This is a genomic window from Rhodoferax sp. GW821-FHT02C08 (assembly GCF_059421805.1).
On sequence record NZ_JBWKVR010000017.1, the window covers coordinates 1 to 111,135 of the forward strand.

106 protein-coding genes and 1 tRNA gene (1 of these 107 only partly in view) are annotated in these 111,135 nt (G+C 62.7%); 36 read left to right on the forward strand and 71 right to left on the reverse strand.

All coding sequences use genetic code 11. The features are described from left to right. Nucleotides 1–217 precede the first annotated feature (217 nt). The 6 genes from AC07VY_RS18705 to AC07VY_RS18730 all read left to right on the forward strand — a co-directional run bounded on the left by AC07VY_RS18705 (nucleotide 218) and on the right by AC07VY_RS18730 (nucleotide 4,208). Nucleotides 218–394, forward strand: coding sequence for a hypothetical protein (locus AC07VY_RS18705; RefSeq protein WP_495098778.1), 177 nt, complete (start codon nucleotides 218–220; stop codon nucleotides 392–394). 1 nt (nucleotide 395) lies between these two features. Further along, nucleotides 396–731, forward strand: a complete 336-nt coding sequence (locus tag AC07VY_RS18710; RefSeq protein ID WP_495098779.1) for a DUF2523 family protein — start codon at nucleotides 396–398, stop codon at nucleotides 729–731. Next, nucleotides 728–2,002 carry a zonular occludens toxin domain-containing protein gene (locus tag AC07VY_RS18715; RefSeq protein WP_495098780.1) on the forward strand — a complete coding sequence of 425 codons (1,275 nt, stop codon included), beginning with the start codon at nucleotides 728–730 and terminating at the stop codon, nucleotides 2,000–2,002. The genes AC07VY_RS18710 and AC07VY_RS18715 overlap by 4 nt, the downstream gene beginning before the upstream one ends. Before the next feature lie 241 nt (nucleotides 2,003–2,243). Further along, a complete protein-coding gene (locus AC07VY_RS18720) occupies nucleotides 2,244–2,819 on the forward strand; it encodes a recombinase family protein (RefSeq protein ID WP_495111361.1) in 576 nt (191 codons plus the stop codon). Nucleotides 2,820–2,906: 87 nt separating this feature from the next. Continuing rightward, the gene (locus AC07VY_RS18725) at nucleotides 2,907–3,245 is read left to right on the forward strand and encodes a hypothetical protein (RefSeq protein ID WP_495098782.1); all 339 of its coding nucleotides are present in this window, start codon (nucleotides 2,907–2,909) and stop codon (nucleotides 3,243–3,245) included. A 369-nt stretch (nucleotides 3,246–3,614) separates the two neighbouring features. Continuing rightward, on the forward strand, nucleotides 3,615–4,208 hold the full coding sequence (locus tag AC07VY_RS18730; RefSeq protein WP_495098783.1) for a flavin reductase family protein: 594 nt from the start codon (nucleotides 3,615–3,617) through the stop codon (nucleotides 4,206–4,208). Nucleotides 4,209–4,276: 68 nt separating this feature from the next. Here AC07VY_RS18730 and AC07VY_RS18735 read toward each other — a convergent pair whose 3' ends face one another. Together AC07VY_RS18735 and AC07VY_RS18740 are read right to left on the reverse strand one after the other, a co-directional pair. Continuing rightward, entirely contained in the window at nucleotides 4,277–4,417 is a 141-nt protein-coding gene (locus tag AC07VY_RS18735; RefSeq protein WP_495098784.1) for an SDR family oxidoreductase, read from the reverse strand. Nucleotides 4,418–4,525: 108 nt separating this feature from the next. After that, nucleotides 4,526–5,359 carry an NAD(P)H-binding protein gene (locus AC07VY_RS18740; RefSeq protein ID WP_495098785.1) on the reverse strand — a complete coding sequence of 278 codons (834 nt, stop codon included), beginning with the start codon at nucleotides 5,357–5,359 and terminating at the stop codon, nucleotides 4,526–4,528. Between the two features lie 109 nt (nucleotides 5,360–5,468). Between AC07VY_RS18740 and AC07VY_RS18745 the strand changes: the two genes are divergently transcribed. Beyond that, nucleotides 5,469–6,455, forward strand: coding sequence for an AraC family transcriptional regulator (locus AC07VY_RS18745; protein WP_495098786.1), 987 nt, complete (start codon nucleotides 5,469–5,471; stop codon nucleotides 6,453–6,455). A gap of 326 nt (nucleotides 6,456–6,781) precedes the next feature. On the opposite strand, the gene AC07VY_RS18750 is transcribed toward AC07VY_RS18745, so the two are convergent. Further along, nucleotides 6,782–7,387, reverse strand: a complete 606-nt coding sequence (locus AC07VY_RS18750; RefSeq protein ID WP_495098787.1) for a hypothetical protein — start codon at nucleotides 7,385–7,387, stop codon at nucleotides 6,782–6,784. Nucleotides 7,388–7,462: 75 nt separating this feature from the next. Then, nucleotides 7,463–8,647 carry an MFS transporter gene (locus AC07VY_RS18755; RefSeq protein ID WP_495098788.1) on the reverse strand — a complete coding sequence of 395 codons (1,185 nt, stop codon included), beginning with the start codon at nucleotides 8,645–8,647 and terminating at the stop codon, nucleotides 7,463–7,465. A gap of 192 nt (nucleotides 8,648–8,839) precedes the next feature. On the opposite strand from AC07VY_RS18755, the gene AC07VY_RS18760 reads away from it, so the two are divergent. The 3 genes from AC07VY_RS18760 to AC07VY_RS18770 are packed head-to-tail and all read left to right on the forward strand — an operon-like array spanning nucleotide 8,840 to nucleotide 11,428. Continuing rightward, nucleotides 8,840–9,817 carry a diacylglycerol/lipid kinase family protein gene (locus AC07VY_RS18760; protein ID WP_495098789.1) on the forward strand — a complete coding sequence of 326 codons (978 nt, stop codon included), beginning with the start codon at nucleotides 8,840–8,842 and terminating at the stop codon, nucleotides 9,815–9,817. Then, nucleotides 9,814–10,620 carry a metallophosphoesterase family protein gene (locus AC07VY_RS18765; RefSeq protein ID WP_495098790.1) on the forward strand — a complete coding sequence of 269 codons (807 nt, stop codon included), beginning with the start codon at nucleotides 9,814–9,816 and terminating at the stop codon, nucleotides 10,618–10,620. Before AC07VY_RS18760 ends, AC07VY_RS18765 begins: the two co-directional genes overlap by 4 nt. Continuing rightward, nucleotides 10,610–11,428, forward strand: a complete 819-nt coding sequence (locus AC07VY_RS18770; protein ID WP_495098791.1) for a phosphatase PAP2 family protein — start codon at nucleotides 10,610–10,612, stop codon at nucleotides 11,426–11,428. The genes AC07VY_RS18765 and AC07VY_RS18770 overlap by 11 nt, the downstream gene beginning before the upstream one ends. Nucleotides 11,429–11,641: 213 nt before the next feature. Here AC07VY_RS18770 and AC07VY_RS18775 read toward each other — a convergent pair whose 3' ends face one another. From AC07VY_RS18775 to AC07VY_RS18800, 6 genes are all read right to left on the reverse strand, one after another. Then, complete coding sequence (locus tag AC07VY_RS18775) at nucleotides 11,642–13,219, reverse strand: phospholipase D-like domain-containing protein (RefSeq protein ID WP_495098792.1); 1,578 nt, start codon at nucleotides 13,217–13,219, stop codon at nucleotides 11,642–11,644. Nucleotides 13,220–13,331: 112 nt separating this feature from the next. After that, nucleotides 13,332–13,736: a D-ribose pyranase gene (gene rbsD / locus AC07VY_RS18780; protein ID WP_495098793.1), complete on the reverse strand. Its 405-nt coding sequence runs from the start codon at nucleotides 13,734–13,736 to the stop codon at nucleotides 13,332–13,334. Then, a complete protein-coding gene (locus AC07VY_RS18785; protein ID WP_495077415.1) occupies nucleotides 13,733–14,743 on the reverse strand; it encodes a LacI family DNA-binding transcriptional regulator in 1,011 nt (336 codons plus the stop codon). Before AC07VY_RS18785 ends, rbsD begins: the two co-directional genes overlap by 4 nt. Before the next feature lie 7 nt (nucleotides 14,744–14,750). After that, the gene (locus AC07VY_RS18790) at nucleotides 14,751–15,713 is read right to left on the reverse strand and encodes an ABC transporter permease (protein WP_495077416.1); all 963 of its coding nucleotides are present in this window, start codon (nucleotides 15,711–15,713) and stop codon (nucleotides 14,751–14,753) included. Nucleotides 15,714–15,762: 49 nt separating this feature from the next. Next, entirely contained in the window at nucleotides 15,763–17,301 is a 1,539-nt protein-coding gene (locus tag AC07VY_RS18795) for a sugar ABC transporter ATP-binding protein (protein WP_495098794.1), read from the reverse strand. Nucleotides 17,302–17,356: 55 nt separating this feature from the next. Next, nucleotides 17,357–18,310, reverse strand: coding sequence for a sugar ABC transporter substrate-binding protein (locus AC07VY_RS18800; protein WP_495077418.1), 954 nt, complete (start codon nucleotides 18,308–18,310; stop codon nucleotides 17,357–17,359). Nucleotides 18,311–18,784: 474 nt separating this feature from the next. Here AC07VY_RS18800 and AC07VY_RS18805 point away from each other — a divergent pair, with 474 nt between their 5' ends. Then, nucleotides 18,785–20,377 carry a methyl-accepting chemotaxis protein gene (locus AC07VY_RS18805; RefSeq protein ID WP_495098795.1) on the forward strand — a complete coding sequence of 531 codons (1,593 nt, stop codon included), beginning with the start codon at nucleotides 18,785–18,787 and terminating at the stop codon, nucleotides 20,375–20,377. 76 nt (nucleotides 20,378–20,453) lie between these two features. Here the strand turns inward: AC07VY_RS18805 and AC07VY_RS18810 are convergent, their stop codons facing one another. The 9 genes from AC07VY_RS18810 to AC07VY_RS18850 form a co-directional block, all read right to left on the reverse strand. Continuing rightward, entirely contained in the window at nucleotides 20,454–21,083 is a 630-nt protein-coding gene (locus AC07VY_RS18810; RefSeq protein WP_495098796.1) for a LysE family translocator, read from the reverse strand. A 52-nt stretch (nucleotides 21,084–21,135) separates the two neighbouring features. Next, nucleotides 21,136–22,593 carry a GGDEF domain-containing protein gene (locus AC07VY_RS18815; protein WP_495098797.1) on the reverse strand — a complete coding sequence of 486 codons (1,458 nt, stop codon included), beginning with the start codon at nucleotides 22,591–22,593 and terminating at the stop codon, nucleotides 21,136–21,138. Nucleotides 22,594–22,817: 224 nt separating this feature from the next. Next, nucleotides 22,818–23,048: an EAL domain-containing protein gene (locus AC07VY_RS18820; RefSeq protein ID WP_495098880.1), complete on the reverse strand. Its 231-nt coding sequence runs from the start codon at nucleotides 23,046–23,048 to the stop codon at nucleotides 22,818–22,820. Between the two features lie 15 nt (nucleotides 23,049–23,063). Beyond that, nucleotides 23,064–24,257 carry an MFS transporter gene (locus AC07VY_RS18825; protein WP_495098798.1) on the reverse strand — a complete coding sequence of 398 codons (1,194 nt, stop codon included), beginning with the start codon at nucleotides 24,255–24,257 and terminating at the stop codon, nucleotides 23,064–23,066. A gap of 54 nt (nucleotides 24,258–24,311) precedes the next feature. Next, nucleotides 24,312–25,391 (reverse strand): ABC transporter ATP-binding protein, encoded by a 1,080-nt coding sequence (locus AC07VY_RS18830; protein ID WP_495098799.1) that lies wholly within the window; start codon nucleotides 25,389–25,391, stop codon nucleotides 24,312–24,314. A 148-nt stretch (nucleotides 25,392–25,539) separates the two neighbouring features. Then, on the reverse strand, nucleotides 25,540–26,430 hold the full coding sequence (locus AC07VY_RS18835; RefSeq protein ID WP_495098800.1) for a carbohydrate ABC transporter permease: 891 nt from the start codon (nucleotides 26,428–26,430) through the stop codon (nucleotides 25,540–25,542). 2 nt (nucleotides 26,431–26,432) lie between these two features. Next, nucleotides 26,433–27,347: a carbohydrate ABC transporter permease gene (locus AC07VY_RS18840; RefSeq protein ID WP_495098801.1), complete on the reverse strand. Its 915-nt coding sequence runs from the start codon at nucleotides 27,345–27,347 to the stop codon at nucleotides 26,433–26,435. A gap of 72 nt (nucleotides 27,348–27,419) precedes the next feature. Continuing rightward, the gene (locus AC07VY_RS18845) at nucleotides 27,420–28,661 is read right to left on the reverse strand and encodes an ABC transporter substrate-binding protein (protein ID WP_495098802.1); all 1,242 of its coding nucleotides are present in this window, start codon (nucleotides 28,659–28,661) and stop codon (nucleotides 27,420–27,422) included. An 85-nt stretch (nucleotides 28,662–28,746) separates the two neighbouring features. Beyond that, nucleotides 28,747–30,108 (reverse strand): GH1 family beta-glucosidase, encoded by a 1,362-nt coding sequence (locus tag AC07VY_RS18850; protein ID WP_495077430.1) that lies wholly within the window; start codon nucleotides 30,106–30,108, stop codon nucleotides 28,747–28,749. Between the two features lie 159 nt (nucleotides 30,109–30,267). Between AC07VY_RS18850 and AC07VY_RS18855 the strand changes: the two genes are divergently transcribed. Then, on the forward strand, nucleotides 30,268–32,226 hold the full coding sequence (locus AC07VY_RS18855) for a sensor histidine kinase (RefSeq protein ID WP_495098803.1): 1,959 nt from the start codon (nucleotides 30,268–30,270) through the stop codon (nucleotides 32,224–32,226). Continuing rightward, complete coding sequence (locus tag AC07VY_RS18860) at nucleotides 32,223–32,870, forward strand: response regulator (protein ID WP_495098804.1); 648 nt, start codon at nucleotides 32,223–32,225, stop codon at nucleotides 32,868–32,870. Before AC07VY_RS18855 ends, AC07VY_RS18860 begins: the two co-directional genes overlap by 4 nt. A gap of 83 nt (nucleotides 32,871–32,953) precedes the next feature. Here the strand turns inward: AC07VY_RS18860 and AC07VY_RS18865 are convergent, their stop codons facing one another. Next, the gene (locus tag AC07VY_RS18865; protein ID WP_495098805.1) at nucleotides 32,954–33,250 is read right to left on the reverse strand and encodes a DUF4148 domain-containing protein; all 297 of its coding nucleotides are present in this window, start codon (nucleotides 33,248–33,250) and stop codon (nucleotides 32,954–32,956) included. 146 nt (nucleotides 33,251–33,396) lie between these two features. Then, complete coding sequence (locus AC07VY_RS18870; RefSeq protein ID WP_495098806.1) at nucleotides 33,397–33,693, reverse strand: DUF4148 domain-containing protein; 297 nt, start codon at nucleotides 33,691–33,693, stop codon at nucleotides 33,397–33,399. 463 nt (nucleotides 33,694–34,156) lie between these two features. Here AC07VY_RS18870 and AC07VY_RS18875 point away from each other — a divergent pair, with 463 nt between their 5' ends. The 4 genes from AC07VY_RS18875 to AC07VY_RS18890 all read left to right on the forward strand — a co-directional run bounded on the left by AC07VY_RS18875 (nucleotide 34,157) and on the right by AC07VY_RS18890 (nucleotide 38,850). Further along, a complete protein-coding gene (locus AC07VY_RS18875; RefSeq protein WP_495098807.1) occupies nucleotides 34,157–34,354 on the forward strand; it encodes a hypothetical protein in 198 nt (65 codons plus the stop codon). Between the two features lie 3 nt (nucleotides 34,355–34,357). Further along, the gene (locus AC07VY_RS18880) at nucleotides 34,358–36,970 is read left to right on the forward strand and encodes a sensor histidine kinase (protein ID WP_495098808.1); all 2,613 of its coding nucleotides are present in this window, start codon (nucleotides 34,358–34,360) and stop codon (nucleotides 36,968–36,970) included. A gap of 121 nt (nucleotides 36,971–37,091) precedes the next feature. Further along, a complete protein-coding gene (locus AC07VY_RS18885) occupies nucleotides 37,092–37,463 on the forward strand; it encodes a response regulator (protein ID WP_495098809.1) in 372 nt (123 codons plus the stop codon). Between the two features lie 34 nt (nucleotides 37,464–37,497). Further along, nucleotides 37,498–38,850 carry a sigma-54-dependent transcriptional regulator gene (locus AC07VY_RS18890; protein WP_495077438.1) on the forward strand — a complete coding sequence of 451 codons (1,353 nt, stop codon included), beginning with the start codon at nucleotides 37,498–37,500 and terminating at the stop codon, nucleotides 38,848–38,850. Between the two features lie 34 nt (nucleotides 38,851–38,884). Here AC07VY_RS18890 and AC07VY_RS18895 read toward each other — a convergent pair whose 3' ends face one another. The 6 genes from AC07VY_RS18895 to AC07VY_RS18920 form a co-directional block, all read right to left on the reverse strand. Next, complete coding sequence (locus tag AC07VY_RS18895) at nucleotides 38,885–40,495, reverse strand: methyl-accepting chemotaxis protein (RefSeq protein WP_495098810.1); 1,611 nt, start codon at nucleotides 40,493–40,495, stop codon at nucleotides 38,885–38,887. A 329-nt stretch (nucleotides 40,496–40,824) separates the two neighbouring features. Beyond that, nucleotides 40,825–41,013, reverse strand: coding sequence for a hypothetical protein (locus tag AC07VY_RS18900; RefSeq protein ID WP_495077440.1), 189 nt, complete (start codon nucleotides 41,011–41,013; stop codon nucleotides 40,825–40,827). A 9-nt stretch (nucleotides 41,014–41,022) separates the two neighbouring features. After that, on the reverse strand, nucleotides 41,023–41,409 hold the full coding sequence (locus tag AC07VY_RS18905) for an MAPEG family protein (protein WP_495098811.1): 387 nt from the start codon (nucleotides 41,407–41,409) through the stop codon (nucleotides 41,023–41,025). Nucleotides 41,410–41,457: 48 nt separating this feature from the next. Then, a complete protein-coding gene (locus AC07VY_RS18910; RefSeq protein WP_495098812.1) occupies nucleotides 41,458–41,940 on the reverse strand; it encodes a RidA family protein in 483 nt (160 codons plus the stop codon). A gap of 90 nt (nucleotides 41,941–42,030) precedes the next feature. Next, nucleotides 42,031–44,403 (reverse strand): penicillin-binding protein 1C, encoded by a 2,373-nt coding sequence (gene pbpC / locus AC07VY_RS18915; protein WP_495098813.1) that lies wholly within the window; start codon nucleotides 44,401–44,403, stop codon nucleotides 42,031–42,033. A 180-nt stretch (nucleotides 44,404–44,583) separates the two neighbouring features. Then, entirely contained in the window at nucleotides 44,584–45,309 is a 726-nt protein-coding gene (locus AC07VY_RS18920) for a DUF2971 domain-containing protein (RefSeq protein WP_495098814.1), read from the reverse strand. A gap of 1,518 nt (nucleotides 45,310–46,827) precedes the next feature. Between AC07VY_RS18920 and AC07VY_RS18925 the strand changes: the two genes are divergently transcribed. Then, entirely contained in the window at nucleotides 46,828–47,811 is a 984-nt protein-coding gene (locus AC07VY_RS18925) for a hypothetical protein (protein ID WP_495098815.1), read from the forward strand. A gap of 171 nt (nucleotides 47,812–47,982) precedes the next feature. On the opposite strand, the gene AC07VY_RS18930 is transcribed toward AC07VY_RS18925, so the two are convergent. From AC07VY_RS18930 to AC07VY_RS18950, 5 genes are all read right to left on the reverse strand, one after another. Continuing rightward, nucleotides 47,983–48,270, reverse strand: a complete 288-nt coding sequence (locus AC07VY_RS18930) for a response regulator transcription factor (RefSeq protein ID WP_495098816.1) — start codon at nucleotides 48,268–48,270, stop codon at nucleotides 47,983–47,985. Nucleotides 48,271–48,275: 5 nt separating this feature from the next. Continuing rightward, nucleotides 48,276–48,488, reverse strand: coding sequence for a response regulator transcription factor (locus AC07VY_RS18935; RefSeq protein ID WP_495098817.1), 213 nt, complete (start codon nucleotides 48,486–48,488; stop codon nucleotides 48,276–48,278). 167 nt (nucleotides 48,489–48,655) lie between these two features. Next, on the reverse strand, nucleotides 48,656–49,594 hold the full coding sequence (locus tag AC07VY_RS18940; RefSeq protein ID WP_495098818.1) for a DMT family transporter: 939 nt from the start codon (nucleotides 49,592–49,594) through the stop codon (nucleotides 48,656–48,658). Then, nucleotides 49,591–50,343: a 2OG-Fe dioxygenase family protein gene (locus AC07VY_RS18945; RefSeq protein WP_495098819.1), complete on the reverse strand. Its 753-nt coding sequence runs from the start codon at nucleotides 50,341–50,343 to the stop codon at nucleotides 49,591–49,593. Before AC07VY_RS18945 ends, AC07VY_RS18940 begins: the two co-directional genes overlap by 4 nt. Next, nucleotides 50,340–51,554 carry an argininosuccinate synthase-related protein gene (locus tag AC07VY_RS18950; protein ID WP_495077450.1) on the reverse strand — a complete coding sequence of 405 codons (1,215 nt, stop codon included), beginning with the start codon at nucleotides 51,552–51,554 and terminating at the stop codon, nucleotides 50,340–50,342. Before AC07VY_RS18950 ends, AC07VY_RS18945 begins: the two co-directional genes overlap by 4 nt. An 87-nt stretch (nucleotides 51,555–51,641) precedes the next feature. Here AC07VY_RS18950 and AC07VY_RS18955 point away from each other — a divergent pair, with 87 nt between their 5' ends. Then, on the forward strand, nucleotides 51,642–52,556 hold the full coding sequence (locus AC07VY_RS18955; protein ID WP_495098820.1) for a LysR family transcriptional regulator: 915 nt from the start codon (nucleotides 51,642–51,644) through the stop codon (nucleotides 52,554–52,556). 237 nt (nucleotides 52,557–52,793) lie between these two features. Here AC07VY_RS18955 and AC07VY_RS18960 read toward each other — a convergent pair whose 3' ends face one another. The 6 genes from AC07VY_RS18960 to AC07VY_RS18985 form a co-directional block, all read right to left on the reverse strand. Further along, on the reverse strand, nucleotides 52,794–53,087 hold the full coding sequence (locus AC07VY_RS18960; protein WP_495098821.1) for a hypothetical protein: 294 nt from the start codon (nucleotides 53,085–53,087) through the stop codon (nucleotides 52,794–52,796). Nucleotides 53,088–53,171: 84 nt separating this feature from the next. Further along, complete coding sequence (locus AC07VY_RS18965) at nucleotides 53,172–53,693, reverse strand: hypothetical protein (RefSeq protein ID WP_495098822.1); 522 nt, start codon at nucleotides 53,691–53,693, stop codon at nucleotides 53,172–53,174. Between the two features lie 881 nt (nucleotides 53,694–54,574). Next, nucleotides 54,575–55,537, reverse strand: a complete 963-nt coding sequence (locus AC07VY_RS18970) for an IS110 family RNA-guided transposase (protein WP_495098823.1) — start codon at nucleotides 55,535–55,537, stop codon at nucleotides 54,575–54,577. A 608-nt stretch (nucleotides 55,538–56,145) separates the two neighbouring features. Beyond that, nucleotides 56,146–56,640 (reverse strand): DinB family protein, encoded by a 495-nt coding sequence (locus AC07VY_RS18975; RefSeq protein ID WP_495098824.1) that lies wholly within the window; start codon nucleotides 56,638–56,640, stop codon nucleotides 56,146–56,148. Between the two features lie 74 nt (nucleotides 56,641–56,714). Next, entirely contained in the window at nucleotides 56,715–61,766 is a 5,052-nt protein-coding gene (locus AC07VY_RS18980; protein WP_495098825.1) for an alpha-2-macroglobulin family protein, read from the reverse strand. A gap of 63 nt (nucleotides 61,767–61,829) precedes the next feature. Then, nucleotides 61,830–62,480, reverse strand: coding sequence for a phosphatase PAP2 family protein (locus AC07VY_RS18985; RefSeq protein WP_495098826.1), 651 nt, complete (start codon nucleotides 62,478–62,480; stop codon nucleotides 61,830–61,832). Between the two features lie 269 nt (nucleotides 62,481–62,749). On the opposite strand from AC07VY_RS18985, the gene AC07VY_RS18990 reads away from it, so the two are divergent. Further along, nucleotides 62,750–63,211, forward strand: coding sequence for a CBS domain-containing protein (locus AC07VY_RS18990; RefSeq protein WP_495098827.1), 462 nt, complete (start codon nucleotides 62,750–62,752; stop codon nucleotides 63,209–63,211). 47 nt (nucleotides 63,212–63,258) lie between these two features. Here the strand turns inward: AC07VY_RS18990 and AC07VY_RS18995 are convergent, their stop codons facing one another. Beyond that, nucleotides 63,259–64,479: a polyhydroxyalkanoate depolymerase gene (locus AC07VY_RS18995; protein ID WP_495098828.1), complete on the reverse strand. Its 1,221-nt coding sequence runs from the start codon at nucleotides 64,477–64,479 to the stop codon at nucleotides 63,259–63,261. 147 nt (nucleotides 64,480–64,626) lie between these two features. Between AC07VY_RS18995 and AC07VY_RS19000 the strand changes: the two genes are divergently transcribed. Then, nucleotides 64,627–65,283, forward strand: a complete 657-nt coding sequence (locus AC07VY_RS19000) for a glutathione S-transferase (protein ID WP_495098829.1) — start codon at nucleotides 64,627–64,629, stop codon at nucleotides 65,281–65,283. Here the strand turns inward: AC07VY_RS19000 and AC07VY_RS19005 are convergent. Next, entirely contained in the window at nucleotides 65,280–65,702 is a 423-nt protein-coding gene (locus AC07VY_RS19005) for a cupin domain-containing protein (RefSeq protein ID WP_495098830.1), read from the reverse strand. The genes AC07VY_RS19000 and AC07VY_RS19005 overlap by 4 nt on opposite strands. Nucleotides 65,703–65,800: 98 nt before the next feature. Between AC07VY_RS19005 and aroC the strand changes: the two genes are divergently transcribed. Beyond that, a complete protein-coding gene (aroC, locus tag AC07VY_RS19010) occupies nucleotides 65,801–66,898 on the forward strand; it encodes a chorismate synthase (protein WP_495098831.1) in 1,098 nt (365 codons plus the stop codon). After that, the gene (locus AC07VY_RS19015; RefSeq protein WP_495098832.1) at nucleotides 66,898–68,109 is read left to right on the forward strand and encodes an MFS transporter; all 1,212 of its coding nucleotides are present in this window, start codon (nucleotides 66,898–66,900) and stop codon (nucleotides 68,107–68,109) included. The genes aroC and AC07VY_RS19015 overlap by 1 nt, the downstream gene beginning before the upstream one ends. Here the strand turns inward: AC07VY_RS19015 and AC07VY_RS19020 are convergent. From AC07VY_RS19020 to AC07VY_RS19050, 7 genes are read right to left on the reverse strand one after another with little or no spacing between them, the layout of a single operon-like run. Beyond that, nucleotides 68,074–69,042 (reverse strand): glycosyltransferase family 2 protein, encoded by a 969-nt coding sequence (locus tag AC07VY_RS19020; RefSeq protein ID WP_495098833.1) that lies wholly within the window; start codon nucleotides 69,040–69,042, stop codon nucleotides 68,074–68,076. The genes AC07VY_RS19015 and AC07VY_RS19020 overlap by 36 nt on opposite strands. A 7-nt stretch (nucleotides 69,043–69,049) precedes the next feature. Continuing rightward, entirely contained in the window at nucleotides 69,050–70,150 is a 1,101-nt protein-coding gene (locus AC07VY_RS19025) for a GNAT family N-acetyltransferase (RefSeq protein WP_495098834.1), read from the reverse strand. A 31-nt stretch (nucleotides 70,151–70,181) separates the two neighbouring features. Beyond that, nucleotides 70,182–71,384, reverse strand: a complete 1,203-nt coding sequence (locus tag AC07VY_RS19030) for a DegT/DnrJ/EryC1/StrS family aminotransferase (RefSeq protein WP_495098835.1) — start codon at nucleotides 71,382–71,384, stop codon at nucleotides 70,182–70,184. Nucleotides 71,385–71,396: 12 nt separating this feature from the next. Beyond that, nucleotides 71,397–72,119: an ABC transporter permease gene (locus AC07VY_RS19035; protein WP_495098836.1), complete on the reverse strand. Its 723-nt coding sequence runs from the start codon at nucleotides 72,117–72,119 to the stop codon at nucleotides 71,397–71,399. After that, nucleotides 72,116–73,003 carry a hydrolase 1, exosortase A system-associated gene (locus AC07VY_RS19040; protein WP_495098837.1) on the reverse strand — a complete coding sequence of 296 codons (888 nt, stop codon included), beginning with the start codon at nucleotides 73,001–73,003 and terminating at the stop codon, nucleotides 72,116–72,118. The genes AC07VY_RS19035 and AC07VY_RS19040 overlap by 4 nt, the downstream gene beginning before the upstream one ends. After that, on the reverse strand, nucleotides 73,000–73,809 hold the full coding sequence (locus AC07VY_RS19045; RefSeq protein ID WP_495098838.1) for a hydrolase 2, exosortase A system-associated: 810 nt from the start codon (nucleotides 73,807–73,809) through the stop codon (nucleotides 73,000–73,002). Before AC07VY_RS19045 ends, AC07VY_RS19040 begins: the two co-directional genes overlap by 4 nt. A 15-nt stretch (nucleotides 73,810–73,824) precedes the next feature. Then, nucleotides 73,825–74,076: an acyl carrier protein gene (locus AC07VY_RS19050; protein ID WP_495098839.1), complete on the reverse strand. Its 252-nt coding sequence runs from the start codon at nucleotides 74,074–74,076 to the stop codon at nucleotides 73,825–73,827. Between the two features lie 135 nt (nucleotides 74,077–74,211). Here AC07VY_RS19050 and AC07VY_RS19055 point away from each other — a divergent pair, with 135 nt between their 5' ends. The 4 genes from AC07VY_RS19055 (at nucleotide 74,212) to AC07VY_RS19070 (ending at nucleotide 79,964) form a co-directional block, all read left to right on the forward strand. Continuing rightward, nucleotides 74,212–75,807 carry an acyl-CoA ligase (AMP-forming), exosortase A system-associated gene (locus AC07VY_RS19055; RefSeq protein ID WP_495098840.1) on the forward strand — a complete coding sequence of 532 codons (1,596 nt, stop codon included), beginning with the start codon at nucleotides 74,212–74,214 and terminating at the stop codon, nucleotides 75,805–75,807. Between the two features lie 5 nt (nucleotides 75,808–75,812). After that, entirely contained in the window at nucleotides 75,813–77,057 is a 1,245-nt protein-coding gene (locus AC07VY_RS19060; RefSeq protein WP_495098841.1) for a pyridoxal-dependent decarboxylase, exosortase A system-associated, read from the forward strand. 17 nt (nucleotides 77,058–77,074) lie between these two features. Beyond that, nucleotides 77,075–79,015 (forward strand): O-antigen ligase family protein, encoded by a 1,941-nt coding sequence (locus AC07VY_RS19065; protein WP_495098842.1) that lies wholly within the window; start codon nucleotides 77,075–77,077, stop codon nucleotides 79,013–79,015. A 172-nt stretch (nucleotides 79,016–79,187) separates the two neighbouring features. After that, a complete protein-coding gene (locus AC07VY_RS19070) occupies nucleotides 79,188–79,964 on the forward strand; it encodes a ferredoxin--NADP reductase (RefSeq protein ID WP_495098843.1) in 777 nt (258 codons plus the stop codon). 70 nt (nucleotides 79,965–80,034) lie between these two features. Here the strand turns inward: AC07VY_RS19070 and AC07VY_RS19075 are convergent, their stop codons facing one another. Then, complete coding sequence (locus AC07VY_RS19075; RefSeq protein WP_495098844.1) at nucleotides 80,035–80,979, reverse strand: isoaspartyl peptidase/L-asparaginase family protein; 945 nt, start codon at nucleotides 80,977–80,979, stop codon at nucleotides 80,035–80,037. A gap of 63 nt (nucleotides 80,980–81,042) precedes the next feature. Between AC07VY_RS19075 and AC07VY_RS19080 the strand changes: the two genes are divergently transcribed. Continuing rightward, nucleotides 81,043–81,525: a molybdenum cofactor biosynthesis protein MoaE gene (locus tag AC07VY_RS19080; RefSeq protein WP_495098845.1), complete on the forward strand. Its 483-nt coding sequence runs from the start codon at nucleotides 81,043–81,045 to the stop codon at nucleotides 81,523–81,525. Nucleotides 81,526–81,529: 4 nt separating this feature from the next. Here AC07VY_RS19080 and dapA read toward each other — a convergent pair whose 3' ends face one another. Beyond that, entirely contained in the window at nucleotides 81,530–82,429 is a 900-nt protein-coding gene (gene dapA / locus AC07VY_RS19085) for a 4-hydroxy-tetrahydrodipicolinate synthase (protein ID WP_495098846.1), read from the reverse strand. A gap of 224 nt (nucleotides 82,430–82,653) precedes the next feature. After that, the gene (locus AC07VY_RS19090; RefSeq protein ID WP_495098847.1) at nucleotides 82,654–83,229 is read right to left on the reverse strand and encodes a hypothetical protein; all 576 of its coding nucleotides are present in this window, start codon (nucleotides 83,227–83,229) and stop codon (nucleotides 82,654–82,656) included. A 197-nt stretch (nucleotides 83,230–83,426) separates the two neighbouring features. Between AC07VY_RS19090 and clpB the strand changes: the two genes are divergently transcribed. Continuing rightward, nucleotides 83,427–86,027 (forward strand): ATP-dependent chaperone ClpB, encoded by a 2,601-nt coding sequence (gene clpB / locus AC07VY_RS19095; protein ID WP_495098848.1) that lies wholly within the window; start codon nucleotides 83,427–83,429, stop codon nucleotides 86,025–86,027. Further along, a complete protein-coding gene (locus AC07VY_RS19100) occupies nucleotides 86,027–86,308 on the forward strand; it encodes a hypothetical protein (RefSeq protein WP_495098849.1) in 282 nt (93 codons plus the stop codon). The genes clpB and AC07VY_RS19100 overlap by 1 nt, the downstream gene beginning before the upstream one ends. A gap of 34 nt (nucleotides 86,309–86,342) precedes the next feature. Here the strand turns inward: AC07VY_RS19100 and AC07VY_RS19105 are convergent, their stop codons facing one another. The 12 genes from AC07VY_RS19105 to AC07VY_RS19160 form a co-directional block, all read right to left on the reverse strand. Then, nucleotides 86,343–88,196, reverse strand: a complete 1,854-nt coding sequence (locus AC07VY_RS19105; RefSeq protein ID WP_495098850.1) for a diguanylate cyclase domain-containing protein — start codon at nucleotides 88,194–88,196, stop codon at nucleotides 86,343–86,345. 397 nt (nucleotides 88,197–88,593) lie between these two features. Beyond that, nucleotides 88,594–89,502: a malonate decarboxylase subunit epsilon gene (locus AC07VY_RS19110; protein ID WP_495098851.1), complete on the reverse strand. Its 909-nt coding sequence runs from the start codon at nucleotides 89,500–89,502 to the stop codon at nucleotides 88,594–88,596. Further along, the gene (gene mdcB, locus AC07VY_RS19115) at nucleotides 89,499–90,368 is read right to left on the reverse strand and encodes a triphosphoribosyl-dephospho-CoA synthase MdcB (protein WP_495098852.1); all 870 of its coding nucleotides are present in this window, start codon (nucleotides 90,366–90,368) and stop codon (nucleotides 89,499–89,501) included. Before mdcB ends, AC07VY_RS19110 begins: the two co-directional genes overlap by 4 nt. Next, on the reverse strand, nucleotides 90,365–91,042 hold the full coding sequence (mdcG, locus tag AC07VY_RS19120) for a malonate decarboxylase holo-[acyl-carrier-protein] synthase (RefSeq protein WP_495098853.1): 678 nt from the start codon (nucleotides 91,040–91,042) through the stop codon (nucleotides 90,365–90,367). Before mdcG ends, mdcB begins: the two co-directional genes overlap by 4 nt. Continuing rightward, nucleotides 91,039–91,740: a biotin-independent malonate decarboxylase subunit gamma gene (locus AC07VY_RS19125; RefSeq protein WP_495098854.1), complete on the reverse strand. Its 702-nt coding sequence runs from the start codon at nucleotides 91,738–91,740 to the stop codon at nucleotides 91,039–91,041. Before AC07VY_RS19125 ends, mdcG begins: the two co-directional genes overlap by 4 nt. Next, nucleotides 91,737–92,609: a biotin-independent malonate decarboxylase subunit beta gene (locus AC07VY_RS19130; RefSeq protein WP_495098855.1), complete on the reverse strand. Its 873-nt coding sequence runs from the start codon at nucleotides 92,607–92,609 to the stop codon at nucleotides 91,737–91,739. Before AC07VY_RS19130 ends, AC07VY_RS19125 begins: the two co-directional genes overlap by 4 nt. Further along, nucleotides 92,606–92,947: a malonate decarboxylase acyl carrier protein gene (gene mdcC / locus AC07VY_RS19135; RefSeq protein ID WP_495098856.1), complete on the reverse strand. Its 342-nt coding sequence runs from the start codon at nucleotides 92,945–92,947 to the stop codon at nucleotides 92,606–92,608. Before mdcC ends, AC07VY_RS19130 begins: the two co-directional genes overlap by 4 nt. Before the next feature lie 13 nt (nucleotides 92,948–92,960). Beyond that, nucleotides 92,961–94,640, reverse strand: a complete 1,680-nt coding sequence (mdcA, locus tag AC07VY_RS19140; RefSeq protein WP_495098857.1) for a malonate decarboxylase subunit alpha — start codon at nucleotides 94,638–94,640, stop codon at nucleotides 92,961–92,963. A gap of 33 nt (nucleotides 94,641–94,673) precedes the next feature. Beyond that, complete coding sequence (gene madM / locus AC07VY_RS19145) at nucleotides 94,674–95,438, reverse strand: malonate transporter subunit MadM (RefSeq protein WP_495098858.1); 765 nt, start codon at nucleotides 95,436–95,438, stop codon at nucleotides 94,674–94,676. 5 nt (nucleotides 95,439–95,443) lie between these two features. After that, nucleotides 95,444–95,866 carry a malonate transporter subunit MadL gene (gene madL / locus AC07VY_RS19150; protein WP_495098859.1) on the reverse strand — a complete coding sequence of 141 codons (423 nt, stop codon included), beginning with the start codon at nucleotides 95,864–95,866 and terminating at the stop codon, nucleotides 95,444–95,446. A gap of 182 nt (nucleotides 95,867–96,048) precedes the next feature. After that, nucleotides 96,049–96,963, reverse strand: a complete 915-nt coding sequence (locus AC07VY_RS19155; RefSeq protein ID WP_495098860.1) for a LysR family transcriptional regulator — start codon at nucleotides 96,961–96,963, stop codon at nucleotides 96,049–96,051. A 2-nt stretch (nucleotides 96,964–96,965) separates the two neighbouring features. Continuing rightward, nucleotides 96,966–98,018 carry a CDP-6-deoxy-delta-3,4-glucoseen reductase gene (locus tag AC07VY_RS19160; RefSeq protein WP_495098861.1) on the reverse strand — a complete coding sequence of 351 codons (1,053 nt, stop codon included), beginning with the start codon at nucleotides 98,016–98,018 and terminating at the stop codon, nucleotides 96,966–96,968. 42 nt (nucleotides 98,019–98,060) lie between these two features. On the opposite strand from AC07VY_RS19160, the gene AC07VY_RS19165 reads away from it, so the two are divergent. Continuing rightward, nucleotides 98,061–98,984 carry an SDR family oxidoreductase gene (locus AC07VY_RS19165; protein ID WP_495098862.1) on the forward strand — a complete coding sequence of 308 codons (924 nt, stop codon included), beginning with the start codon at nucleotides 98,061–98,063 and terminating at the stop codon, nucleotides 98,982–98,984. Between the two features lie 41 nt (nucleotides 98,985–99,025). Here AC07VY_RS19165 and AC07VY_RS19170 read toward each other — a convergent pair whose 3' ends face one another. Then, on the reverse strand, nucleotides 99,026–99,949 hold the full coding sequence (locus AC07VY_RS19170; RefSeq protein WP_495098863.1) for a LysR family transcriptional regulator: 924 nt from the start codon (nucleotides 99,947–99,949) through the stop codon (nucleotides 99,026–99,028). 102 nt (nucleotides 99,950–100,051) lie between these two features. Between AC07VY_RS19170 and AC07VY_RS19175 the strand changes: the two genes are divergently transcribed. Then, a complete protein-coding gene (locus tag AC07VY_RS19175; RefSeq protein ID WP_495098864.1) occupies nucleotides 100,052–101,233 on the forward strand; it encodes an MFS transporter in 1,182 nt (393 codons plus the stop codon). An 86-nt stretch (nucleotides 101,234–101,319) separates the two neighbouring features. Here AC07VY_RS19175 and AC07VY_RS19180 read toward each other — a convergent pair whose 3' ends face one another. The 5 genes from AC07VY_RS19180 to AC07VY_RS19200 form a co-directional block, all read right to left on the reverse strand. Beyond that, the gene (locus AC07VY_RS19180; RefSeq protein WP_495098865.1) at nucleotides 101,320–102,351 is read right to left on the reverse strand and encodes a cytochrome d ubiquinol oxidase subunit II; all 1,032 of its coding nucleotides are present in this window, start codon (nucleotides 102,349–102,351) and stop codon (nucleotides 101,320–101,322) included. Next, nucleotides 102,344–103,702, reverse strand: a complete 1,359-nt coding sequence (locus tag AC07VY_RS19185) for a cytochrome ubiquinol oxidase subunit I (RefSeq protein WP_495098866.1) — start codon at nucleotides 103,700–103,702, stop codon at nucleotides 102,344–102,346. The genes AC07VY_RS19180 and AC07VY_RS19185 overlap by 8 nt, the downstream gene beginning before the upstream one ends. Then, a complete protein-coding gene (locus AC07VY_RS19190) occupies nucleotides 103,702–104,283 on the reverse strand; it encodes a GbsR/MarR family transcriptional regulator (protein ID WP_495098867.1) in 582 nt (193 codons plus the stop codon). Before AC07VY_RS19190 ends, AC07VY_RS19185 begins: the two co-directional genes overlap by 1 nt. Before the next feature lie 482 nt (nucleotides 104,284–104,765). Next, nucleotides 104,766–104,903, reverse strand: a complete 138-nt coding sequence (locus AC07VY_RS19195) for a hypothetical protein (RefSeq protein ID WP_495098868.1) — start codon at nucleotides 104,901–104,903, stop codon at nucleotides 104,766–104,768. Further along, nucleotides 104,900–105,052: a hypothetical protein gene (locus AC07VY_RS19200; RefSeq protein ID WP_495098869.1), complete on the reverse strand. Its 153-nt coding sequence runs from the start codon at nucleotides 105,050–105,052 to the stop codon at nucleotides 104,900–104,902. The genes AC07VY_RS19195 and AC07VY_RS19200 overlap by 4 nt, the downstream gene beginning before the upstream one ends. Before the next feature lie 327 nt (nucleotides 105,053–105,379). Here AC07VY_RS19200 and AC07VY_RS19205 point away from each other — a divergent pair, with 327 nt between their 5' ends. After that, complete coding sequence (locus AC07VY_RS19205; RefSeq protein WP_495098870.1) at nucleotides 105,380–105,532, forward strand: hypothetical protein; 153 nt, start codon at nucleotides 105,380–105,382, stop codon at nucleotides 105,530–105,532. Nucleotides 105,533–105,644: 112 nt separating this feature from the next. On the opposite strand, the gene AC07VY_RS19210 is transcribed toward AC07VY_RS19205, so the two are convergent. Continuing rightward, a tRNA-Leu gene (locus AC07VY_RS19210) sits at nucleotides 105,645–105,729 on the reverse strand. Nucleotides 105,730–105,770: 41 nt separating this feature from the next. Here AC07VY_RS19210 and cysM point away from each other — a divergent pair. From cysM to AC07VY_RS19225, 3 genes are all read left to right on the forward strand, one after another. Beyond that, nucleotides 105,771–106,673: a cysteine synthase CysM gene (cysM, locus tag AC07VY_RS19215; protein WP_495098871.1), complete on the forward strand. Its 903-nt coding sequence runs from the start codon at nucleotides 105,771–105,773 to the stop codon at nucleotides 106,671–106,673. A gap of 97 nt (nucleotides 106,674–106,770) precedes the next feature. Next, nucleotides 106,771–107,292, forward strand: a complete 522-nt coding sequence (locus AC07VY_RS19220) for an NUDIX domain-containing protein (protein ID WP_495098881.1) — start codon at nucleotides 106,771–106,773, stop codon at nucleotides 107,290–107,292. Nucleotides 107,293–107,350: 58 nt separating this feature from the next. Further along, nucleotides 107,351–107,578, forward strand: coding sequence for a sulfurtransferase TusA family protein (locus AC07VY_RS19225; protein WP_490593390.1), 228 nt, complete (start codon nucleotides 107,351–107,353; stop codon nucleotides 107,576–107,578). Nucleotides 107,579–107,632: 54 nt separating this feature from the next. Here the strand turns inward: AC07VY_RS19225 and AC07VY_RS19230 are convergent, their stop codons facing one another. After that, nucleotides 107,633–108,826 carry a glycerophosphodiester phosphodiesterase gene (locus AC07VY_RS19230; RefSeq protein WP_495098872.1) on the reverse strand — a complete coding sequence of 398 codons (1,194 nt, stop codon included), beginning with the start codon at nucleotides 108,824–108,826 and terminating at the stop codon, nucleotides 107,633–107,635. 114 nt (nucleotides 108,827–108,940) lie between these two features. Then, nucleotides 108,941–111,135, reverse strand: the 3' portion of a protein-coding gene (locus AC07VY_RS19235) for a valine--tRNA ligase (RefSeq protein ID WP_495098873.1). The gene runs 673 nt beyond the window's last position; 2,195 of the gene's 2,868 nt are visible here — the last part of the coding sequence; its start codon lies beyond the right edge, outside the window — the gene reads right to left on this strand; the stop codon is at nucleotides 108,941–108,943.

The window sequence follows — 111,135 nt, forward strand, 5'->3', positions numbered from 1 at the left end:
ACTGAACGCCCAAGTGGCCGAAATCGGACCCTGGTAGATGCATGGGCCTATTTTGAAGAGGCTTGTTCAGCGTTGCCCTAATGCATTCACAAATGGCGATTTCGCTGCACCCTCGAAGCTTTACGAGCCTAAATATCCCAATGGTTTGTCGGGCGTTTGGTCAGACAAAAAGTCTCAGCTAACCGGCTCAGCGCTGGGCTCTCTGGCCTCTCGCTTGATGCCCACGGGCCTATCGGCCAGTGGTCCGCCCACGATCACTATCGACTTGGATGTGGGCATCATGAACTTCGGCCAGCACGACATATCTCCGCCGGAATCGGTATGGCGCTTTGCTGGTTTGGTGATCGTCCTAAGCGCGCTTTTGCTGGCTCGTTCCCTGGTGTTTGGAGGCTGACATGGGTGCATTTTTTACCGCCATTCTTGCCAAGTTCACGGCCTTTGCGGCCTGGATTGCATCCTTGGCAAAGGCTGTTTTTGATGCGGGTTGGGACATGCTCAAGGATGGCGCGTCCTGGTTGTTTGAGAGCGTGCTCGACGTTTGCATAACGGCTATCAACTCCCTCGATCTGTCCGGCCTGGATTCCTATACCTCTGCATGGTCCAGCCTGCCCCCTGAGGTGCTGCAGGTCCTGGGCGTCCTCAGGGTAGGGGAGGCCTCCGCAATCATCGTAGCGGCCATCCTGATAAGGCTTGCGCTGCAGTTAATACCCTTCGTAAGGCTTGGATCATGATCAACGGTTTAGAAGGTATTCCCGGCTCTGGCAAGAGCTATGAGGCCACAGTTTTCCACGTCCTGGACTCCCTCAAAAAGGGGCGCAAGGTTATTACTAATTTGCCATTGGATTTGGAGTCCTTCGCGGCCATTGATCCGGCCTATGCGGACTTGATAGAACGCCGCACCCGGCCCATGCCCATCCTGGGCACCTGGGATGCTGACCGTGTGGACGAAAACGGCATCGGGAACGCCTATGTGCTCGCATCGGAAGACATCAGCCACCAGGAGTTCGACCAGGCACAGGCGGCTAAAAAAAGCTCCACCATCTTCGCGGGTGTGTGGGACTACTACAGCACCTGGAAGCATCCGGTGTCGGGTCTCGGCCCCTTGTTCGTCATCGACGAATGCCATGTGGCGATGCCGTCCGACGAAACCGACCCCCAGGTCGTGGAGTGGTTCAAGCTGCACCGCCACTTCAATGCGGACGTGCTCTTGATGACGCAAAGTTTCCGCGACATTAACCAGCCGATCGCCCGCCTCATGGCTATGTTGGTCAAGGTCCGTAAGGCTGACATTTTGGGCAAAAAGGACCACTACATTCGCAAGGTGCACGGCGGCTACCGTGGTGCCTGTATAGCCACCGACGAACGCAAGTACAGGCCGGAAATGTTCCGGCTGTACAAAAGTCACACCCAGGGCAACGCCGTTGCGGAATCCGCAGCTTCTGACGTGTCGCCCTTCATCGTTAAATTTAATCGGTTCAAGTGGGCGTTCATTGTTTTGACGGCCTGCTGTGTGGTGTGGGCCTTCTGGCCTGCCAAGCCTAAACCCAAGCTGCAGCGCATGCCTGGATTGGCATCCAACTACGGCGCGCCCGCCTGGATCAATGCAGAAGACCCTAACGGCCAAGCCAAGGGCATGCGTAGGGCTTTGCCTGCATCGGCTCCACGAGGCCCGGCATCGGCACCGAATGCGCCCGCCATAGTCAAACCATTGGCCGAGGGAGATACTGACCCGTACCCCGAGCCCTACGGCCCCAAGGGCTTGCACATCACCGGCCACATTACCGCCAAGGGCCGTAGCGTCTACAGCCTGGCGGTGTCCCAGGGAATGGCCGTCATCGGCATGGTGACGGATGCCGACTTGGTCAAAGTGGGCTACAGCTTCCAAGGCTTGAGTGACTGCACCGCCGTCATCACCTTTGGCACCAAGAAACGCACCCTGGTGTGCGATTCTCCGGCCCCTTCGCTCTTACCAGGTATGCAGGCCACGGGTAAGGTGATCTGACCGCACCGCAGCCCGGTGCGCGGCTCGGTGGAAGCAACAAGCAAGGCGCAGTGCTGGCGGGGGATCAGGGTTCAGCTAAGACGCAAATGCACGGTGCAGCAGGCCGAGTGTTTGGCGCGTTCTAGTCATCAAAAAGCATGATGAATGCCTAACCGCGTCCTAAATAGCTGTATTTCGCTGACAGTTTGTTTTTTTGCTCGATGGATGAGTTGTTAATTTTTGTAACTTTAAGGGCTACAAAATGATGATTGGTTATGCGCGTGTTTCTACGCGTGAGCAAGAGACGGATTTGCAGTTAGATGCCTTGCATAGGGCAGGTGTGACAGAGATTTACGAAGAAAAAGCTAGCTCTGTGGGCGCACGCCCACAGCTAAGGCGCTGCCTTGCAGCCCTGCGCCCTGGTGATATTTTTGTGATCTACAAACTGGACCGCGTAGCCCGGTCCTTGCCCGATCTGCTCTCCATCCTGGCGCAGATAAAGGTAGCTGGTGCCCTCGTCAAAAGCCTCACTGAGCCGCTGGACACCACCACCGCCATGGGATCATTCGTGATCCAAATACTGGGTGCCGTCGCTGAACTGGAGCGCGGCATCATCCGCGAACGCTCCATAGCGGGCCAACAGGCCGCACGTGAGCGCGGCAACCTACCAGGCCGCACCCGTGCACTCACACCAGACGCAGAAGCCGAAGTTGTGAAGCTCTACGCAACCGGTGAGTACACACAACTGACACTAGCTAAACTTTTCGAGGTGTCCGGCTCTGTCATCAAGCGTGCCATTTATCGGCAGCGCAACCCGGGACATTCCAGCCTGAAATAGCAGCCTTGGGCCGATATCACTCGGTGATACGATTGCTGTTATCGGCCAGGAGCTGACGTTCGAACTGCTACGTCAAAACTCAAATAAATGCATCAAAAGACTGAGATTTCCTACCTGGTTAGCCTGCTCAAAGTATTCGACCTCGACTACGTCAACATGGTCGATGAGTTCCAAATCTCCGGACTGGACGTAAATAACTCAGACGATGTCCGGACGGCTGTTTGTAGACTGATGGTGCCCGAATTCTTGACATACCCGCCCGAAGTGAAGAAGCGTTTGCTTACAAGTCTTCAAATGGTCGTCGGCGACGAGCGGAGACTATCAGAACTGTTCGACCGAATCAGCCTAGCTTTTAAAGATGCTCTTGTCGACAAACAACGCTTCCTGATGACGATTCAAGACGAATTGCGCTCTATCGGTTTTTGACCGTCTGAGCACCCAAAGGTGGGGCGCAGTGGCGCTGCAAAAGTCGGCTTTCGGGAAACGGCAATGTCTCTTGTGGGCCCTAAGCTGTCTTTGGTCGATGGGCAAACCTTCGGTGTTGACATGTTGATTCCCAGGGCTTGCAGAATGAAAAAGGCCCGGTAAACCGGGCCTTGCCATGGACCAGAAGTCTCCGTTTCCGCCAAGATACCCCCTGAGTGCCTAGTGTGCTCAGGGGGGTCTTATTTTTGGGCTGCGAATTGGCGTTCACGGTCCCGCTGATCGATGCGGTGTCCATCTTGATGGAATGGCTTACGGGTTGGCTGGCCAAGTGGCACCAAGTGGGTACCCGCAAGACATTACAGTGCAGCCATGTCCTTACCTGAACACTGTCTTCCTGTTCCGCTTGAAAAAGCTTATCGCCTGCTCAACCACGGCCCTACGGTGCTGGTGTCTTCGGCCTCTGCCGGGCGCAGCAATGTCATGGCGGCGGCTTGGTCCATGCCGCTGGACTTCAGCCCACCCAAGGTCACGGTGGTGATCGACAAGGCTACGCTGACGCGCCAGTTGGTTGAGGCCAGCGGCGTGTTGGCGCTCAATGTACCTTGCCGCGGCATCGCCGCGCAGACGCTGGCCGCGGGTTCCGAGAGTGCGTTGGATGTGCCCGACAAGGTGGCACGCCTGGGTGTCAGCACCTATGCTGCCAGCTTGATCGAGGCACCCCTGGTGCAGGGCTGTGTGGCCTGGCTGGAATGCCGGGTGCTGCCCGAGCCGCACAACCAAAACCAGTACGACCTGTTCATCGCCGAGGTGGTGGCCGCCTGGGCCGACCCGCGGGTGTTCAGCGACGGTCACTGGCATTTCGACGGCGCGCCGGAAGAACTGCGCAGCCTGCACTATGTGGCCGGCGGGCAGTTCTATGTGACGGGCGAGTCGCTGGTAGTGCAAGCCCCTGAAAAGTCTTGAATCTTTTGGGGCTCTGGCGTAGATGAAATCTGCGCTGGATGCTATTGAAAGTGTAGCAAACGTCCTGCTCACAGCTGGCTCATGCCGCCGTCCACGATCAGCTCGGTGCCGACGATGAGGGCCGCCAGGGGCGACGCCAGGTAGACCACGGCGCTGGCCAGCTCCTCGGGCGTGCCGAAGCGCTTCAGCGGCTCTAGCGCAGGTCCCAAGAGAGCCCTGTTTCGCTATATTTTTCAGGTCACGTCAAGCCGAGGTGGCGAACGGAGTTCTGACCGCGCTTGCTGGCGGGCAAACGGATTTCCGACCCCGGTCGGTGTTTAGGCCCAGTGGGCCTTAAAGTCCTGCGCGTACTGTTCCAGACGGATCGGCGCCTTCCCGGTGATGCGTTGCACTGCGTCGGTGGTGCGCTCGGCATAGCCGGTCTTGAAGGCACCCAGGATCGCCAGCAGGAACTCGGCGTAGTCCGTCGGCAGGCCCGCGCCCAGCAGGCCCTGGCGCATTGCGTCTTCGGGAACGTCGGTGTAGCCAATGGTCCGGCCTGCGGCCTTCGACAGGATTGCCGCCACCTGGGTGTGGTCGAACGCCTCGCTGCCGGTCAGGTCGTACGACTGGTTCACGAAGTCGTCGCTGGTCAGCAGCTTGGCGGCCACGGCCGCGACGTCGCGCGTGTCGATGAAGCTGCCCTTCGCGGCGCCCACCGGCAGGAGGATCTGACCTTGGGTCTGGATGCCCTGCAGCCAGAAGGTGTGGAAGTTCTGCATGAACCAGTTGGGGCGGATCACGTTCCAGGCCAGACCCGAACGCTCCAGGTGCAACTCGGCGCGGCGCAGCGGGATGCTGTCGTCGGCGTTGGCACCCATGGCAGACATCAGCAGCACCTTGCGCACACCGGCGGTTTTGGCGGCGTCGATGGCGGGTATCAGCAACTCGTCATGGTTGGAAAAGCCGGAAGGCGCCAACAGGAACAGCTGGTCGGCGCCGGCCAGGGCTGCAGCCAGGCCTTCGCCGGTGGCCAGGTTGAGGTGAACCTCGCCGGCCTGGGTGGGGGTGCGGCTGGTGGCGCGGCGCACGGTCTGGCCCTGGGCGGTGAGCAGGTCAACAAGGGGCGAACCGTTCTGGCCATTGGCGCCGGTCACGAGGGTGGTGGTCATGCAAAATTCCTGTTTGTGGTTGAGAAGGCTCTCAGTGTGTACGGTGCTCGTAAAAATATGAATGCATGAAATTCCACAATTCATGTCTAAACGTCCTAAAATTTCAATGATGGACATACTCTCTGACATCCTGCGTATCGCCGGACTGCGCCGCCGCCTGCTCAACCTGCACGCGCTCGCGCCCGGAACGTCGCTGCGCTTTCCCTGCGACCGCAGCTTCGGCCTGCACGCGGTCACGCGTGGTCGCGCCTTCGTGCACGCGCCCAACCTGGATGCGCCGCTGGAGCTGCAGGCGGGCGATCTGGTGCTGATGGCCCGCGGCTGCGTGCACCAGCTGTCGCTGGACCGCACAACGCCCACGCACAGCACCACCATGATGATCACACCATTCGCAGGCGCTGGTCTGGCAAACGGAGCACCGTCCTCTAGGGCCGGGGCCGACGACAATCCGCGCACCCAGTCCTCCGCGCAAGTCATCAGCGCGGCCTACCAGTTCTGGCACGACCCGCTGCATCCTTTCCTGCGCAGCCTGCCGCCGTGGTTCGTGGTGCGCGGCCACACACTCCCTCCACTCTCAGCCCTGCCCCTGACCCTCGGCCTGCTGGACCGCGAGCTGGGCGAAGAGGGGCTGGGCGCCAGCTCGGCCACCCACGGCCTGCTCGACGCGCTGTTTGCCTTTGCCTTGCGCGAGATTGCACAGCGCCAAAGCCCCAACGGACCGGGCTTGCACCACGCAATCGCCGATCGACCGATCCGCCAGGTACTCACACTCATGCATGGCAACCTCGGCCACGGCTGGACGCTCGAAGAACTGGGCCAGCAGGCCGGCCTGTCGCGTTCGGCGCTGGCCGAGCGCTTTCGCAACGCGCTGGGCGACACGCCGCTGAACCACCTGCGCACGCTGCGCATGCAAAAGGCCATGCAGCTGCTGGCCGACACCCGGCAGCCGCTGGAACAGATCGCGCAGGCCGTGGGCTACCAGGACGCCTTCGGTTTTTCCAAGGTGTTCAAGCGCACCATCGGTCAGTCGCCACGCCAGTTCCGCGAGCAGGACGCCGCAGACCGGCAGAACCCGTACCGGGCCCAGGAGGCCTGATCCGAAGCTCGGACACCAGTGGGGGAACAGTGTCGGCCATCGCGCTCCTGTGGGCACGACATCCCATGCACCGTGACCTTGCCCGCCAGCCCCCAATGCTAATTCGCCTTCATCTACGAAGACGGTGAGCGCTACCTCTGCCCCGAATGCGCCCACGAGTGGATCAAGACTGCGTCGGCCGAGGCCATGGAGGACTATCGCGACTTCTTGCTCAAACACCATCCCCAGCACGCTGCTATCCAATGACCCTTGTGTTGCACTTGGGATTGAATCCGCCCAGTATTTAACTGCGCTGGTAGCTACTTTTTATGTAGCGCGGATAGGCCTTAACCGTTGACCAGCTTGTCGTAGGCAGCCCGGGTTTCGCTGCCCACAGAATCCAGCACCTGGGCATAGGCGGTTTGGTGGCGCACCAGCAGGCGGGCCGAGGCCACGTTTTTCGATTTGCAGAACCAGTGGCAGCTGTGCTGCATCAAGAACAGCTCGGCCGACACGGTGAAGGCCTTGTCGCGCGGCGAGCGCTGGGCTTGGTTGGCCACCGCCCGGGCCAGGCCCTGGGCGTGCAGCTTGAACATGGCGCGCAGGTCGAAGCTGGCCTGCGGCCACCAGCGGCTGGCGTAGGGCAGGCCGGCGGGCAGGGTGCTGACGCGGGCCAGCTCGGGATCCACCTTGGCGAATTCATTGGCGAAGCGCTCGAATTGGCTGCACAGTTGGGCTTCGGTGCTGCCCAGCAGGCCCCAGATCTGGTCGCGCCGCTCGGCGTCTTTTTCGCCCAGCGCGCGCAGATAGCCCTGGGTCAGGGCTTCCATCAGTTTTTCTACCTGGTAGTTGCTGAGGTGGCTGCCCAAAAGCGCGATGCGCTGGCGCTGGTCATAGGCGTTGAGCCCAAAGCCGCCCATGGCGGCCAGAATCGCCAGAGTCAAAAAATCCATGCTGAACCAAGTAAAGGCGTTAGGGGAGGGCTGGAGTGTAGCCACCTAACGCCCCACTTTTGGGCGTAGCCCGCGCTAACTTGGGTTGCAGCCCGCCATGGCCGGCTGCAGGGCCACCGGGCGGCGGTCCAGCCGGGCGGTGTAGGCGGTCAGCCCCAGGGCGCACACGGCCACGCCGGCCGACACCAGGGGCAGGGTTTGCAGCGACCAGCCCAGGTCGATCACCGCGCCACCTAGCCAGGCCCCCAGGGCGTTGCCCAGGTTGAAGGCACCGATGTTTAGCGTCGACGCCAGGCTGGACGCTTCGCCGGCTTGCGACACCACGCGCACCTGCAGCGGCGCACCCACGGCGAACGAAGCCATGCCCCACACCATCAGTGTGATGATGGCCGGCCACAGCCAGGCGCTGGTGTAGGAGAAGGTGGTCAGCACCGCGGCCAGCGCGGCGAAGATGGCCATCAGCGAGGGCATCAGCTTCCAGTCGGCCAGACGGCCGCCCAGCAGGTTGCCTATGGTCAGGCCCACGCCGCACAGCAGCAGCACGCCGCTGACGTTTTGTGGCGCCACGCCGGTGACATCGCGCAGGATGGGTGTGATGTAGGTGAACATGGTGAACAGGCTGGTCGATGCCAGCACGCTCATGCCCAGCGCCAGCCAGACCTGCTTGATGCGCAGTACGCGGAACTCACCCAAGGGGCTGCCCACCAAGGTTTGGCGCAGCACCGGCACCCAGCGCAGCACGGCCAGCGTGGCCAGCACGCCGATCACGGCCACGGCCCAAAAGGTGGAGCGCCAGCCGGTGTGCTGACCCAGCAGCGTGCCCAGCGGCACGCCCAGCACGTTGGCCAGGGTCAGGCCGGCGAACATCAGCGACATGGCCTGGGCCCGCTTGTGCGGCTCTACCACGCTGGCCGCCACCACCGCACCAATGCCGAAGAATGCCGCGTGGCAAAAGGATGTGACCACGCGCGCCACCATCAGCCAGGTGTAGTTGGGGGCCAGCGCGCAGCCCACATTGCCCAGCACGAACAAGGCCATCAACCAGGCCAGCGTGGTCTTGCGCGGCAGGCGCGCGGTGGCCACCGCCAGGATGGGGCCACCCACGGCCACGCCCAGTGCGTAGGCAGAGACCAGCATGCCGGCGGAGGGGATGGACACCGCCAGGTCGGCAGCCACGTCGGGCAGCAGGCCCATGATCACGAATTCGGTGGTGCCAATGCCAAAAGCGGCAACGGCCAGGGCCAGCAAGGGGAGATTCATAGCGTATAGGGGGAGAGCGGTGGGGGCGCAGCCAAGTGCGGGAAAACCCTGTGATTTTAAAAGCGGTGGATAACCTTTGCTCTGCCAGGTCTTGTAGTCAAAAATGCCATTGGCGCAATGGATATAAGCGCAGGTAGCTATTGTTTTAGTAGCGTTTGTGCGGCGCTAGACCGGCGCTGCTAGTATCTGATCGTGCCCAAGCTTGACCCCGCCTCGCCCTTGATCTTCATCATCAATGCCGCATCCGGCCGCAGCGGCGCGGACGCTAAGCGCGCCGTGATCGAGCAGGCCCTGCAGGATGCCGGCCGGCGTGGCGAGTTGCGCTTCACCCGCCCTGCCGACCTACCCCGTGTGGCGCGCGAGGCGGCGGCCCAGGCCCTGGCCACACACTCGGCCGTGGTGGCGGTGGGCGGCGACGGCACCATCAATGCCGTGGCCCAGGCCGCGCACGCCGCTGGCTGCGCCATGGGCGTGGTGCCGCTGGGCACCTTCAACTACTTCGCCCGCACCCATGGCATACCCACCGAGCCGGCGCTGGCCGCGCAGCAGCTGATGCAGGCCCAGCCGGTGCCGGTGCAAGTGGGCACGGTGAACGGCCATGTATTCCTGGTCAACGCCAGCCTGGGCCTGTACCCGGTGCTGCTGGAAGACCGCGAAACCTTCAAGTCACGCTTTGGCCGCAGCCGCTGGATTGCACTGGGCGCCGCCTGTATGACGCTGCTGCGCGTGCACCGCCAGCTGCGCCTGCGCATAGACCAGGGCGGCGTGCTGCGGGATGTGCGCACGCCCACGTTGTTCGTTGGCAATAACCGGCTGCAGCTGGAGCAGGTGGGCCTGCAACTTGGCGAGGGCGGTGGTGAGGGGGCTGGCGCGCAACCGCCGCGCGCTCTGGATGCAGGCAGCGTTGCCGCCGTCATGCTCAAACCCATCAGCACCTGGGCCATGGCGGGCCTGATGCTGCGCGGTGCCCTGGGCACGCTGGGCGAGGCCGACACGGTGGAGAGCTTTGCCTTCTCGCACATGGTGGTCAAGCCCAGACTGCGCAAGATGAAGGTGGCGTTTGACGGCGAGGTCACGCGCATGCGCACGCCGCTGGAATTCCGCGTGGCGCCGCAGCCGCTGTACCTGCTGAAGCCGGTTGCGCCCGATGGCGCTGCCGGTCCTGTATGACACTGCTGCTGCACATTTCGGACACGCACTTCGGCACCGAGCAGGCGCCGGTGGTGGAGGCGCTGGTGGACCTGGCCCGTGCGCAGCCGCCAGACCTGGTGGTGCTGTCGGGCGACATCACCCAGCGCGCGCGTGCGGACCAGTTCCGTGCGGCGCGGGCGCTGCTGGACCGGCTGGGCGCACCGGTGCTGGCCATTCCTGGCAACCACGATATTCCGCTGAGCCTGTGGCAGCGCCTGGTGCAGCCCTATGCGCGGCACAGTGCCGCGTTTGGTGCCGATCTGCAGCCGGTTTTTGCATCGCCCGAGTTACTGGTGGTGGGCGTGAACACCACGCGGCCCTACCGGCATATCGACGGTGCGGTGTCGGCCGCGCAGATCGACCGTGTGGGCCAGTGGCTGGTCGGTGCCACACCGGCACAGCTACGGGTGGTGGTGGTGCACCAGCCGTTGGAAGTGGTGCGCGCGCGCGATGTGGGCGACCGCCTGCATGGCCATGCCGCTGCGCAGAGTGCCTGGGCTAGCGCCGGGGCTGACCTGGTGCTGGGTGGCCACATCCATCTGCCCTATGTGGCGCCGCTGGCCGGCCTGGCGCGGGCGATGTGGGTGGTGCAGGCCGGCACGGCCGTGTCGTCGCGGGTGCGGGCGGGTGTGCCCAATTCGGTGAACTTGCTGCGCTGGTCGCCCCTCCAAGCCCGCTGCGCGGTGGAGCAATGGGATTACGCCGCAGCCAGCGCCGCATTCGTGTGTGCCAAGACCTATTCCCTGCAAGTAGACAGAGAAAGAAACCTCCATGCCGAATGATGCAGAGCCGTTGCTAGCCTGGGCCCAGCAAGCCGGTGCCCACGCCGTGCCGCTGTACGCCGGCTTGCTGCTGCTCTTGTTGCTGCTGTGCGGCACCAGCTGGTGGCTGCTGCGGCGCTACCACGTGCCGCGTGAAGAAAGCAGCCTGCCGCCATCGCTCTACCTGGCCGTGCGCCTGGCCGGGGGCTTTGCGGTGATCGTGGCGGCCGCCTGGGTGTTTGCCGAGCTGGCCGAGGCCCTGGGTGCCGATGCCGGCCTGGGCCTGGCCGACCAGGCACTGGCCGATAGTTTGCGCCTGCACCTGCCCGCCGCTGTGGCCCAGGCCGCCGCCTGGCTCACGGTGCTGGCGAATACCGAAACCCTGGTGGCGATCTGCGTGCTGGTGGCGGCCGCGCTGGTGTGGCGCGGACGGCGTTGGCTGGCCCTGGGCTGGGTACTGGCGGTGGCCGGCAACGGCGCGCTGAACACCACGCTGAAACAGATCTTCGCCCGCGTGCGGCCGCTGCACGAGGACGGCCTGGTGATGGCCCAGGGCTACAGCTTCCCCAGCGGCCACAGCTCGGGTTCGGTGGTGGTCTACGGCATGCTGGCCTATGTGCTGGCGCGCTTTCTGCCCAGCCGCTGGCACCTGCCCCTGGTGCTGGCGGCCGCGGCGCTGGCTTTCAGCATAGGCACCAGCCGGGTGTTTTTGCGGGTGCACTTTGCCAGCGACGTGCTGGCCGGCTTTGCATCTGGCACGGCCTGGTTGGCGGTGTGCATTGCCAGCGTTGAGTTGACCAAGTGGTACCGGCGCCGCAAGCCAGGCTGACTTTTTAGCCTTTTGGCCTGATTCGATACTTGGCTCAGACACACCACCAGAACCGTTCGCCCTGAGCCTGTCGAAGGGCTTGCTAATAGAGCCCTTCGACAGGCTCAGGGCGAACGGGGTCTTTAATGTGCGTGGTTGCGATCTGAGGCAGGTAGATATTCAGGCCTTTTGGGCCTGTGCCGCTGGTGGAATCTGCGCTGCAAGCTCTCTTTTTCATAGCATTTCATCGGGGGCAAACGGCGCCATCAGCGTGGTGAAGAATTGCAGGCCCAGGCTGGCGTCTGGCTCGCTGCGGGCATCAGAGAACGTGGCCCCGGGCGGCGCACGCCATAGCAGCCGCTGGTCCTGCAGTTCGACGTGGTAAGCACCATGGGCCAGCGTGGGCTCGACCAGGCGCGTGGCTTCGGCGGAGATGGCGCTGCTGCGGACGATGATGGCCACCTCGCTGTTTTGCAACTGCGAGCGCAGGTCCAGGTTCATCGAGCCCACCACCAGCCAGCTGTCGTCCACCACCACCATCTTGGAATGCAGGCTGGCGCGTGTACCGCTGTTGCCGCTGCCCAGGGCTGTGGTCCCCAGGCGGCGGAACGTGCCCTTTTGCTCGGCCCGCATTTCATACAGCGCGATGCCCAGGCCGAGCAGGGCCTTGCGGTAGCGCGCATAGCCCACATGGGCGGCGGGCGCGTCGGTCGAGGCCAGTGAATTGGTCAGCACACGTATTTGCACGCCGCGCCGGCGCAGGTCGGCAAAGGCCTTGAGCATGCGCTCGCCGGGCACGAAGTAGGGCGACACGATCAGCAGCGTGCGCTGGGCCTGCCCCATCAGCTGCAGCAGCCCATCGACCGCGGTGTCCTGCTGGGCATCGGTGGTGTCGGCGTCGGCCGCGATCTTGGAAGGCTTGTCCACCAGCAGCGCAGACGGCGCCCAGGTCCAGCGGAAGCTGCCGAGGTCCATGGTCCCGGGCAATGCGGGCGGGGCGGATGCCGCATCTGCGGATACGGGCTCTGGCGGGGGCTTCAGGGCCTCAATTTCCTGCACCGTCATCAGCGATTCCACGGGGTAGGCCAGCGGGTTGTTCCAGTACTGGTCGAAGCTGCGCGAGAGTTCGCGGGCCATGCGGCCTGCTGCCAGCATGTCGATGTCGATGAAGTTGCTGTCCTGGCTCTGGCCGAAATAGGTTTCGCCCAGGTTGCGCCCGCCGGTGATGGCCACCGCGTTGTCGGCCACCAGCATCTTGTTGTGCATGCGCCGCTGCATGCGCGCCGTGTCCTTCAGGTTGCTCAGCACCCGCAGCGCCATGGAGCCGCGCCCTCCCGGCAACGGGTTGAACAGGCGCAGGTCGATGTTCCTTTCAAACGCCAGCTTGAGCACCTGGGTGTTCTTGCCCGAGGTGTTGAAGTCGTCCAGCAGGATGCGGACGCGTACACCCCGGTGCGCGGCATCGCGCAGTGCAGCCAACAGGCGCTCGGTGGTGTCGTCGGCAAAGATGGCGTAGTACTGCAGGTCCAGCGTTTTTTGCGCCGCCTGGATCAGCGCCATGCGGCTGCTGAAGGCCTGCTGGGCATCGCCCACCAGGGCAAAACCCGAGTCGTTGCGTGTGCCCGCCTGCTGCGCCCGCGCGGCCACCAGCGCGCCCAGCCGCGTGTCTTCGGGTTGGGCCAGGGCCGTGGACACCGGCCGGTCTACCGTGCTGGGCAGCGATGCGCAGCCTGTCAGTACCGCGCAGATCAGCGCCCCGGCCCAGCGCAGCAGGGCTGTGGTCAGAGGGAGGTGAAGGCGCTGGGACGGCATGGTGCGACCCACTGTAGCGGAAAGCGCCGCCGGCGTACCGTGCCGTTACGATTTGATAAGAACAGGCTGCTGACGCAGATTCTGTCTGCGTCAGCAGCTATGGTTTCAATAGCTAGAACGCGACGCCGGCTACCAAGATGATGTTGGCGTAGGGTGTGCATTCGCCGGTGCGCACCATGGCACGGGCCTGGCCGCAGAGCTTTTTGAAGTCCGCGTGGCTGAGGTTGGCCGGTTTGGTGGGCAACTGGTCGGCACACCAGGCGGGCAGTTGGCGTTCGTCGCCGACCAGGGCCTCGGTGGCGATGATGCTGGCCTCTACCTGCAGCTCGCTCAGCACGGCTTTCAACACTTCTTGCAGTCCCGGCGTGCCGGGGCAGACGGCAAGGTCGATGCGCTGCGGAGCGCCGGGGCCAAGGGGGATGGGCAGGCCGGCGTCGCCCAGCACCAGCATGTCGCCATGGCCCATGCTGGCAATGACTTGGGAAAGTTCTGCGTGGAGGAGGGTGGTACGTTTCATTGTTTTGAATAGGGTGCGGTGGACGCGCGCACGGTCAGCGTGGGCTGCAAAAGAACTTGTTTGGCATCCAGCCGCCCACCCTGTATGCGTTCCAGCAGCATGTCCACGGCCAGCATGCCGATGCGCTGCTTGGGCTGGACGATGGTGGTCAGTGGTGGGCTGGTGAAGCGCGCCAGCTCGATGTCGTCGAAGCCGACCAGCGACAGGTCCTGCGGTACGCGCACCCCGGCCTCGTGGGCGGCGCTGAGCGCGCCTATGCCCATGAGGTCGTTACAGACGAACACGGCGCTGGGTGGCTGGGACGATTGCAGAATCGCCTGCATGGCGCTAAAGCCGCCCTGGCTGGTGAAGTCGCTGTGCCACAGCAAGTCGCGGGCCTCTTCCGCCAGGCCGGCTGCGGCCAGCGCATTGCGCCAGCCCTGGATGCGCTGCGCGCTGGAGCTCAGGTCGGCCGGCCCACCAATGCAGGCAATGCGCCGGTGGCCTAGCTGCAGCAGGTGTTCGGCGGCCATCTGGCCGCCTTGCACGTGGGCGGTTTCCACCAGGTCGCAGTGCACATGGGTGAGCTCGCGGTCGAGCAGCACGGTGGGTGTGGTCAGGCCTTGCAGTAGCTGCAGCAGGTCGCTGTCTTCACCGGTGGAGATGATGATGAGTCCGTCCACCCGTTTCTCGGCCAGCACTTGCAGGTAGACGCTTTGGCGGTGCGGCTCGTCGTCGGTGTTGCACAGTATCAGCGTGTAGCCGCTGGCAAAGCAGTGGTCTTCCACCGCGCGCACGATCTCGGCAAAGTAGGGGTTGGAGCAGTTGGGGATCAGCATCCCCAGCGTTTTGGTGGTGTTGCTCTTCAGGCTGCGGGCCACCGCGCTGGGTACATAGCCCAGCGCGCGGATCGCGGCTTCCACGTCCTGCCGCGCCTTGTCGCTGACAAAGCGGGTGCGGTTCACCACATGGGAGACGGTGGAGATGGATACGTTGGCGTGGCGCGCAACGTCTTTGATAGAGGCCATGCCGAAATTATCGGGTGGCGGCGCGACGCTGCCGCAGGGTGTCGATGATCACCGCCACCACGATCACGCAGCCGGTGATGATGCGCTTGCTCGGGTCGCTGACGCCGATCTGGGCCAGGCCGGCTTCGAGCACAGCGATGATCAGCACGCCGAAAAAGGTGTTGATGACCGAGCCGCGCCCGCCCATCAGGCTGGTGCCGCCGATCACCACGGCGGCAATCACCTGCAGCTCCATGCCCGAGCCGGCGTTGGGGTCGGCCGCCTCCAGCCGGGCCGACTGCATCAGGCCCGCAAAGCCGGCCAGCAGGCCGGTGGCGGCAAACACCGCGATGCGGATCGGGCTGGGGTTGATGCCGGCCAGGCGCATGGCTTCTTCGTTGGTACCAATGCCCACCACATAGCGGCCGAATACGGTCTTGCTCAGCACCAGCTGGGCCACCACCACCAGGGCCACGGCGATGAAGAAGGAGGCCGACACGCCCCCCACCCAGGGCGCGGCCAGGCCACCGATGGCGTCGCCTACGTACTGGGTGCGCGAGTCCGTCACCACATAGGCGCCGCCGCGCACGGCTTCCAACATGCCCAGCGAGACGATGAACGAGGGCAGGCGCCATGCCACGGCGATCCAGCCGGTGGCGGCACCGCAGGCCAGGCCGACCAGCAGGCCCAGCAGCGCGGCGGGCAGGGTCGCCCAGTGCCACTGCAATATGGCGGTAGCCGTGGCCGCCGCCGACAGCGCCAGCACCGAGCCAACCGACAAATCAATGCCCGCGATGATCAGCACAAAGGTCATGCCCACGGCCATCACCAGCAGGGCCGGGATTTCGTTGGCGATGGCGACAAAGGTCTCCATGCTGAAGAAGTATTCGCTCAGGCTGCCAAACAAAATGGCCATGCCGACCAGCACGGCGCTCAGGCCCAGGTAGGTACCGAGCTGGCTGCTGCTGCGGGGAGAGGGAGAAGTAGACATGGTGGATTGCAAAAATCGAAAGAAAAGATTGGGCGGAGAACGGGGGGGCTTAGCCGTGGGTACCGGTGCGGTCCTGGGTGTCGCTGAAGGCGGCTTCCAGCAGGGACTTTTCGGTCCACTGGCCGCGCTCGAAGATGGCGACCAGGCGGCCCTGGGCCATCACGCCGATGCGGTCGCACATCTGCATCAGCTCGCGCAAATCGCTGGAGACCATCAGCAGGCCCTTGCCGGCCTCGGCCATTTTTTCCAGCTCGGCATAGATGTCGGCGCGTGCACCCACGTCTACGCCGCGCGTCGGTTCGTCCAGCAGCAGGATGTTGCATTCGTGGTGCAGCCAGCGCGAGAACACCACTTTTTGCTGGTTGCCGCCGCTGAGCGTGCCCACCGGCTGTTCGGGGCCGTTGCAGCGCACGGACAGGCGCTGCACCATGGCCTGGGCAATCGCGCTTTCGCGCGCAAAGTTGAGCCAGCCGGCTTTGGATACCGCGCCCACATCGCTGAGTGTGGTGTTCACGCGGATCGGCTGGCTTAGCAGCAGGCCCTGGGATTTGCGGTCTTCGGTGACCAGGCCGATGCCGGCGGCAATCGCCTGCAACGGCGAGCGCCAGCCCTTGTTGTCGGTGGGCGGCTGCCCGGTGACGTTGATCTCGGCATGCTCGGCGCGGTCGGCGCCGAACAGCAGGCGCAGCACCTCGGTGCGGCCGCTGCCTACCAGGCCGGCCAGGCCGAAGACCTCGCCAGCATGCACATCCAGGCTGACGTCCTGCACTGCACGGCCACGGCGCAGGCCGGTGGCGCGCAGCAGCAGCTTGCCCTGTGGGCGGCGCGGGCGTTCCATGTCCTGGTCCACCGCGTGGCCGACCATGAGCTGGACGATGTCGGCCTCGTTCACGGTGTGCATGGGGCAGACCTTGACCAGGCGGCCGTCGCGCAGCACGGCCAGGGTGTCGGCAATTTGCACCAGCTCTTCGAGGCGGTGCGATACGTAAATGATGGCCACGCCCTGGGCCTTGAGGCGGGCGATCTGGTCGAACAGGTGGCGCGTCTCGCGCGGCGTCAGCATGGCCGTGGGCTCGTCCAGGATCAGCACGCGGGTGTTGTCCTGCAGGTTGCGGGCAATCTCCACCATCTGTTGCTGGCCTATGCCCAGTTGGGACACTGGCGTGCGTGGGTCGATGTCGCTGATGCCCATCTTGGCCAGTTGCTGCGAGGCCTTGGCGTATAGCTGGGCCTTGTCGATCCAGTGGGCGCGCCAGCTGCCATGGTGGGGCAGGGCGCCAAGCAGCAGGTTCTCGGCCACGGTCAGCGTGGGGATCAGGCTCAGCTCCTGCATCACCATGCGTACGCCCAAGGCCTCGGCCTCGCGGCGCGCGGCGGGCGCGTAGGGCTGGCCGGCCAGTGTGAGTTCACCGGCGCTGGGTTTTTCCAGGCCGGAAATAATTTTGGACAGCGTGCTTTTGCCCGCGCCGTTTTCACCGGTCAGCGCCAGTACTTCGCCCGCGCGCAGCGACAACGAGACTTCGTGCAGTACCTGGGTGACATAGGTTTTGCTGACGGAACGGATGGTGAGAACAGGTGTGGCGGTCATGGCAATGTGTGTGAGACGCAACGCGGCTGGGGCTGCCGCGTTGCGGTTCTGGGGCTTACTTCGTGTCTTTGGTCACCAGTACCACGTCGGTCTGGATGGCCGCAGGCATGTCGGCTTGCTTCTTCTTCTCGGCGATGGCCTTCAGGGCGATCTCGATGCCGAACACGGCTTGCTTGGCGCCGTACTGGTCGGCGGTGGCCAGCATGCGGCCGTCCTTCAGCATGGGCTTGACGGCGGTGATGTTGTCGTAGCCCACCACTTGTACCTGGCCGGTCTTGCCTGCGGCCTTGACGGCAGCCACGGCACCCAGGGCCATGTTGTCATTGCCAGCCAGCAGGGCCTTCAGGTCGGGGTGTTCACGCAGCATGCCGGATGCCACGGTGTTGCCCTTGTCGATTTCCCAGTTGCCGGATTGCACGCCGACCACGGTGGCGCCAGCGGCCTTCATCGCGTCCTGGAAGCCCAGCGTGCGCTGCTGTGCGTTAAAGGTGGTGGACACGCCTTCGATGATGCCGACCTTGTCGCCTGCCTTCAGGCTCTTGGCCAGGAAGTCGCCGACCAGCTTGGCGCCAGCGCGGTTGTCAGGACCGGCGAACGGGATCTGGATGGCTTTCTCTTTTTGCGCATCGGCGTCGAGCTGGTTGTCGATATTGACCACCAGGATGCCTTTGTCGATGGCGGTCTTCAGCACCGGCACCAGGGCCTTGGAGTCGGCCGGGGCGATGATGATGGCGTCAGCCTTCTGGGCAATCATTTGCTCGACCATGCGGATCTGGGCGGCGGTGTCGGTCTCGTTCTTGATGCCGTTGGACACCAGGGTGTACTCGGACGCATGGGCCTTGTTATGGGCCTTGGCGCCGTCTTCCATGGTGCGGAAGAACTCGTTGGCCAGGGATTTCATCACCAGCGCGACCTTGGGTTTCTCGGCGGCGAAGGCGGGCGCACCCGTCAGTGCAGCCAGCAGGCTGAGGGCGAGGGTGGTTTGGGCGGTGCGGCGGGTCAGTTTCATGCGGCTGTCTCCATGTATGAGGGGCTAAGAAAAACACGTACAAAAGCAATTCCACGGCCTTGTGGCGAGACGCCGAGGCCAGGGTGGAGCTCTTTTGTGGGTTGAATAATAGTGTGGAAAACGTTTGCGCAATCGTTTTCCTTGTAATGATAAACCCGTATTGGTGCGGCATGGGCCATCTTGGTGCCGACCTGCGGGGCAGGCGCTGCACATGCAGGGTATGCTCGTAAACCTGACACTTCAGATGCTGCTTTCGCGTACATTTGCTATGAAATTAATAACATCTTGCGCAGACAGTGTGTGCGCTTGCTGTTGTTTTGTGCTTTGAAGGTCGGCCAGGTGTTAATACCTGCCAGGGTGCGCTTGCGGCAGCAGTACCTTTGATTCGGGGGCCAGGCATGGCAGGATGCACTGCCAGGTCGGCTTGGGCAGTGTGTCGCAGTGGTTTTCAATCCTCTACGAAAGGTGGGCGTAATGCTGCATTTTCTTAAAAACATGAACATCGGCCCACGTCTGGGGGCCGGTTTCGCCATCGTGATCGGGCTGCTGATCGCCATGGCGTCGGTCGGTATCAGTCGCATCAATGCGGTGGACCAGAACATCGAAATCATCCTGCACGACCGCTACCACAAGGTGGCGCTGGCGCAATTGATCGAGAACCAGATGAACCGGCAGTCGCGAGCGTTGCGCACGGCCTTGATTGCCTCCGGGCCGCCGGTGGTACAGGGAGAGCTTGCCAAGGTGGACGACTCGGCTGTGGTGATCGCCAAGGCGGTGGAGGAACTGACGGGCATTGTGCACAGCGACAAAGGCAAGGCCGCCCTGGGCGCCATGCTGGAGGCGCGCGCCAATTTCAAGCAACACGAGCAAACCCTGCTGGAGATGATCAAGACTGGCAAGATCGACGAGGGCCGTACCTTCCTGGTCAAGGAAATGTTGCCACCGCAGACTGTCTACCTGTCGGCCATCGAGGCGTTTTTGAAAAGCCAGACCGACGGTATGGAGGAGTTCGGCGTCCAGGCGGCCGAGATGGCCCATGGCGCGAATGTGCTGATGCTGTCGCTGACGGTGGGCGCCACCTTGCTGGCGGTGGCCCTGGCCTATACGCTGACGCGCTCGATCACGGGGCCGATAGGCACGGCCGTGCAGCTGGCGCAAACCGTGGCGTCGGGTGATTTGACTTCTGTTATCCAGGTGGACTCCACTGACGAAACCGGCCAGTTGCTGACGGCTCTGCAGGCCATGCAGGCCAGCCTGTTCGACGTAGTGGGGCGGGTGCGCCAGGGGGCGGACAGCGTGTCGAACGCCAGTGCGGAGATTGCCACCGGCAACCATGATCTGTCGGGACGCACCGAGCAACAGGCCAGCGCGCTGGAGCAGGCGGCGGCGTCCATGGAAGAGCTGAGTTCCACTGTGCGCATGAACGCAGACAACTCGCGTCACGCCAACACGCTGGCGCTGAACGCCTCCCATGTGGCGACCCGTGGCGGGGCGGTGGTGAGCCAGGTGGTGGACACCATGAAGGGCATCAACGACAGCTCGAAGAAGATCAGCGACATCATCAGCGTGATCGACGGCATCGCCTTTCAAACGAACATCTTGGCCTTGAATGCGGCCGTGGAAGCCGCGCGTGCGGGTGAGCAGGGCCGGGGCTTTGCCGTGGTGGCCAGCGAGGTGCGTAGCCTGGCCAGCCGTAGCGCGCTTGCCGCCAAAGAGATCAAGGCCCTGATCGGCGACAGCGTGGAGCGTGTGAGCCAGGGCACGGCCCTGGTGGACCAGGCGGGCAGCACCATGAGCGAGGTGGTGCAGGCCATCCAGAAGGTGACCGAGATCATGGGCGAGATCAGCACCGCCAGCTCAGAGCAGGCGCAGGGCATGTCGCAAATGGGCGAAGCGGTGGTCCACATGGACCAGACAACGCAGCAGAACGCGGCGCTGGTGGAAGAAATGGCCGCTGCCGCCAGCAGCCTGAAGAGCCAGGCTGCGTCGCTGGTGCAGTCGGTGGCGGTGTTCAAGCTGGGCCATGGCGGCACGGCATCCAGCCCGCAGATTGCGTTTGCCCGGTAGTTGTTGTAAGCAAAAATAGCTGCCAGCGCAGGTAGTACCTGCGCTGGCAGCTATTTTTTTGGTAGCAACCGGAAGCTTAGTTGCGCACGGTGGCCATCACGGCGGCAAAGCCTACGAACACACCGCCGGTGGCGCGGTTGAACATCTTTAGCACGCTGGCGCGGCGCAGAAAGTTGGCCAGCGTCTTGCCGCTGCCGGCATATACCAGGTACCAGCCGGCCTCGATCACCGCAAAGGTTAGCAGCAGCACCGTGAACTGCGGTATCTGGGGGGCGCTGGCGTCCAGGAATTGCGGCAAAAAGGCCACGGCAAACAGAATCGCCTTGGGGTTGCTGCCGGCCACCAGCACGCCCTGGCGGAACAGGCTGGCGTTGCTGGGCACGACGCTGGCTTTGGCAACGCTGCCATCCGCCTCCTGGGCCACCGGTGCGCGCCAGCATTGGATGCCCAGATAGGCCAGGTAAGCGGCGCCCAGCCAGCGCAGGGTGTTGAAGACGGTCGGGAAGCTTTGCAGCAGCGCCCCCAGGCCGGCGGCCGAGATGCCCATCATCAGAATCATCACCACCATGCAGCCGGCCATGGTGGCCAGCGCGGCCTGGAAGCCGAAGCGGGCGCTGGAGCTCATCACCAGCAGCATGTTCGGCCCTGGCGTGGCCGACACCAGAAAGGTCATCATCAAAAACAGCCACCAGGTGTGCAGGCTCATGGGGGTACTCCAGAGGTAAGAAACTCTCGAACAGGCAAAAGATTGTAGAAGTCTACGCCGCAGGCTGTTGGACAGGGTGTATCGAGGTTCCAGACGTCATGTCGGCGTTCTCTTGTTGCATGTGCCTGTGCTGGTAATTGCTGGGAGTACTCCATGAATTCAAGGTATGGGGGACCTCAATTAGCGCAAGCTGGTTGCGGCCATTGTTTTTGGCTTGGTACAAGGCTTTGTCTGCTTCGCCAATCAGCATCTCCGCTGTCATGTGAGCCCCTGGTGGCATGAGGGCAACACCGCTGCTGATGCTGATGCAGGGCCCGGTGGAGGATTTGCGGTGGGGAATGCGCAAGCTGGAAATTGCGGTATGGATAGTTTCTGCAATATGTATAGCGCCGATGCGGTCTGTATCAGGTAGCACCAGAGCAAATTCTTCGCCGCCATAGCGTGCGGCCAAATCAGTTGGACGTTGGCAGCAGGAGTCCAGCGCGATGGCAATCTGCTTGAGACACTCGTCTCCAGCCAAGTGGCCATACTCATCGTTGTACTTCTTGAAATGGTCCACATCCACCAGCACGAGCGCAAGTGGCCGCTTGTGGCGCAGCGCAACCGCCATGTGTTCAGCCAGATGCGTGTCGAAAAAACGGCGATTGGCGAGCTCGGTCAGGCCATCCTTCATGGAGATTTGCCAGAGAGTGTCGTTTGCAGTTCGCAGCTCTGCGGATACTTTGAGGAGTCGGGCGTAGTGGCGTGCGTTTTCACTAAGCAGCACAATCAGCAAGAAACCTGCGGCCAGGAGGCCGTACACGCGCCCCATGTACCACCCGAGGTCGTATCGGCCCGTATTCAAGACAGCTGCCAAGGCCAGATCGAAAAGCCATACGCACATCACAACCTGAAGCCACACGTCCAGCACGGTGTGGAGTTTGCCGCGCCGTAGGACCCAGAGCGCGCCCAAACTTAGCATCCAGACACTCACCAAGAACACCTTGCCGGTGATAGTGGTGCGATTTCCATCCAGAAACACAGGCAACAGCGCCTGCCCGGAGGTGGCGAACGCGGTAAACGCTGCCACTACGAGCAACACCATAAAGACGGCGGCAGCTACTGCGAACCGTGTGTTCCTGGCCTTTAACCGTTGGAACGTGAACATGTCTGTGTGCTTCGTTTTGCCCCTCGCATATGCCATTACGGCCAGTGGGAACCCTGTGTGCCACAGCATGTACATGGCAGAGGAAGTTTGGGGGCCTGATCCGAGCAGCCCCGTGGGGGCAAACAGCCCCGGGAAAATCAGCGCGTAGGCGCTGGTCGCGGTTGCCGTGAAGAGATAGCCACTCCCCAGTACCAATAACGGAACAGATCCCAACGCCCGAAATTGCCCGAAGAGCAAAACAGCGGTGATAAGGTCCAAAATCACCAATGCAGTGACATAAATTGGGATAAAAACCGGGAATTGCGCCAACGGTGTTCTGGCATAGAACACAGCGACAGCAAATAGAACGGCAGAGACCAGCACAGTGGTTCGGGCTGACCAGATTTCGCGGGGTCCCGCAGGTTCATTTGCGATGTGTGTCGAAGACGACCGGCGGTAGGGAGTGCTTTTCATTGTGGCTAGCTATGACCAGCCTGATTCTCAGGAGGATGGGCCGAGGTCGTGAAGTTTCTAGTCTACCCTTTGTTACATGTGTGGTTAGGGCCCCATGGCTCGTGGCGTCGGGTTGGCGCGCTATTTCTGGCTGACTAGGATGACCAGTCCCCGGCCGCGAAGGCCTTGGCATGCAAGGGGCGGCTGAAAAAGTAGCCCTGGCCCTCCAGGCAGCCCTGTGACTTCAGGTAGTTGAGCTGCTCGGAGGTCTCGATGCCCTCGGCGAGCACCCGCAGGTTCAGGCTCTTGCCCATGGCGATGATGGCCACCACCAGCTTGGATTCGCCGTTGTCGCTCTGGATATGGCGCACAAAGGACTGGTCTATCTTCTGCGCTGGTAGCTATATATTTTGTAGTGCCAAGGGTGGCGGATGCCAGATACGCTGCAGGGCTGGCAGCAGCGCCAGGTACACCGCCGAGAACAGCACAAAGGCGATCGACAGCACCTGGGTGGGGAAGGCGGCATGCAGCGCCAGGAACAGCGCAATGCCCGCCATGCGGCCCGCGCCCAGCGGGATCTCACGCACCACGATGTAGTCCAGCTTGTGCTGTGCGTAGTCGGGCGCGGACTCGATGGCGGCGTAGCTCCAGGCCATCAGGCTGGTGGTGATGAGGTTGAAGCCTATGGCGCTGGCCACGCCATAGGCTACCAGGCTGGCGGTCTGCGGCAGCAGCGCCAGGCCCAGCGATGCCACAAAAACCAGCACCGCGCCGCTGGCGTAAATGCCCATGCGGTGCCGGGCCTGCGAGCTGTGCGCCAGGGCGATGCTGGACAGCAGGCCCACCAGCCCGACCAGGGCGCTGTAGGCGCCCATGGCCAGCTCGTCCTGTAGGATGGAATAGGCCATGATGGTCACCAGAAAGCTGGTGTACGAGCCCTCCACCATGGCCGAGCCCACGCTGACCCAGAGCATGCCGCGCCAGCGCGGCTGGCGGTTGCGCCAGGCGCCCAGCAAATTCGACTGGCGGCCCAGCGGCTCGCCCTGCACCCGGTAGGACCACCAGGCGGCCACGGCAAAGGTCAGCAGCGACAGGCCGAACACCGTGAAGTAGCCCGCCGGCCCGGCAATATGGCGTATCAGCCAGCCTGCCAGTAGCGGCGCCACGATGGCCGCCAGGCTGGTGAGGAAGTTGGCCGCGTACAGAAAGCGGTCACGCTGCGCGTCCTGCGCATTTTCCAGAAACTGCATATGCTGGCCGATGACGAAGAAGCTCACCGCCAGGCCGAACAGGCTGCCCAGCAACACCACATGCCGGGCACAGTCCTCCCGCAGCCAGAGGATGACGGTATAGGTCAGCATGAACAGCACCAGCCCCACGCGGCTGCTGGCCATGGGCGAGGTGCGCCGCGCGTGCAGGCTGCACAGTGGAAAGCTCAGCAGGATGGCGGCCGAGCTGCTCAGGCTGTAGCTGGCCTGGGTCAGCAGCGAACGGTCGATGTTCCAGATGTACAGATTGACGAACAGGCTGGACAGCGCCACCGCAAAGGCTTGCAGCAGCATCAGGACCAGAAAGCGGCGGGCATTAGCTGACATTAACGGACATTGGCGTGCAAGGGTTTGCAGGAGGCGTTGTGCCTCCATCATCGCCTACAGCCGCTGGCTGCTGTCGGCGTCGAACAGCGATACCCTCGGTGCATCGCAGCGCAGGCCCAGGCGGTGGCCGCGCTGGTGCGGTGTGTGGCTCTCGGCCACTACCGAGACGGACTGGCCGCCCAGGTCCAGCCATAGCACCACGCTGGCGCCCATGGGTTCGGCTAGGGTCACGGTGGCCTGGCCGGCCGAGGCTTCGGGGGCGGTTAGCTGGATGTGCTCGGGGCGCATGCCCAGCACGGCGTTTTGCCCGGGCACGGGTGGAGTGGCAAACGGGTAGCCGCTGACATCCAGGCTGAATGCGCTGGAGCGCCACAGCAGGCGGCCGTTTTCGCCGACCAGCGTGCCTTCCAGGAAGTTCATGGTGGGCGAGCCCAGAAAGCCGGCCACGAAGCGGTTGACCGGCCGTTCATAGACCTCGGCGGGCGTGCCGATCTGCTGGATCTTGCCCTCGCGCATCACGGCAATGCGGCTGGCCAGGGTCATGGCCTCGGTCTGGTCGTGCGTGACGTAGACCATGGTTTTGCCGATGTCGTGGTGTAGCTGCTTGAGCTCGCGGCGCAGCTCGTTGCGCAGCTTGGCGTCCAGATTGCTCAGCGGCTCGTCGAACAGGTACACGCCGGCCTCGCGCACCAGGGCCCGGCCAATCGCCACCCGCTGGCGCTGGCCGCCAGACAACTGCGAGGGCTTGCGTTGCAGCAGCGGCTCCAGGTGCAGCATGGCGGCGGCGTTCTTGACGCGGCGGGCGATTTCATCCTTGGCGATGCCGCTGATGCTGGGGCCGAAGGACATATTGCGCTCCACGCTCATGGTGGGGTAGAGCGCATAGCTCTGGAACACCATGCCGATGGACCGGTCCTTGGGGTCGGCCCAGGTCACGTCCTTGCCGCCGATTTCAATCGCACCGTCATGCGCATCGATCAGCCCGGCAATGCTGTGCAGCAGCGTGGACTTGCCGCAGCCCGAGGGGCCTAGCAGCACCAGGAATTCGCCGTCATGCACCTCCAGGTCCATGTTCTGCAGGATGTCCACATGGCCCAGGCGGATGTGGAGTTGTTGGATGCTGACGCTTGCCATATTTATAAATTCCTCTAATTCTTGTAAATGCCCAACGGCGGGTGCTGAACCACCCTTCCAGAAACACCGCAGAACTGGCTCCGCCAGGCTGCAGGTGTTGCCCCCTGAAAGGGGGTTGGCGGAAAGCGCTTGCGCTGTAGCCTGGGGGTTAGCCTTTAACTGCGCCAGCGGCAATACCGCGTACGAACCAGCGGCCCGAAATGAAATAGATGAACAGCGGCACCGAGGATGTGAGGATGGTGGCCGCCATGTTGACGTTGTACAAACGCTCGCCGGTGGTGGTGTTTATGATGTTGTTCAGCTGCACCGTCATCGGCAGGTTCTCGCGTCCGGCGAATACCAGGCCCAGCAGAAAGTCGTTCCAGATATTGGTCACCTGCATGATCACCGCCACGATGACAATGGGCGTGGACATGGGCAGCATCAGCTGGAAGAAGATGCGCCAGAAGCCACCACCGTCGATGCGCGCGGCCTTCACCAGCTCTTCCGGCAGCGAGGCGTAGTAGTTGCGGAACAGCAGCGTCATCACCGGCATACCGAAGATGGTGTGCACCAGCACGATGGCCGGCAGCGTGCTGAACAGGCCCAGCATCGACAAGCCACGCACCAGCGGGTACAGATGCACCTGGTAGGGAATGAAGGCACCCAGCAGCAGCACGGCAAAGAACCAGCCGGCCCAGGGCCGGCGCCAGTAGGCTAGGGCATAGCCGTTCAGCGCGCCCATGAAGATGGACAGGGCCGCGCTGGGAATGACAATCTTCAGCGAGTTCCAGAAGCCAACCTGTATGCCCTCGCACTTCAGACCGGTGCAGGCGCTGGTCCAGGCCGCCACCCAGGCGTCCAGGCTGGGCCGGCTGGGCAGGGCGAAGATTTGGCCCAGGCGGATCTCTTCCATGGGCTTGAGCGAGGTCACCACCATCACGTACAAAGGCAGCAGGAAGAACACGGCGCTGACCAGCAGGAAGGCATAGATGCCGATGCGCGCGGGCGTCAGCCAGGGCTTGGGAGGGCGCTGTCGGGTAGGTTTGTGGGTGCTCATGTTCAATGTCCCTTGCTTTGTGTGCGTTCCATGCGCTTGCGGGCGTACATCCAGGGCAGCAGCAGGAGCAGCACGGTCAGCAGCAGCACCACGGATGCGGCCGAAGCCAGGCCGATATTGGCGCGGTTAAACAGATAGTCCATGATGAACTTGGCTGGCACCTCGCTGGCGATGCCGGGGCCACCACCGGTCATGGCCACCACCACGTCAAACACCTTGATCACGGCCAGCGACAGCAGCACGGCGGCGGTGGCCAGGCTGGGCGCGATCATGGGCAGCACGATGCTCAGGTAGACGCGCCACACCGGTATACCGTCGATGCGCGCGGCCTTCCATATCTCTTCGTCCACACCGCGCAAACCGGCCAGCAGCAGGGCCATCACCAGGCCGGCCGACTGCCAGATGGCGGCGATGGCGATGGCGTAGATGACCTTATCCTGGCTGATGATCCAGTCGAACTCAAAGTTGGGAAAGCCCAGCTGGCGCACTGCTTCCTGCAGGCCCAGGCCGGGGTTCAACATCCACTGCCAGACCAGGCCGGTGGCGACGAAGCTCATCGCATAGGGGTATAAAAAAATGGTGCGCAGCAATCCCTCACCGCGCACCTTCTGGTCGATGAACACGGCCAGTAAAAAACCGAGTACCAGGCAGGCCAGCACAAACACCAGACCAAACACCGCCATGTTCTGTAGCGACAGCGTCCAGCGCTCGGTGCTGAACAGGCGCTCGTACTGCGCCAGGCCCACGAAGTTGCTGCTGGGGAATGTCTTGGAGCTGGTCAGCGAGATGGCGATGGACCACAGCACCGTGCCGACGTAGCACAACAGCACGGTCAAGACCATGGGTAGCAGCGCCAGGTTCAGCGCCCAGTTCTGGCGCTTGCCGCGGCGGCGCGCGGCGGGGGGAGAAGATGCCATTAAAAATCCTAGGGGACACACATGGGGCTGCAACAGGGATGCGGGCAATTGCCCAGCACCCCTGCGCGGCGTTTAGCTCTTCATTGCGGTTTGCAGTGCTTTGACGACGTCATCCACCGACTGGTTGGTGTTCCAGTACTTGGAGATGATGTCGGTCAGCGGGCCCACCACGTCGGGCGGCAGAAGCATGTCGGGGTTGGCCAGGTGGCGGCTCTTGTCCTTCATGATGGCCAGGCCAGCCTGGGCGCACTGGTCCATCTTGCTGCTGTCCACATCGGTGCGGATGGGGATGGAGCCCTTCTTGTTGTTGAACGCCACCTGGGTGGCGGCCGAGGTCATGGACGTGGCCAGCAGCAGCTGGGTCTTGATGGCAGCCGGGTCCTTGGTGCGTGGGAAGACGAACACGTCACCCGCGATGATGTAGGGCGACTTGGGGCCAAAGCCGGCAAAGCAGCCGAACTCCTTGCCCGCCGTCTGCTTGGCGTTGGCGAACTCGCCCTTGGCCCAGTCGCCCATGATCTGGATGCCGGCCTTGCCGGTGATGACCATGGAGGTAGCGTCGTTCCAGTTGCGGCCTGGGGAGCCGGCGTCGGTATAGCTCTTCAGGCGCTTGAAGTCGGTCAGGATCTTGCGGAACGCGGGCGAGTTGATGGTGGCCGGGTCGCGGTCCTTCAGCACCTTCAGGTACATGTCGGAACCGCCTTCATGCGCCAATATGCTGTAGAAAGTGATGAACTCTTGCCAGCCCTGGCCGCCCAGGGCCAGGGGCACCAGGCCAGCGGCTTTGAGCTTGTCCAGCGCGGCAAACAGCTCGTCCGGGGTTTGCGGTTCGGAGGTGATGCCAGCTTTTTGGAAAGCCGCCTTGGAGTACCAAAACCAGCTGGGCATGTGGATGTTCACCGGCGCGGCGTAGTAGTGGCCGTTGACCTTGATGCTGCTGACCACGGGCGCGGGCAGCATGGTGTCCCAGTTTTCCTTGGCGGCCACGGCGTCGATGTCGTTGAGCATGCCCTCTTTGATGATGTCCAGGTACTGCTGCGAGGTGTTGAACTGGGCCGCGGTAGGTGGGTTGCCGCCGACGATGCGGTTTATGGCCGCGGCGCGCGCGTTTTCGCCCAGGGCGATGGCCGAGTCGACCCACATGCCGCCGGATTTATTGAAGGCGCTGGCCATTTCCTGGATGGCGGCGGATTCGCCACCGGAGGTCCACCAGTGGATGACTTCGGCCCGGTTTTGCGCCTGTGCGCCGGTGCCGGCTACGACCGCCAGGGTGGTGATGGCGCTGGCCACCAGGGTACGTGCAAATGTCTTCATGTAGTCTCCGTTTTTATAAAAAGGGGCTTGCCGCCCCGGGGCTGAAATGGCTGGCCCTTGCGCCCTGGGGCTGCAGGCCGGCCGTTTACGCTTGCTTGCGTTGCTGCAAAAAGGCTTGTACTGCATGGGCGCTGTGTTTTGGGGTACGCACCTGGGTGGTGTAGTCCACATGGGTGATGCCGAAGCGGCGCTCGTAGCCATAGGCCCATTCGAAGTTGTCCATCAGCGACCAGATGAAGTAGCCGCGCACGTCCACGCCGGCCATCATGGCTTCGTTCACCGCCATCAGGTGGCGCTCCAGGAAGCGGATGCGCTGCGGGTCGGCCACGCCGTTGTCACCCACGGAGTCGTCGCTGGCCATGCCGTTTTCGGTGATGTAGATGGGCGGCAGTGTGGGGTAGCGCGAGCGGAAGTCGATCAGCAGGTCGCGCAGGCCCTGGGGGTAGACCTCCCAGCCCATCTGCGTGCGCTCTACCGACATGTCGTGCGGGGCTTCGGTGTAGCGGCCATGGCCGTCGGCCTGCACTACGGTGCGGAAGTAGTAGTTGATGCCCAGGAAGTCCAGCGGGGTGGAGATGGTCTTCATATCGCCTTCCAGCACCAGCGGCTCGGTGCCGGGCCACAGGCGGAAGATGTCCTGCGGGTAGCTGCCCTGTAGCAGCGGGTCCAGCACCCATTGGTTCTGCTGCGTCAGGCTCAGGTGGGCGGCGTCGCGGTCTTGCGGGCTGTTGCTGGCGGGGGTGGCCGCGCCGATGTTGCAGACTATGCCTTTCATGGACTGCGGGTCGTGCGCCTGCAGTGCTGGCAGGGCCAGGCCGTGGCCCAGCAGCAGGTGGTGCAGGGCCTGCGTGGTCTGGCGCAGGTCGGTGATGCCGGGCGCATGGCGGCCAATGCCATAGCCCAGGTAGGCCGAGCACCAGGGTTCATTCAGCGTGGCCCAGGCTGTGACCTTGCCGGATAGCTCACGCGCCATCAGCTCGGCGTAGTCGGCAAAGCGGTAGGCGGTCTCGCGGTTGGCCCAGCCGCCCTTGTCCTGCAGGTGCTGGGGCAGGTCCCAGTGGTACAGGGTGACGTAGCTTTGCAGGCCCTTTTCCTGCAGGCGGTCCAGCAGGCGTTTGTAGAAGTCCAGGCCTTTGGCGTTGGGCCGGCCTTTTTCGTCCATCACGCGGGGCCAGGCGACGGACAGGCGGTAGGCGTCCACGCCCAGGTTGGCGATCAGGTCCACGTCGGATTCCCAGCGGTGGTAGTGGTCGCAGGCCACTTCACCGGTGTCGCCATGCAGCACGCGGCCGGGTTCGTTGCAGTAGGTGTCCCAGATGGAGGGCAGGCGGCCGTCTTCCTTGGAGGCACCTTCGATCTGGAACGAAGCGGTGGCCACGCCGATCAGGAATTCGCGCTGCGCGATCGCCGAGTTGGCGGGAATATTCAGAGGGGGAATGCTTGGCATGGTGCTCCGTGGAAGGTGGGTGGGCTTGGTTGGAGGCGATGGTAGGAGGGGGGCGCCGCCCCGTATGTCGGGAAAGTTTGACAATCGCACTATCGGTATCCCTGAGTGCCGCAGCCGGCGGCCGGCTGACAATTGGTGGACCTTTTTTCAACTTCCCCCATGCCAGATCTACCCCCAACCACGGCCGACGGCGCCGGTGCCGACGGCCTGCCCGGCGTGCACATCCACCCCCACCGCTTGCAGACCGACCCGCACTTCGGCCAGGGCACGGTGTGGCGCTGGCTGTCCGAGGCGGTGCTGCTGGACCCGCGCGGCGAGACCCAGGCCCAGTCGGTGGTGGCGGCCAACAGCCAGCGCGTGTGGCAGATGCTGCGCGAAATGCCGGTAGGCCTGGTGCTGTATGACAGCGATTTCCACGTGGTCTACCAGAACCGGGCCAGCGAGCTGATGACCGGCTTCAGCCAGGCCGAGGCCCTGGGCCGCTCGCCCGTGGGTCTGTGGATGCCGCAGGAGCAGGAGGCCAGCGCGCATGAATCCCTGCGCCGCATGCGCCAGGGCCGTATCGCGCTGAACGGGCGCGGCATGCAGGTGCGCCGCAATGGCCGCGTAGCCTGGGTGCAGTGGTACACCACGCCGCTTTTCGACGGCGAGACCTTCATCGGCTATCTGGGCACGCATACCGACATCAGCGAAGAGCTGCGCGCCCACACCGCGGTGCGCGCGGCCAAGCAGCAGGTGGATTTGCTGGTGGACGCGGCGGTGGACATCGCCATGCTGCAGCTGTCGCCCACGGGCCTGGTGCAAAGCTGGAACCGCAATGCCGAGGCCCTGTTTGGCGTGGCCGCGCTGGAGGTGCTGGGCATGGACGTGCGCCCGCTGCTGGCCCAGACCCCGCACGAGCAAGCGCGTGTGCAGCAGATGCTGGACGGCGCCGCTGGTGGCGAGCGCATGGAGTTCGAAGGCTGGCTACCGCGCTGGCCGGGCAGCCGATTCTGGGGCAACTTGCTGCTGTACCCGCAGCGTGATGAAGAGGGTTCGGTCGTGGCCGTGGTGCTGGTGGCGCGTGACTTGAGCGACCGCCGCCGGGCCGAACAAAAGATCCGTGAGAGCGAGGCCTTGTTGTCCGCCATCGTCGCCACCACCAGCGACGCGATCCTGGGCCTGGACGCGCAGGCCTGCGTGGTGTTCTCCAACCCTGCCGCGCAGCGTATTTTTGGCCGCAGCGATGCGCAGCTGTTGGGCCTGCCGCTGGCCGAAGTGTTGCCGCTGGCCGACCTGCCCACCCTGATAGGCGCGGTGCGTACGCTGTCCGGCAAGCGCCATGGCGGCGCGGCGCTGCACCTGGAGGCCTCGGCGTCCGAGACCCGTGTCAACGGCGAGGTGCTGTTCACCCTGACCGCGCGCGACGTGACCGAGCGGGTCGAGTCCGAGCAGGCCCTGCTGCGCTACCGTGAACAGCTGTCGGCCCTGTCGCGCCAGCTGCTGGAGGCCGAGCAGCAGACCAACCGCCGCCTGGCACAGCTGCTGCATGACCAATTGGGCCAGACGCTGACCACGTTGCGCATTTCGGTCGATGCCCTGCGCGCCCAGTTGCCGCCCAGCTCCACCGAGGCCATCGACAAAAGCTGGAGCCGTGTCTCCAGCATGATCGACCGGGGCATGCGCGAGGTGCGCGAGGTGCTGGTAGAGCTGCGCCCGCCGCTGCTGCAGGAGCAGGGCCTGGGCGTGGCGCTGGACAATGAAATCCAGGCCGAGGCGGCAGGCCACGCCGCCGTGTCCATCCGCTTGCACATTCCGCCGACCATGGCCGACCGGCGCTGGAGCCCCGAGGTGGAATACGCCGTCTTCATGGTGGCGCGCGAGGCCATTGCCAATGCCTTGTGCCACGCCCAGTGCCAGCGCCTTACGGTGGGCATCGAGCCCCTGGGTAGCCTGGGCCTGCGCCTGCTGGTGCAGGACGACGGCATAGGCCTGGGCCCCATAGGCCGCGCCGTGAAGCCCGGCCACCTGGGCTTGGTGGGCATGCGCGAGCGTGCGCAGGCCATAGGCGCTTCGCTGAGCGCGCGCAGTGCCGACAATGAGCGCGGCACCCTGATTGAACTGAACTACTCACCATGAACGATAGCGTGTATCTGGTGGACGACCACGCCATCCTGCGCGAAGGCCTGCGCGCGCTGCTGGAGCCGGTGGGCTTTGTGGTGGTGGGCGAAAGCGGCGACCTGCCCACGGCGGTGCAGGACATCGTGCGCGCACCGCCCGACTGCGTGCTGCTGGATTTATCGCTGGGCGAGCGCTCCGGTCACGAGCTGCTGGCCGAGCTGCAGCGCCGCAAGATTGGCAGCCGCGTGGTGGTGCTGAGCATGATGGCCCAGCCCCGCCAGGTGATGGACGCGGTGCGCATGGGCGCCACGGGCTATGTGCTCAAGGGCGCGTCGGGCGCCGAGGTCATCACCGCTTTGCGCCACGCCTGCAACGGACAGCATTACTGGAGCAGCGCCATTGAAAAAGTGGCCCAGGAAGCCCTGCGGCCGGCCGAGCCGAACACCCCGCTGGAGCCCTTGCACACCCTGTCGCAGCGCGAGCGCCAGGTGCTGAACCTGGTGGTGCGCGGTCAGCCCAGCAGCAGCATCGCCCACACCCTGAGCCTGTCGGCCAAGACGGTGGAAACCTACCGTTCGCGCGTGATGGCCAAGCTGGGGGTCAGCGACATCACCGGCCTGGTCCGGCTGGCGGTGAAAGAGGGGCTGCTGGACGGCGAGTGAGCTTGCATGAAAAAAGAGCTGCCTGCGCAGGTAAATCCTGCGCAGGCAGCTCTTTTTTTGATAGCGCGCAGTGTGCGGGGCGATCAGCTGTGTTCGCGCACCAGTTGGCCGGCTTCGCGGGCGGCAACCAGCTCGGCGCGTACTTCAGCACGGGTCTTGCTGCTGTTCGATGCCAACACGGGGTACTGTTTGTCGTTGCCGAAAGGCGTGTTGCCGTCTTTCAGAGCTTGGGCGGCTTCGGCTTGTACTTCGGCGCGGCTCAGGGTGCTGGCGACCTTGACGTCAGGGTAGTTGTTGTCATTGCCGGCAAAAGCGGTGCTGGCGGCGGCAGAGGCCACGGCGATCAGGGCGGTGGCGGCGAATTTGACATATGCGTTCATGGCGGATTCCTTTCAATAGCAGCATGGCTGGCCGCGCTGCATTACGAGATTTGCTGTGTGCCTTGTCGCTATGCAACCCCAGATTCGGATCGCATCGCACTCAAGGCACGTTTTATGGGTGGGTGGTATGCACAGGCAGCCGGGGCTTAGCTGTGTTCGCGCACCAGTTGACCGGCTTCGCGGGCGGCAACCAGCTCGGCGCGTACTTCAGCACGGGTCTTGCTGCTGTTTGATGCCAACACGGGGTACTGCTTGTCGTTGCCGAAAAGCGTGTTGCCGTCCTTTAGGGCTTGTGCAGCTTCGGCTTGCACGGCGGCGCGGCTCAGGGTGCTGGCGACCTTGACGTCAGGGTAGTTGTTGTCATTGCCGGCAAAGGCACTGGTGGCAGCCACGGAAGCCAGGGCAATGAGGGCGGAAGCGGCGAACTTGGTAGAGATAGACATGGTGATTTCCTTCAAGGGTTTGGAAAAATGGGACTGCACGCAGTTGTTGTGTGTAGCCATGGTCGGCTGTGGCAGCGCCTGGTGGGGTGTTGTGTTTGCCGAATCCATGGACTGAACTTTAGGCCTCCAGAGCCACTTGCGGCTCCAGCGGCTTTGTCTGCATCGTTCTAAAAAATTGAATTTACGCACGCTCTGTGCGCAAAATAAGAATGTGCTAGGACATGCCCAGGCCACCCATATTTGTCGGTTTTCACCGACATGCCAAGTCCTTGATTTCATTGGCATTACGGCAGGCCGCTCCTTGGTTTGTCGGGGAATACCGACAAACATTGCAGGCGCAAAGTGCCAAGTCCCTTGATTCCATTGGATATTTTTTCTGGCACGTATCTTGGGAACAAAACACCGTCTGCCGCAGACATGGTGTTCAACTTCTAACAACAAGGGGCTTGCGATGTCCGTTCTCATGATTCTTGTCCTTATCTCCCTGGCCGTGGTGCTGGTACTGACGATTGCCGCGGTCGCGTCGTCTCCGCCACACTCGTTCCAGGTGCCGGGTCGGGTGCAGCGCGGCCCTACGCGTCCAGCCCAGTTGCGCCGTTCTACGGACAAGAAACCTCCCGAGCAGGAATCTCCTTCGGTTATCGCTGCCGGTTTTCAATAGGCCATGCCGACGCTGCTGCGCCTGCGGGCGGGCGGAGGGGTATGGGCCGGGGCCGGCGTGGTCAAGGCCTGGCTGCTGGGCAACAAGCCCCGCTACCGGCTGTGGGTGTCGCCGTCCGCACAGTGGCAGCAACGACTGGAACGCGCGGTGGCCGTGCGCACCGCGGAACTGGCGCAGCAGCTGGACCAGATGCAGGAACGCCAGCTGCAGCTGGAAGTGCTGGCCCACCATGACAGCCTGACCGGCCTGGCCAACCGCAAGCTGCTGCAGGACCGTTTCGCGCTGGCGACAGACCGCTGGCAGCACAGCGGCACACGCTTTGCGCTGCTGATGCTGGACCTGGATGGGTTCAAGGCCATCAACGACCGCCACGGCCATGCGGCGGGCGATACGGTGCTGGTTGAGGTGGCGCGGCGCCTGGTAGCGGCCACCCGCGCCAGCGACACCGTGGCCCGCCTGGGTGGAGATGAATTTGTGCTGCTGGTCGAGGCCGTGTCAGACACGCAGGAATTGCCCCAGCTGTGCAACAAGCTGCTGCAAACCCTGTGCGAGCCGGTGCAACTGGACGCCGCTACTGCGTTGTCCGTGGGCGCCAGCATTGGCCTGGCCATGTACCCCGAGGATGGGGTGGGTCTGCCGCACATGCTGCATGCGGCCGACCAGGCCATGTATGCCTGCAAGACCAGCGGCCTTGGGTACAGCCCATTACGCGCTATGCCGCGCAGGCCCGATCCGTCAAATTTGTCTGTAGCGATGCGGCCAGCGGGTGCTTCGGCCGCAGCCCGGCCCATAATGGCTTCCCACCTAGCCATACGCCCTGCGGTGCCTCTGCGCGTCGCGGAGACCCATGCCATGCTTTCTGTCGCCGACCTGCAAGCCCGGATACAGCAGCTGCAAGAGCAGTACCAAGCGCTGCAGCGCGATTACCAGAACCTGCAGGCAGAAAAAATCCAGCAGCACATCGCGGCCGACCTGTGGCTGGCCCAGCGCACCCGCGAGCTGAAGGCCGAAGCGCTGGAGCAAAAAAAGGCCGAAACCCTGCAGCGGGTTTTCTACCGCATTGCCGAGCGGGCGGCGGCAGGCCTTTCGTTTTACGATTTCCTGCAGACGGTGCACGGCTTGTTGGGTGAGCTGCTGTACGCCAAGAACTGCTACGTGGGTCTGTACGACGTGCGCAAGCACATGCTGAGCTATCCCTACTACGTGGACGAGCGTGACGGCGACACCATGCAGTGCAACGACGTGCCGTACTGCAAGGGCTTGTCCGAATATGTGCTGCGCACAGGGCAGCCCCAGCTCATAGACCACCAGCGCTTTCTGGCGCTGCAGGCTGCGGGTGAAATTACCGAGGCCAGTGGTGACCTGAGCTTCACCAGCTGGCTGGGCGTGCCCATGTTCATCCAGGGGGTGGTCAGCGGTCTGCTGGTGGTACAGGGTTATGAGCCGGGCATTGCCTACAGCGCGGCGGACGTGGGCATTCTGTCTTTTGTGGCCAACCACGTTAGCAGCGCCATCGAGCGGCACCAGGCGCTGGAAGAGCTGCGCAGGTCCGAGGTGCGTTACCGCACCGTGATCGAAAACGTGGGCGTGGGTGTGGTGGTGGTTCAAGACAGTCGCATGGTGTTTGCCAACCCCAGCCTGGTGCGCATCGTGGGTTATCCGCTGGACTATCTGCTGTCCAACCCCTATACCGCAGCCGTCCACCCCGAGGATGTGGCGGTCATGGTGGACCGCCACCAGCGCAGGCTGCGCGGCGAAGAGGTGGAGTCGTTCTACAGCTTTCGCATCATCACGCAGGCGGGTGCGGTGCGCACGCTGGAGCTGTCGGCGGTGAAGATCGAATGGGGCAAGCGCGACGCAACGCTGCTTTTCGTGGTGGACGCCACCGAGCGCCTGCATGCCGAGCATGCCCAGCGCATGACACTGCAAAAGCAGGCCGAGCTGAACGCTATGAAGACGCGCTTCATCTCCATGGCCTCGCACGAGTTCCGCACGCCGCTGGCCATCATCCTGTCGTCGGTGGAGCTGCTCAAATACTACGGCGACCGTCTGCCCGACAGCGAGAAATCCGAGGTCATCGGCACCATTGAAAGCGGCGTGCAGCGCATGACGGGCATGCTCGACCGCGTGCTGCAGCTGGGCAAGGCCGAGGCCCAGTTGCTGGAGTTCCAGCCGCAACAGATCAATCTCGCGGCGCTGTGCCACAGCCTGGTGGACGACACCCATACCCAACAGCCGACGGCCACCTGCGAGGTGGTCAAGGACTTTGCCGCGCTGCCGCCTACCGGCTGTTTCGATGAAAAGCTGCTGCGCCACATCTTTGGCAACCTGCTGTCCAACGCCATCAAGTATTCCCCGCGCGGTGGCACGGTGCGCTTCCGTGTCTATCCTGATGGTGGAAAGACGGTGTTCGAGGTGTCCGACCAGGGCATAGGCATCCCGGAGGAGGAGCTGCTGCACCTGTTTGAGCCCTTCCACCGGGCCTCCAATGTGGGCGACATCCAGGGCACCGGTCTGGGCCTGGCGGTGGTGAAGAACGCGGTAGACCTGCATGGCGGCCAGATCGAGGTCAACCGCCTGCAGCCCCAGGGCACCTGCTTTACAGTGCGTATTTAGGTGGCTGCCGCTGCAGTGGGCGTATATTCCCGAAAACTACACGTTTATCCAACCTATCCATCCGGGCAAGGGCTGGCCAGCGTTGCCAGGGCCCGTGGATCACGGTATTCGGGGAGTAGCTATGGCGCGTATTCTGGTGATCGAGGACGAGGCTTCGATACGTTCGAACCTGCTGCGCTTCATCCGCCTGGAAGGCCACGAAGCCGAGGGCGTGGCCGATGGGCAACAGGGCCTGCAGGCCGCATTGGGTGCTCTGCCCGACCTGATCTTTTGCGACGTAATGATGGCGCCCATGAGTGGCATGGAGGTGCTGGCCGCCATCCAGCATGTGCCGGCGCTGCAGCAGGTGCCTTTCATCTTCCTGTCGGCCAGTGCCGAGCCCGAGCGGTTGGACGAGGCCCTGCGCCTGGGCGCCCGCGGCTATGTGACCAAACCCTTCAACTTTTCGCAGCTACGTGCGGTGTTGCAGCAGCACCTGCCGGCCCAGGCATGAGCCTGAGCAGCGGCGGCACACGGCGACTTAGTCCATGGCGCGCATCCTGATCGTTGACGACGACCCCGCGTTGCTGCGCCTGCTGTCGCTGCGCCTGCACTACGAAGGCCATACCGCCGTGGAGGCGTCCCATGGCGCTGCGGCCTTGGCACTGCTGGACCAAGGCCTGCCGCACATCATGATCACCGACCTGCAGATGCCCGGCATGGACGGGCTGCAGCTGTTCGAGGCCGTGCACCGCCGCTACCCCTTGCTGCCGGTGCTGATGCTGACCGCCAACGGCAGCATCGCCCATGCCGTGCAGGCCATGCAGCGTGGCGTGTTTGGCTACATCACCAAACCCTTTGAGGGCGTGGACCTGATGCGCGAGGTGGACCGGGCGTTGGAGGTCTCGTCCGCTCTGGGCGCCGACATGCCCAGCCCGGACGGCGGCGAGACCTGGCGCGAGGCCATCGTCACGCGCAGCCCGCGTATGGAAAAGCTGCTGGCCGAGGCCCGGCTGGTGGCGCAAAGCGATGCCTCGGTGCTCATCTACGGCGAGAGTGGCACCGGCAAGGAGCTGCTGGCGCGGGCCCTGCATGCCTCCAGCGCGCGCGGGGCCGAGCCCTTGGTGGCGGTGAACTGCGGTGCCATCCCCGAGAACCTGGTCGAGTCCGAGCTGTTTGGTCACAGCAAGGGCGCTTTCACCGGTGCGGTGCGCGACCACGTGGGCATGTTCACCAGTGCGCACCGGGGCACGATTTTTCTGGACGAAATTGCCGACCTGCCGCTGGCCATGCAGGTCAAGCTGCTGCGCGTGCTGCAGGAGCGCGAGGTGCGGCCGGTGGGCGCGGCACGTTCGCACAAGGTGGATGTGCGGGTGATCTCCGCCAGCAACCGCAAGCTGGAGGACGAGGTGGCCGCAGGCCGCTTCCGCGAGGATTTGTTTTACCGCCTCAACGTGGTGAGCCTGACCCTGCCACCCCTGGCCGAGCGGCGTGAAGACGTGGTGCTGCTGGCCAACCATTTCATGCGCAGCCTGTCGCAGCGCTACGCCAAGAACATCAGCGCTTTCGCGCCCGGCGCGCTGGAGCAGTTGAGCAAAGCGCCCTGGCCGGGCAATGTGCGGCAGCTGCAGAACGTGGTGGAGAAATGTGTGGTGCTGTGCACCGGCAGCATCATCGCGGCCAGCCTGGTGCAGGGCGCGCTCAGCAGCCAAAGCTCCGAGTTGTTGCCGCTGGATGAGGCGCGCAAGGAGTTCGAGCGTGGCTACCTCACGCAGTTGCTGAAGATTACCAGCGGCAACGTGGCCCAGGCCGCCAAGCTGGCACAGCGCAACCGCACCGACTTCTACGCTCTGCTGGCACGCCACCAGATCGAATCGGCCCAGTTCAAGGTGGATTCTTAGATTTTTGAGGCTGGCAGGTAAAGCCCCGTATTCACTACGAAACTGCGGCTATGGCCTTTGCTGGCGCCCGAGCGTGCAAATGCTGTGGCATAAAGGACTGGTTTTCATGGCCCAAGGTGAATATGGAAACTGTTGCAACCAGCTCTTGTGCCAAATCTTTCATGCTACTGGCAGCGGCGGCCATTTCCTCGACCATTGCCGCATTTTGCTGCGTAGCCTGATCCATTTGCGTAATGGCCTCACCTACCTGAGATACGCCGGATGATTGCTCGCTGCTGGCCGCGCTGATTTCACCCATGATGTCCGTGACACGGCGGATGGAGTTCACGACCTCATGCATCGTGGCACCGGCTTTGTCGACCAGAACCGTGCCCTGTTCGACCCGTTCCACACTGGCCGATATCAGTTGCTTGATTTCCTTCGCTGCTTCGGCGGAGCGGCCCGCCAGGCTACGTACCTCGCTGGCCACCACGGCAAAGCCCCGTCCTTGTTCCCCAGCGCGTGCGGCTTCCACGGCAGCGTTCAGTGCCAGGATATTGGTTTGGAATGCGATGCTGTCAATGACGCTGATGATGTCGGATATTTTGCGTGAGCTGTCGTTGATGCCCCGCATGGTTGTGACCACTTCAGAGACCACGGAGCCGCCCTGCGTCGCTACCGTGCTGGCGCTCAGAGCCAACTGGTTGGCCTGTTTGGCGTTGTCCGCGTTTTGGTGCACGGTCGAGCCCAGTTCCTCCATGGAGGCGGCGGTTTGCTCCAGGGCACTGGCTTGGCTTTCCGTTCGACTGGAGAGATCGTGGTTGCCTTGGGAAATCTGGATGCTGGCGGCAGACACGTTTTCCGCGCTCTGGCGGACATCGCCCACAATTTTTGCCAGATTGGTTCGCATCGTGGCCAGGGCCACCAGCAATTGTCCTGGTTCATCGGCCGCCCCTGGGGGGATGTCAACAGCCAAGTTGCCGTCGGCTATGGCTGATGTGATGTTGACTGCTTGCTGGACTGGTGCGGTGATGGAGCGCGTCGTCCACCAAGCCAGAAAGAGGCCCAATGCAATAGAGGCAACCGTGCTGACGGTCACCAGCAGCAAGCTGGTATCGGCTTGCGCCAAGTTCTTCTTGAGGTCGTCATTGACGCCTTGGTCCAAGGTGTCCATCAGTTGTGACAGCACGTCGGCATAGGCCTTATAGGCCACAGACAGAGAGCTGTCCACTTGTTGTGTTACGTCCTGCCCAGACTCTTTCAATTTAATGAGTTCCGTACGCTTGGCACGGTACGCATCACGGGCAGACAAGATTTGGTCGTAGAGTTGTTTCTCCTTGCCATTGTGCATGTACGTACCTGCCTCGGTGACGCGTTTGCTTTGGATCTCTACCAAAGCGCGGATGTCTTGGTTCAGGCGGGTAACGTAGGCTGCGTTGTCGGATTTCAACGCCGCCTCGGTGCGCAGCCAGTTCGCCTGGATGTCTGCAAGCCAGCGTTGCACCAAATCTTGGCGCTTGAGTTCGGTCGTGGAAATGCTTTCATTGCTCTGCTTCAAGGCAACGATGCTTTTCATGCCAAGTGTCGCAACCAACACCGTGATGAGGAGCAGAGCACCAAACGCGGCGCCCAAACGTATTCCAAGTTTCAAGTTCGCAATGCGCATGGGGTTTCCTTCTGGGTATAGGGGTTGGTTTCAGCGAGCGGTACTTACTCTTCTGTCAACCCCGTCCGTCGGGCTAGACTTTGGAGTGGTTGTCTCGATAGCCTCACTGGCTGTGCCGTTGCATTATTCAACTGCAGATAGACCCTGTCCACGCCCTCGGCCAGGGAGATAACACGCTGTTTTGAGGGGGGCTAGCTCGCGAACGCCGTGAATGCCTGGATGTGGCGCTTCAGCGGTTTCATCTATATTGATGAAGCTTTGGGGCGGTCTGCCCCTGTTTTTACAAGCGTACGCGGAGGACTGCGTACGGAACCTGCGAATGCAGGTGTTCAGCGCTTGCGCAGCTTGTAGGCCGCAACCAGAATCCGCACGCCCACCAGCAGGGCCACCGTGCCGTAGGCTGCCCATTGAAGTTGGCCGGTCATGAAGCTGCCGGGCAGGATGTTCAGCCCCTGCAGAATCCAGGTCACGCCGGCCAGCGCCAGCAGCCCACCCAGAATGAATAGAAATGTACGCATGGTTCTGCCTCAGCGGATGGCGGCCTGCAGCGCGCCCAGGCCGGCACCGCCCAGCAGGATCAGCGTGGGGGTAACGCTCAGCGTATAGCCCACGGCGCGCTTGGCCGGGTCTTGTGCATAAGCGCGCCAGTACACGAAACGGCCCAGTACATAAACCAGGCCCAGTCCTGCCACCGCCAGCGGCGACCAGTAATGTGCTGCCAGGTACAGCGCCGGCAGCAGGATCACCAGCATCTCCAGCGTGTTCATCTGCACGCGGTACAGCCTCTCGAACATGGGGTGCCCGCTGACCGCAGGGGCCTTCACGCCGTACTGCGCGCGCGCCTTGGCGACCAGGCTGGCGAAGAATAAAAACTGCAAAAGCGCAAGCACCGTGACCAGATCAACCCAAGCCATATTTGTCTTCCTTAAACATTGGACGCGCAACAAGCGTTAAGCGCGCGACTATAGCCCTGCAGACGCTGCGCAGGCCACCATGTCCATCTCTACGGTGGCGTTCTTGGGCAGCTGTAGCACGCCCACCGAGGTGCGGGTGTGTGCGCCCGCCGTGCCCAGCACCTGGTAGAGCAGGTCGGAGGCACCATCGGCCACCTCGCTGTGCTGGGTGAAATCGTCGCTGCACTGCACGTACACGGTGATGCGCAAAATCGCCGCCACCTCGTCCAGCGAGCCCAGGGCGCGCTGCAGCAGGGCCAGGGCCCGCAGCGCGCAGACCTGGGCCGCATGCTGTGCCTGCGCAAGCGTTACACCGGCGCCAGCGCGGCCGGTGACCACCACGGTGTCGCCCACCCGGGGGATCTGCCCGCTGAGGTAGATGTCGCGGCCATTGCGCACCAGGGGCACGTAGTGGCCGCCGATCTTGATCTCGCCGTCAAAGGCATAGCCCAGCGCCGCGGCGGCCTGCTGGAAGCGTTCGTCTCGGGACATGTTCACTCCTGAAAAATTTAAATGAAATAGGGCGCTAGCGCAGAGATTACCTGCGCTAGCAGCTATGAAAAATATAGTAACCGTGCAGGGTTAGCGCACGGCAAAGCGTACCTGTTCAAACCGCCCGGCGCTGTCCATGGCGGTCAGCGCGTGCGGGCCGGGTTCGGCCAGCGGCAGGCGCAGGCTGCCGGGTGTATTGCCGGTCTGTTGGGTGGAGCCCACCCAGCGGCCGTCCAGCAGCCAGACCACCGGCTCGGTCGTGCCCAGTGCCTGCAGCTGCAGCGTCAGGCTCTTCTTGCCGGGCACGGCGTGCAGCACGCTGCCGGGGTCTATGCCGGTGATGCGCAGGCTGCGGCTGGGCGTTTGGTGGGCGCAGGGCGGGCCCAGCGGCAGGCGCTCTACCGCGCTGCGCTGGGCGGGTTCTATCCAGGGTTGCAGCAGGGTGGGCCAGCGGGCGTATTCCACCGCGTGCTGGGCGTTGCCGGGCTGGCAGCCGGGGCGCAGGCGTTCGCGCTCATGGCTGTCTACCCAGGCCGTATCCAGCAGGCTGTGTGGGTTGACGCGGTCGGGCAGGGTGGGCGGCGCGGTGTCGTCCAGCGTCCAGGCGCTGCGGCGCACGGCACAATGGGCCGGGTCGGTGGCGCTGGCGGCCAGGCCCAGTGGCCAGCAGATGTCTTGCGCGTGCACATTCGGAGGCACCGGCCGGCTCTGGGCGGATATGGGGCCCAGCGCGGCCAGCAGGTCTTTCACCAGCGGGGCGGCGGTGTTGGCGCCGAAGTGGCCGGGGTTGGGTGTGCCATCGGGCCGGCCTACCCACACGCCGAGGGTGTAGCGGTCGGTCACGCCGATGGCCCAGGCGTCGCGAAAGCCGAAGCTGGTGCCGGTTTTCCAGGCCACGCGGGCGCTGGTCTCACGAAACGGCGCGTCCGGCCGGCCGCCGTTTTCCAGAATCTCGCGCACGATGAAGGCCGCGCCGGGGCTCATCAGCCGCGTGTCGGTGTGCGGGGCATTGGGCGTCAGCCGGGGCAGGCCGGCCACGCCGTTGCGGGCCAGTGCGGTGTAGGCGCCCACCAGCTCTTCCAGCGTGGTGCCCGCGCCGCCTAGGATCAGGCTCAGGTTGGGCGTGGCGCCTTGCTGCATGCGCAGCTTGAGCCCGGCGTTGCGCAGCTGGCCGGCAAAGCGGGCCGGGCCTATGCGGTCCAGCAGGTCCACCGCCGGCACGTTCAGCGAGCGCTGCAGCGCCTCGCTCACGCTCACCGGCCCGGTGAAAGTGGCCTGGAAGTTACCCGGCGCGTAGCCGCCAAAGTTCTGCGGCGCGTCGATCAGCAGGCTCTCGGAATGCACCAGGCCCTCGTCCAGCGCCATGGCGTACAGAAAGGGCTTGAGGGTGGAGCCCGGCGAGCGCACGGCGCGCACCATGTCCACGTGTGCGGCACGCGCGTTGTCGCTGAAGTCGGCGGACCCGGCATAGCCGCGTATCGCCAGGCTGTCGTTGTCCACCACCAGCGCGGCGATGGACACGGCATCGGGCAGGCTGCTCAGGCGGTCCAGCAGCACCTGTTCCAGGCGGATCTGCAGGCCGGCGTCCAGCGTGCTTTGCACTATACCGTTCGGGTGGGGCTGGCGGCGCAGGCGCTCGGCGGCCAGCGGGGCCAGCCAGCGCGCTTTGAGCGGCGGGGCGAACACGCGCTCTAGCAGTGCGTCTTTGACCAGCGCCGCGTCCCACAGGCCCAGGGTCTGCATGCGCTGCAGCACCTTGTCACGCGCGGCCTGGGCGCGGCCCGGGGCACGGTCGGGCCGCAGGCGCGACGGGCTTTGCGGCAGGGCCACCAGCAGCGCGGCCTCGGCCGGGCTCAGGTCGCGGGCCGACTTGCCCAGGTAGGCGCGGCTGGCCATCTCCACGCCCTGCACCTGGCCGCCCATGGGTGCGTGGTTCAGGTACAGGGTGAGGATGTCGCGCTTGCTGAGGTGCCATTCCAGCTGCAGCGCGCGGGCGATCTGGCGCAGCTTGGTGCGCAGGCTGCGCGGCGCCGGCCCGCCGTCAGGGTCGTTCAGCTCCAGGATGCGCGCTACCTGCATGGTCAGCGTGGAGCCGCCCGAGACGATGCGTCCATACCGACCCCACTGCCACAGCGCCCGCACCAGGGCCACGGGGTTCACGCCGGGGTGCCAGTCAAACCAGCTGTCCTCGTACTGCAGCAGGGCTTGCAGGTAGCGCGGCGATACGGCCTCCACGGTGGTCGGCTGGCGCAGCGCGCCGTCGGTACTGGCCCAGCTGCGCAGCGGCGTGCCGTCTTGCGCTAGCACCACCAACGTGCCGGGCGGCGCCAGGCCGGTGCGGGCGGCTTCGGGCAGGGGGAAGAGGCGGTCCAGTGTCCACAGCGCGGCTAGCAGCAGGGCCAGCCCGATGAGCGGGCGGCGCCAGGGCTGGATGCGGCGGCTAAGGGCTGAGAGCGGGGGCACTGGCTTATGGGGGGGGAATAGCTTGGTGGCGCAGATGATATCTGCGGGGGTAGCTATGGTTTTGGGAGCGAGTGGCGGGGCTGCTGTGGTGTGCTGATGCTTGGAGAGAGGGCTTTACTGGGCGGCTGGCGCTGGGCGTTGCCTAAGCTTTAGTGGTCAGGTCGATGCAGGTGGCTAACACTATGTGTACCTCGGTGTTCCAAGCATGCTCGAAACTCTGATTCGGTCTTCGAGGCCATGTTCTTTCGCTGCAAGCCGAATGGCCGCAACGTCAGTCTCGGAAAGGGACGGACCTAGGTAGATACGTTCAATGAGTTGTGGAACCTCGAACTCCACCTTCACTCCGTGCTCGGGTACTTGAACACCGAACTCCTCAGCTGTGCGGACCGATACAGCCAAACGAAACTCCCGCTCCCACGAAAAGGCCATGTGCTTGTACCAAAAGCGCTCCATCATGTTTGCTTTGAGTCGCTCCTTTAGTAGGTCTACGTAGTTCACATTTCCGGCCCACAGGTCTTCATGTCCGTACTCTGGCTTTAGGCGAAATGGCTTGGCTGCGGCACGTATTCTGTTTGCGTTCGTGCGTATGGCAACGCCTTTCCATGAACCAGCGTAGAGCTGCCACATGGCATCGCTTTCATAGCTGGCACGGTGCCAACAACTGACCTTCGTAAGACGACGAAGTCCTTCAAAGGCTTTTTCGCCGAACCCATGCTCCGCATATCGTGGGTCGACAGGGAAGCCTGGTGGAAGCACAGCCACTGCACCTTCGAACGGATCCTGAAATTGCCGTGCTGACGCGAAGTAAAGATGGTTGGACTGCAGTAGTTCCAAGAACCTTTCTGTTTTGAAGTACCGCCATAGCGGTTCGTTCATGTCGAGTTCTTGATCGCCGATGATCCTCATGGCATCTCCTGTGTTGGCTAACGTGATGTGCCCCGCAAACCCCAAGGTTTACATTGGCTGCTGAGGTTTGAAACATCCAACGAAATCTCCTGAAAGTGGCTTGCAGACTGGCTTTTCGTTGGGTGTGGTTTTTTGTATAGGTATAAAAGTTTCGACAAGCACCGAACGCTGAGCAATGAACCACTATAGCCCGGCGTAACTGATCGGTTTCCAACCTGCGGGCATCTTCACCTCAAAAGGTGGAGCCAATAAGCGCTCTATTTTTCATAGCTGTTTATGCAGGTTGAATTTGCGCTGGGGCCCTTTGTAGCTGAAGGTTTATATGCGATGGGGGCGTGCGGATAGTTCCTGACTTCCATGCGACCCCTTGCCGGGAGTTCGCCCCGGCGGGCGAGTAACTTGTTCTTTTGCGCAAAAGAAAAGTCACCAAAAGAAAGGCGCCCCCACTGTCTGCGCCCCGTCGCTATCGCGCCGGGAAACCTGCGGTGCTCGCTTTGGGCGGGGTCTGGCTAAACTCGCTTCGCTCAAACAACGCCAGCCCTGATCCGCCCAAAGCTGTGCTCCTCGGCGCATACAGAGGGGGACCCCGGGGATCGGGATCGGTGGCGCTATGCGCCACATCGCGCCTAGGGCGCGAGTGGGGGGATTCGCGCCTGCGGCGCGATGCCCGGCTGCGCCGGGCCGGATGTCCGCTCCCGCACCCACGCCGTGTGGCGTCGGCGAGTAGCGCAGGGCTGGGCGGATCAGGGCCCGCGATTGTCTGAGGCCGTAGGCCGAGTTCGAGCGAGACCCCGACCAGATCGAGCAACGCAGCGTACCCGGAGCGCAGCGCAGGGGCGACGACTTCGGCTCGCCTTTCTTTGGGTTACGTTTCTTTGGCGACGCAAAGAAAGGTAACTGCGCCGCCGGGCGCACTTCCCGGCCGGGGATGCCGAAGACTTCAACCCTTCCAGAGGTTCAAGCCAAATCGCCTGCTAACGCACGAATTACCTGCGCAGCCAGCTATCAATTTGAGAGTGAACGTCTATCCGGCCCTGGGGTCAGCCGAAATGCGGGTGGTCGTCGTTGATGCCGATGGGTAGACAGAGTGCAATTCGGATCTACCTCCCATGGCCTTGCGCCACCGGGCGGCTCGCCCAGCCTAGGCGGCCTAGTTCTACCAGTTTGGATGCTGCGCCGGAGTTGGTGCCTGGGCGAACACCTTGAAATTCAAATGTGTTTCGGCTCGCAGCAGGTGTAGTTCGGTCGTACAGCATTGAATAGACGGTGCCTATACGGCATCGGAGCCATATGCAGTCGGGGTTATTTTTCGCACCATGCAATTGCCCGTCACACACCGCGTCGGGCAATTCACCCCCCCTTTTTTTAAGGAACGCATCGTGCACAAATCACAAATCACTTAGGCCCCGCAGACCCCGTCATCCCGCATTGGGCTGGCCCGTCAATCACCGTTCTTCATAGGCCCGGCACAACTGCCGCGACCTGAATACCCATTTAGAAATCTCACAGGAGCATCCCATGTCTGCAGAAACCATCATTGTTGAAATCGACCCTGGCCAATTGACACAACAACAAAAGGGCAACTACAGCCTGTATCTCGCCAAGAAGGTCAACGGAGCGTTCACCGTGATCTGGCAATCTCAAGGCCCGTTTCCTACTGCAACTAACCCCGTTTCGTACGGACCTAAGAATACCTTCAATATCGCGGTACCAAGTTACATGGTGAACTACAGCTCGGAGCAAATAACCGAAGGCTCCGTCACCGCCCAAGTGTCAGGGATCCCGGTGGTGATTAGCACGGGACAGACAGTGACACTTGAGGCCGGTGGGCTTTTCACGACTCCGGCCAATGGGGGGGCAGCCGGAGTCATTGCTATCAACAACGAGCGGCAAGGCAATCCTTATGATGTGCTGCTGGACAACAATGGCAATGCGATCTTTGCCAACCCTAGCGGCATGGACATCGGCCCAGCGACCCTGACGCCGATCGACACCTACCAAATCTGGTTCAACAGCTACCAAGATACGGGAACCATCATCGCCAGCAATACCAGCGAAGTTGCGACTGTCACATTCGATGGGACCACGACCACGCAGACGATCAGCTACACCGCTGCGGGCACTTGGGAGGCCGGCCCTCTAGCTTCGACCATGGATCTGGCGCAAGCATCTGGACCGGAGAGCAACTTGATCATTGTCGAGGTCTTGGTCACGTTCAAATATGCGCTGACGCTAGCGGCAGCGACCTTTCTGCTGAGCAAATTTATCGACAAGTTCTCCAGCGGTCTGCGTCCAAGTTCCGTGACGACTTCGGCGGGTAGCTTCACATTGAAGGTGAAGTTTGATACGCCGAAGAACCGGGAGGTCTTGAAAGTGTTCGGTGCCAGTAAATTTGACGAAGCAGTCCTCAGCGTCCTCAGTGCCGTCAAGAACGAGAAAAACTCCGTCTTGGCGAGTGAGACATGGACGGTGGGCAATACGGCCATTACCGTGAGCCATTGATCGTCTGCGCAACGCCTGGGGGCTTGGTTCAGGCACACGGTAGCCAGGACTGAGTCTTAACTTTTGCCCCACTCCCGCTGGGTGGTTACCGCCCAGCGGGAGTGGGGCAACACTTGTTGTAACTGCATCTTTGGTTTACCCAATAGGCCGTCATCACACATATCGCCTGCCTTACCTGCTTTCAGCTTCATGCCCTGGCAAATGGGGGGCGATTCTATGGTCATGCTGGTGCCGGACGTCCTCATCTCGCTTTGTTTGCGCTGCGAAATGTCGAACCAGTTGTGACGTATCGTGAAGCCCCAGCTTGCTCATAATGTTTTCTCGGTGCTTTCGGACGGTGAGGTCGCTGATGCCCAGCACCCGTGCGGCTTGCTTGCTTGTTTGCCCCTGTCCCACAAGCGTGGCTACGTCGCGTTCACGCGGCGTTAGTGGTTTGGCTTGAGAAGCATCCATGGACATGGGCGTTAATTTCCCGAAATGGGATTTTGGTTCAAGACATAGACCAGTAGCTCTGTGGCGGTGCTGCAACCCAATTTGCGCAATAGGCTGGCGCGGTGCTTACGCACGGTGTATTCGCTGATATTGAGAATGCGTGCTGTGGCTTTACAGCCAAGACCTGATGCAATACAGGAGAGCACCTCCTTTTCACGGGGGGTGGCGCTGGGGTTTTCACGCATCTGCTGGAGCGCGATGGCTGGCGCCCACGGGCGGTAGCCATCGCGTTGATTTCGCGTTAAGCCATCTGCGTCTACGAGGTGGCACTTCCCGCAGTCTGGCGCAGGTGGTGTTTCCCAAGTATCGAAGAGATAGATTGCTCTTAAATCGATACCTCAAACAAGGCGCCTTAGGTCTTGGCACCAGGCGTTGGCCGGGTGACCCACCATGCTGACCCTACGATGAGTGCGCCCCCTAGCCAGCCTTGCGCGGTGGCGGCTTCGCCCATGAAGACTGTGGCGATCAGTGCGCCAAACAGGGGCTCGCTGCCCATCAGCAAGGCGACCCGGCTGGGGCTGGTGCGGGCCACCGCATAGTTCTGAACAAAGAAGGCCAGTACGGTGCACAGTAAAACCAAAAAGGCCATGGCCGCCCAGAAGCCGATAGTGACTGGCAAGGGGTGAAACGTGGGGCCTTGGACCACCAGCAGCACAGCTACTGCGCCCACTGCCATCACGCCCATCTGGATCGCTGTCATGGTGAGTGCAGGTAGCTGGTGTTTTTGCCCATGGCGGCGGGTCAGGCATACCATCAGGCCGCGCAGAAGTGCGGCCAGTACCATCAAACCGTCACCCCACACCAGCTGCGATCCACCGCCATGCTGGAACGCCAGCAGGCCGGCCCCCAGCATCGAGAGTGCTGCTGCTGCGATGACGGAGGACGAGGGCTTTTGACCGAGCAGCCACCACTCGCAGAACGGCGTGAATGCCACGCACAAACTGATGAGAAAGGCCGCGTTGGAGGCGGTGGTCAAAGATACGCCGAAGGTTTCGCAGATAAAAATGGCCAGCAAGTTTGCGCCCAGCATGATGGCCCCGCCCAAGGCGCTACGCCACGGCATGCGGGCCAGGGGCTTGAGCGCAGGCAAAAGCAGCACAAACGTCAGACCAAAGCGCAACACCAAAAACTCTAGTACAGGCAGTTGCTGTGTGGCCAATTTGGCCGCCGTGTAGCTTCCGCCCCATACCGCAGCGACCAGTAGCAGCAGCAACTCAACTGGCCCAAAGCCAAGCCAGGCATGTGCATGTACCTTGGATGGCGCTTTGATTGTTAAGGTGGTTTGGGTCATACAACAGCCCGGGTAAATGCCACGACGAGTACGTCTCTGAAAGCCGGTTTGCCCGGCACCACAGGTACCACGGGCGATACGGAGTGCATGGTGCGGTGGTCGTCGCCCACCATGATGTCCATGGGCTGCAGCAGGGTGCGTTGCCAGAGGATTTCTCGGCGCTCGTCCGTGATGGTGGTTTCTCCACCTTGCACGTTGTGTCTGTCCACCAGCAGGCTGACGATGTAGTCCACGCCGTCCCGGTGCAGGCCTTCCGGCGTGGGCTGCCCCGGTACGGAACCACTGGCTGTAATGCGGTAGGGGTGCACGCGAACGTTCCAGCGGCATGCCTTGCCCTCGCATTGGTCATACAGCTGTGTCAGCCAGTCGAGCAATCTGCTGAGTACAGTATGCGATGCGAAATCGGGCTCCAGGGGGTCGAACTTGCGGGCGACTCCGCCATTGAGTTCGTTGATGTACTTGGGCTGCTCATATGGTCCATGCGGCAACTGGCGGCGCTCACGTCCTCTGGACATCTCAAACTCACCGTAGCGGCGGTAACGGTAGGTGCCACCGTCACCCATGTACTGGTCGCAGGTCAAGCGCTCCCAATAGGAGCCAAAGTCGGCTACCTCTTCGCCCGACAGGGCCAGCAACGTTGACAGTGTGGCCCCAGGAATAAATACAAAATGGCTGCGCTGCAGGTGGCGTCCAAAATCACCCATGCCCTTGGTCGGGGGCGCAACTGTATCCAAGCTCGGGCCGATCATGCCTGCACCTCCAAAGATTCCGCGCTGGTTTGGCGTGTTGGGGGCTGGAAAGCGCTTTGCAGAAGACTCTTTTCCCAGGCATCGCGGTCTGTCAGATACAGCGGGCGTTCGGCCCGGATCGAACAAACGTCCATTGCGCCCTGGCGCAGCACGTAGCCCACCGTGCCTGATACTTTGACCGCAGACGTCTGGATGAATGCTTCTGCGCTTTGGCGCAACATGCCATACCAACGCCCTTCTATGGCTTCGCGGGTCCACAGTTGCTCCATCGCTATTTTTTCGCGCATGGTTTCGGCATCCAGCACGGCCGTTTCCAAGTGGCGGTAGGCGTCCATCAAGATGGTGGCAGCGGGGGCCTCGCGTACCTCCAGCACCTTCTCTCCACCGGCTAGATGCTCCAGTCCGCTGTATCGGCCGATGGCATATGCCCCCACCTGCTGGTTCAACAGTGCAATCAGGTCCAGTAGCTGCATCGGTTCTCCATCGACAGCGACCGGCAGCCCCTTGTGAAATTGGATGCTGATTTCCCGCTGCTCGATGGGCAGGCCGGTCTGGCGCGTCCACTCATACAGGGTGGATGGCACCCAAAATCCTTCGGGGTTGTCGATGGACCCCGACTCAAACTCGCGGCACCACAGATTGGCATCACCGCTGATACCTCTGGCCTGGAAACGTGTGAGTCCCAACAGGCGGAGTGCTTCTATCTTTTCCTCCCGCGTCAATATGGAGCATTCATAAGGCGTGCCAAAACAGCCCTTGAATTCCAGCTGTGCGATCGCACCGTTGAGCCTGCGCAGGCTGTTTTGGGATTGGTTGGCGGTGTGCACAATGGCCGAGCACCCTAGCTCGCTGGCAGCCTGCACGGCACAACGTGCCAGCACAGGGCGCGACAGCGAGGAGCTCACGGGATACATGCCCATATAGCGGGCCTGCGCACGTATCGCCGGGAGCACGGCTTCCGTGGCAAAAGACTCTTTGGCGTCCACCACCTTCAACGTAGCGCCAAAGAAGTCGGCAATGTCCTGCAAGTCTTGGACATGGGCGCTTTCTCCGACATCGATCGCCAGGGCGGTAGTTTGAAGTCCACGATCCGCCAGCTCTTTGAGTACGTAGCTGCTGTCCAGTCCGCCACTGAACAGCGTTAGCACATGGTCTACCCGGCCCACCATGGCGTCGAGATCGTCAAAACTGCGAATTCTTCTGCTTTGCATAGCATTTTTCCAGGTTGTTATTGGCTATGGCATTTTTGGTGGGGCCTGGAAATCTGACTAGACTGCATGGCTGAACAGGAGTTGTGCATGGCGGGAACAAACGAGTTCATAGACGTTTTGAGGGAGTTGGTGGCGTTTGTGAAAGTGGTTGAGTCGGGCGGCTTTTCAGCTGCGGCGCTGCAGCTGGATATGTCGCCATCGGCGGTCAGCCGACAGATCACACGGCTTGAAAAAGCCATGGGTGTACAGCTGCTGCGGCGCACAACACGGCAATTGCATCTGACGGAGGCGGGCCTGGAGGCTTTTGAGCGCGCACGCGAGATGGTTGCTGCCGCCAAGGCTACTTTGCAGGTGGCCGAAGGGCATATGCGCAGCCCCAAGGGTTTGGTGCGCGTGAGTGCGCCCAAGGCTTTTGCGCGGCAAGTGCTGCAGCCGCATTTGCTGGCGTTTCTTCAACGCTATCCAGACGTCGATGTGCAGCTGCTGGTTGCCGACCGACCGGTAGATCCGCTGCGCGAGAACATGGACGTCGTGATTCGCCTGACCGAGGACCCGCCCCAGGGCATGGTGGCCAGGTCGCTGATGCCTGTGCGCCAACTGCTAGTGGCCAGCCCAGCGTATCTGGCGTCGCATCCGCCCATTTTGGCCCCGCAGGATCTCATGGCCCACAGTTGCTTGTCTTTGGGAGAGCAATTGGGGGATAACCGCTGGCGGTTTTCGCGCGGCAAGGAAACGAGCGAGGTGCTGGTGCAGGGGCGCTATACCGTAAACCATAGCGAGATGCGGCTTGAGGCCGTTCAAGCCGGTCTAGGCGTGGGCTGCTTGCCAGACTTTGCAGCCCAAGCAGCGATCAAGGCAGGCCGTGTCGTACCGGTTTTGCCCGAGTGGTTTTACGAGGCCAATTACCAGGGCACGGCGTACATGCTGTTCGCTCCATCACGCTACACCGTGCCTAAAGTGCGGGTGCTTATTGACCACTTCGCTAGTTGCCTCCATGCATAGCGCGACGGACGGTTAGCCCAGCACTGTTCGCCTTGGACTTGGCAAAGGGCTGGGAGCGGGGGCGCGGGTTTGTGGGGGAAATTGCTTGTTGGCGCAGAAGATATCTGCGCGGGTAGCTATGGTTTTGGGAGTGATCTCGGATGGATAGGAAATGTTGCGCCGAGGTACTTTTACAGCTTCAACGTTCGAGGTAAGCAGCCGCCAAAGGCGGTACGCTCTTGACCAAATAGTTAGCCATCATGGAGACACCAGCCAAAGAAACTGCACCGCGAGCCCAAGGCAGGCAAGCGCAAGGGCTAAGACAGTGATCTTGACCGCAAGTGCGCGAGTATCTGGAATCGGGCTTGTGCCATCCGGGTTTTCGAATCCGCCAGGCATTGCGTCTTCGACTGTCGCAAATGCTCCGTTGACCATCATCGCCGACGACACCCAGAGTGAAGCAGCGATCCATCTTGCGGGGGTGAACGCCGCGAACAGCGCGCCGATAGAAATGGCAACCGCAACGTGGATGAGCGCGGGGCGGACTTCCATGAGGGCTAATGTTGGCGCTGTCCGTCGGGCAGCATGGGCCGCGAAGCGGCAATGTGATACTGCCCGTCCGCGACGAGCAACCTGTTAGCAGCACTTCGCATCATGCTGGTTTGAAATTTCACGGCTGTACTGGGTCTCAAACGCTGCCTTGTTTGCGGCCGAGGCCCACAACGAAGCGACATACTCAAACTCACGTTCGAATGGTTCCTTAAAAGCTGGGACATCGGTCGCATATTCACAATTGCGCGCAAGCATAACAAGCCAATTGGGATAGCCGAGCTTTGGGTAAAGAATGGAGAGCACAGCATCCACCGACTCAATTGTTGCTCGCCCTTGAACGTAGTCGGAGCGCAGCGTCACCAAAAACTTCCCGGCGGCAAACTCGTCATCTAGTCGCGTGCTTCCGCAGTAACGATCAATGATCACCTCGACAAGAGGCAGAACTTCGTCGCGTCCACGTGCGCCCGCGAGAAGAACTACTTCGAGGTCATCACCCTCTTGATCGTATTGCAAGCGTTCACTTGCCCAATCGACGCACTCCTCGCCACTGCCGTATCCAAATCTGAGACGGAAGTACTCCAGTTCGAGCGTCGCTATGGCCTCCATTGGATTGCTAACGTGATGTCCACCGTAAACCCCAAGGTTTACATTGGCTGATGAGGTTTAAAACATTCATGGAAATCTCCTGAAGGTGGCTTGCATATTGGCTTTTCGTGAGGTGGGTTTGTTTTTATACAGGGATAAAAGTTTCGACAAACATCGCATGCTGAGCGATGAACCACTATAGCCTGGCGCAACCGACCGGTTCCCGCCCCGCCTGCGTCTTCCCCTCAAAAAGGTGGAGTCACCAAGTGCTCTATTTTTCATAGCTGCTTGCGCAGGTTGAATTTGCGCTGGAGCTAGTTTTCATTTGAAGATTTATGTGTGGTTTGGGTTAGTGCAGAGGGTCTTGGCGTCTATGCGATCCCCGGCCGGGAGTTCGCCCCGGCGGGCGAGTAACTTGTTCTTTTGCGCAAAAGAAAAGTCACCAAAAGAAAGGCGCCCCCACTGTCTGCGCCCTTCGCTGGCGCTACGGGAACCTGCGGTGCTCGCTTCAAGTGGGGTCCCGCTCGAACTCGCTGCGCTCAGACAATCGCGGGCCCTAATCCACTTGAAGCTGCGCTCCTCGGCGCATACAGAGGGGGACCCCGGGGAGCGGGATCGGTGGCGCGTAGCGCCACATCGCGCCTAGGGCGCGAATTGGCCCTCACCCAAGCCCTCTCCCCGGCGGGGAGAGGGGGCAATACCGGCGCGAAATTCGCGCGTGTCCCCGCTTTACTCCCTCTCCCCAGCGGGGGGAGGGTTGGGGTGAGGGTCTCGCGGGATACGCGATGCCCGGCGCAGCCGGGCTGGATGTTCGGCTGTCCGCCCCCCGCCGTGTGGCGTCGGCGAGTAGCGCAGGGCTGGGCGGATCAGGGCCCGCGATTGTTTGAGGTTCTATGTTTTTTTCAAGTTGTTTTTGGACGTAAACGGGCCGGATCAAATGTCTCGGTTCCATTCCAAACTGCAAACGCTACGCGCAACAATTTGCGCCCCAAAATGAGAAATGCTTCTGTGCTGGCAAAGCCCTTGGCCCGTATCGACAGGTACAGCGGCTTGAGCGCTTTACTGTGGCTGGCAGCGAAGCCCGCCAGGTACATCTGCCGGCGCAGCAATGGCGGCCCTTTCTTGCTCAGTCGCCGCCGCCCGCGCTTGGTACCCGAGTCATTGGGCCGCGGGTCTAGCCCACAGTACGCCACTAACGCATCGGCATTGGCAAAGTCAAAGCGGCTCAGCAATGTGGCCAATAAAGCTGAAGTCTGCGGCCCAATGCCGGTGATGCTGCAAAGCCTTTGACAACCCTGCGCCATTTCGGTGTCACCAGCGATCAAGTACTGAACCTTGTCATCCATCGATTTCAGTAAGGCATCAAAGCCGTTGTAAAGCATCTCTAGAGCCAACCCTGGTGCGTCCACACCAGTGAAGATTTGACGCAAACTCGAACGCTGCACGACCACTTGCGCTCGGCGCGTGAGCAGCTCTTGCAGTTGTTGCTGCATGCCACTGGCGGCTTGCCAAGGGTGTAGTCGGGTATGGTGTTCGGCGAGGTAGCGGGCGATGACGCCGGCGTCTACGCCATCGGTCTTACCCCGCGTGCCCAGGGCGCGGGCGTAGAAGTAGACATCCCGGGCGTTGAGCACGTAGACCGTAAGGCCTGCTTGGCTGGCCAAGTGGGCCAGCAGACCGAGATAACGACCCGTCGACTCCATGGCAATCAGCGTTCCGGTGGGCAGTTCGCGCAACCATGCCGTGATGCTGGCTTCGTCATTGACGATGCTGTGCGGTCGATGTCCGGTCCCTAGCGAGATGACCAGTTCGGCCTTCGCAACATCGACGCCAATACATAACTTTGAACAAGTTGGCTCTTGCATGATGGCTCCTCCGATTGGACAATTTGCCTTGTCGGGGTGCAGCTCACCTGCCACGTTGGCTTGCCTTCAGATCGGCGGTTGGCTGGCTTGAAACGGGCCACCGCTCAGTTCCTGATCGACGTTGGCAGGTGGGACGGGAGAATTCTCAAAACAGTCGGTCCGCGCAAGCAGCCGATCCCGTAGCGGGTCTCTCCACCCCGACACCATCAACATACAAGTTTTTGAACCCGACGTCTTAAACATACAAGCCGCAGGCGAGTTCGAGCGGGACCCCGACCAGACCGAGCAACGCAGCGTACCCCTGCGCTTGCGCAGGGGGCGACGACTTCGGCTGGCCTTTTTGTGGTCACTATTTTTGGCCACGCAAAAATAGTGACTGCGCCGCCGGGCGCACTTCCCGGCAGGGGATGCCAAAGACGTCAACCCATCCAAAAGTTCAAGCCAAATCACCTGCCAGCGCACGATTTACCTGCGCGAGCAGCTATCAATTTGAGAGTGAGCGTTCATTCGGCCCTGGGGGAACCGAAATGCGGGCGGGCACCGTTGATTCCGATGGGCAGACAGAGCGCAATTCGGATCTGACCCCATGGCCTAGCGCCGAGGTGCCTTTATGCCGGTTCCCGTCGCCCCGGCTCTGCGGCGTGGATGAAGACGGTGTAGGTATCTGCCGGGCGCGGGGCCTGTGCCAGATCCAGCGCATGGCCTATGGCGCCACGGTGGTAGGTGCCGTGGTTGACGAAGTGGAACAGCGCTTCCTCGCGGTTCAGGCGGCCGGCCTGGCCGTCTACAAACTGGAAGTGGATGGATGCGGCAAGCTGCTCGGGCGACAGCGCGGCGGCATAGGGCAGCAGCCAGGCGTTGGATGCGGACAGTCTGCGGTCCAGTTCTTCCAGGGTGGGCACAGCCTCTGTGTTGGTGCTGGCATGGGGCTCCGGCTGGCCGAGCAGGCGGGCGCGGAACAGTTCTTCCACCCGGACCATATGGTTCAGTTGCTGGCGGACGAAGGCCATGGACGATGGGAAGCGCTGTGCATCGATCTGGGCCACGGCGTCCAGCGTGCGGCGGTCGGCCCATTGTTTGTAGCGGAGGGCGTTGTTCAGCATGGGGTATATGAGAAATAGGCTACCAGCGCAGGTAATGCCTGCGCTGGCAGCTATTTATTTAATAGCAAAAGGCCTTACTTGGCCCGCGGGTCCGTTACCACCACATCGGCCTCAGGCTTGCCTACGCCACGGATGTCGGGGCGGTACATGTCTTCGGCAAACGGGGCGGGCACCACGAACTTGCCGGGGGTGACCACGCGCAGCAGGTAGAACAGGTCGAGCTTGCTGCCGTCCAGTTCGGCGGCCACCACGAAGCGGTCGTCGCGGTATTCGCTGTGCTTGATGCGCTCGTTTTGCAGCGCCTGGCCCACGTTCACACCTTCCACGGCGAACTCGCTGGCCTGCACGCCCTGGCTGAGGTTGAGGTTTTCTACCTCCATGCCGGCGGGGATGCGGTCTATCACCATCGCGTCTTTGACGCGCTGCTTGGCCTGTACGCGCAGGCGCACCACCACCATGTCACCGGTCTTGAACTGGCGGCTGTCCAGCCTGGCGCCGGTAGTGGACCACCAGCTGCGCTCCAGGCTGATGCGGTCGTCTTGCGGCGGCAGGGGCTTGACGGGGTAGCCCTCGGCGGCGACTTCGACGAACAGGGGTTCGCTGTTCTTGCTGGTCAGGCTGATGCCGCGTTTGAGCGCTGCCACGTCGAAGCTGCGCAGCTCGGTGGTCTTGCTGCTGAGGTTTTCGCTGGTGGCGCCGGTTTGCAGGCTGGCGGTCCAGGCCTGGTCGCCTGCACCACCGGCAGCGCGGGCCGCCAGGAACAGAGCCAGCTTTTCCTGGGTGGAGTAGTACTGGCGTTTGTCGAAGTCAGCGGCCAGGTCCAGCAGCAGGTTTTCACGCTGCGGGTGGGCGACTTTGTGGCGCAGGAGCAGGGCGTAGGCCATGGCCTTGTCGCGCACGCGCGAGCCGTAGTCGCCCAGCCATTCGCCCCAGTAGCCGTTGTTGGCGGGGTTGATGCCGTAGTCCAGCTTCAGGGCCTCGTCGAAGGCGGTCTTGGCGCGGGTCTCGTCACCCATCAGCTGCAGGGCCAGGCCCAGGTGCACCAACACCAGGGGCGAGCGGGCGTTGCCGCGGTAGTCGTCAAACAAGGTGCGCAGCGTGGCCAGCGGAGCTTTCTGCGCACGTGCCAGGATGTAGCCGGCGTGGGCGGCCTCGGACAGGCGTTGGTGGGCCATGCGCAGGGCTTCCACCTCGCGGTAGTCGGCCACGCGGCCCTGGGCATCGCGGTGGATGTCCTTGGGCTGCTTGGTCTGCAGGCCGGGGGCTTTCTGGAACTGCTCCAGCAGCGAGTTAAGGGCGCGGGTCTGCATGGTCTCGGGCACAGCAAAACCGGCGTCGTGCGCGTCCTGCAGAAAGCCGGTGACATAGGCGCTGAGCCAGGCCTCGTAAGGGCTGCTGGCGGCCCACAGGCCGAAGCCACCTTGCGGCTGCTGCATGCCGGCGAGTCGGCCAAAGGCCACGTCCAGGCGCTTGGCGCGCTCTTCACGCGACAGCGGCTTCATGCCGTAGGCGGTGGCGCCGGCTTCGTCGATGAAGACCAGCGGGTAGGCGCTGCTGGTGGTCTGCTCCAAGCAGCCGTAGGGGTACATCAGCAGCCCTTGTACGGCGGCGCGCACGTCGATGGGCGGCTTGTTCGACAGGCTGAGGCTGACGCGGGCCGAGCCAGCCCAGAAAGCGTCGGCCAGCGCGGGGTCGACCTTGTAGCTGCCGTCCGGCTCCACGCGCACGCGGCGCAGCTCACGCACCAGCGGCGTGGCGGGCTGCACCTGCAGCGCGGCTTCGCGCACCACCTTCAGCTTGCCAGAGGTAACGGTGAGCTTGATGGGCGCCAGGCCATAGGCGTCGGTGGCCTCGGCCGTGTAGCGCAGGATGCTGCGCTGTTTGTCGGCCAGCTTCACCGGGACCTGGGCGCCGGTGATCTTTAGCGGGCTGCTGGCTTCGATCTGCACCTTGACCTCTTGCGGGCTGCCGGAGAGGTTGGTCACATCCAGTGCAATGGTGGCCACGTCGCCGGGGGCGATGAAGCGCGGCATGGACAGCTCGGCCACCAGCGGGGCGGCGACCACCATTTCAGCGTCGGCGCTGGCGTAGCTGTCGGGCGTGCTGGCCACGGCCATCAGGCGCAGCGTGCCGTTGAAGTCGGGCAGGTCCAGCGGGATGGTGGCCTCGCCATTCGCGTCCAGCTGCACCGGGCCGCTGAACAAATCCACCAGGCGCACCTTGCGGGGCATGCTTTGGGTGTCGCGCTTGCTGGCGTCACCGCCGAAGCGTTGCTTGGCCTGGTTGCCGTCCATCTTCTCGATCAGCTTGCCGTAGATGTCCAGCAGGTCGGCGTCATAGCGGTGCTTGCCGAAGAAGAAGTCCACCGGGTTGGGCGTGGCGTAGCGGGTGATGTTGAGAATGCCCACGTCCACGGCGGACAGGGTGACCATGGCCTGGCCGGCCTTGAGGGGCTTGCCAGCGGCGTCGGTCAGTTTCAGCTTCACAGGTACTTTCTGCTCGGGCACGGTTTTGGCCGGCGCGCTGATGGCCAGCTTGAGCTTGCGTGCATCGCGGTTCAGCGGCAGGTGTACCAGGCCCAGCGCACGCGCCGGGGTGATGCGGTCGCCCTGGCTGCCGGGGCGGAAGGCCACCACGCCTATGTATAGGTCATGCCGGTTCCAGCTTGGGTCCACCGGGATCTCGATGGAGGTGCCGCTGGCGCTGACGCTGACGCGCTTTTGGTACAGCACGCGGTCGCCTTCCACGGTGACCAGGGCTTCGCCGTCGTGCGGCGGGGTGATGGTCAGCTTGGCGCGGTCGCCGGCCTTGAATGGTGCGCCTTCCAGCTTCAGGCCCACACGGTCGGGGCGGTTGCCCATGTCGTCGGCGTCTTGCGCGCCCCAACCGGCGTAGAAGCGGTAGCGGGCGGTCTGGCCGGTGGTGGGGTCGTTGATCTCCAGGCGGTAGCGGCCGTATTTGACGGGCAGGGCGATCTTGCCACGGGCGGCCAAGTTGATGCTGCGGGCCTCGATGAGTTCTTCTTCCTCGTGGTAGCCACTGTTCCAGCCACGGTTGTCGTCGTAGCGCCAGTACCACTGGCGTTCCTCGCGCAGCAGGCGGATTTGCAGGCCCTTGGCGGGCACGAACTTGCCCTGGGTGTTGACGCGGGCCACCTCGAATTCGGCCAGGCCGCCTTCGGCCGCGATGTCGCGGTCGAACAGGGGGCGTATGCCGACCAACTCGGCGGCGGGCCACCAGGCGCGTTCGATGGAGCGCACCACCGGGCGGCCGCCCGATTCCAGCAGGCTGAAGCTGGCGCGCACCTGCATGGGCGAGCTGCGCTCGCTCAACTCCAGTGGTACATCGACCTCGGCCTTGCCGGCGTCGTCCAGGGCATTCTCGCCCAGGTCCTGGCGCTTTTTGGCGCTGTCATCGGCGATGTCGCCAAAGATGAAGCCGGGCCAGGTTTGCGGCAGGGCCACGCGCAGGCGCTCCACGGCCAGGCTGGCCAGCAGGCGGTTGCCGGTAGCAGGGGCGCCGTAGAGGTAGTTGCCCTCGACCTGCACGGTCAGCGCGGCCTTGTCTTGCAGCACGGCGTCGGGGGCTTTCAGGTCCAGTTTCATGCGCTCGGGCAGGAATTCCTCGACCTGGAAGCTCCAGGCGGCGTCGGGCCGTTTGGCACCGGGGTCCACGCGGGCCTCCAGCAGCCAGCGGCCGGTGGGCGCGTCGGCTGGCAGGTTCAGCGCCTGCTGGTAGTAGGCCGTGCCGCTGGTGGAGGGGCGCACGATCTGCGTGGACACGCTTTCGCCGTCAGGCCGCTTCAGCACCAGGGTGATGGGCAGGGCACCGCCGGCCTGTGGTGCGGGCAGAGGTTTGCCATCGGCATCACGGGCCAGTACGGATACGGTGAATTGCTCGCCCGGGCGGTACAGGTCGCGCCCAGCGTAGACAAACAGCTTCTGGTTGCGCGAGGGGTAGCCGCCCACGTCGTATTCAGACAAGTCCAGCGCCGGGTCGCGCAGGGCGATGACGGACATCTCTTTGCCTTTGCGGGCGACGATGGCGCGGCCCTTGTCGGTGCGGCCATCCAGCACGGCGTGGCCTTCACCGTCGGTGTTGACCTGGGCCAGGTTTTTGCCGTTTTCATCGATCAGCGTCAGCTCAATGCCGCGCAGGGCTTCGCCGCTTTTGAGCGAGGTGGTGAACACATCGGTTTGCTCGGCATGGCGGCGCACGTGCAGGCCGATATCGGTCACGTAGAAGTAGGTGACCTGGAAGTCCCAGCCAAAGCGGCCGGGCGTGTTCATCACCGCCACGTAGACGCCGGGCTCCTGCAGTTCCTTGATCTTCTCGACCGGCAGGAAGCTGACATTGCGTCGATTCGGCCGTGCATCGGTGGTGAAGCGCGACATGTAGACGCTGCTGGACATCTCTCGCAGTTTGTCCAACTGGTAGCCGCCTACCGTGCCCTTGAGCTTGCTGCCGGGGTCTTGGTAGCTGTTGTCGTAGTCGCCTTCATCTTCGTCGTCCGTGTGGTTGCGGCGGTCTTGGCGGCCACCGACTTGCTCCAGGAAGACCGGCAGCGACTCGGCGTTGACACGCAGGAACTGCACGTCCACCTCGGGGGTGTTGATGGTGACTACCGGCAGGCCGCCGTTCTGGCCAGCGGGCAACACGATGCCTTTGCTGGCGAAGTAGAAGGATTCGGGCATGGCCTCGCTCTTCACGCTGCAGCTGTGCGCCGCGCCCAGGGTGCCGCCGGCCGCGGCCGTCAGGCCTTCGCTGAGCGCGATGTTGTAGGTGCGGTCAGGCGTGGCAAACGGCAGGTAGAGCACACGCGGGTTGTCGCCTAGCACCCAGCGCGCATCCACCGGGCGGGCGCTTTCGGGTTTGTCGCCCTCGGTGGCCTTGACCAGCTTGGCCCAGTCCTGCGAGCGCGCCAGCGGCTGGGTGAACATGACGGCCAGGGCAGGCGAGCCATCCAACAGCCGAGCCTTGCAGTCCACCCAGGCGAAGGGCTCGGCGCTGCCCACATCCACGCGGCTGGGCGTGGACGACTGTGACAGATACCAGCCAATGCCTGCGGCCACTGCGGCAACGATGGCAAGCAAAGCGGCGAGGAGGCGCCAAGAGCGAATTTTCATGGAAGCAGTCCCGTCATGTGACGACAAAAGGGACGGCCAGTTTAGCCGCGTAAAGTTATGTGTTTACGGGGCTTTTTCCTCTGCTTTGTGCATGTCTGCACGGCGGTAAGGCGTGTCGTGCGCGGCCAGTTCCAGTGCCAGCCGGGTCACCATATCGTGCGAGCGTGACGGTGCTGCCTGCAGGGGCATGATGCTGAGCCAGCCGACCACGGGCAGCAGCGCCCAGCGTCCGGGCATGCCGTGGTGGGTGTACTGGCTGCGCCAGATGGTCCAGGCGCTGGCGGTGGCGCCCAGCACAAAACCGGCCACCACTTCGGACCAGGAATGCACCTGGATGTATACCCGGCTCCAGGCAATCAGCAGGGCCAGTGCGTAGCCGCCCATGACCGCCAGGCGTACTGTGCGTGCGTTGCGCGCGTGCGCCGTCAGGGTATAGGCCAGCACCGGGTAGATGGCGGCGGAGAACATGGCATGGCCCGAGAAGCCGGTGAAGTCCAGCGCCGCAATCCCCAGGCCCCAGCCTATGAAGGCGATCTTGGACGCAGTGGTGACTGCAATGACCAGACCCAGCGGCACCAGCCAGCCCAATACCGGGCGCAGCGAGCGGGTGGATGCCACCATCCACACGGCCAGTACGGCTGCCATGGGCAGCACGATGCCCATTTCACCAAAACGGGTGATCCAGTAGGGGGCTTTGGCCAGGTAATAAGACATCCGCTGATTTTACGGGCCGTGCTGCGCCGCAGCATTTCTCTGCGCTGTATGCCTTTGACCTTGGAGCATCACCAGTTGGCCACTAAAGTGTAAAAAGTTGTAGCACGCCCTGTGATTTCCCAATGAGCCCGCGGCGGGTGGGTGCAGTGTGTTGTGTCTGGAAAATAGCTGCTGTGGGCGCGCTGTTTAAACGTATTCCATGCATTCTGCTGGGCCATTGTGGGCTATATTGCAACTATCCAACCCCACCGAGTTACGAGGAGAACACCATGAAAGTTAGCGATATCCTGCGTGTGAAAGGCAATACGCTCTACACGGCCAATCCTGATGAGCTTTTGTCTGCTGCCTTGAACGTGATGGCCGAGAAGGATATGGGCTCTCTGGTGGTGATGTCCCATGGCGATTTGGTCGGCATGCTGACCTTCCGTGAGGTCATTCAGCAACTGGTGAAAAACGGCGGCTCCATCGGCAGCACCCTGGTGCGTACCGCCATGGACGATCATCCCCTGACCTGCACGCCCGAAACCGAGCTGGACGAAGTGCGCCGCATGATGTTGGATCGCCATGCCCGCTACATGCCAGTGATGAACCAGAAGATGCTGATGGGGGTTATTAGCTTCTACGACGTGGCCAAGGCCGTGGTGGACAGCCAGAACTTCGAAAACAAGATGCTCAAGGCCTATATCCGTGATTGGCCCGCAGGCGATGACGAAGAGACGGACGCCAAATAAATTCAGTCGCTCCATTCAAAAGCCCGGCTAGCCGGGCTTTTTTGCGTTCAGAGCTGGTTGGCGTAGATCATGTCGCGCACGCGCGGGTAGATCTGCTGGTTCCACTTTTTGCCACTGAACACGCCGTAGTGGCCCACACCCGTCTGGATGTGGTGGACCCGCTTGCTGGGGCGGATGCTGGTGCACAGGTCTTGTGCGGCCATGGTCTGGCCGACTGAGCAGATGTCGTCACGCTCGCCTTCCACGGTCATCAGGGCGGTGCGACGAATGGCCGCTGGTTTTACGGTACGGCCCTGGAAAGTCAGCACGCCGCGTGGCAGGTCATAGGTCTGGAATACCTTTTCCACGGTTTCCAGGTAGAACTCGGCTGGCAGGTCGTTCACCGCCAGGTATTCGTCGTAGAACTTGCGTATGGTTTCGGCCTTGTCCAGTTCGCCGTCCAGCAGGTATTTGTACATGTCTTTGTACTGCTGCTTGTGGCGCTCCAGATTCATGCTTAAAAACGCGCTGAGCTGTATGAAACCAGGGTAGACCCGGCGCATAAAGCCCTTGTGCGGCAGGGGTACGTGGGTGATCAGGTTTTGTTCGAACCACTCAATCGGCTTGCTGGTGGCCAGGGCGTTGACGCCGGTGGGGTTGATGCGGCAGTCCACCGGCCCGGCCATCAGGGTCAGGCTGCGGGGCTGGCAGGGGTTATCGTCTTCGGCCATTACAGCGGTAGCGGCCAGGGCGGCCACGCAGGGTTGGCAGACTGCAATCACGTGGGAGCCCGGACCTATGGTTTCAATGAACCGGATCATGTGCGCGGTGTAGTCGTCCAGCGTGAATGCCCCGTGGCTCAGCGCGACGTCGCGGGCGTTGTGCCAGTCGGTGATGTAGACGTCGTGGTCCTGCAGCAGGGTGCGCAGGGTTTCGCGCAACAGCGTGGCAAAGTGGCCGGACAGCGGCGCCACCAGCAACACGGGTGGCTGTGGGGTCTGCAGCTCGGCACCGATTTTCTTGAAATGCAAGAGGCTGCCAAAGGGCAGGCTGAGCACGGTTTCTTCGGCGATGTCCACGTCGCGCCCGGCCATCTGCACCGTGTGGATGTCATAGCTGGGGCGGGTATGGGTCAGCCGTATGCGTGAAAACACGTCGCATGCGGCCGCAATACGGCGCACCGGACTGCCCTCGGTATCGTTGAGCCACAGGGCTGCAGCGGCGCTTTGGGCCATGAGCCGCAGCGGCGACATCCAATCGGACTGGAGTTGGTAGGCCTGGTACAGCATGGTTTGTTTTCGGTGGGGCGGATGGACCCAAGTTACGCAGGCAAGTTATGGGCCATATGGGGTTTATGTGCTTGTTACGTTTGGTAAAAATCAGCCTGTTCTCTGGCACAGCCCTTGCTCAAATAGCCCACCATACAAGGAGCATCCATGCGCAAAGCCGAGTTGACCATCAGCAGTAAAAACTACGGCGCCTGGGCTTTACGTGGTTGGTTGATGGCCAAATTCGCGGGTCTGGATTTTGAAGAGCAGGTGGTTTCGCCCGATGATCCGGCCATGAAGGCCGAGATGCTGCTGATGTCTTCCTCCATGCTGGTGCCGTCGCTGGTGCACAACAAGATCAAGGTGTGGGACACACTGGCGATTGGCGAATACCTGAACGAGATCAAGCCCAAAGCCGGGCTGCTGCCTGCGGATGCTGCGGCCCGGGCGCATTGCCGGGCGATTTGCGGAGAAATGCACTCGGGCTTTGCGTCCCTGCGCACAGCTCTGCCCATGAATTTGAAAGCCCATTTTGCAGATTTCAAGATTTGGTCCCGCGCCCAGAGCGACATAGACCGCATCGTGGAGATCTGGAAAGAGTGCTTGGCCAACTATGGCGGCCCCTACCTTTTTGGAGCCCAGGTCACGCTGGCGGATGCTATGTACGCGCCGGTGGTGACGCGTTTTCTAACCTACAGCGTGGCGCTGGACCCGGTGTGCAGTGCTTACTGCCAGCGCATCATGGCCTTGCCGGCCATGCAGGAGTGGATAGCCGCTGCGCTGGAGGAGCCCGAGGATATTGACGAGCTGGATGCGGAGTTTTAGTTCCAGGGCGTTGGATCAGGTATATCGCATACCGGTTCGACGTCAATCGACTTGAAGTTGGCGGGCGAGACGATCTCCAGGTATTCCATGTCCGGTGAATAGTCGAACAGGTAGTGCCTTATGCCGGGGCGTTGGTGCACGCAGTCGCCGGCCTGCACCAGGGTTTCCTTGTCTTCGTACATGAAGCGGGCCCAGCCTTTGACCATGATGACGATCTGAAAATCCGCTTCATGTCGGTGCCAGCCAGTGCCCTTTTCTGGAGCCATATTTGCCTTGACCAGGTGCGCAATCACCTTTCCGTGCGTGGCCTCGGCAATGCCCAGGTCGCGGTACAAAAAGAAATCGCGCAAGCCGCCTTGCACATAGTTGGTGTCACCGGGTTTGACATGTGAGAAATCGGTCGGGGTGGGTTGCAGCATCGGCCTCTCCTTGAAAAGTTGCACGGACACCGGCATGGGTGTGCGGCCGACTAAGCATGAACTGTTCCCACCTCCGTAGTCGGGGATAATCCTGTGCCATGAGCGGCAATACCTTTGGAAACTTATTCGCAGTCACCAATTTTGGTGAATCCCACGGCCCAGCCATTGGCTGCGTGATCGACGGCTGCCCCCCGGGCATGGCCTTGACCGAGGCCGATATTCAGACCGATCTGGACCGCCGACGCCCCGGCACCAGCCGACACGTGACCCAGCGCAACGAGCCGGACGCGGTAGAAATTCTCAGCGGCGTATATGAAGGCAAGACCACCGGCACGCCGATTGCGCTGCTGATCCGCAATGCCGACCAGCGCAGCAAGGATTACAGCGCGATTGCGCAGAGCTTTCGCCCCGGACACGCCGACTACACCTATTGGCACAAATTCGGCATCCGCGATCCGCGTGGTGGTGGCCGCTCTTCCGCCCGCCTGACGGCGCCCACGGTGGCAGCGGGCGCAGTTGCCAAAAAATGGCTGGCCGAGAAATATGGCGTGGTGTTTCGCGGCTGCATGACCCAGGTGGGCGACTTGGCCATTCCCTTCGAGAGCTGGGAGCACGTGCCGAACAACCCGTTTTTCGCCCCGGTGGCCGATGTATCGGCTCTGGAAGCCTATATGGACGCATTGCGCAAGGCCGGCGACTCCTGCGGCGCACGCATCCGCGTCACGGCCTCGGGCGTGCCAGTGGGTCTGGGCGAACCGTTGTACGACAAGCTGGACGCAGATATCGCCTTCGCCATGATGGGGCTGAATGCCGTCAAGGGTGTGGAAATTGGTGCCGGTTTTGCCAGTGTGGCCCAGCGTGGCAGCATGCACGGCGATTCGCTGTCGCCACAGGGTTTCCGTAGCAATAACGCAGGCGGCATTCTGGGCGGTATCAGCACCGGACAGGATCTGGAAGTGTCTATCGCCATCAAGCCCACTAGCTCCATCATCACGCCGCGCGAGTCCATCGACACGCAAGGGGTGTCTACCGAGGTGGTGACCAAGGGGCGGCATGATCCCTGCGTAGGTATCCGTGCCACACCTATCGTGGAGGCTTTGCTGGCCTTGGTGGTGATGGAGCATGCCTTGCGCCAGCGCGCCCAGAATGCGGATGTGGTGCAGGCGGTAGGCCCGATAGCATCGTCGGCCGGCTGATGCCCGCCACGGCACCCGCAGCGCTGGTGGGTCGCCGCCAGCTGGCGCCGTTTGCCGTGTTTTCGGCCTGCTATTTTGCGCATGCCGGTTTTTTTACTTCCTATCTGCCGCTCTGGCTGAAGAGCCAGGGCCTGGGTTTGGTCACGATCTCGATGTTGACCTCCATCCAGGCCGCGACCCGGTTGTTTGCACCTTATGGCTGGGGTGCGTTGAGCGACCATACCGGCGAACGGGTGGCGTTGCTGCGCTATTGCGCCTTGGCGGCACTGGTGGTTTCTTTGGGGCTGGCGCTGGACTGGGGCCTGGTCTGGCTGGGCGCCGTGTTGTTGCTGCTGTACACCCATACGAGTTCCATGACCCCGATGAGCGAAGCCGCCATGGCTGAGCTGGTCAGCCGCGACGGTGGCTTCAACGCCCAGCGCTATGGGCGTGTGCGCCTGTGGGGTTCGCTGGGTTTCATGCTGTCGGTCTTGCTGTGTGGCATGTGGTTTGATCGGTTTGGCATGCAGGGTTTTCCGGGCGTGACGTGGCTGAGTTTGCTGGTGCTACTGGCCAGCAGCGCCTGGATGCCAAACACCAAGGAGGCCGTACACACCCAGCAGCCACGGCCGCCGATCTGGCCTATCCTGCGCCAGCGGGCGGTACGCTGGATGTTCGTCAGCTGCTTTTTCCAAGTGCTGTCACATACAGGCATCAATGTGTTTTTCTCGCTGTACCTGGATGCGTTGGGCTATAGCAAGACCACCATAGGCTTGCTGTGGGCGGTGTCGGTGGTGGCCGAGGTGGCCTGGTTTTTTACCCAAAGTCGGTGGTTGCCCCGCGTTGGCCTGCCGCGCTGGCTGATGTTTGCGGCGCTGGCCATGGCCGTGCGCATGGTTTTGACGGCCAGCAGCGCCCATGTGCTGTGGGTATTGGTGCTGGCCCAGACCCTGCATGCCCTGACTTTCGCTGCCCACCATGGCGCCTGCATTGCGCTGCTGTCACACTATTTTCCGGGCCGTCTGCGAGGCCGTGGCCAGGCTTTGTACACCGTGCTGGGCTATGGTTGCCCTGGCGTGCTGGGTGCTTTGATGGGGGGATATATCAGCTCAAAATACGGCTTGGCGCAGGTATATTGGGCGGGACTAGCTACGAGTTTGATAGCGACGATATGCGCACTCAAGTTCCAGTCGCACTCAACTCTTGCCGCGTTGGAGCAGCCCGCTCGCTAGCGAAAACGGCATCAGCAAGAAGCTCAGCGGGTCCAGTTGCAGATGCCGCCACAACAGTCCCATGGGGATCTTTTTGCGGTGCGCCACCCGGTGCAGCAGATCACTGGCAAAGGCTTTGCGCAGCCTGGACAGGCTGGCGTTGATGTGGGCGCGCTGGACCGGCGTGACCGGGAATAGCTGGCAGGTCAGCTTTTGGTACTTGATTTCGTTGTGCAGGCGCAGCAGGTGTTTTTCAGTCCCCCAACCGGTGCCGGCAAAGATGTTCACGCCGCGTCCGTAATGCGCCTCGCAGGTGCTGGAGAAAGCCACTTTGGCGCCGCTATGGGCGATGTCCATCCAGAAAAGATAGTCTTCACCGGCGTTGGTAAATTCGACCTTGAAGCGCTTGTCTGGAAACTTTTGCAGGTCGTATGCGACGGTGGAGGTGCCGATCACATTGCCGCGGATGATCTGGTCCAGCAAATCGCCCTGGTAGGCATGCAGGCCGGGGAATGTATCGGGTAGCTGCGGGTGCTTGTCTGGTTGGATGCGGCCGGCGCGGGCAAATGCGCCTACGGTGGCCCCCAGCTGGAAATGGTCGGCGAAATAAAAGTTGTAACCCGAGCCCAGCGCCGCGGTGGCGCGCGCCAGATGGTCATTGGACCAGATGTCGTCCGAATCCAGAAAGGCGATGTAGCGGGTCCCCACGGGGGCGTGGTCTATGCCTGTGTTGCGCGCCGCACCTGGGCCGCCATTGGGCTGCTTGATGATTCTCACTTGGCTGCTGAACGCTCCGATGGCTTCAACCTCGGGTTCTGCGGGTGTCGGCGAGGCATCGTCCACCACCAGCACCTGGATGGGCATGCCCGCGGGCTGCTGCGCGGCAACGCTGGCCAGGGCCTTGGCCAGAATGCCAGCCTCTCGCTGGTAGTAAGGGATGATGACCGTGATCATGGCGCTCCTACTCGGCCGTTGCGGCAGCCTTGGCGGGGTTCTCTGCGGCAGGCGCCGCTGCTGCAGCGCTAGCCTGCATTTGGCGTCGGCGTTCTGCCAGGCTCTTCAACCAGGGCCAGCGGTAGCTGGTGAGGTGGTAGAGGCCGCGCTGGTTTTCGGTCCAGCGGGTATGCCATTCCATCATGCGGCCGTAGTATTCCAGCCGGTGGATCTGGCCCTCGGCGAACAGCTTTTCCAGCACGTCCTGGCTGAGCAAAAATGCCGGGGAGTAGGCCTGTATGCTTTCGTCGTAGGTGGTTTTCAGGATCACCAGCATGCCTGCGCGTTGCAGACATAGGTTTAAGGCCACGGTTTTCCCGTTGAACAGGTACTCGAACACCACGGCCCCACCTTGACGTGCTGCGGCTTGCAGCAACTGGATGTAGAAGCGCCCTTGGTCGTTTTCGGGGTGGATGGCCGTACCCTTGCCGGCTTTCCAGCCTGCGCTTTCCAATGCACCATAGCGGGCAATGGCGTCTGGCATGTCCTCTGGGGCGGTGAAGCTGCGCATTTCGGTGACCACGCCTTCGGCGGCCAGCTTGTTGCGTTGCTTGCGCATGTTCTGCCGCAGGTTTTTGCCGCGTGCCGCCCAGTAGTCTTCATAGCTGCCAGCGATATCGATCCAGCCGGTATCGATGTAGTCCATGGGTTTGGTGTCGGACAGCTCGGCCTCGCGTGGTGCCAGCAATGGATCAACCTGCGTCAGCGAAAAGCCCAGGCACAGGCCCAGCGGGCCGCAGCACACGCTGCGCGCCAGCTCCGAAGCCGTAAGACTGTTGGATGCCACCCAGGCACCCAGCGGTAGTTGGGATGGCTGAAAGGTTCTCCATTGGAAACGCCCCGCTGGCACCACGATCAGCATGGCAACCAGGCTGTTGGCCTGCCGGGCGACCAGCAGCCGTTCGTTGCCGGCGCCGAATATCTGGATGGCCAACTGGATGGCATCGGCCGTCATGAAGGGCAGGTTGCTGCGCTCCTGGTTCAGGCGGTCCCACTCGGCGCGCAGGCTGACGGTTTTCTGCAGGTCGCTGGCGGGCAGGTTTTGCCATTGGAGGGGAGAGGATTGCATGGAATAGGGGGTAATGGGTAAGCGGACGCGTTCAGACGCTGCTGTTTCGCAGCAGCTGCAGAATGGCCTGCGCTGTGCGGTCGATATCTGCGTCATCCAGATCCTGGTGGCACAGCAACTGCAGCACGTGGTGGCTCCATAACAGACCCACGTCGCCTGCAATGGTCGGAGTACCCGGCCAGATGCGGTCCCAGCGGAATACCGGCAATTCCATGCGGCGCAGTGCCTGGTAAACCGCTTCAGGCTTGTCCACCCAGAGCGGAAATACATAGGGAGCGGCACGTTCCGCAGCGGCCGGAAGGTTGGCAAACAGCGGGCGTGCACCCGGGGTATCCACAAAATACGGAATGTAGCGGCTGAAGTTGCGCTGGCGCCGGGCAATGATGCGACCCCGTGGCAGCATGGACTTGAGTGCCATGGAGGCCCACAGCGGTGTCTGGCCAATACGGTCCATATCGCAGTCGCGCATCATATTGGTTGCCGAGGCGGGGGCTGTCGCTTCCGTGTGTGCCTGCGCCTGGGGGCTGCGTGCATTCTTGAACTTGAACAAGGACGCCAGCACCGGGCGTATGCCTGCCAGGCGTTGGTAGCGTGTTGCCAGCTCTATGACGTCTACCCAGCCTTTGACTTGGGCCTTCAAATTGGGCTTGGCCAAGTCCATGGGCTTGATGGGGTGCAGTGTCGAGGCCAGTAGCCCGGCTTCGGGCACGGGCAAGAATTTCGATAGGCTTGCCGTGGAAAAGTCGCCCCAGGCGCCTACGGTTCTGTCCCCGGCTTCACCGAAGTAGCAATGCGCGCAATCTTCTATCAGCGCGATACCGTGCGTGTCACACCATTTGCGTACATCGGCCAAGGAGTTGGCCAAGCCGAAATAATGGGACACCAGCATGGCCCGGCTTTTGTTTGCCAGCTCGGCAGGAATGCCGCTGAGGTCAGGCAGACCATTCGGCTGCAGGCCGAAATACGCGACTTCCAGTTGGGCCAGCAGCACCGGTGCCACCATGGTCGGACAGTGGTAGGTGGGTACCAGCACCGTGCTGCCAGCAGGCAGCTTGAGTTGCAGCAGCGCCTGGTAAATGGCCGCCCGCCCACTGGTGGTGAATGCGGTGTGGGCCAGGCTCTCGATGCTGGGAACGCCAGGCGCGTCCACGCGTTGAAAGCTGGACCAGTCCAGCACCGGACCGCGTGGCAGTGGCGGTCGATGGGCTGCTACAGGTTGGGAGGCGGAATACAAGAAATGCGCCTTCTAGGGTTGCGTTGCGGCCGCACTGGCGGCTTCAGCCGGTGCTGAGGCGCTGCTATCGGGGTTGTCCGTCGCCTTGTCGGTCCATTTCCCCAGGGCTTTGAGGCGATCTTTCAACTCGGGTTGTAAAAAGCCCATTCCATATGCCTTATGGGCCTGTTCTTCGGCTTTGGCATATTCCTTCAGGTCCATGTAATTCAGGCCCAGGTTGTAGTGGGTAAAGGGGTTGTCTTGGTTCTCGGCATTGCTTGCGGCAATGTCCAGTTGTTTTATCGCTTCTGGCACGCGGTTGCCCTTGGCCAGAAACATGGAATACAGCATGCGTGCGATTCCGTCATCCGGGCGGAAGCGTACGGCGCGTTCGAGATAGCACTCCACCGAATACCGCAGGTCCGAGGGGTGCGGCTTTTTCATTTTCTCCCCGTAGCGCATGACGGACATCAGTGCGCGATGGTGGTTGGGGAACGCACGCAGCGTGTAATCCAGATCGCCGCCAATGTAGCCGGCATTGCCTTTGATGAGCGCTTCCACGGGTGGGGTGAAGTGGGCGCCCTCTACCAGGCTCAGGTTATTACCCCGTTCTACCCGGTAGTCGTAAGGCCCAAAGGCATTGGTGAGCGCCCCGCAATCCTCACCACCGGCCTGCTGTGCCAAAGCCACATCAGTGCCCAGTGTGCATAACAGTGCCAGTACCAATGGCATCGTTTTTTTGACCAATTGCATCATGCCATGCTCCTGTCCGATGGGGTCTGCTTGTGACCGCCTGTGTGTGTGGAAAGCCAGTCAAGAGTCATGTTTTCCACCTGGGTTTGCGCCACTACATTGGAGAAAGTATGGTCTGCGTCGGGCAAGTCCTGGCGCAGCAGCTGGGGGTGCTGGAATGCGCCTGACCATGCCGTATCAGTGCCAGCATATTCTAGGAACTCCTTAGCGGTGAAGTCGTTTCCGCTCAACAGCAAAAGTATGGGGCCTGAGAAATCCTTCCAGGCACTGGCCATGCGTTGTTGAAACGGAGCCTTGGCGGTTTGTGCCGGACCCGCGGCAGAAAAGGCTGTGCGTAAGTTTTGCACCAAACCGCTCAGGGCACCCAGGGCGACCTTGCCGCTGAGCAATTTGTTCCAGAACGCGGGCTGCATTACACGCTGCAGGTAATAGTGCTTGACCTGGGTCCGTGCCAGGCTGGCTTCGGAACGCACCCAGGGGTTCAGCAGGCACAGGCCGGTCACCCGGGGGTCCTGGGTTTGTTGCACATACAGGAGCGCCGCCGAAGCTGCGTCACACAAGCCCCACAAAACGATATTTTTCGCCTGTGGCACACGGTCTTGCAGCGCCTGGATGGCCGTTGCGATATCCGGCGTGGCGGCTAGAAAATCTACTGTGGAGCCACTGCTGTCACCCATGCCCTGGTAGTCAAAGCGCAGCACGGCATACCCTGCGGTTGCCAGCCGGCGGGCCAGCAGTACGAACTGACGGTGACTGCCTACGCGGTACTGGGGGCCGCCCACCACCACCACCACGGCGGTTGCTGCAGGCTGGGCAGGCAGGCTCAGAACGCCCACCAGGGTGCTGTTCGGGCGGGCAATCAGCAATGCATGTTCGGATGGCTTCATGGCGCGGGCGCAGACAGGGCTGCCAGGGTGGCGCTGAGCAAGGCCGGTGCCTCTTCGATTTCGCTGGTCTGCCAGAACGCAGGGCCCATGGCGACCTGGCTGCGAACCGCAAAGCCGGCGGACTGCCAGGCTTGTAAGGGCTTGGCGGCGGCAGGCGGTAGCGTGGCGTCTGGTTTGGTGGACAGGTCCAGCCACTCCAGCCGACCTGTGGTGGGCGGTGGCGTCAGCGCGGCTTGTTCCAGACCCGATGCCAATGCTGCAGACACGGTATAGCCGGCAATCTCGATCGCCGAGCCAGACGCTAGTTGTTGGCGCAGGGCCTCCATGGCGGCTTTGGCATTACCGTCGGCCATGTCGCCAGCGGCTTTCAGGCGCATGAACTGTTGCAACAGTGGCTTGCCTGCAGGTGTGGGCGCCCAGAACAGAAAGTTGCAGGGGCCGTCCAGTTGCTGTGCGGCTTGCGCGGCCAGCAGGCAACCGGCGCGCAGGCCCCACAGCCATAAAGGTGCATCGTTCTGGCGGCGCAGCCATTGGCTTGCCAGGACCACATCGTCCACCCAGTCCTGCCAGCTGGCATCGCCAAAATCGTCGGAGCTATCTCCACAGCCTCGCAAATCCAGTTGCAGCACGGCGTAGCCGGCGGCGGCCAGGGTTTGCGCCTGCAAAGCCGCCATACGGCGGGATTTGTTCATCTCCTCGGCGAAGGGATGCACGTAGGCCACCAAGCCCCGTGTGGTTGCGCCCTGGGCCGGGTGAAAAATGCAAAACCGCTGGCCGGATGATCCGGGCAGGAAGAAAGCGTCCATCGGGCCGGGCCGCTCTCAGGCCGCGAGTTTTTCGCTGACGAAGTCGGCCAAGCTACCTACGGTGGCAAAGGTGGAGCCATCCATGTCGTCGTCGTCCACCGTCAAGCCAAAATGTTCTTCCAGGCGGGTGATCAAGGACACCACGGCCATGGAGTCCAGTTCGGGAATCGCTCCGAGCAAATGGGTTTCGCGGGTAAAAGCGGCGCTGCGGCCATTCAGGCTCAGAATCTCGTCCAGAACTTGCTTGACCTCCTGTGTGACATCCATGGGAACCCCTGTTGTGTTTGGCTAAAAGTAGGGCGCATTTTAGGCGGCGCCAATTGCAGATTGCCGCCGCGTGTGCCCCAAGCGCTGTGAGATACTTTTGCGACTCCCCGTTTCCACGACTCCAGCCCCATCCCTATGCGTGAATCCACACTTTTGCATGAACTCATAGCCTGTGCGGCGCAGCGGGCTCCGCTGGATAGAGCGTTGACCTATGGCGCGGTGTCCATGGCCTACGGCGAGCTGCAGACCGCCGTGTCCCAGTTTGCTGCCGGCTTGATGGCGCTGGACATAGGCAGGGGCGAGCGGGTGGCGATCTACCTGGAAAAGCGCTTTGAAACCGTGATCGCCAGCTTTGGCGCACCGGCGGCCGGCGCGGTATTCGTGCCACTGAACCCGCTTCTAAAGCCCGAGCAAGTGGCTTTCATCTTGCAGGACTGCAATGTGCGGGTGCTGGTGACTTCGCCAGAGCGCCTGGCCCTGCTGGCCGGTGTGCTGGGCGATTGCCCTGATCTGCGGCATGTGGTGGTGACCGATGCTGTGCCGCAACCGGCCCCGGCACTGTCGCATACGGCCTGGCCCGATTTTCTGGCTGCTGCACCCCGTGCCGGCCACCGGGTCATCGACACCGACATGGCCGCCATCCTCTACACCTCGGGCAGTACCGGTAAGCCCAAGGGCGTGGTGCTGTCGCACCGGAATATGGTGGCTGGTGCAAAAAGTGTAGCAAGCTATCTAGAGAATACCTGCGCTGACACCTTGTTGGCTGCCTTGCCTTTGTCGTTTGACGCGGGCTTCAGCCAGCTGACCACGGCTTTCCACGTGGGTGCCCGTGTGGTGCTGTTGAACTACCTGATGCCGCGCGATGTGCTGAAAGCCATGGCCCGCGAAGGTGTGACTGGGCTGACTGCCGTGCCCCCGTTGTACATCCAGCTGACCCCGCTGGAGTGGCCGGCCGAGATTGGCGCCAAGCTGCGCTACTTTGCCAACACCGGTGGCCGCATGCCGCGCGAAACCCTGGACTTGTTGCGCCAGCGCGTCCCGCAAAGCCTGCCGTATCTGATGTACGGCCTGACCGAGGCCTTCCGTTCCACCTATTTGCCACCAGCCGAGGTGGACCGCCGCCCCGACTCCATCGGCAAGGCCATTCCGAATGCCGAAATCCTGGTGCTGCGTGAAGACGGCAGCCCATGTGCACCAGATGAACCCGGCGAGTTGGTGCACCGCGGCGCGCTGGTCGGCATGGGCTACTGGAACGACGCGGGAAAAACCGCAGAACGCTACAAATTACTGGCCTCCGACGCGCCGGGCCGCCAGCCCGGCCTGCAGCTGCCTGAATACGCGGTGTTTTCCGGCGACACAGTGCGCATGGATGCCGAAGGCTTTCTCTATTTCATCGGCCGGCGCGACGAGATGATCAAGTCCTCCGGCTATCGTGTCAGCCCGACCGAGGTGGAAGAGGTGCTGTACGCAACCAAGCTGGTGGGTGAATGTGTGGCCTTTGGCGTGGAACATCCGGCCTGGGGCCAGGCGATCCAGGTGATTGCTACTGCGCCAGAAGGCGCCGCGCTGGACACCGCTGCCTTGCTGAGCGTCTGCAAGGCGCGCATGCCGGCCTATATGGTGCCGTCGGGCGTCGAGGTGGTCGCCGGCCCCTTGCCGCGTAACCCGAATGGCAAGATCGACCGCAAATTACTGTCTACCGGCTGGGCCGAGCGCCAGTCCAACCCCTAAGCCTTATGACCGCTATTGAACGCACCATCCCCGTCCACGCCCCCTTGTCGCAGTTTCCCGTTCAGAACGGTGAGCTGGTGCTGGGCGGTATGCCTTTGTCGCAGCTGGCGGCGCGGGTGGGGCAGACGCCGTTCTATGCCTACGACCGGTCGCAGCTGCGCCAACGTGTGGCCGAGCTGCGCGCGGCCTTGCCGGCCAACGTCAAGCTGCACTACGCCATGAAGGCCAACCCCATGCCAGCTGTTGTGGGCCTGATGGCGGGTTTGGTGGACGGCATTGACGTGGCCTCCGCAGGCGAGCTCAAGGTGGCGCTGGATGCCGGTGCCGACCCGCAGGAGATCAGTTTTGCCGGCCCTGGCAAGCGCGAGTCCGAGCTGCGCCAGGCCGTGGCCTCGGGCGTGCTGGTGAACCTGGAATCCATGCGCGAAGTGCACCTGCTGGCAGAAATTTCGCAAGACCTGGGGTTGCCGGCCCGCGTGGCCGTGCGCGTCAACCCCGACTTCGAGCTCAAGGGCTCGGGCATGAAGATGGGCGGCGGCCCCAAGCAGTTCGGCGTGGACGTGGAGCAGATGCCCGAACTGTTGGCTGCCATAGGCCAGGCCCGCCTGGCGTTTGAGGGCTTTCACCTGTTCGCCGGCTCGCAGAATCTGAAGCCTGAGTCGATTTGCGAAGCCCAGCAAAAATCCTATGCCCTGGCCGTGCGCCTGGCCGATAGTGCACCTCTGCCGGTGCGCTTTCTGAACCTGGGCGGGGGCTTCGGCATTCCCTACTTCCCTGGCGAGCAGCGTATTGACTTGCAGCCGATTGGCGACAACCTGGCCGCCCTGGCCGAGCGCGCCAGGACCGAACTGCCCCAGGCGGCATTCGTGATCGAACTCGGCCGTTATCTGGTGGGCGAGGCCGGTGTGTATGTGGCGCGTGTGCTGGACCGCAAGATCTCGCGCGGCCAGGTCTTTTTGGTGACGGACGGTGGCCTGCACCACCATTTGTCGGCCTCGGGCAACTTCGGCCAGGTGATACGCAAGAACTACCCGGTGGCCATTGGCAACCGCATGGGTGCGACGGAGACCGAGCCGGCGTCTGTGGTCGGCCCCTTGTGCACTCCGCTGGACCTGCTGGGCGACCGCATGGTCTTGCCCACGGCGCAAGAGGGGGACTTGGTAGTGGTGTTCCAGTCGGGCGCTTATGGTGCCAGTGCCAGTCCGCAGGGCTTCCTGGGCCATCCGGCTTGCGTGGAAGTGCTGGTTTGACGGTGCTGGTTTAGCGGGTGACTTTGCGCCGCGCCGTCTCAGCGCTGCTGGCGCTTGCGTGTTTCGGTGCGGGCTGTGGCCTGGCGCTGGCACATCCCGTCACGCCCATGCTGGTGCTGGCGGGCTTCTACACCCTGTGTATGGTGATGTTCTGGTTGCCCGGTGCCTGGCTGTTCCTGGTGCCTGCCTGCCTGCCCTGGTTGAATTTTTCTCCCTGGACAGGTTGGGTGGTCTTTGAAGAATTCGACGTGTTGCTGCTGGCCGTGCTGGCTGCCGGCTATGGCCGTTGGGCCTTTTCCCCTGCACAGGCCAGACCTGCGTTGCAATGGCGTTCGTCGGCAACGGTATTGCCGGCTCTGCTGGCGGCGGCCGGCATGCTGGCCTTGCTGCGTGGTGGCTGGGATGCAGGCGGTTGGACCTGGGCTTGGTTCCAGGGCTATGCCGACCCGCTGAACAGCCTGCGGGTGGCCAAAAGCCTGCTGTGGGCGCTGCTGTGCCTGCCTTTGCTGCGCGAGACCGTGGCGCGTGCGCCTGCGGCGGTGGAGCGCTCCCTGGCTTGGGGCATGCTGACGGGCCTGGTGCTGGTGACCCTGGCCGTGCTGTCGGAGCGCGCTGCATTTCCCAATCTGTTCAACTTCACCAGCAAGTACCGTACGACGGCGTGGTTTTGGGAGATGCATGTGGGCGGGGCGGCCATAGACGCCTATCTGGCGCTGAGCACACCTTTTGCGGTTTGGGCTCTGCGTTCGGCCCGCCGACCCTGGCAATGGGGATTCGGGGCCATATTGGCGCTGGCCGTGGCCTATGCGGGCTTGACCACGTTTGCGCGCGGCGTCTACTTGTCCATGGCGGCGCCGGTGTTGTTGCTGGGCGTATGGTTTTGGCTGCAGCGTGCCGGGTTGGACCTGCGCACCTGGCTGGACATCCTGTGGCAGCGCCGCTGGCCGGGCTGGCGAGCCCCGGCGGCCTGCTTGCTGGCCCTGGCTTTGTTGGGCGAGATCGTGGTCGTTTTGCAGGGCGGCAGCTTCATGGCCGAGCGCCTGGCGCATACCGAGCGCGACTTCGGCAGCCGTCTGGAGCATTGGCAGCGCGGCCTGGATTTGCGCGACGACCCGGTGGACCAATGGCTGGGCATAGGCCTGGGCCGCCTGCCCAGCCACTATGCGCACAACTACCCCGAGGGGGAATGGCCCGGACACGTCACATTGCAGGCAGAACCGGGTATGCAGCGGCCTTTCATGCGTTTGCATGGCCCGGACACCGACCCCGACCTGGACGCCTATTTTTCCCTGACCCAGCGGGTGCGGCTGGAGCCGACCGAATCGTACCGGGCCAAGCTGCAGGTGCGTGTGGACGCGCCGGTGGAGGTCTACCTGCAGCTGTGCGAGCGGCATTTGCTCTACCCAGGGCGTTGCCAGGACGCATTCCTGCAGTTGGCGCCCACCGAGTCACCTTGGCAGCAGATCGACGTGCCACTGCATGGTCCGCAGTTCAAACGCATGCCCTGGTATGCGCCGCGGCTGGGCATGTTGTCGGTTTCGGTGTTTGGCGGCGGCACGCATGCCGACTTCCAGTCCATTGGCCTGGCCGGGCGCAACGGCAAGGAACTGCTGGCCAACGGCGACTTTGCCCAGGGCTTGGCACGCTGGTTTCCGGCTGAACGCATTTACTTTTTGCCCTGGCATATTGATAACCTGTACCTGGAGCTATTGATCGAGCGCGGGGTCCTGGGCTTGCTGCTGTGGTTGCTGTTGGTGGGCTGGGCCATGTGGCATTTGTTGCTGGGGCGAGCGCGGCAGCAGCCGCTGGCGCCGTACCTGGCAGCGTCCTTGATCGGTGTGTCGCTGGTGGGGCTGGTCAGCAGCGTGATGGACGTGCCGCGCGTGGCTTTTCTGCCCTACCTGCTGGCGTTTGTCGCGCTGTGCATGGCCAGGAATACCGACCCGCCCAAGGTTTGAAAATTATTTTGCTATTGAAAACATAGCTGCTCGCGCAGATTTCACCTGCGCCATATCTATATTTCTTTTGGTTTTACCTTGGGTGCCGCGGGGGGAATTGCTCTGGACTTGGGACGCCGCTGCAGTGTAGGAAAATAGGGGCTAATTTCACCACCTAGCCAAGCTACCCCTTATGAGTGCTTTCAACGAAGAAACTGTCCTGAGCGTGCACCACTGGACCGACCGCCTGTTCTCCTTCACCACCACCCGCGATCCATCGCTGCGCTTCAGCAACGGCCACTTCACCATGATCGGTTTGCGCAAGGAAGACGGCAAGCCGCTGCTGCGTGCCTACAGCATCGCCAGCGCCAACTACGAAGAGCACCTGGAGTTTCTGAGCATCAAGGTGCCGGATGGCCCACTGACCTCGCGCCTGCAAAACATCAAGGTCGGCGACACCATCATCGTCGGCAAGAAGCCCACCGGCACCCTGGTGACCGATTACCTGCTGCCAGGCAAGCACCTGTACCTGCTGTCCACCGGTACCGGTCTGGCGCCGTTCCTGAGCATCGTGCGCGACCCCGAAACCTATGAGCGTTTCGACCAGGTCATCGTGGTCCACGGCGTGCGCCAGGTCGAAGAGCTGGCCTACCACGACATGTTGACCGAGCATCTGCCGGCACACGAGTTTCTGGGCGAGATGGTGACCGACAAGCTGCGCTACTACCCCACGGTGACCCGCGAGTCCTACCGCAATATGGGCCGTATCACCGAGCTACTGCAAAACGGCAAGTTGTTCAAAGACCTGGAGCTGCCAGAGTTCGATCCCGCCATCGACCGTGTGATGCTGTGCGGCAGCCCCGGCATGCTGGTGGACCTGAAGCACATGCTGGAAGCGCGCGGCTTTGTGGAGGGCAATACCTCGACGCCCGGCCATTTCGTGGTCGAACGTGCATTTGCAGAAAAATAGGCTCCAGCGCAGGTAGAACCTGCACAAGCAGCTACGTTTTCAATAGCGCAGCTGCTTTTTTTACGGCGTTTCAGTCCTCAAAAATGCGCGTCTGCGGGGCTTCTCCGGCGCGCACCCAGCCCCGGTACATGCCGGCGCTGATGAAGGGCAGGGCAATGTTGCCCTGGCGGTCCACTGCGATCACGCCGCCTTCTCCCCCCAACTGACCTACTTGCGCCAGCGCTGCCTGGCTGGCCTCGCTGAGCGTGGCACCGGCATAAGCCATGCGCGCGTGGATGTCGTGGCCCACGCAGGCGCGGATGAAGTATTCGCCTGAGCCGGTGGCGCAAACGGCGCAGCTTTGGTCATTGGCATAAATGCCGGCGCCCACCAGGGGCGAATCGCCAATACGGCCTGGGTGCTTGTTGGTCATACCGCCGGTGGATACGGCGCTGGCCAGGTGGCCCGCACTGTCCAGCGCCACGGCGCCCACGGTGCCGAATTTGCGGGTTTCGTCCAGCGGTGCTGTAGGTGTGTGGTCCATCTGCATGCGCTGGCCGCCGTCCTGGGCCTGCAGGCGCTGCAACTGCTCCAGCCGGTGGGCGGTATGGAAGTACTCTGGCGGCATGGCCTCAAAGCCGTGTTCGTGGGCGAAGGCTTCGGCTCCGTCGCCGCTGAGCAGCACAAAGCGCGAATCCATCACGGCCCGCGCCAGCTGCACCGGGTTGCGCGGCGTGCGTACCGTGGCCACGGCGCCAGCAGCCAGGTTGCGCCCATCCATCACGGCGGCGTCCATTTCATGTTCGGCGGTGGAGGTATAGACCGAGCCGCGCCCGGCGTTGAACAGAGGTTCGTCCTCCAGCGCGGTGACGGCTGCCACCACGGCATCCAGCGCGCTGCCGCCTTGGGCCAGGATGGCCTCGCCGGCCGCCAGCGCGGCATGCAGGCCGGCATGGTAAGGCGCTTCGTCGGTAGCGCCGCGGGCCATGGTGCCGGCGCCGCCGTGGACTGCCAGGGTGTAGGGGGGGGTGGTCAAACGCATCTCCTCAATGTCGGTAGGGTAGAAACTGTATCCCATGGTGGCTGGCAAAATGCCCCGATGAACCCGCCCCGTGTACGCATACAGACCCAGGACTTCGACCCCAGCAGCGAAATCGCCGCCTTGCGCCAGCACGACCGGCGCGTGGGTGCGGTGTGCAGCTTTGTCGGCGTAGTGCGCGACTTCCACCCGGACAGCGCTGGCGAGGTGCTGAGCCTGGAGCTGGAGCACTACCCCGGCATGACTGAGCGTGCCATCGAAGCCATGGTGGACCAGGCCCTGGCCCGCTTCAACATCTATGCCGCCCAGGTCATCCACCGCGTGGGTCTGCTGCAGCCCCTGGACCAGATCGTCTGGGTGGCCGTCAGTTCGGCCCACCGGGGCGAGGCCTTCCAGGCCTGTGAATTCCTGATGGACTATCTGAAAACCCAGGCACCGTTCTGGAAGAAGGAGCAAACCCCCAGCGGCGCGCGCTGGGTGGATGCGCGGGTCAGCGACGACGCAGCACTGGCCCGCTGGGGCATACAGGCGCAGAACGCCTGAGCGGTTAGAGCGGACTCAGCGCGGGGAAGCCTTGTTCCAGCGCAATCAACCGGTCCACCAGGGCGCTGGATGCCGGCGTCATCGGCGCGCGCAGCTCGGCCTGCATCTGGCCGTGGCGGGCCAGCCAGCCCTTGATGGGGCCGGGGTTGGGCTCGGCGAACTGACCGCTGATCCAGGGCAACAGCGGCTGCCACAGCGCACGGGCCTGTGCCAGATCACCTGCTGCAATGGCTTGCATGATTTGTACAAAACGCTGCGTATGACCATGGGCGCTGGCGGCAATCGCGCCCGCTCCGCCCTGGGCCAGGGTGCTGAAGATCTGAACATCTTCGCCGGCCAGCACCTGCAGCGCGCCGTTGGCGATCAGGGCTGCCGTCTTGGCTGCATCGCCGCCGCAGTCCTTGACGGCCTGGATGCGCGGGTGCTGGGCCAGCTGCAGCAGGGTGGCCAGCTCCAGCGTGGCGCCGGTGCGGTAGGGAATGTCGTAGATGACTACCGGCACTTCGGATGCCTCGGCCAAGGCTGTGAACCACTGCAGCAGCCCGGCTTGCGAGGGGCGGATATAGCAAGGTGCGGCCAGCAGCAGGCCGGCAACACCCTGTCGGCTGGTGGCGGCCACGCTGTCCCGCATCTTGGGCAGGTGGTAGCCCGATAGGCCCATCACCACGGGCAGGCTCTGGGCGGCCTCCAGTACCGTGTTCAGTACGGCCTGTTGCTCGTCGGCATCCAGGGCCGCTGCCTCACCGGTAGAGCCGCAGGCGACGAAGCCGGCAATGCCGCTGCCACACAGGTTTTTCACCAGCCGGGCCAGCGCAGGGTGGTCTACCGCCCCGTGGTGAAACGGGGTGACCAGGGGAATCCATAAACCAGAAAAATCGCCGGAAAAATCGTTCGAAGCGCTCACACTGCATCCTTTGTTGATAACAGACCGATGGGGTAACCATCGTCAAAGGAGCGCGGGCCGAAGGGGGAGGGGAGGTATCGGTTCCATCGCTCATCTGAGGACGGAACCGCAGCTCCGGTCAGAGGAGCTGGGGTTTTTTAGCGGCACCGGCAGACACGCCGCCACGGCTGCAGGGCAGCGGTGTGGAACGGAGTAGTGCGCGGGTAGGCATGTCACTATTGTATTCAGTTCAGGTACTTGGGCCGCTCTTCCGGGTCCGGCATGTCGCTCGCCTGGGCCTGTGCGCTACCGGCCAGCTCATGGCCCTGGCCCCAGGCGGACAAGTGCAGCGCGCGTTCCAGCAATTGCACCAGGCCGTGCACCAGCGGCGGCGCCAGCTCGACCTGGAAGCCACGTGGATTGTCCTGCTCGGGCAACTGCTCGTTGAAGGCGATTTTCAGCGGGCCATTCGCTTCGGGTGTGATGCGTACTTCGGTGACCAGCAAGGGCTCGGTGCCCAGTGGCCAGCTGGTGGGTAGGGCGGCATCCTGGTACGGGGTGGCGAAGTCGGTCTCTTGCAGCACGGCTTCGCGCCGGAAGTCGGCCAGAATCTTTTTGCTGACCTCGTCACGCTGCATGCTGCCCAGGTCCTCCTGGCGGGCTGCGTGCTCTACCACCGCGCGGTTCAATGTAGGCCAGAGCACCAGGGTCAGGCGGCGCGTTAGCCACAGGCGCATTTCTGTGCCTTCGCGGGTATTGACGCGCACCAGTATCCGGTCCTGCGCTTCCAGGTAGCGGACCGAGAGCTGGTGGATGTTCATGGTGCGAATTTTAAATCGCAGGCCGCGGGCCTTGGTTTTACAGTGATGCTATTTTTTTGATAGCTGCTGGCGCAGATAACTACTGCGCCAGAGCTTGATTTTTATCAAATACCGGCGAGGTTGCGGCAGCGCGGAGCAGCCGTTTGGTCTTGAAATCGGCCATATTCTCCTCACGTAGCTCGGTATTGGAGATCACGATGCGACAAGACAAACTCACCACCAAATTCCAGGAAGCCCTGGGCGACGCACAAAGCCTGGCGCTGGGTGCCGACCACGGCTATATCGAACCGGCCCATGTGCTGGCCGCCATGCTGCGCCAGGACGACGGCCCGCAGGCACTGCTGCAGCGTGCGGGCGTGAATGTGCCCAACCTGCTGGCCGCCGCCGAAGGCGCGCTGAAAAAATTGCCCACGGTGCACGGGCAAGACCAGGTGCAACCCAGCCGCGATTTCATCAGCCTGCTGCAGGGCGCTGAGAAGGAAGCCATCAAACGCGGCGACCAGTTCGTATCCAGCGAGTTGTTCCTGCTGGCGCTGACCGACAGCAAGTCCGACTTTGGCCAGCTGGTGCGCGCCAACGGCCTGACCCGCAAATCGCTGGAAGCCGCGGTGGACGCGGTGCGTGGCGGCGACAAGGTAGACAGCGCCGACGCCGAAGGCCAGCGTGAATCCTTGAAGAAATACTGCCTGGACCTGACCGAGCGCGCCCGCATGGGCAAGCTGGATCCGGTGATTGGCCGCGACGACGAAATCCGCCGTGCCATCCAGGTACTGCAGCGCCGTACCAAAAACAACCCGGTGCTGATCGGCGAACCCGGCGTGGGCAAGACTGCCATCGTCGAAGGCCTGGCCCAGCGCATCGTGGCCGGCGAGGTGCCCGAATCGCTCAAAGGCAAGCGCGTGCTGTCGCTCGACATGGCGGCCCTGCTGGCCGGAGCCAAGTTCCGCGGTGAATTCGAAGAACGGCTGAAGTCCGTGCTGAAAGAGCTGGCCAAGGACGAAGGCCAGACCATCGTCTTCATCGATGAACTGCACACCATGGTGGGCGCAGGCAAGGCCGAGGGCGCGATGGATGCCGGCAATATGCTCAAGCCCGCGCTGGCGCGCGGCGAGCTGCACTGCGTGGGCGCCACGACATTGGACGAGTACCGCAAGTACATCGAGAAAGATGCCGCGCTGGAGCGCCGTTTCCAGAAAATTCTGGTGGGCGAGCCCACCGTGGAAGCCACCATTGCCATCCTGCGCGGCCTGCAAGAAAAATACGAAGTCCACCATGGCGTGGACATCACCGACCCGGCCATCGTGGCCGCGGCCGAACTCAGCCACCGCTACATCACCGACCGCTTCTTGCCGGATAAAGCCATCGATTTGATCGACGAAGCCGCGGCCAAGATCAAGATCGAGATGGATTCCAAGCCCGAGGTGATGGACAAGCTGGACCGCCGGCTGATCCAGCTGCAGATCGAGCGCGAAGCCGTGCGCCGCGAGAAAGATGAGTCCTCGATCAAGCGTTTCGGCCTGATCGAGGAAGAGATCGTCAAGCTGCAAAAAGAGATCGCCGATTACGATGAAATCTGGCAGTCGGAAAAGGCCCAGGCCCAGGGCAGCGCACATGTGCGTGAAGCCATCGACAAGCTGAAGTTCCAGATCGAAGAGCTGACCCGCAAGGGCGATTTCAACAAGGTGGCCGAGCTGCAATACGGCAAGCTGCCCGAGCTGGAAAAGCAGCTTAAGGAAGCGCAGGACAAGGAGTCCAGCAAGGGCGTGACCAGCGCGCCGCGCCTGCTGCGTACCCAGGTCGGCGCCGAGGAAATTGCCGAAGTGGTGGCGCGCGCCACCGGTATTCCGGTCAGCAAATTGATGCAAGGTGAGCGCGACAAGCTGTTGCAGATGGAGGTCAAGCTGCACGACCGCGTGGTGGGACAGGACGAAGCCATCACCGCCGTGGCGAATGCCATCCGCCGCTCGCGCGCCGGCCTGTCTGACCCGAACCGGCCTACCGGCTCCTTTCTGTTCCTCGGCCCCACGGGCGTGGGCAAGACTGAGCTGTGCAAGGCGCTGGCCGGCTTCATGTTCGACTCCGAAGACCACCTGGTGCGCATCGACATGAGCGAGTTCATGGAGAAGCATTCCGTCGCCCGGCTGATCGGTGCGCCGCCCGGCTACGTGGGCTACGAGGAGGGCGGCTATCTGACCGAAGCCGTGCGCCGCAAGCCCTACAGCGTGCTGCTGCTGGATGAAGTGGAAAAAGCCCACCCCGACGTGTTCAACGTGCTGCTACAGGTGCTGGACGATGGCCGCCTGACGGATGGACAGGGCCGTACCGTGGACTTCAAGAACACGGTGATCGTGATGACCAGCAATATCGGCTCGCCCATCATCCAGAACATGGTGGGCCAGGATTACGAGGACATCAAGGACGCGGTGCAGGACGAGCTGAAGAATTACTTCCGCCCCGAATTCCTGAACCGTATCGACGAGACCGTGGTGTTCCATGCGCTGGACGCGAAGAATATCGAAGCCATTGCCGCGATTCAGATCAAGGTGCTGCAGGCCCGGCTGGCGAAGATGGACCTGGAACTGCAGGTTTCGCCTGCGGCGCTGGCCGAGCTGGCCAAGGTTGGCTTCGACCCGGTGTTTGGCGCTCGACCGCTGAAGCGTGCGATCCAGCAGCGCATTGAGAACCCACTGTCCAAGCTGCTGCTGGAGGGCCGCTTTGCGCCCAAGGATGTGATTCCTGTGGACGTGGACCCGATCCAGGCGCCGGGTCAATTCAGCTTCGGCAAGGTGGCAGCTTGATGGGGCAGTTTGTCTGGCGGCTTTTTGTGTGGATGCTGGCCTTGGTTTTCATCGCCAGCGCTTTGATTGTGCTTTCAGGCATTGCCCTTTTGTGGTTGCTGCGTAGCCTGTGGGCGCGTCTCACCGGGCAGCCTGTGGCGCCCATGCGCATGTACTCGGCCGGCTGGAAAGATGTGGCGCGCACGGTGGACCGCTTTTCGCAGCGTCCGCGTGCAAGCAGCGGCACGCCCGAGGTCGCTGACGTTACGGACGTGGAAGTGAAAAAGGTCTCGCCACCCTGAGTGGCGTGGCCGCAGCCGCGCCAAATACCTGTGTTTACTGCAGGCTGGCGTAGCGCGAGTTTTTGGTGGCGTACATGGCGTTGTCGGCGGCGGTCAGCAGCTCTTCCACGTTGCTGCCGTCCACCGGGTAAATCGCCAGGCCTATGCTGGTGCCGATCTGCACCATTTCACCTGTGTCCAGTGTGATGGGGGTGTTCAAGACGTCGCGGACCTTGCGGGCGATAGACATCATGGTGTTGCCATCGCTCACGGCATCGAGTATCAGCACAAATTCATCGCCGCCCACGCGTGCCACCGTGTCTACGCCGCGCACGGTGGAGGTTAGCCGCAGGGCCACGGACTGCAGCACGGTATCGCCGGCTGCATGGCCGTAACGGTCGTTCACAGGTTTGAATCCATCCAGGTCCAGCATCAGCACGGCGAAGCCTTGCTGGTTGCGTTTGGCATGCTCCATGGCCACGTTCAGCCGGTCGCCTAGCAGCTTGCGGTTGGCCAGGCCTGTTAACGGGTCGTGGTGGGCCTGCAAGGCCAGTTGCTCTTCGTTCAGGCGCAACTCGTGGTTGGCTTTCTCCAGCTCACGGGTGCGTTCCTGTACCCGGCCTTCGATCTTGCGCTCGCTTTCGCGCAGGCTGTTCAGTACAGCCAGCTCGCTCTGGTAGGCGCGCGCCTGGGCTTCAGAGGCCTCGCGGCGGCTGGTGTGGATGCGATCGGCCAGCGAGAAGGACAGCGCCAGCATTTCCACCGCCGAACCGATCAGCATGGCATGGGTGATGAAGGGGTGGGAGGGCAGCAAGCCCAGGTTGTGCAGGGCGGTGACCAGCACACCCAGCAGCAGGGTGCCCCAGGCAAAACTGAAGTGGCGTGCCCCCAAGTGTTTTTGCAGCAGGCAGTAGATACTGACACCGACCAGCACACAGGTAAACAGGATTCCGTCGATATTGATCAGCCAGGCACACAGATGGTAGGGCAGGGTCAGTACGCAGACGGCGGTTAGGGCCATCAATCCGGCCAGGCCTTGCAGTATCTTGTCCGCCACCGGTGCCCGCATGGCCGTGCCCAGAAACTGGCGCGCAAACAGGGCAGCAAAAAAACCAGCTACCGACATGCTGAACTGGGCTGCAATATTGCCCCACCATGGTGTGTTGGGCCAGATAAATTCTTCACCAAAGCCGGTCAGCCCCAGTTGGCCGAAGACCATGCCGGTGGCAAAGCCTACATAGCTCAGATAAATGTTGTCGCGTAGCGAGACGTACAGCAGCAAGTTGTACATCACCAAGCCCAGCAGCAGACCGAAATACAGGCTGAACGCGCCATAGCTTGCATGGTCAGCCTGGGCCAGGGCTGCAGGGCGCCAAAGCTGCAATGGTATGGACAGGCTACCCTCAGATGTCACCCGCAGGTACAGGGTTTGGCTTTGGCCTGGGGTCAGTTGCAGCGGAAACACATGGTTGTGGTGTGGCAGCGGCCGTTGTGAAAACGGCATCTGGTCGCCGGATCGGAGGTGCTCGGCGCCTTTCTCGCGGCTGGTATAGAACAGGTCTATCTGGTCCAGCATCGGTGCCGCGATTTCCAGCATCCACTGGCTGGGAGCGTTGTCTTGCAGCGGCAGCTGAATGCGTAGCCAGATGGCGGAACGGGTCAGCCCAAAATTGCTGGTGCGCCCCTGGTTGGCCAGAGGGCTGAAGCGTTGCTGGTTATCTTGCTGCTGGATCTGCGCCAGTGTGAGCTCGCGGCTGGGATCGAGCAGCACGGAGGTCATGGGCGTTAGGTTGGAGTAGGCGTCGGTGAAGTCCTGCTCTGCGATGGGCGGCGTGGCGGCATACCCGAAGCTGAGTGCGCAGCATGCTAGCAACGCGAGCAACAGCGCAAAGGGGGATGGAAATCGCATGGTTGGAAACATCCGAATGGGCAGCCTGCGATAGAAGAACGTTGGGTTTGCGGAAACAGGGCTCAAATGCCTCCGTCTATTGTGGCTTGGCAGAAGTGCTGGGCGGGTAAAAGTTTGCACAAATATAGGTATGTGAAATACCGGAGTGCTGCGATTCTGCCTGCGACAAGGGGCTGAAAAACTCTGTTACTTCAAAATTGCACTTCAGCTTTTATTTTGTATACATTTCGAGTGAAAAAAGTGCAAAAGTGGCGTATTCGTGGACATATTCGCCGAATTTGAAGCTTGCGCCTGCAGGTTTTGCAGGGATTTCTTCTGCTGAAAAGTATGTGGAGGACGGCTTGCTAAGCAGGTGTATACGATCTGTTTTTGATTCCAAATAAATCGTAAAAATGTTTTAAGCGTTGCTGTGTTTTTGCACCCACTGAATGATCGTGCGCGCCGTACGGAAGTCATCACAGGCGCGTGCCGGCACGTCAGGGTAGCGTTGGTTCCAGATGCGTGCCAATGCCTGTCCCGGGCCTATCTCCAGCACACAGCGTACTCCCCGTGCATGCAGGTTGTCCATGCATTCATCCCAGCGCACGGTTTGAGCGATTTGCGTGGACAGCGCCTGCTCTGCCTGTATGGCATCCAGTACACGGTCTTTGGCATTGCTGAACAGCACGTGGCGTGGCCGTTGCAGTGGCAGCTTGGCCAGGGTGTGGGCAAAGCTGTCGGCCGCCGCACGCATCCAGGGGGTGTGGGATGCGATGCTGACGCGTAGGTGGGTGCAGTGTGCACCCTGCTGAATTGCGGCTTCTTCTGCCCGCGCCAGTGCGGTAAGCGGGCCGCCGAGCACCACGCTGTCGTGACCATTGCGGATGGCGATGGCAACGCCGGTGTTCTTGCACAGCTGGTCCAGGGGGGCTGATGCCAGGCCGCTGACAGCCAGCAGGCCGCCCGGTATTTGCAGGGCGCAGCGGTCCATCGCTGCGGCTCTGTGGCTGGCAAGGTCCAGCGCCGTCTCGGCACTGAAAACCCCGGCCGCGCTGAACGCGGCCAATTCACCCACGCTGTAGCCTGCGACCGCTGCGGGAGGGGGGAGTTCCGGCGCAAGCTGTTGCCAGGCAGCCAAGCCCAGGCCTGTGAGTAGGCATTGGGCTACTGTGTTTTGCGCAGCCCAATCCAGGTCTTGCAGGTGGTGGCGCCAGTCGAGCACCCCTAGCTGCGTACAAGTGCGCTGTACCAATGTATCTGTGGCCAGCCAGGGCAGCATCGCTGGATGCTGCATGCCCTGACCCGAAAACACCAGCGCAAAACTCATGGACTGGGCATGCAGAGCTGGACCACCCAGCAGGCGGCAGCCAATGTGTCGGCCGCCCCGCCGGGGGAGAGATTGCGGGCGACGAAGTCGCGCCCTATAGCGTGCGCGGCTTCCGGTCCACCGGGGCTGCTTGCACCACCCGCGGCCAGGAAGCGGCGGGCCGACTGCTGGGCATGGCGCAAGCCTTGCAGGCCGCCGCGGTGGGCGAGGTTGCTGTCGTCCAGCACGGCCATCACATGGAATAGGGTGTCCAGCCGTGCTTGCTGGACGGTCAAACCCCGTGCCAGGCCGGCCGTCAGGGCCGGCACTGCCGTTTCAAACAACACAGGGAACGCCAGTGCCGCTTCTGACGAGGCGCTGCGCAGGCCATGTTTGCGGGCTGCGATGCCCCCCGGCAAGCTGGGCAGGCGTAGGGCGCGCGCGTCCAGCGCCTGCCCCCAGCCATGGCGCAAGGCCTCACGCAGCTGCTCAGGGCTGGGGGAGGCATTCGTTCGTGTGAGTGCCCCCGCTGCGGCGCACAACAAGCCCAGCATGAAAATGGCGCCGCGGTGGGTGTTGATGCCGCCGGTGGCTGCCAGCATGCGGGCTTCGGCCTGGATGCCGCAGCGCTCCAGAGCGGGGAAATCTGCGCCCAGCAGCCCCAGCTCAGCAATCGCCACAAAGTAGCTGCGTAGTGCAAACAGGCTGCGCATAAAGGTGTGCGCGTCCATGTCGCGGTGGCTGCCGCTATCGCACAGGGTGACCAGGCCGGGCTTGGGGCACAAGGCCAGCTCGTGGTACAGCGCCCGTGTCGCTGCCCGGCCAATGGTGGACGGTGTGGAGTATGGCGTGGGTGCCGTCCAATGCAGTGGCTGCGCACGGGTCATTGCACCAACTCCGCTGTGCTTGCTGTGCGCCAGAACGGCGCATATTCCAGCGTGGCGCCGTGCAGGCGTTTCACCAGCACGGCCGTGCTCTTGCCGGATCGCCAGGCGGCCCATTCGCGCCAGGCGACGGCCGCACCGGCGTCAAACACGAGCTCGCCATCCAGGCGCAGCCGTGGAGCCGCAAAGCTTTGCAACAACGTGACCACGGCGTCGGCCTGGCGTCCATCCGATACGGTGATGCATAGATCGATATCGGATTCGGCGTGTATGTGGTCCAGCCCGGTGAGCCGCTGCCAACCATAGCTGCCGTACACCCGGGCGTTGGCCTGGCAGCTGTTGAGTTGCTCGCACAGCTGCCGCCATGGCGTGCGCGCGGGGACGGCCAGCAGGCCCAGCACCTCGGTGGCGCGTGGAAATGCGTCGAAGTAGAGTATGGAGCTGAGCGGCACCGCCAGCGTGATGCGCCGTTTGTCCCAGCGGGCCGGTGCCGGCAGACCGAGGGCTACCGTGTGTGGCAGCTCGCTGGCGGTCTGGCGCGTGACCACCAGCGGCAAGCGCTGGGTAGCCCAGTGGTGGAGACATTCCGCTGCTAGCGCATCCCATTGCAGTTCCAAAACTTGCTGCCAGCCGGCATCCGTCAGCCAGGCGATCTGGTGGCGGTGCAGCGGTGTCATGTTGCATCCAGTACCCGTTGCACCACGGCGGCCGACATCTTGCGGCCGCCGCGTTCGGCACCAATGATGGCGCGCAGATCTTGTGTCGGTGCGTGTGCCAATGCATCACGCAAAGCTGCTGGCAAATCGCCCTGCCACAGGGCCTGCACACCGCCCATGGCCACATAGTTGCCCACGCCGGGGGCGAATACGGGGTTGGACTGCGACAGTGCGGTCAGCATCTCTTCAGGCAGTTTGGTGACGCGGGCCATGGCGGGGATACGCATCACGCGGATCTCGGCTTCTGGCAGCGCATAGCAGGCGTCTGCAATCAGGCCCGAGGTGATGAAGCCGCCCGACAGTGCCTGGTCGTACACCAGGCCGATGACGCGGTGCCCCTGGCGCCGTGCCAGGTCGATGGCCATGCCCAGATGCGCCATCGCGCGGTTGATGCCCAGCAGCTCGTCGCGCCGGCGCAGTTGCTGGCCCTGGGTGTCGATCAGCAACAGGATGGGCCGGCCGGGGTGTTGGGTGATGGTGTCTAGCACCACCCGGGCCTGGGCCAATGCCAGCTGGACGCCTATGGGGGCGTGGTTGGTGGTGCCCAGCACCGCCAGCGGCTGGCCGTCGAACGTGACCGTGCCCTGCAAAAAGTCACCGTCGGCGCCAATGCCATGGTCGGGGCCAAAGAGTTGGGTGGCTAGGGTGTTCCAGTTCATGCGTTGACTCCCAGGGTCCTTGTTTCCGCCACGTCCATGTCCGGCACGCGGGCGGCATCGGCAACGCCCAGGCGCCGCCAGAGGGCCGTGGCCTGGTCACCGTTGTCGTCCAGCGGGCGCAGGCGCGCCGTGAGCAGCGCGTGTTCGGCTTCCAGTGACTGCAGGGTCACAGTCCGGGCGGCGTGCAGCGCAGCGATGGCGGCGTTGCGGAAGGCCGCGACATCGTCTTCCACCAGCGCGTCGCAGTCGCCGGTGAGCCAGCGGTGTTTGCCACCGGTGGTGCGCCAGACCAGCGCCCGGTCACGCGAGTCAAATTCGTCCACGCCGTGGCTAGCTTCGATCACCTCTGGGCCGGACATCGCCAGGCGACCCACGTCGCTCATCACGATATGGTCGGCGCAGCGCGCCACGATGCCCATGCCACCAAAGCAGCCATTGGCGCCGCCTATCAGCACGATCACCGGAATACCTGCGGCGCGCGCATCCAACACGGCGCGCATCACTTCGGACACCGCAATCAGCCCGGCATTGGCTTCGTGCAGCCGGACCCCGCCGGATTCGGCCAGCAGCAGCACGGCTTTCGGCCGATCCCGCAGCGCGCGCTGCAGCAGTCCGACCAGCTTGGCACCATGCACCTCGCCCACGCCTCCGCCCATGAATTCGCCTTCTTGGGCTGCCACAAAGATAGGATGGCCGTCCAGGGTGGCGCGGCCAATCGCTACGCCGTCGTCAAAGGCCGACGGCACGCCGAGCTGCGCCAGGTGCGGGCTGGTGACGCGTGCCGAAGGCGGCAGCCATTCATGGAAGCTGCCCGGGTCCAGCACCTGGGCCAGGCGCTCGCGCGCTGTGCATTCGACATAGCTGATCATGTGGAGGCCTCTGGAGTTTTTGGCAGTTCGGCCACGGCCTGGTCCAGGCGCAGGCTGACTACGGCGGGCGTCGCGCCCATATCGTTGATGGAAATACGTACGCCGGCAAGCGGGTGCCGGGCATGGAAATCGTCCACCACCGCCTGCCAGATCGGGCCGAAGCCGCGTGCCGAGGTTTCCACGCGCACCTCGCAGCCGGTACCGGCTGCGGCTTCCAGCATCACCTCCAGGTTGCCCGAGCCGACCACGCCGACCAGGATGGGGGCGAAGCTGCCGGCGGGCCGGCCTGCGCTGTAAGAAAAATCCAGGGTTTCCAGCCCTGCAGGAATGTCGCTCATGCTGCTTGTGCTCCTACCAGTTTCTGAAACGTTTGGGTGGCTGGTACAGCCCGCCGGAGGCGCGCACCAGGTCGCGCATGCTGCGTGCGGCCAGCAGGTTGCGCGTGGCGTCGCGCGGGTCAATCCCCAGGTCTTGCGGGCGCCGGATGATGCCGCGGTCGCGCAGGTTTTCTACCGCACGCTTGTCGCGCGCCAGGCCCACCGCCGTGTAACCGGCGACGCCGCGTATGGCCTGCTCGCGCTCGGTGTCGCTGCGGCACAGCAGCAGGTTGGCAATGCCTTCTTCGGTCAGGATGTGGGTCACATCGTCGCCGTAGACCATGATCGGTGGCAAGGCCATATTGGCTTGCTCCTGCAGCGTCCAGGCGTCCAGCCGCTCCACAAAGGCAGGTTGCATGTGCTCGCGGAATGTCTCCACCATCTGCACCACCAGCTTTTGCCCCCGTGGCGTGCCGGCGGCGCCGCTGCGGCCGTCGCGGGCCTCGCGCCCGGCTTTCAGCCAGGCCGGGCTGGCGTGGCGGCGGCCGCGCGCATCAGCACCCATATTGGGCGCGCCGCCAAAGCCGGCGATGCGGCCCAGCGTGGCGGTGGAGCTGTTGCCGTCCAGATCCATCTGCAGGGTCGAGCCTATGAACAAGTCGCAGGCGTAGTGACCGGCCGCCTGGCTGAAGGCGCGGTTGCTGCGCAGGCTGCCGTCGGGGCCGGTGAAGAATACATCGGAGCGGGCGTGGATGTAGTCCTCCATACCCAGCTCGGAGCCGAAGGAGTGGATGGATTCGACCCAGCCCGCTTCGATGGCCGGGATCAACGCCGGGTGCGGGTTCAGCGCCCAGTGCTTGGCGATCTTGCCCTTCAGCCCCAGTGATTCGGCGTAGGTAGGCAGCAGAAGTTCGATGGCAGCGGTATCGAAGCCGATGCCGTGGTTTAGACGCTCGACGCCGTATTCGGCATAAATGCCCTTGATCGCCATCATGGCCATCAGCACCTGGATTTCGCTGATCTGCGCTGGGTCGCGGGTGAACAGCGGCTCAATCAGGTTCGGACGCGGCGCTTTCACCACAAAACTGATCCAGCCCGCCGGGATGTCGATGCGCGGCAGGCTGGTGTTGCCGTCGACCAGCTCGTTGACCTGGGCGATGACGATGCCGCCCGAGAAGGCCGTGGCCTCGACGATGGCTGGCGTGTCCTCGGTGTTCGGCCCGGTGTACAGATTGCCCTCGGCGTCGGCTGCGTGCGCCGCCACCAGGGCCACCTTGGGTGTCAGGTCCACAAAGTAGCGGGCGAACAGCTCCAGATAGGTATGGATGGCGCCGATCTGGATGCGGCCGCTGGACACCAACCGTGCCAGCCGTGCGCCCTGCGGGCCGGAAAAGCTGAAGTCCAGCTTGCTGGCCACGCCGTTCTCAAAAATGTCCAGGTGCTCTGGCAGCGCCAGCACGGATTGCACCATGTGCAGGCCATGGACTTTGTGCGGATCGACCTGCACCAGCGCCTGGGCCAGGAAGTCGGCCTGCTTCTGGTTGTTGCCCTCCAGGCAGACCCGGTCGCCAGGTTCGATCACCGCTTCCAGCAGCGCAGCGATGGCCTCGGTCGCCACATGCTTGCCGCGTAGCTGCGGCCCCAGGGCCTGGGCAGCACGTGCCAGCCGGTCGGCGCGGTTGTCTGCTTTGGTGTTCCAGTTCACACGGTCCATAGTCATATCCTCAATAACCACATCTTCAGATCCTCAAGCCACCAGGGCTTTAGTGGCAAAAAACAGTACCGATGGGCCCATCAGGCAGCCCAGGCCGGTGTGGAAAGTCGCCACCAACGCACCATAGGGCACCAGTTTGCGGTCGGTCGCGGCCAGGCCGGCGGAGACGCCGCTGACCGTGCCGGCCAGCCCGCCAAACACCATGGCCGAACGTGGCGTTTTCAGGCGCAGAAAGCGCGCTGCTACCGGCGTGCCGACCATCACCAGGATCGCCTTGATCAGGCCGGTGGCAATGCTCAGCGCCATCACGTCCGAGCTGGCGCCAATCGCAGCACCTGTGACCGGGCCGACGATATAGGTGACGGCACCTGCGCCGATGGTGGTCATGCTCACTGCATCCCGGTAGCCAAAGCTCCAGGCCACGCTGGCACCCACGATGAATGGCAGCAAGGTGCCCAGCAGCAGAGCGACTACGCCGATCAAACCGGCCTTGCGCGCCTCGGTGGCCTGCACTTCGAAGGCGGTGGCGACGATGGCGAAGTCGCGCAGCATGGCGCCCCCCATCAGTCCAATGCCGCCGAATAGCGACATATCGGCCAGGCCCTTGTGCCCGCCGGTTTGTGTGCCGCCCCAGTAGGCCAGCACCAGGCCGATGACGATGGCGATGGCCGAGCCATGCACCCGGCCAAAAGTCAGCTTGCGTGAGATCACGCCGGACAACAGCACGATTAAACCCACCATGGCGAAGGCGGTAACCAGGCCGTTGGCGGCCGCGGCTTTTTGCAGAATTTCTAGCATGGTGTTTATTTCAGGTGGGTTGCGGGCTGGGCATTGGGAAGCGTTGCGCTATCAGCGGCCACGGCCGGTTCTTCAATGCGTTCCATGCGGTTGATCAGGGAGATGACGACTGCGCAGACAGCTACCGCACCCAGCGCCGACAATAGCGCCAGATGGCCGCCGCGCAGCGCCGATACCACGTCCTGTTGTGCCGCCATGGCGACCACCACCGGGATGTACATGGCACCCCAGTACTCCACACCCGCCTCGGTGAGTTTGGGCAGGATGTTGCGTTTTTGCATGCTTAGGCGCGCAAAAATCAGCAGCAGCATGGCGATGCCGACGCCGCCAACATTGGTTTTGACGCCCATGGCCTGCCCGAGCAAGTCACCTAAAAAAATCCCCAGCAAATGGCATGCTGCCAGTAGCGCGGTGCCGTAAATAATCATGTCTGTCTCCTGGTTATGGCGCATGTCAGCGCTATTTTTTGGAAGCCTTGCCAAGCGGTGGGGCACGGCAGGGCTTCTCGGAGTGGAATGTACCGAGCCAGCCGCGACAGAACAATTAAGCGGAAGAGGGGATGTTTACGGCAGGTGAAACGATCGGGGGTTTACCCGGGCACCGCTGTATCTCAGGCTAGGCGGGTCTGCGACATGCGGCAGACCGACAGCAGTGTCAGCAGATTCGGGTCGCGTTCGCGGCTGCGTAAAAAGCTCAGGCCTATGGTCTGGCGCATCAGGTATTTGGGCTGCAGCGGAATCAGTTGCACCTTGTGCGGAAACACATCGCGCACCCGGCCCGGCAGCAGCGTGCAGCCTAGGCCGCCGCTGACCAGGTTCATCAGCGAAAAGATGTCGCCGGTCTGCATCACCACGTTCGGCGTGAATTCGGCAATGCGAAAGGCCTCCTGGAAGCCCTTGTAGGTGGCAAAGCCTTCGGTCAGGCTGACGAAGCGTTCGTCGGCGCAACTGCTCAGGTCCACCGCCGCCATGTCGGCGTAGCGCGAGCCCACCGGCGCGGCAAAGTAGATGTCATCTTCGAACAGCGGCAGCGATTCGACATCCGGCGCGTCATCGGGCACGGCCATCAGCGCGGCATCGATGGCGCCCTGGGCCAGTTTCTGCAGCAGCACGGCGTTCGAGCCCAGCACCAGCTCGGGTTGCAGCTCGGGCTTGCGCACCTTCAGGTCGACTAGCAGGGTCGGCACGGTCTTGATGGTCAGCGAATACAGCGAGCCGATGCGGATCTGGTGGGATGCATAGCCGGCTGCCTGGCGGGTAGCGCGCACACCCTCGGCCATCAGATGCAGCACGTCTTTTGCGGCCTCGGCCAGTACCTGGGCCGCATGCGTGGGTATCAGGTTGCGGCCTTCGTGGCGGAACAGCGCGCAGCGCAGACCTTCTTCCAGCGCATGCAAGGCCCGGTGCACGCTGACCGTGCTGGTGTCCAGCACCTCGGCAGTACGCGTCAGATTGCCTTCCTGCATGAAGGCCAGAAAGATTTCCAGCCGACGAAAGGTGATTTCGTCGCCAACGCGGGACGTCATGCTCAGACCTTGGCTTTATCGGCTTCGCTGGTGAACGAGTCGGCAAAGAAGGCGTCGCTCGGCAGGCCGGCTTTGGCGATGTAGTCAGCCTGGGCCGAGTCCACCACGATGGGTGCACCGCATGCATAGACCTCGTGGCCGGACAAATCCGGCAGGTCTTGCAGGACGGCCTGGTGCACGAAGCCGGTGCGGCCGGTCCAGTTGTCTTCTGGCAGGGCGTTGGAGATCACGGGCACGTAAGTCAGGTTCGGCATATTTGCCAACTGGGCCTGCACCCAATCGTTCAGGTACAGATCGCCAGGGCGGCGGCCACCCCAGTACAGCGTGGCCGGGCGGGTGATGGCCTTGTGCTGCATGTGTTCCAGGATGGCCTTGATGGGCGCAAAGCCGGTGCCCGAGGCCAGCAGCACGATGGGTTTGTCGGAGTCTTCGCGCAGGTAGAAGCTGCCGTACGGGCCTTCAATGCGCTGGATTTCTTTCTCTTTCATCGCGCCGAACACATGGTCGGTGAACTTGCCTCCGGGCATGTGGCGGATGTGCAGTTCCACCGCAGGGCCGGTGTGCGGCGCATTCGCCATGCTGTAGCTGCGTCGCGCGCCATCACGCAGGATGAATTCGATGTACTGGCCGGGGTGGTAGCGCAGGGTGTCGTTGGCCGGCAGCTGTAGTTTGATGACCATGACGTCGCTAGAGACCTTCTCCAGCGTGGTCACGCGCGAAGGCATCTTCTTGATCGGGAAGGCGCTCTCGTCCGTCACCTGGCGCGACTCCAGCACCACGTCGGTCAGCGGCATGGCGCAGCAGGTCAGTACCAGGCCGGCGGCTTCTTCCTCGTCGCTCAGCGCCTTGCTCTGGTGCGGGCCGTGGAACACCATGCCTTCGAGTTTCTTGCACTTGCAGGAGCCGCAGGCGCCGTCCTTGCAACCGTAGGGCAGTCCGATGCCCTGGCGGATGCCGGCCGCCAGGATGGATTCGTCGGCCGTGGCGGCAAAACTGCGGCCGCTGGGCTGTACGGTGATACTGAAAGCTTGCGGAGTGGGGACGGGATGGGTCATGGTTTCGTTATGCTCGGTCAGTTCTATCTTTGGCCACCGATTTTGCCCTCAAACCAATTTCCTCTTGGCGCGCTGCCTGCGCGCTTTCGCCGCGAGCGCGTACTGGTCGTCGGCTGTGGCGATGTCGGCCTGCGCGCTGCAGCCTGCTTGCCGCGCTCGGTACGGGTGCTGGCGTTGACCTCCAGCCCCGAACGCGTGCCGGCTTTGCGAGCCCAGGGCATCACTGCGCTGTGCGGTAATCTGGACGCGCGTGCGTCGCTGTACCGGCTGGCCGGGCTGGCGACCCGGGTGCTGCATTTGGCGCCGCCGCCCGGCGAGGGCCGCGACGATCCGCGCACCCGCAATCTGCTGCGCGTGCTGCAGCTGCGCGGCGCACCCCGTGCGCTGGTGTACGGCTCGACCAGTGGCGTGTATGGCGACTGCCAGGGCGAGCTGGTGCGGGAGACCCGTGCCTTGGCCGCGACCACGCCCCGGGCCCAGCGCCGGGTCGATGCCGAAGCCGCAGTACGCCTGCTGGGCCGCCGTGCCAGCCGGGTGCGCAGCAGCATTCTGCGCATTCCGGGCATCTATGCGCCCGACCGCGAGGGGGGCACACCCGAGACGCGCTTGCGCAAAGGTACGCCGGTGCTGGACGCGGCAGACGATGTGTACACCAACCATATCCATGCCAAGGACCTGGCCCGCGCCTGCATCCAGGCCCTGTGGCGAGGCCGCCCGCAGCGCATCTACAACGTGAACGACGACACGGACATGCGCATGGGCGACTACTTTGACCTCGCCGCTGACCTGTACGGCCTGCCGCGCCCGCCCCGCGTGCCGCGTAGCGCTGCGCAAGGGCAGTTGTCGTTGATGTTGCTGAGTTTCATGTCCGAGTCGCGGCGCCTGGACAACACGCGCATGAAGACCGAGCTGCGGCTGCGGCTGCACTACCCCACGGTAGCAGCTGGTCTGCTATCGAATAAATAGCTGCTTGCGCAGGTAATGTCTGCGTTAGAGGCTGATTTTTCTTAAGTTTTCTGGCGGCGGCCGCGTGTGGTCGCAGGCTGCTTTTGCAAGCTGGGAATCAGGGTGGCCAGCAGCGGGTTGTTGCGCGTGGTGCTCCACGCCATCGCGGTGGTGACCACGTTCAGCTTTTCTTTTAGTGGGACTACCACCACATTCGCGGGTGCCAGTTTTTTCAAGGAGGTTGGTACCAGCGCAATGCCCTGGCCGCAGCCTACGAAGGCGATCTGCGACGCGGCGGAGCGCACCTCGTGCAGCACGCGCGGCGAGAAGCCGCAGGCTTGGCAGGACGCCACAAGGCCGTCGAAAGACACCGGGCTGATCTGGCGCGCAAACATCACGAATTCCTCGTGTGCCAGCGATGCCAGCGCCACCTTCGACTGCAGCGCCAGCGGGTGTGACCGGGGCAAGGCGACCGCCAGACGATCCTGCGCCAGCGGGGTGGAGGCGATGCCGTCGCCCAGCGCGCCCTCCAGCCGCGCGAAGGCCAGGTCGATATCGCCGCTTTTCAGCAGGGGAATGGCCTCAAAGCTGTCGATCTCCCGTACCGATACCGTCAGCAGGGGGTGTTCGGCCTTCAGCCGCTCCAGCAGAGGCGGCAGCACGTCCAGCAGCGCGGAGCTGATGGCGCCAATGCTCAGTAGCCCGGTTTGCCCGGCAATCGCCTCCTGCACGGCCAGCTCCAGCCGCTGCAGCTGCTCCGCAAACTTGCGTACCGCCGGCAGGATGGCCGCCCCCACGGGCGTAAGCTGCGCCCCCTTGCGGGAACGTTCGAACAGCTCCAGCTTCAGTGCTTGCTCCAGCACCTGAATTTGCTCGGTGAGCGGCGGCTGCGACATGCCCAGCCGTTTGGCGGCGCGACTGAAGTTCTCCTCTTCGGCCACAGCCAGAAATAGCCACAGATGGCGGATAAGCCGAAAGTTGATCATGTGGTATCCATAGGTTTATCGTATTGATGGGTTCCTGGATTCGGAATTTACAGATAGTGGCTGAAAAGCGAAAGTAGCAGCTTGACCACTGCAGCCGATTTCATGACCCAAGCCCATCGCCCCCCAATCACCAGCATTGCCTTACTGGGCCTGGTGCAGATACTGGTATGGGGCGGCTCGTTCTTTCTGATGGCGGTGCTGGCCAGTCCGGTGATTGCCGAGACCGGCTGGGCACGCCAATGGGTCTATGGCGCGCTGTCGCTGGGTATCCTGGTGTCTGGTCTGCTGGCGCCCTGCAGCGGGCGGCTGATCCTGCGCTACGGCGGCCGCGTCCTGTTGTGCGGCAGCGGCATCATCACCGCGGCGGGCCTGCTGGTGCTGGCTATGGCGGGCAGTCTGCCGGTGTTTTTGCTGGGCTGGGCCATTCTGGGCGTGGGCATGGCGGCCGGGCTGTACGACGCCTTGTTTGCCACGCTGGGTCACGTGTATGGGCCGAACGCCCGTTCCGCGATCACCGGGGTCACGCTGATCTCGGGTTTTGCCACGACGGTGGTGTGGCCGGCGGTGGCCATGCTGATTGCCTACTGCGGTTGGCGCCAGGCCTGCTGCGTCTACGCCGTGTTGCTGTTGCTACTGGTGTGGCCTATGTACGCGAAGGCTTTGCCTGCGCCCGGACTGGCCAGCGCGGGTTCTGGCGTGCAGGCAAGCGGTAGCCGGCAGGTGGACGCCAGGCTGTATGCCTTGCTGGCCGCGATCTTTACCCTGGCCGCCGTGGTCATGACGGCCATGTCAGTGCACCTGATCGCCTTGCTGGAGGGGCGTGGCTATTCGCTGGCGGGGGCTGTCAGCATGGGCGCGCTGCTGGGCCCCAGCCAGGTGGGATCGCGCGTGGTGGACATGCTGGCGCGTAAAAGGCACCCTGTGTGGACTACGTGTATCTCGGTGTCACTGGTGCTGGCAGGGCTGTTGCTGATTGCGCTGCTGCCCGGCGCGGCGGCGCTGGGCGTCATGCTGTACGGCGCGGGCAATGGCTTGCGTGCGATTGTGCGTGGCACGCTGCCGCTGTCTCTGGTGGCTGCCGCCGACTACCCGGTGCTGATGGGGCGCATGGCCAGGCCGGCACTGTTGGGGCAGGCGGCCACGCCGCTGGTGGGCGGCTATCTGATCGATGCTTGGGGAGCGGGGGCCGCATGGCTGCTGCTGTGCGGGCTGGCGGTACTGAACCTGCTGCTGGTTCTGCTGCTGGCCAGGCGCTTGCCGCGGTGGACAGCGCTTCCGGCCTGAGCGCATGCCATGGGTTTTGCTATTGAATAAATAGCTGCTGGCGCAGGCACTATCTGCGCCAGAGGCCTATTTTCTGTAAATATTGATCAGTACTTCAGCGCGGCGGATTTGCCCCAGAACACCCGGTAGGCGAACACCGTGTAGCCAATGATCACCGGCAGCACCACGGCCACGCCGTAGAAGATCACCATCAGTGCTTCGGGGGCGCTGGCAGCGTCCCAGATGGTGATCTTGTCGATCACCAACCAGGGGAAGATGCTGTAGCCCAGGCCGTAAAACGCCAGCAGGAAGATGCCCACCGTGGCGCCGAAGGGCACGCCTATGCCGTATTCGTTGCCTTGCTCCAGCCGTACCGGCAATCGGCCCAGGCTGCGCCAGATGGTGCCGAACAGCACCAGCGTGCCTATCGGTATCGGCAGCAGCAAGATGAGGTTCGGGAAGCTGAACCATTTCACAAAGATGCTATGGCTGACCATGGGTGTGGCGACGGAGATGGCCAGCACGCCCAGCCCGGTCAGCCACAGGCTGCGGCGCGCCCAGGCTACCGCCATCAGCTGCAGCTCGCCCTCGGTCTTGATGATCAGCCAGCCTGCGCCCAGCAGCGCATAGGCCGCCAGCAGGCACAGCCCGATCAGGCTGCTGAACAGAATGCCCGCCAGGTCGTGCCGGAAGCCGGTAATCATCGAGCCCAGCATGAAGCCCTGGGCCCAGCCTGCCAGCAGCGAGCCGATGTGAAAAGCCATGTTCCACAGCCGCTTGTGGTCGTCCTTGGCCTTGACGCGGAAGTCGAAGGCCACGCCGCGCAGCATCAGCCCCATTAGCATCAAGGCCACAGGCAGGTAGAGCGCTCCCAGGATCACGCCGTGCGCCAGCGGGAACCCGACCAGCAGCACGCCCACGCCCAGCACCAGCCAGGTTTCGTTGGCATCCCAGAACGGGCCAATGCTGGCAATCATCGCGTCTTGTTGCGCGTTGTCGGGCTTGCGCATCAGAATGCCCACGCCCAGGTCGTAGCCGTCCAGAATCACGTAAGCCAGCATGGCCAATGCCATCACCAGAGCGAAGACGATGGGCAGCCAGACTTGCGGTTGGCCCAGGTTGTTGATCAGATCAGGCATGCTGGGTCTCCCGGCGGCGGTCTATGGTGGGGAAGATGGGTTTGGCCAATGCACTGGCTTTGCGGGCCATGTAGAACACCACGGACACATAGGCGGTGATCAGCACCGCGTACAGCAGCAGGTACATCAGCAGCGTGGCCGCAATCGCCGTGGGCGGCACGCTGGACGCGGCTTCGGCGGTGCTCATCACGCCGTACACCAGCCAGGGCTGGCGACCGATTTCCGTCACATACCAGCCTGCAATCAGGCCCACCCAGCCGATGAAAGTCATGGCTACCAGCAGACGCGCCAGCCAGGGCTCGGGTGCACCTTGGCGGCGCAACTGCCACACGCCAGCCCAACTCGCAGCCAGCATCAGCAGCCCCACGCCGACCATGATGCGGAAGGCGAAGAACACCGGCGCCACAGGCGGGTGCTTGTCGCCAAAAGCGTCTATGCCCTTGACCTCGCCGTCCCAGCTGTGCGTGAGGTACAGCGATGCCAACTGGGGAATGGCCACTTCAAACCGGTTGCTTTGCGTGGCCGCATCGGGCAGGCCGAACAGCACGGCAGAGGCGCCGCGCTCGGTCTTCCAGATGCCTTCCATGGCGGCGATCTTGGCGGGCTGGTGTTCCAGAGTGTTCACGCCGTGCATGTCGCCGACCACGATCTGCACCGGGATCAGCAGGGCGGCTACCGTCAGTCCGGTGCGCAGGCTGGCCATCACTTCGAGCCCGCGGTCATTCTTCAGCCAGCGGAAGGCGCTGATGCCGGCCAGCAGAAAGGCCACCGTCAGACCCGAGGCCAGCAGCATATGGGCCAGCCGGTAGGGAAAGGAGGGGTTGAAGATCACTTCCAGCCAGCTGGTCACATGGGCCTGGCCGTTGACCATTACAAAGCCGGCCGGCGTGTGCATCCACGAGTTCAGCGCCAGTATCCACAAGGCCGACAGCGTGGTGCCGGCCGCCACCAGGAACGTGGCGACAGTGTGCAGGCGCTCGCTCACCCGATGCCGGCCAAACAGCATGATGCCCAGCATGGTGGCCTCCAGGAAAAAGGCGGTCAGTACTTCGTAGGCCAGCAGTGGCCCGGCGATATTGCCGACCTTCATCATGAAGCCTGGCCAGTTGGTGCCGAATTGGAAGCTCATGGTGATGCCGCTGACCACGCCGAGCGCAAAGGTCAGCGCGAATATCTTCACCCAGAACTGGTAGGCATCCATCCAGTGTTCGGCCCGCGTGGCGGTGTAGCGGGTCTTGAAATAAAACAACACCCAGCCCGTGGCGATGCTGATGGTGGGGAACAGAATGTGGAACGTCATATTGGCCGCAAACTGGATGCGGGCCAGTGCGACCGGGTCCATTGCGTCCATCACGCATCTCCCTTGTTTGCAGCGGCCTTGCTGGGCTTGAGGGCCTGCTTCACCCGGTCTTTCACCTGCAGCAGCTTTTTCATCTGCGTACCCATCTTCATCATGCTGGCCAGCGAGGCCGAATCCATGCTTTGCACCTCATCCAGCCAGGAGGTGCCCAGCTCGATCAGGTCGTGCATTTCCTTCATGCGCGACTGGGCGTGGATGTCTTCGGCCAGGGCCGGGCGTTCCATCAGCGCGTCGCGCAGCATGGACAAGGTGGGATCGATCTCGCGCTTGCGCCGCTCGGCGGCCAGGGTGCGGAAGATGGCCCATACGTCTTCGGGCGTTTCGAAGTATTCGCGCCGGTCGTTCGGCAAATGGTGCAACCGCACCAAGTTCCAGGACGACAGTTCTTTCAGCCCCATGCTGACGTTGGAGCGCGAGAAGCCCAGGCCTTCGGCGATCTCGTCGGCGTTCAGCGGCTTGGCGGAGACAAATAGCAGGGCGTAGATTTGCCCCACAGTACGGTTGATGCCCCAGCGGCTGCCCATTTCGCCAAAGTGCAAAACAAAACGCTGGGTGAGGGGGGCGAGGTTCATGTTTTGAATTCCTGAATTTTCAGCATTTTCTGAAAATTCAGGAATTCAGACAAACTGCAGCCATAAAGACCTTCAGCAGCCAGGGCCCACTCGTTGGGTATAAGTCGCGTGCTGGCTGCCCGCTTCACTGTGTTGTTGTGCGCGCAACACAGGTGTAAAAAGAATGGGGACCGTCGATTTCAGGTCCTACACTGGTTGCGCAAAACGCTATCGATACCGCAGCAACTGAACCTTAGCAAGGAGCATTGGATGCCGAGAAGCCAGCCGAGCAAAACCACCCCGCGCCGCGTCCCGAGGCTGTGCCTGGAACAGCGCCTGTTCCAGCGCCAATTGCAATGCAGCCCGCAGCAGGCCGTCCAGCACTTCAAACTCACAGCCCCCAGTAGCGCCACCGTGCATTGAGCCGCCGCGTTGGCGTGGATTCCTGCCACGCAGACGTGAAAAAGCCCGCATGTAGCGGGCCTGAACCAAGAGGTGCGAGGCTATCCGGCGCGCAGCATCTGGTATACGAAGATGGCTGTGCCGCTGATAAACGTGATGGCCACGGCGCCCAAGGCGACGATGGCCAGCACCAGCTTCAGTTTTTTCCAGTTATTGGATTTGTGTGGGGCGAGGGTCAAAGTAGATGAAGGGCCGCGTCGAGCACCTTGTAAACCGCCATACCCAGGGCGCCCAGGATCAGCAGTGTGTGAACAAATGCAGCACCATTCATTGGTTCAGCTGGAACCTCTTTGGCTGCAGTGGATTGGGGATGGTTTGGTGTGTTCATGCCTCAAATTTAAATCGCATCCCGCGTCATGTGAATGACAGTTGAATTTCCAAAATGCAATTTGCGGAACTATTCGACAGTTTTGCGCTATGTGCTATGCATGTTACTGCCATACACCCTGGCTTCCGTCAGGGCAGGAAAGTCTCGCCTGGCACAGCGAGACGGTCCATTGCAATATTTGCCGTTCGGATGGGGCGACCTGAATGCACTCTCTGGCTAGTAGCCGCATCAAATATTGATTTATGTGCGTTTGTCACGCGACGAGCTGCAGGCCCCGCTCTACATTGGTGGCGTTGATTTCTTCAACCCACAAATGGAGCAATTTGTATGGTTCAACAAGATGTAGACGAGCACTACGAGGGTTTGAGCTTTCTGGGCCTGGCAATCGGAAGCGTTACCAGTGTGGCTTTGGCTGGCACCTTCATGGTCATGTTCGCGTACCAATTCGCGCGAGGCATTGGCCGCGTTTTCTTTGGCTGAATACTTTGCGGTGCTTGGTTTTTTTGTAAAAGCTTTGCAGAAATGAAAAAGCCCCGTCCTACAGGGAAGGGGCTTAACATTAGATCTTTAAGATCCACTACAAGCTAACACATGGTGCCCGGGGCCGGAATCGAACCGGCACGCCTTGCGGCGGGGGATTTTGAGTCCCCTGCGTCTACCAATTTCACCACCCGGGCATGTGCAGAAGCAAGACCAATATTATGGCACAGTGTGGGGCATGAAATACCAAACAATTGAAGACGTCATCGGAAAAACTCCGCTTGTGGCTTTGCAGCGCATTGGTGCTGCGGACAATTCGGTCCGTGGCAACGTGGTTTTGGGCAAGCTGGAGGGCAACAACCCCGCAGGCTCGGTGAAGGACCGGCCGGCCTTGTCCATGATCCAGCGGGCGCAGGAGCGCGGCGAAATCAGGCCGGGCGATAGCCTGATCGAGGCCACCTCGGGCAACACCGGTATCGCATTGGCGATGGCGGCCGCGGTCAAGGGCTATCGCATGGTGCTGATCATGCCGGAGGACTTGTCCATCGAGCGGGCCCAGACCATGAAGGCTTTTGGTGCCGAGCTGATCCTGACGCCCAAGAGCGGCGGCATGGAGTACGCCCGGGACCTGGCCGACCAGATGCAGCGCGAAGGCAAGGGTAAGGTGCTGGACCAGTTTGCTAATGCAGACAACCCCCGCGCCCATTATGAAAACACCGGTCCTGAAATCTGGGCTGATACCCAGGGCAAGATCACGCATTTCGTCAGCGCCATGGGCACGACCGGCACCATCACCGGCGTGTCGCGCTTTTTGAAAGAGAAGAATCCGGCCGTCAAGATCATCGGCGCCCAGCCCAGCGAGGGCTCGCGCATTCCCGGCATCCGCAAATGGCCGCAGGAATACCTGCCCAAGATTTACGACCCCAGCCATGTGGACGAGCTGGTCTATGTGGGCCAGGACGATGCCGAAGAAATGTGCCGCCGCCTGGCGCGCGAGGAAGGTATTTTTGCCGGTATCTCGGCAGCGGGTGCCTGCTGGGTGGCGCAGCAGATTGCACAGCGGGAAGAGAATGCGACCATTGTTTTCGTTGTCTGCGACCGCGGTGATCGCTACCTTTCAACCGGCGTGTTTCCGACTTGATGAGGCTATGTTGAATTTATAAAAAATAGGCCGCTAGCGCTGATTTCACCTGCGCTAGCTGCTATGTTTTCTGTAGTTTTGAAGGATGCTCGAAGCCATGGCCGCTGAGTTCAAATTCTGCCCGCAGTGCGCTACTGTGCTGGCCTGGATCAGCCAGGAAGAAGACGGCGGGCCGAAGCAGCGCCTGCGTTGCCCGGCCTGCGACTTCACGCATTGGAACAACCCCACACCGGTGTTGGCTGCCATTGTCGAATACGGCGGGCAGATCCTGCTGGCGCGCAACGCCGCCTGGACCTCTGATATCTATGCGCTGATCACCGGCTTCATGGAGGCCGGTGAAACGCCCGAAGAGGGCATTGCCCGCGAAATTCTGGAAGAGACCAACCTCACGGCCTCTGCGCTGGAGCTGATCGGCGTGTATGACTTTCAACGCATGAACCAGCTGCTGATCGTCTACCACGCGGTTGCGCATGGCGAAGTGCGTTTGTCGCCCGAGTTGGTGGACTACCGGCTGTACAACTTTGAAGACGTGAAGTGCTGGCCTGCGGGTACCGGCTACGGGCTGGCCGAGTTCCTGAAGCGCCGGGGCTACGAGCCGCAGTTTCGCGAGCTGGGCTGATGCCGTGCGCGGGCATCTTCCGCACTAAAATCACGCACCACCCAAGGACCACCGCCCCATGCAGACAGACAAAGAAATCGACACGCGCGGCCTGAACTGCCCGCTGCCCATCCTCAAGGCCAAGAAAGCGCTGACCGATATGCAAAGCGGCCAGTTGCTCAAGGTGGTGTCTACCGATGCGGGTTCGGTGCGCGACTTCCAGGCTTTCTCCAAACAGACTGGCAACGAACTGATGGAGCAGACCACGGAAGGGGCTGACTTCATCCACGTGCTACGCCGGCGCTAATGCTTGGCACGCGCCGTGCCCCGCAGTAGGGTCAGCGGCGCGGCGATTTCTGTTTTACTTCAGCAGCGCCTTGCGTGCTGCCAGCGCCGTGTCGGTGAAGTCGGTGAACACGCCGTCCACCCCCGTCTTGTAGATGGCTGTGTATTCGTTCGTGCCATCTTTCGCATAGTCGATGGCCAGGCGGCGTGACTCGTTGCGGAATGTGAAGGGGTGCACGAACAGGCCGGCCTTGTGGGCATCTGTCACCAGGCTGGTGGGCGTCATGGAGGTGGCGTCGGCGTCGTTGATCTTGCCATCACCATTCACGTCCACAGGCTTGCCATCGGCGCCGATGGTGCCTTTGATGCTGATGATGTAGCGCTTCCACGGGCCGATGCCGTCGGCATAGGTTTTGATCTCAGCCAGGCCTGCGGGCGTGACCATGGCGTCGAAGTTGCGCTTGTCACCCATCAGCGTCCAGTCATAGGGGCGGTCGCTGGGCAGCTTGAAGGTGACCTTGCCGGTCGCCAGGTCGATGTTGTCACCGTCGACCAACTGGACCATCTTGGTTTGCAGGCCTTTGCTCTTCATGTACTTCAGGCTGCCGGGCTCAAACGACTGCACAAAGATGGGCGCCGACTTGCTGTTCCAGCCGGCTTTGACGATGGTGTCGACAAACATGTCTTCCATCGGCAGGCCGAGCGACGCGAAGTAGCTGGGGTTCTTGGTTTCCGGGTAGATGGCAATCGTGCGGCCGGTGGCCTGCGACTGGGCCTTGGCCAGGTCGATCACTTCCTGGAAGGTGATGACCTTGAACTGGCCATTAAATTGCTGCGGCCGCTCTGCATCGGTGGAGATTGCGCCCAGGGTCTTGATTTCGGCCAGCGTGAAGTCGTCGCTGAACCAGCCGGTCTGGGTTTCGCCATCGACCTGGATGGTTTTCTTGCGCGAGGCGAATTCGGGGTGTTTGGCGACATCGGTGCTGATGGCCAGGTTCGGGTCGTGGCGGGCGATCAGTTGGCGGTCTTTGGTGACGATGATGTCCATCTCGATCACGTCGGCGCCCAGTTCGATGGCGCGGATATAGGCTTCGCGGGTTTCTTCGGGCAGGTAGCCGGATGCGCCGCGGTGCGCAATCACCAGTGGTTGTTGGCCGTTGAGGGTAGACACGGCGCCCATGGTTTGGCCAGGCATGCTGCTGCAAGCGCTCAAGCCTGCCGCGACCAACAGGGCCGAGGTGGTACGCAGGGGAAAGGAAATCGAGGACATGCACTACTCCTAGGTTAAGTAGCGGCCGATACTATGGCGGATATGTGACAGTTGTGTTGAAAAAAAGCCCCTGTGCCGCGTGTGTGACCTGGGGCTTGAGTGGAGCTTGCGGGCTTAACCCAGGCGTGCCAACTGCTCTTTCAGGCGCTCCAGGGTGGCGCCGAAGTCGCTGATGCGGCCGCGCTCCAGCGCGATCACGGCTGGCGGCGCCTTGGCCACAAAGGCTTCATTGGCCAGCTTGTTGGTGGCCTTGGCGATCTCGCCTTCCAGGCGTGCGGCTTCCTTGCCCAGGCGGGCTTTTTCGGCGGCCACGTCGATCTCCATGTGCAGGCACAGGCGCGCATCGCCGGCCACTACCGTGGGGGCGGCCTGCGCGGCGGCTTGCCAGGCGGCTTCGTCATCGAACAGCTTGACTTCGCTGAGCTTGGCCAGCGACTGCAGCACCGGCGCCACCTCTTGCATGAAGGCGGCATCGCCCACGCAGTACAGCGGCATGCGGGTGGCGGGCGAGACATTCATCTCGCCACGCAGGTTGCGGCAGGCATCCACCAGGCCCTTGAGCTTGGTCACATGGGCGATGGCGGCCGGGTCAATCTTGGCCGGCTGGCATTGCGGATAGGGCGCGATGCTCACCGAGTCACCGGGAATGCCGGCCACTGGCGCGACCTTTTGCCACAGCTCTTCGGTGATGAACGGGGTGATCGGGTGGGCCAGGCGCAGGATGGCTTCCAGCGTACGGATCAGGGTACGGCGGGTAGCGCGTTTTTGGGCGTCGCTGCCGATGTTGATCTGCACCTTGGCGATTTCCAGGTACCAGTCGCAGAACTCGTTCCAGGTGAAGTCGTAGATGGCATTAGCCACGTTGTCCAGGCGGTAGTCGGCAAAGCCCTTGGCCACTTCGGCTTCGGCCAGTTGCAGTGCGGAGCTGATCCAGCGGTCGGCCTGGCTGAAGTCCAGGTAGCCGCCGGGGCCGCATTCTGCCGGCGTGTGCTCGGCCACGCCGCAGTCCTGGCCTTCGCACTGCATCAGCACGAAGCGGGTGGCGTTCCACAGCTTGTTGCAGAAGTTGCGGTAGCCCTCGCAGCGCTTGCTGTCGAAGTTGATGCTGCGGCCCAGGCTGGCCAGGGATGCAAAGGTGAAGCGCAGCGCATCGGCGCCAAACGCGGGAATGCCTTCGGGAAATTCCTTCTCGGTGTTCTTGCGCACCGCAGGCGCGGTCTCGGGCTTGCGCAGGCCGGTGGTGCGCTTGTCCAGCAAGGGTGCCAGGGCGATGCCGTCGATCAAATCCACCGGGTCCAGCACATTGCCTTCGGACTTGCTCATCTTCTTGCCCTGCGCGTCGCGCACCAGGCCGTGGATGTAGACATGCTTGAACGGCACCTGGCCGGTGAAGTGCGTGGTCATCATGATCATCCGGGCGACCCAGAAGAAGATGATGTCGTAGCCGGTGACCAGCACGCTGGAGGGCAGGTACAGGTCGTAGTCCTGCGTCTTCTCGGGCCAGCCCATGGTGCTGAACGGCACCAGCGCCGACGAGTACCAGGTGTCGAGCACGTCTTCGTCACGCTTGAGCGTTTTGCCCGGCGCCTGGGCTTGGGCCTCGGTTTCGTTGCGCGCCACATAGACCTTGCCGTCTTCGTCGTACCAGGCCGGGATCTGGTGGCCCCACCAGAGCTGGCGGCTGATGCACCAGTCCTGGATGTTGTTCATCCACTGGTTGTAGGTATTCACCCAGTTCTCGGGCACGAACTGCACCTGGCCGCTGCTCACAGCCTCGATGGCTTTTTGCGCGATGCTCTTGCCGGTCGGGTCCTGGTCGCTGACCTTGGTCATGGCGACGAACCACTGGTCGGTCAGCATGGGCTCGATGACCTGGCCGGTGCGGGCGCAGCGCGGTACCTGCAGCTTGTGCTTCTTGGTCTCGACCAGCAGGCCGAGTTCGGTCAGGTCGGCAACCACCTTCTTGCGCGCCACGAAGCGGTCCAGGCCCTGGTAGGCCGCGGGGGCGTTTTCGTTGATCTTGGCGTCCAGGGTCAGCACACAGATCATCGGCAGCTTGTGGCGCTGGCCGACCTGGTAATCGTTCTGGTCGTGCGCGGGCGTGACCTTCACCACGCCGGTGCCGAAGGCTTTGTCCACATAGTCGTCGGCAATCACCGGGATCTCGCGGTCGCACAGCGGCAGCGTGACCATCTTGCCGATCAGGTGGGTGTAGCGTTCGTCTTCAGGGTGGACCATCACGGCCACGTCGCCCAGCATGGTTTCGGGGCGCGTCGTGGCTACCGTCAGCGAGCCCGAGCCATCGGCCA

Excerpts from the sequence above, each read along its gene's own strand:
- AC07VY_RS18705 (WP_495098778.1), top strand. The coding sequence starts at position 218 with ATGCCCACGGGCCTATCGGCCAGTGGTCCGCCCACGATCACTATCGAC.
- AC07VY_RS18710 (WP_495098779.1), top strand. The coding sequence starts at position 396 with ATGGGTGCATTTTTTACCGCCATTCTTGCCAAGTTCACGGCCTTTGCG.
- AC07VY_RS18715 (WP_495098780.1), top strand. The coding sequence starts at position 728 with ATGATCAACGGTTTAGAAGGTATTCCCGGCTCTGGCAAGAGCTATGAG.
- AC07VY_RS18720 (WP_495111361.1), top strand. The coding sequence starts at position 2,244 with ATGATGATTGGTTATGCGCGTGTTTCTACGCGTGAGCAAGAGACGGAT.
- AC07VY_RS18725 (WP_495098782.1), top strand. The coding sequence starts at position 2,907 with ATGCATCAAAAGACTGAGATTTCCTACCTGGTTAGCCTGCTCAAAGTA.
- AC07VY_RS18730 (WP_495098783.1), top strand. The coding sequence starts at position 3,615 with ATGTCCTTACCTGAACACTGTCTTCCTGTTCCGCTTGAAAAAGCTTAT.
- AC07VY_RS18740 (WP_495098785.1), bottom strand. The coding sequence starts at position 5,359 with ATGACCACCACCCTCGTGACCGGCGCCAATGGCCAGAACGGTTCGCCC.
- AC07VY_RS18745 (WP_495098786.1), top strand. The coding sequence starts at position 5,469 with ATGGACATACTCTCTGACATCCTGCGTATCGCCGGACTGCGCCGCCGC.
- AC07VY_RS18750 (WP_495098787.1), bottom strand. The coding sequence starts at position 7,387 with ATGGATTTTTTGACTCTGGCGATTCTGGCCGCCATGGGCGGCTTTGGG.
- AC07VY_RS18755 (WP_495098788.1), bottom strand. The coding sequence starts at position 8,647 with ATGAATCTCCCCTTGCTGGCCCTGGCCGTTGCCGCTTTTGGCATTGGC.
- AC07VY_RS18765 (WP_495098790.1), top strand. The coding sequence starts at position 9,814 with ATGACACTGCTGCTGCACATTTCGGACACGCACTTCGGCACCGAGCAG.
- AC07VY_RS18770 (WP_495098791.1), top strand. The coding sequence starts at position 10,610 with ATGCCGAATGATGCAGAGCCGTTGCTAGCCTGGGCCCAGCAAGCCGGT.
- AC07VY_RS18775 (WP_495098792.1), bottom strand. The coding sequence starts at position 13,219 with ATGCCGTCCCAGCGCCTTCACCTCCCTCTGACCACAGCCCTGCTGCGC.
- rbsD (WP_495098793.1), bottom strand. The coding sequence starts at position 13,736 with ATGAAACGTACCACCCTCCTCCACGCAGAACTTTCCCAAGTCATTGCC.
- AC07VY_RS18785 (WP_495077415.1), bottom strand. The coding sequence starts at position 14,743 with ATGGCCTCTATCAAAGACGTTGCGCGCCACGCCAACGTATCCATCTCC.
- AC07VY_RS18790 (WP_495077416.1), bottom strand. The coding sequence starts at position 15,713 with ATGTCTACTTCTCCCTCTCCCCGCAGCAGCAGCCAGCTCGGTACCTAC.
- AC07VY_RS18795 (WP_495098794.1), bottom strand. The coding sequence starts at position 17,301 with ATGACCGCCACACCTGTTCTCACCATCCGTTCCGTCAGCAAAACCTAT.
- AC07VY_RS18800 (WP_495077418.1), bottom strand. The coding sequence starts at position 18,310 with ATGAAACTGACCCGCCGCACCGCCCAAACCACCCTCGCCCTCAGCCTG.
- AC07VY_RS18805 (WP_495098795.1), top strand. The coding sequence starts at position 18,785 with ATGCTGCATTTTCTTAAAAACATGAACATCGGCCCACGTCTGGGGGCC.
- AC07VY_RS18810 (WP_495098796.1), bottom strand. The coding sequence starts at position 21,083 with ATGAGCCTGCACACCTGGTGGCTGTTTTTGATGATGACCTTTCTGGTG.
- AC07VY_RS18825 (WP_495098798.1), bottom strand. The coding sequence starts at position 24,257 with ATGTCAGCTAATGCCCGCCGCTTTCTGGTCCTGATGCTGCTGCAAGCC.
- AC07VY_RS18830 (WP_495098799.1), bottom strand. The coding sequence starts at position 25,391 with ATGGCAAGCGTCAGCATCCAACAACTCCACATCCGCCTGGGCCATGTG.
- AC07VY_RS18835 (WP_495098800.1), bottom strand. The coding sequence starts at position 26,430 with ATGAGCACCCACAAACCTACCCGACAGCGCCCTCCCAAGCCCTGGCTG.
- AC07VY_RS18840 (WP_495098801.1), bottom strand. The coding sequence starts at position 27,347 with ATGGCATCTTCTCCCCCCGCCGCGCGCCGCCGCGGCAAGCGCCAGAAC.
- AC07VY_RS18845 (WP_495098802.1), bottom strand. The coding sequence starts at position 28,661 with ATGAAGACATTTGCACGTACCCTGGTGGCCAGCGCCATCACCACCCTG.
- AC07VY_RS18850 (WP_495077430.1), bottom strand. The coding sequence starts at position 30,108 with ATGCCAAGCATTCCCCCTCTGAATATTCCCGCCAACTCGGCGATCGCG.
- AC07VY_RS18855 (WP_495098803.1), top strand. The coding sequence starts at position 30,268 with ATGCCAGATCTACCCCCAACCACGGCCGACGGCGCCGGTGCCGACGGC.
- AC07VY_RS18860 (WP_495098804.1), top strand. The coding sequence starts at position 32,223 with ATGAACGATAGCGTGTATCTGGTGGACGACCACGCCATCCTGCGCGAA.
- AC07VY_RS18865 (WP_495098805.1), bottom strand. The coding sequence starts at position 33,250 with ATGAACGCATATGTCAAATTCGCCGCCACCGCCCTGATCGCCGTGGCC.
- AC07VY_RS18870 (WP_495098806.1), bottom strand. The coding sequence starts at position 33,693 with ATGTCTATCTCTACCAAGTTCGCCGCTTCCGCCCTCATTGCCCTGGCT.
- AC07VY_RS18875 (WP_495098807.1), top strand. The coding sequence starts at position 34,157 with ATGATTCTTGTCCTTATCTCCCTGGCCGTGGTGCTGGTACTGACGATT.
- AC07VY_RS18880 (WP_495098808.1), top strand. The coding sequence starts at position 34,358 with ATGCCGACGCTGCTGCGCCTGCGGGCGGGCGGAGGGGTATGGGCCGGG.
- AC07VY_RS18885 (WP_495098809.1), top strand. The coding sequence starts at position 37,092 with ATGGCGCGTATTCTGGTGATCGAGGACGAGGCTTCGATACGTTCGAAC.
- AC07VY_RS18890 (WP_495077438.1), top strand. The coding sequence starts at position 37,498 with ATGGCGCGCATCCTGATCGTTGACGACGACCCCGCGTTGCTGCGCCTG.
- AC07VY_RS18895 (WP_495098810.1), bottom strand. The coding sequence starts at position 40,495 with ATGCGCATTGCGAACTTGAAACTTGGAATACGTTTGGGCGCCGCGTTT.
- AC07VY_RS18900 (WP_495077440.1), bottom strand. The coding sequence starts at position 41,013 with ATGCGTACATTTCTATTCATTCTGGGTGGGCTGCTGGCGCTGGCCGGC.
- AC07VY_RS18905 (WP_495098811.1), bottom strand. The coding sequence starts at position 41,409 with ATGGCTTGGGTTGATCTGGTCACGGTGCTTGCGCTTTTGCAGTTTTTA.
- AC07VY_RS18910 (WP_495098812.1), bottom strand. The coding sequence starts at position 41,940 with ATGTCCCGAGACGAACGCTTCCAGCAGGCCGCCGCGGCGCTGGGCTAT.
- AC07VY_RS18920 (WP_495098814.1), bottom strand. The coding sequence starts at position 45,309 with ATGAGGATCATCGGCGATCAAGAACTCGACATGAACGAACCGCTATGG.
- AC07VY_RS18925 (WP_495098815.1), top strand. The coding sequence starts at position 46,828 with ATGTCTGCAGAAACCATCATTGTTGAAATCGACCCTGGCCAATTGACA.
- AC07VY_RS18930 (WP_495098816.1), bottom strand. The coding sequence starts at position 48,270 with ATGTCCATGGATGCTTCTCAAGCCAAACCACTAACGCCGCGTGAACGC.
- AC07VY_RS18935 (WP_495098817.1), bottom strand. The coding sequence starts at position 48,488 with ATGCGTGAAAACCCCAGCGCCACCCCCCGTGAAAAGGAGGTGCTCTCC.
- AC07VY_RS18940 (WP_495098818.1), bottom strand. The coding sequence starts at position 49,594 with ATGACCCAAACCACCTTAACAATCAAAGCGCCATCCAAGGTACATGCA.
- AC07VY_RS18945 (WP_495098819.1), bottom strand. The coding sequence starts at position 50,343 with ATGATCGGCCCGAGCTTGGATACAGTTGCGCCCCCGACCAAGGGCATG.
- AC07VY_RS18950 (WP_495077450.1), bottom strand. The coding sequence starts at position 51,554 with ATGCAAAGCAGAAGAATTCGCAGTTTTGACGATCTCGACGCCATGGTG.
- AC07VY_RS18955 (WP_495098820.1), top strand. The coding sequence starts at position 51,642 with ATGGCGGGAACAAACGAGTTCATAGACGTTTTGAGGGAGTTGGTGGCG.
- AC07VY_RS18960 (WP_495098821.1), bottom strand. The coding sequence starts at position 53,087 with ATGGAAGTCCGCCCCGCGCTCATCCACGTTGCGGTTGCCATTTCTATC.
- AC07VY_RS18965 (WP_495098822.1), bottom strand. The coding sequence starts at position 53,693 with ATGGAGGCCATAGCGACGCTCGAACTGGAGTACTTCCGTCTCAGATTT.
- AC07VY_RS18970 (WP_495098823.1), bottom strand. The coding sequence starts at position 55,537 with ATGCAAGAGCCAACTTGTTCAAAGTTATGTATTGGCGTCGATGTTGCG.
- AC07VY_RS18975 (WP_495098824.1), bottom strand. The coding sequence starts at position 56,640 with ATGCTGAACAACGCCCTCCGCTACAAACAATGGGCCGACCGCCGCACG.
- AC07VY_RS18980 (WP_495098825.1), bottom strand. The coding sequence starts at position 61,766 with ATGAAAATTCGCTCTTGGCGCCTCCTCGCCGCTTTGCTTGCCATCGTT.
- AC07VY_RS18985 (WP_495098826.1), bottom strand. The coding sequence starts at position 62,480 with ATGTCTTATTACCTGGCCAAAGCCCCCTACTGGATCACCCGTTTTGGT.
- AC07VY_RS18990 (WP_495098827.1), top strand. The coding sequence starts at position 62,750 with ATGAAAGTTAGCGATATCCTGCGTGTGAAAGGCAATACGCTCTACACG.
- AC07VY_RS18995 (WP_495098828.1), bottom strand. The coding sequence starts at position 64,479 with ATGCTGTACCAGGCCTACCAACTCCAGTCCGATTGGATGTCGCCGCTG.
- AC07VY_RS19000 (WP_495098829.1), top strand. The coding sequence starts at position 64,627 with ATGCGCAAAGCCGAGTTGACCATCAGCAGTAAAAACTACGGCGCCTGG.
- AC07VY_RS19005 (WP_495098830.1), bottom strand. The coding sequence starts at position 65,702 with ATGCTGCAACCCACCCCGACCGATTTCTCACATGTCAAACCCGGTGAC.
- aroC (WP_495098831.1), top strand. The coding sequence starts at position 65,801 with ATGAGCGGCAATACCTTTGGAAACTTATTCGCAGTCACCAATTTTGGT.
- AC07VY_RS19015 (WP_495098832.1), top strand. The coding sequence starts at position 66,898 with ATGCCCGCCACGGCACCCGCAGCGCTGGTGGGTCGCCGCCAGCTGGCG.
- AC07VY_RS19020 (WP_495098833.1), bottom strand. The coding sequence starts at position 69,042 with ATGATCACGGTCATCATCCCTTACTACCAGCGAGAGGCTGGCATTCTG.
- AC07VY_RS19025 (WP_495098834.1), bottom strand. The coding sequence starts at position 70,150 with ATGCAATCCTCTCCCCTCCAATGGCAAAACCTGCCCGCCAGCGACCTG.
- AC07VY_RS19035 (WP_495098836.1), bottom strand. The coding sequence starts at position 72,119 with ATGATGCAATTGGTCAAAAAAACGATGCCATTGGTACTGGCACTGTTA.
- AC07VY_RS19040 (WP_495098837.1), bottom strand. The coding sequence starts at position 73,003 with ATGAAGCCATCCGAACATGCATTGCTGATTGCCCGCCCGAACAGCACC.
- AC07VY_RS19045 (WP_495098838.1), bottom strand. The coding sequence starts at position 73,809 with ATGGACGCTTTCTTCCTGCCCGGATCATCCGGCCAGCGGTTTTGCATT.
- AC07VY_RS19050 (WP_495098839.1), bottom strand. The coding sequence starts at position 74,076 with ATGGATGTCACACAGGAGGTCAAGCAAGTTCTGGACGAGATTCTGAGC.
- AC07VY_RS19055 (WP_495098840.1), top strand. The coding sequence starts at position 74,212 with ATGCGTGAATCCACACTTTTGCATGAACTCATAGCCTGTGCGGCGCAG.
- AC07VY_RS19060 (WP_495098841.1), top strand. The coding sequence starts at position 75,813 with ATGACCGCTATTGAACGCACCATCCCCGTCCACGCCCCCTTGTCGCAG.
- AC07VY_RS19070 (WP_495098843.1), top strand. The coding sequence starts at position 79,188 with ATGAGTGCTTTCAACGAAGAAACTGTCCTGAGCGTGCACCACTGGACC.
- AC07VY_RS19080 (WP_495098845.1), top strand. The coding sequence starts at position 81,043 with ATGAACCCGCCCCGTGTACGCATACAGACCCAGGACTTCGACCCCAGC.
- AC07VY_RS19090 (WP_495098847.1), bottom strand. The coding sequence starts at position 83,229 with ATGAACATCCACCAGCTCTCGGTCCGCTACCTGGAAGCGCAGGACCGG.
- clpB (WP_495098848.1), top strand. The coding sequence starts at position 83,427 with ATGCGACAAGACAAACTCACCACCAAATTCCAGGAAGCCCTGGGCGAC.
- AC07VY_RS19100 (WP_495098849.1), top strand. The coding sequence starts at position 86,027 with ATGGGGCAGTTTGTCTGGCGGCTTTTTGTGTGGATGCTGGCCTTGGTT.
- AC07VY_RS19105 (WP_495098850.1), bottom strand. The coding sequence starts at position 88,196 with ATGCGATTTCCATCCCCCTTTGCGCTGTTGCTCGCGTTGCTAGCATGC.
- AC07VY_RS19110 (WP_495098851.1), bottom strand. The coding sequence starts at position 89,502 with ATGAGTTTTGCGCTGGTGTTTTCGGGTCAGGGCATGCAGCATCCAGCG.
- mdcB (WP_495098852.1), bottom strand. The coding sequence starts at position 90,368 with ATGACCCGTGCGCAGCCACTGCATTGGACGGCACCCACGCCATACTCC.
- mdcG (WP_495098853.1), bottom strand. The coding sequence starts at position 91,042 with ATGACACCGCTGCACCGCCACCAGATCGCCTGGCTGACGGATGCCGGC.
- AC07VY_RS19125 (WP_495098854.1), bottom strand. The coding sequence starts at position 91,740 with ATGAACTGGAACACCCTAGCCACCCAACTCTTTGGCCCCGACCATGGC.
- AC07VY_RS19130 (WP_495098855.1), bottom strand. The coding sequence starts at position 92,609 with ATGATCAGCTATGTCGAATGCACAGCGCGCGAGCGCCTGGCCCAGGTG.
- mdcC (WP_495098856.1), bottom strand. The coding sequence starts at position 92,947 with ATGAGCGACATTCCTGCAGGGCTGGAAACCCTGGATTTTTCTTACAGC.
- mdcA (WP_495098857.1), bottom strand. The coding sequence starts at position 94,640 with ATGGACCGTGTGAACTGGAACACCAAAGCAGACAACCGCGCCGACCGG.
- madM (WP_495098858.1), bottom strand. The coding sequence starts at position 95,438 with ATGCTAGAAATTCTGCAAAAAGCCGCGGCCGCCAACGGCCTGGTTACC.
- madL (WP_495098859.1), bottom strand. The coding sequence starts at position 95,866 with ATGATTATTTACGGCACCGCGCTACTGGCAGCATGCCATTTGCTGGGG.
- AC07VY_RS19155 (WP_495098860.1), bottom strand. The coding sequence starts at position 96,963 with ATGACGTCCCGCGTTGGCGACGAAATCACCTTTCGTCGGCTGGAAATC.
- AC07VY_RS19160 (WP_495098861.1), bottom strand. The coding sequence starts at position 98,018 with ATGACCCATCCCGTCCCCACTCCGCAAGCTTTCAGTATCACCGTACAG.
- AC07VY_RS19170 (WP_495098863.1), bottom strand. The coding sequence starts at position 99,949 with ATGATCAACTTTCGGCTTATCCGCCATCTGTGGCTATTTCTGGCTGTG.
- AC07VY_RS19175 (WP_495098864.1), top strand. The coding sequence starts at position 100,052 with ATGACCCAAGCCCATCGCCCCCCAATCACCAGCATTGCCTTACTGGGC.
- AC07VY_RS19180 (WP_495098865.1), bottom strand. The coding sequence starts at position 102,351 with ATGCCTGATCTGATCAACAACCTGGGCCAACCGCAAGTCTGGCTGCCC.
- AC07VY_RS19185 (WP_495098866.1), bottom strand. The coding sequence starts at position 103,702 with ATGGACGCAATGGACCCGGTCGCACTGGCCCGCATCCAGTTTGCGGCC.
- AC07VY_RS19190 (WP_495098867.1), bottom strand. The coding sequence starts at position 104,283 with ATGAACCTCGCCCCCCTCACCCAGCGTTTTGTTTTGCACTTTGGCGAA.
- AC07VY_RS19200 (WP_495098869.1), bottom strand. The coding sequence starts at position 105,052 with ATGAACACACCAAACCATCCCCAATCCACTGCAGCCAAAGAGGTTCCA.
- AC07VY_RS19205 (WP_495098870.1), top strand. The coding sequence starts at position 105,380 with ATGGTTCAACAAGATGTAGACGAGCACTACGAGGGTTTGAGCTTTCTG.
- cysM (WP_495098871.1), top strand. The coding sequence starts at position 105,771 with ATGAAATACCAAACAATTGAAGACGTCATCGGAAAAACTCCGCTTGTG.
- AC07VY_RS19220 (WP_495098881.1), top strand. The coding sequence starts at position 106,771 with ATGGCCGCTGAGTTCAAATTCTGCCCGCAGTGCGCTACTGTGCTGGCC.
- AC07VY_RS19225 (WP_490593390.1), top strand. The coding sequence starts at position 107,351 with ATGCAGACAGACAAAGAAATCGACACGCGCGGCCTGAACTGCCCGCTG.
- AC07VY_RS19230 (WP_495098872.1), bottom strand. The coding sequence starts at position 108,826 with ATGTCCTCGATTTCCTTTCCCCTGCGTACCACCTCGGCCCTGTTGGTC.